General features: G+C 62.1%; 105 protein-coding genes, 2 tRNA genes and 2 pseudogenes. 37 read left to right on the top strand and 72 right to left on the bottom strand.

Annotated features, from left to right (window positions below; translation table 11 throughout):
* The 7 genes from VOI21_RS15460 to VOI21_RS15490 all read right to left on the bottom strand — a co-directional run.
* Positions 1 to 697: aldehyde dehydrogenase family protein (locus VOI21_RS15460; RefSeq protein ID WP_323770840.1), on the bottom strand; the 697-nt coding region annotated here is incomplete at its 3' end.
* Between the two features lie 144 nt (positions 698 to 841).
* Positions 842 to 1,567, bottom strand: coding sequence for a ribonuclease activity regulator RraA (locus tag VOI21_RS15465; protein WP_323770841.1), 726 nt, complete (start codon positions 1,565 to 1,567; stop codon positions 842 to 844).
* A gap of 10 nt (positions 1,568 to 1,577) precedes the next feature.
* Positions 1,578 to 2,474: a dihydrodipicolinate synthase family protein gene (locus tag VOI21_RS15470; protein ID WP_323770842.1), complete on the bottom strand. Its 897-nt coding sequence runs from the start codon at positions 2,472 to 2,474 to the stop codon at positions 1,578 to 1,580.
* 94 nt (positions 2,475 to 2,568) lie between these two features.
* Positions 2,569 to 4,302 (bottom strand): L-arabinonate dehydratase, encoded by a 1,734-nt coding sequence (araD, locus tag VOI21_RS15475; protein ID WP_323770843.1) that lies wholly within the window; start codon positions 4,300 to 4,302, stop codon positions 2,569 to 2,571.
* Between the two features lie 10 nt (positions 4,303 to 4,312).
* The gene (locus VOI21_RS15480; protein WP_323770844.1) at positions 4,313 to 4,435 is read right to left on the bottom strand and encodes a dihydroxy-acid dehydratase; all 123 of its coding nucleotides are present in this window, start codon (positions 4,433 to 4,435) and stop codon (positions 4,313 to 4,315) included.
* A gap of 13 nt (positions 4,436 to 4,448) precedes the next feature.
* Positions 4,449 to 6,524, bottom strand: a complete 2,076-nt coding sequence (locus VOI21_RS15485; RefSeq protein WP_323770845.1) for a TRAP transporter large permease subunit — start codon at positions 6,522 to 6,524, stop codon at positions 4,449 to 4,451.
* Between the two features lie 137 nt (positions 6,525 to 6,661).
* The gene (locus tag VOI21_RS15490; RefSeq protein WP_323770846.1) at positions 6,662 to 7,702 is read right to left on the bottom strand and encodes a TRAP transporter substrate-binding protein; all 1,041 of its coding nucleotides are present in this window, start codon (positions 7,700 to 7,702) and stop codon (positions 6,662 to 6,664) included.
* Between the two features lie 161 nt (positions 7,703 to 7,863).
* On the opposite strand from VOI21_RS15490, the gene VOI21_RS15495 reads away from it, so the two are divergent.
* Positions 7,864 to 8,631, top strand: coding sequence for a GntR family transcriptional regulator (locus VOI21_RS15495; protein WP_323770847.1), 768 nt, complete (start codon positions 7,864 to 7,866; stop codon positions 8,629 to 8,631).
* 19 nt (positions 8,632 to 8,650) lie between these two features.
* Here VOI21_RS15495 and VOI21_RS15500 read toward each other — a convergent pair whose 3' ends face one another.
* The 9 genes from VOI21_RS15500 to VOI21_RS15540 form a co-directional block, all read right to left on the bottom strand.
* A complete protein-coding gene (locus tag VOI21_RS15500) occupies positions 8,651 to 9,619 on the bottom strand; it encodes a ketopantoate reductase family protein (protein WP_323770848.1) in 969 nt (322 codons plus the stop codon).
* A gap of 152 nt (positions 9,620 to 9,771) precedes the next feature.
* On the bottom strand, positions 9,772 to 10,590 hold the full coding sequence (locus tag VOI21_RS15505; RefSeq protein WP_323770849.1) for a 3-methyl-2-oxobutanoate hydroxymethyltransferase: 819 nt from the start codon (positions 10,588 to 10,590) through the stop codon (positions 9,772 to 9,774).
* Between the two features lie 146 nt (positions 10,591 to 10,736).
* Positions 10,737 to 11,048, bottom strand: coding sequence for a MocE family 2Fe-2S type ferredoxin (locus VOI21_RS15510; RefSeq protein WP_323770851.1), 312 nt, complete (start codon positions 11,046 to 11,048; stop codon positions 10,737 to 10,739).
* A gap of 362 nt (positions 11,049 to 11,410) precedes the next feature.
* Positions 11,411 to 12,436, bottom strand: a complete 1,026-nt coding sequence (locus VOI21_RS15515) for a Gfo/Idh/MocA family oxidoreductase (protein WP_323770852.1) — start codon at positions 12,434 to 12,436, stop codon at positions 11,411 to 11,413.
* Between the two features lie 95 nt (positions 12,437 to 12,531).
* Complete coding sequence (locus VOI21_RS15520) at positions 12,532 to 13,356, bottom strand: ATP-binding cassette domain-containing protein (protein ID WP_323770853.1); 825 nt, start codon at positions 13,354 to 13,356, stop codon at positions 12,532 to 12,534.
* The gene (locus tag VOI21_RS15525) at positions 13,349 to 14,359 is read right to left on the bottom strand and encodes an ABC transporter permease (RefSeq protein ID WP_323770854.1); all 1,011 of its coding nucleotides are present in this window, start codon (positions 14,357 to 14,359) and stop codon (positions 13,349 to 13,351) included. The genes VOI21_RS15520 and VOI21_RS15525 overlap by 8 nt, the downstream gene beginning before the upstream one ends.
* A 10-nt stretch (positions 14,360 to 14,369) precedes the next feature.
* Positions 14,370 to 15,392, bottom strand: coding sequence for an ABC transporter permease (locus tag VOI21_RS15530; RefSeq protein WP_323770855.1), 1,023 nt, complete (start codon positions 15,390 to 15,392; stop codon positions 14,370 to 14,372).
* A 107-nt stretch (positions 15,393 to 15,499) separates the two neighbouring features.
* Complete coding sequence (locus VOI21_RS15535) at positions 15,500 to 16,477, bottom strand: substrate-binding domain-containing protein (protein ID WP_323770856.1); 978 nt, start codon at positions 16,475 to 16,477, stop codon at positions 15,500 to 15,502.
* A 93-nt stretch (positions 16,478 to 16,570) separates the two neighbouring features.
* Positions 16,571 to 17,599, bottom strand: a complete 1,029-nt coding sequence (locus tag VOI21_RS15540) for a sterol desaturase family protein (RefSeq protein WP_323770857.1) — start codon at positions 17,597 to 17,599, stop codon at positions 16,571 to 16,573.
* A gap of 175 nt (positions 17,600 to 17,774) precedes the next feature.
* On the opposite strand from VOI21_RS15540, the gene VOI21_RS15545 reads away from it, so the two are divergent.
* The gene (locus VOI21_RS15545; protein WP_323770858.1) at positions 17,775 to 18,803 is read left to right on the top strand and encodes a substrate-binding domain-containing protein; all 1,029 of its coding nucleotides are present in this window, start codon (positions 17,775 to 17,777) and stop codon (positions 18,801 to 18,803) included.
* 75 nt (positions 18,804 to 18,878) lie between these two features.
* On the opposite strand, the pseudogene VOI21_RS15550 reads toward VOI21_RS15545, so the two are convergent.
* Positions 18,879 to 19,262 (bottom strand): annotated as a pseudogene (locus tag VOI21_RS15550) (carboxymuconolactone decarboxylase family protein).
* A gap of 308 nt (positions 19,263 to 19,570) precedes the next feature.
* On the opposite strand from VOI21_RS15550, the gene VOI21_RS15555 reads away from it, so the two are divergent.
* On the top strand, positions 19,571 to 20,635 hold the full coding sequence (locus tag VOI21_RS15555) for an alcohol dehydrogenase family protein (RefSeq protein ID WP_323771183.1): 1,065 nt from the start codon (positions 19,571 to 19,573) through the stop codon (positions 20,633 to 20,635).
* Positions 20,636 to 20,655: 20 nt separating this feature from the next.
* Entirely contained in the window at positions 20,656 to 21,057 is a 402-nt protein-coding gene (locus VOI21_RS15560) for a DUF1801 domain-containing protein (protein WP_323770859.1), read from the top strand.
* A gap of 60 nt (positions 21,058 to 21,117) precedes the next feature.
* Here VOI21_RS15560 and VOI21_RS15565 read toward each other — a convergent pair whose 3' ends face one another.
* Positions 21,118 to 23,580, bottom strand: coding sequence for a PIG-L family deacetylase (locus VOI21_RS15565; protein ID WP_323770860.1), 2,463 nt, complete (start codon positions 23,578 to 23,580; stop codon positions 21,118 to 21,120).
* 616 nt (positions 23,581 to 24,196) lie between these two features.
* On the opposite strand from VOI21_RS15565, the gene VOI21_RS15570 reads away from it, so the two are divergent.
* Together VOI21_RS15570 and VOI21_RS15575 are read left to right on the top strand one after the other, a co-directional pair.
* The gene (locus tag VOI21_RS15570; protein WP_416358980.1) at positions 24,197 to 26,725 is read left to right on the top strand and encodes a transporter substrate-binding domain-containing protein; all 2,529 of its coding nucleotides are present in this window, start codon (positions 24,197 to 24,199) and stop codon (positions 26,723 to 26,725) included.
* Positions 26,722 to 27,120 carry a response regulator gene (locus tag VOI21_RS15575; RefSeq protein ID WP_323770862.1) on the top strand — a complete coding sequence of 133 codons (399 nt, stop codon included), beginning with the start codon at positions 26,722 to 26,724 and terminating at the stop codon, positions 27,118 to 27,120. Before VOI21_RS15570 ends, VOI21_RS15575 begins: the two co-directional genes overlap by 4 nt.
* Positions 27,121 to 27,127: 7 nt before the next feature.
* Here the strand turns inward: VOI21_RS15575 and VOI21_RS15580 are convergent, their stop codons facing one another.
* The gene (locus VOI21_RS15580) at positions 27,128 to 27,886 is read right to left on the bottom strand and encodes a HAMP domain-containing sensor histidine kinase (RefSeq protein ID WP_323770863.1); all 759 of its coding nucleotides are present in this window, start codon (positions 27,884 to 27,886) and stop codon (positions 27,128 to 27,130) included.
* Positions 27,887 to 27,981: 95 nt separating this feature from the next.
* Between VOI21_RS15580 and VOI21_RS15585 the strand changes: the two genes are divergently transcribed.
* A complete protein-coding gene (locus tag VOI21_RS15585) occupies positions 27,982 to 28,710 on the top strand; it encodes a response regulator (RefSeq protein ID WP_323770864.1) in 729 nt (242 codons plus the stop codon).
* Between the two features lie 20 nt (positions 28,711 to 28,730).
* On the opposite strand, the gene VOI21_RS15590 is transcribed toward VOI21_RS15585, so the two are convergent.
* A complete protein-coding gene (locus tag VOI21_RS15590; RefSeq protein ID WP_323770865.1) occupies positions 28,731 to 30,161 on the bottom strand; it encodes a glutamine synthetase family protein in 1,431 nt (476 codons plus the stop codon).
* The gene (locus VOI21_RS15595; RefSeq protein ID WP_323770866.1) at positions 30,161 to 31,477 is read right to left on the bottom strand and encodes an aromatic ring-hydroxylating dioxygenase subunit alpha; all 1,317 of its coding nucleotides are present in this window, start codon (positions 31,475 to 31,477) and stop codon (positions 30,161 to 30,163) included. Before VOI21_RS15595 ends, VOI21_RS15590 begins: the two co-directional genes overlap by 1 nt.
* Positions 31,478 to 31,914: 437 nt before the next feature.
* Between VOI21_RS15595 and VOI21_RS15600 the strand changes: the two genes are divergently transcribed.
* The 4 genes from VOI21_RS15600 to VOI21_RS15615 are packed head-to-tail and all read left to right on the top strand — an operon-like array spanning position 31,915 to position 35,885.
* Positions 31,915 to 33,405 (top strand): UbiA family prenyltransferase, encoded by a 1,491-nt coding sequence (locus tag VOI21_RS15600; RefSeq protein ID WP_323770867.1) that lies wholly within the window; start codon positions 31,915 to 31,917, stop codon positions 33,403 to 33,405.
* Between the two features lies 1 nt (position 33,406).
* Positions 33,407 to 33,829: a GtrA family protein gene (locus VOI21_RS15605; RefSeq protein ID WP_323770868.1), complete on the top strand. Its 423-nt coding sequence runs from the start codon at positions 33,407 to 33,409 to the stop codon at positions 33,827 to 33,829.
* Positions 33,826 to 35,151, top strand: coding sequence for an FAD-binding oxidoreductase (locus VOI21_RS15610; RefSeq protein WP_323770870.1), 1,326 nt, complete (start codon positions 33,826 to 33,828; stop codon positions 35,149 to 35,151). Before VOI21_RS15605 ends, VOI21_RS15610 begins: the two co-directional genes overlap by 4 nt.
* On the top strand, positions 35,148 to 35,885 hold the full coding sequence (locus VOI21_RS15615; protein ID WP_323770871.1) for an SDR family oxidoreductase: 738 nt from the start codon (positions 35,148 to 35,150) through the stop codon (positions 35,883 to 35,885). Before VOI21_RS15610 ends, VOI21_RS15615 begins: the two co-directional genes overlap by 4 nt.
* A 42-nt stretch (positions 35,886 to 35,927) precedes the next feature.
* Here the strand turns inward: VOI21_RS15615 and VOI21_RS15620 are convergent, their stop codons facing one another.
* On the bottom strand, positions 35,928 to 36,959 hold the full coding sequence (locus VOI21_RS15620) for an L-idonate 5-dehydrogenase (RefSeq protein WP_323770872.1): 1,032 nt from the start codon (positions 36,957 to 36,959) through the stop codon (positions 35,928 to 35,930).
* Between the two features lie 199 nt (positions 36,960 to 37,158).
* On the opposite strand from VOI21_RS15620, the gene VOI21_RS15625 reads away from it, so the two are divergent.
* Positions 37,159 to 38,730, top strand: coding sequence for a winged helix-turn-helix domain-containing tetratricopeptide repeat protein (locus VOI21_RS15625; RefSeq protein ID WP_323770873.1), 1,572 nt, complete (start codon positions 37,159 to 37,161; stop codon positions 38,728 to 38,730).
* Here VOI21_RS15625 and VOI21_RS15630 read toward each other — a convergent pair.
* The 3 genes from VOI21_RS15630 to VOI21_RS15640 form a co-directional block, all read right to left on the bottom strand.
* On the bottom strand, positions 38,727 to 38,927 hold the full coding sequence (locus tag VOI21_RS15630) for a hypothetical protein (RefSeq protein WP_323770874.1): 201 nt from the start codon (positions 38,925 to 38,927) through the stop codon (positions 38,727 to 38,729). The two genes, VOI21_RS15625 and VOI21_RS15630, sit on opposite strands and share 4 nt — an antisense overlap.
* A 126-nt stretch (positions 38,928 to 39,053) precedes the next feature.
* A complete protein-coding gene (gene argE, locus VOI21_RS15635) occupies positions 39,054 to 40,208 on the bottom strand; it encodes an acetylornithine deacetylase (protein ID WP_323770875.1) in 1,155 nt (384 codons plus the stop codon).
* Between the two features lies 1 nt (position 40,209).
* Positions 40,210 to 41,394 (bottom strand): M24 family metallopeptidase, encoded by a 1,185-nt coding sequence (locus VOI21_RS15640; protein ID WP_323770876.1) that lies wholly within the window; start codon positions 41,392 to 41,394, stop codon positions 40,210 to 40,212.
* Between the two features lie 334 nt (positions 41,395 to 41,728).
* Here VOI21_RS15640 and VOI21_RS15645 point away from each other — a divergent pair, with 334 nt between their 5' ends.
* From VOI21_RS15645 to VOI21_RS15670, 6 genes are all read left to right on the top strand, one after another.
* Positions 41,729 to 43,102: an aspartate aminotransferase family protein gene (locus VOI21_RS15645; protein ID WP_323770877.1), complete on the top strand. Its 1,374-nt coding sequence runs from the start codon at positions 41,729 to 41,731 to the stop codon at positions 43,100 to 43,102.
* 201 nt (positions 43,103 to 43,303) lie between these two features.
* A complete protein-coding gene (locus VOI21_RS15650; RefSeq protein WP_323770878.1) occupies positions 43,304 to 43,960 on the top strand; it encodes an ABC transporter ATP-binding protein in 657 nt (218 codons plus the stop codon).
* The gene (locus VOI21_RS15655) at positions 43,957 to 46,353 is read left to right on the top strand and encodes an FtsX-like permease family protein (protein ID WP_323770879.1); all 2,397 of its coding nucleotides are present in this window, start codon (positions 43,957 to 43,959) and stop codon (positions 46,351 to 46,353) included. Before VOI21_RS15650 ends, VOI21_RS15655 begins: the two co-directional genes overlap by 4 nt.
* Positions 46,343 to 47,383, top strand: a complete 1,041-nt coding sequence (locus VOI21_RS15660; protein ID WP_323770880.1) for a lipocalin-like domain-containing protein — start codon at positions 46,343 to 46,345, stop codon at positions 47,381 to 47,383. Before VOI21_RS15655 ends, VOI21_RS15660 begins: the two co-directional genes overlap by 11 nt.
* Complete coding sequence (locus tag VOI21_RS15665) at positions 47,380 to 48,087, top strand: hypothetical protein (protein ID WP_323770881.1); 708 nt, start codon at positions 47,380 to 47,382, stop codon at positions 48,085 to 48,087. The genes VOI21_RS15660 and VOI21_RS15665 overlap by 4 nt, the downstream gene beginning before the upstream one ends.
* Positions 48,088 to 48,286: 199 nt before the next feature.
* The gene (locus VOI21_RS15670; protein ID WP_323770882.1) at positions 48,287 to 48,784 is read left to right on the top strand and encodes a pseudoazurin; all 498 of its coding nucleotides are present in this window, start codon (positions 48,287 to 48,289) and stop codon (positions 48,782 to 48,784) included.
* 512 nt (positions 48,785 to 49,296) lie between these two features.
* On the opposite strand, the gene VOI21_RS15675 is transcribed toward VOI21_RS15670, so the two are convergent.
* The 15 genes from VOI21_RS15675 to VOI21_RS15745 all read right to left on the bottom strand — a co-directional run bounded on the left by VOI21_RS15675 (position 49,297) and on the right by VOI21_RS15745 (position 62,156).
* A tRNA-Met gene (locus VOI21_RS15675) sits at positions 49,297 to 49,373 on the bottom strand.
* Positions 49,374 to 49,538: 165 nt separating this feature from the next.
* Positions 49,539 to 50,852 (bottom strand): ATPase, encoded by a 1,314-nt coding sequence (locus VOI21_RS15680; protein ID WP_323770883.1) that lies wholly within the window; start codon positions 50,850 to 50,852, stop codon positions 49,539 to 49,541.
* A gap of 93 nt (positions 50,853 to 50,945) precedes the next feature.
* The gene (locus VOI21_RS15685; protein ID WP_323770884.1) at positions 50,946 to 51,449 is read right to left on the bottom strand and encodes a prepilin peptidase; all 504 of its coding nucleotides are present in this window, start codon (positions 51,447 to 51,449) and stop codon (positions 50,946 to 50,948) included.
* A gap of 3 nt (positions 51,450 to 51,452) precedes the next feature.
* Entirely contained in the window at positions 51,453 to 52,304 is an 852-nt protein-coding gene (locus VOI21_RS15690; RefSeq protein ID WP_323770885.1) for a hypothetical protein, read from the bottom strand.
* A gap of 87 nt (positions 52,305 to 52,391) precedes the next feature.
* On the bottom strand, positions 52,392 to 52,964 hold the full coding sequence (locus VOI21_RS15695) for a tetratricopeptide repeat protein (RefSeq protein WP_323770886.1): 573 nt from the start codon (positions 52,962 to 52,964) through the stop codon (positions 52,392 to 52,394).
* A gap of 4 nt (positions 52,965 to 52,968) precedes the next feature.
* A complete protein-coding gene (locus tag VOI21_RS15700) occupies positions 52,969 to 53,946 on the bottom strand; it encodes a type II secretion system F family protein (protein WP_323770887.1) in 978 nt (325 codons plus the stop codon).
* Between the two features lie 12 nt (positions 53,947 to 53,958).
* The gene (locus tag VOI21_RS15705; RefSeq protein WP_323770888.1) at positions 53,959 to 54,924 is read right to left on the bottom strand and encodes a type II secretion system F family protein; all 966 of its coding nucleotides are present in this window, start codon (positions 54,922 to 54,924) and stop codon (positions 53,959 to 53,961) included.
* 5 nt (positions 54,925 to 54,929) lie between these two features.
* A complete protein-coding gene (locus tag VOI21_RS15710) occupies positions 54,930 to 56,369 on the bottom strand; it encodes a CpaF family protein (RefSeq protein ID WP_323770889.1) in 1,440 nt (479 codons plus the stop codon).
* A gap of 14 nt (positions 56,370 to 56,383) precedes the next feature.
* The gene (locus VOI21_RS15715; RefSeq protein ID WP_323770890.1) at positions 56,384 to 57,637 is read right to left on the bottom strand and encodes an AAA family ATPase; all 1,254 of its coding nucleotides are present in this window, start codon (positions 57,635 to 57,637) and stop codon (positions 56,384 to 56,386) included.
* Positions 57,638 to 58,014: 377 nt separating this feature from the next.
* Entirely contained in the window at positions 58,015 to 58,671 is a 657-nt protein-coding gene (locus tag VOI21_RS15720) for an OmpA family protein (RefSeq protein WP_416358981.1), read from the bottom strand.
* A 14-nt stretch (positions 58,672 to 58,685) separates the two neighbouring features.
* Positions 58,686 to 60,119 carry a type II and III secretion system protein family protein gene (locus VOI21_RS15725; protein ID WP_323770891.1) on the bottom strand — a complete coding sequence of 478 codons (1,434 nt, stop codon included), beginning with the start codon at positions 60,117 to 60,119 and terminating at the stop codon, positions 58,686 to 58,688.
* Positions 60,120 to 60,337: 218 nt separating this feature from the next.
* Positions 60,338 to 61,192 carry a Flp pilus assembly protein CpaB gene (cpaB, locus tag VOI21_RS15730; protein WP_323770892.1) on the bottom strand — a complete coding sequence of 285 codons (855 nt, stop codon included), beginning with the start codon at positions 61,190 to 61,192 and terminating at the stop codon, positions 60,338 to 60,340.
* Positions 61,193 to 61,383: 191 nt separating this feature from the next.
* Positions 61,384 to 61,563 carry a hypothetical protein gene (locus VOI21_RS15735; protein WP_094036711.1) on the bottom strand — a complete coding sequence of 60 codons (180 nt, stop codon included), beginning with the start codon at positions 61,561 to 61,563 and terminating at the stop codon, positions 61,384 to 61,386.
* 109 nt (positions 61,564 to 61,672) lie between these two features.
* Positions 61,673 to 61,852, bottom strand: a complete 180-nt coding sequence (locus tag VOI21_RS15740; RefSeq protein ID WP_094036710.1) for a hypothetical protein — start codon at positions 61,850 to 61,852, stop codon at positions 61,673 to 61,675.
* 124 nt (positions 61,853 to 61,976) lie between these two features.
* Entirely contained in the window at positions 61,977 to 62,156 is a 180-nt protein-coding gene (locus VOI21_RS15745) for a hypothetical protein (RefSeq protein WP_094036710.1), read from the bottom strand.
* Positions 62,157 to 62,516: 360 nt separating this feature from the next.
* Here VOI21_RS15745 and VOI21_RS15750 point away from each other — a divergent pair, with 360 nt between their 5' ends.
* Positions 62,517 to 63,395, top strand: a complete 879-nt coding sequence (locus tag VOI21_RS15750) for a lytic transglycosylase domain-containing protein (protein ID WP_323770893.1) — start codon at positions 62,517 to 62,519, stop codon at positions 63,393 to 63,395.
* Positions 63,396 to 63,436: 41 nt separating this feature from the next.
* Here VOI21_RS15750 and VOI21_RS15755 read toward each other — a convergent pair whose 3' ends face one another.
* The 11 genes from VOI21_RS15755 to coxB form a co-directional block, all read right to left on the bottom strand.
* Entirely contained in the window at positions 63,437 to 64,852 is a 1,416-nt protein-coding gene (locus VOI21_RS15755; RefSeq protein WP_323770894.1) for an FAD-binding oxidoreductase, read from the bottom strand.
* A 113-nt stretch (positions 64,853 to 64,965) separates the two neighbouring features.
* A complete protein-coding gene (locus VOI21_RS15760) occupies positions 64,966 to 65,793 on the bottom strand; it encodes an MBL fold metallo-hydrolase (protein ID WP_323770895.1) in 828 nt (275 codons plus the stop codon).
* Between the two features lie 142 nt (positions 65,794 to 65,935).
* Positions 65,936 to 66,520 (bottom strand): GNAT family protein, encoded by a 585-nt coding sequence (locus VOI21_RS15765; RefSeq protein ID WP_323771185.1) that lies wholly within the window; start codon positions 66,518 to 66,520, stop codon positions 65,936 to 65,938.
* A complete protein-coding gene (locus VOI21_RS15770) occupies positions 66,520 to 67,782 on the bottom strand; it encodes a pitrilysin family protein (protein ID WP_323770896.1) in 1,263 nt (420 codons plus the stop codon). The genes VOI21_RS15765 and VOI21_RS15770 overlap by 1 nt, the downstream gene beginning before the upstream one ends.
* Positions 67,779 to 69,167, bottom strand: coding sequence for a threonine synthase (thrC, locus tag VOI21_RS15775; RefSeq protein ID WP_323770897.1), 1,389 nt, complete (start codon positions 69,165 to 69,167; stop codon positions 67,779 to 67,781). The genes VOI21_RS15770 and thrC overlap by 4 nt, the downstream gene beginning before the upstream one ends.
* Before the next feature lies 1 nt (position 69,168).
* A complete protein-coding gene (locus VOI21_RS15780) occupies positions 69,169 to 69,846 on the bottom strand; it encodes an SURF1 family protein (protein ID WP_323770898.1) in 678 nt (225 codons plus the stop codon).
* A gap of 78 nt (positions 69,847 to 69,924) precedes the next feature.
* Positions 69,925 to 70,764 (bottom strand): cytochrome c oxidase subunit 3, encoded by an 840-nt coding sequence (locus VOI21_RS15785; protein ID WP_323770899.1) that lies wholly within the window; start codon positions 70,762 to 70,764, stop codon positions 69,925 to 69,927.
* Positions 70,765 to 70,788: 24 nt separating this feature from the next.
* Positions 70,789 to 71,370, bottom strand: coding sequence for a cytochrome c oxidase assembly protein (locus tag VOI21_RS15790; RefSeq protein WP_323770900.1), 582 nt, complete (start codon positions 71,368 to 71,370; stop codon positions 70,789 to 70,791).
* Positions 71,360 to 71,530, bottom strand: a complete 171-nt coding sequence (locus VOI21_RS15795) for a cytochrome C oxidase assembly protein (protein WP_323770901.1) — start codon at positions 71,528 to 71,530, stop codon at positions 71,360 to 71,362. The genes VOI21_RS15790 and VOI21_RS15795 overlap by 11 nt, the downstream gene beginning before the upstream one ends.
* A complete protein-coding gene (gene cyoE / locus VOI21_RS15800; protein ID WP_323770902.1) occupies positions 71,527 to 72,462 on the bottom strand; it encodes a heme o synthase in 936 nt (311 codons plus the stop codon). The genes VOI21_RS15795 and cyoE overlap by 4 nt, the downstream gene beginning before the upstream one ends.
* A gap of 80 nt (positions 72,463 to 72,542) precedes the next feature.
* A complete protein-coding gene (gene coxB, locus VOI21_RS15805) occupies positions 72,543 to 73,418 on the bottom strand; it encodes a cytochrome c oxidase subunit II (protein WP_323770903.1) in 876 nt (291 codons plus the stop codon).
* 179 nt (positions 73,419 to 73,597) lie between these two features.
* Between coxB and tldD the strand changes: the two genes are divergently transcribed.
* From tldD to dprA, 3 genes are all read left to right on the top strand, one after another.
* Positions 73,598 to 75,019 (top strand): metalloprotease TldD, encoded by a 1,422-nt coding sequence (gene tldD, locus VOI21_RS15810; RefSeq protein WP_323770904.1) that lies wholly within the window; start codon positions 73,598 to 73,600, stop codon positions 75,017 to 75,019.
* Positions 75,020 to 75,116: 97 nt separating this feature from the next.
* On the top strand, positions 75,117 to 75,485 hold the full coding sequence (locus VOI21_RS15815) for a hypothetical protein (RefSeq protein ID WP_323770905.1): 369 nt from the start codon (positions 75,117 to 75,119) through the stop codon (positions 75,483 to 75,485).
* Positions 75,486 to 75,628: 143 nt separating this feature from the next.
* A complete protein-coding gene (gene dprA / locus VOI21_RS15820) occupies positions 75,629 to 76,819 on the top strand; it encodes a DNA-processing protein DprA (protein WP_323771186.1) in 1,191 nt (396 codons plus the stop codon).
* 6 nt (positions 76,820 to 76,825) lie between these two features.
* Here the strand turns inward: dprA and VOI21_RS15825 are convergent, their stop codons facing one another.
* A complete protein-coding gene (locus tag VOI21_RS15825; protein ID WP_323770906.1) occupies positions 76,826 to 77,260 on the bottom strand; it encodes a hypothetical protein in 435 nt (144 codons plus the stop codon).
* A gap of 187 nt (positions 77,261 to 77,447) precedes the next feature.
* On the opposite strand from VOI21_RS15825, the gene topA reads away from it, so the two are divergent.
* From topA to VOI21_RS15855, 6 genes are all read left to right on the top strand, one after another.
* Entirely contained in the window at positions 77,448 to 80,156 is a 2,709-nt protein-coding gene (gene topA, locus VOI21_RS15830; RefSeq protein ID WP_323770908.1) for a type I DNA topoisomerase, read from the top strand.
* 89 nt (positions 80,157 to 80,245) lie between these two features.
* Positions 80,246 to 80,812, top strand: coding sequence for a L,D-transpeptidase (locus VOI21_RS15835; protein ID WP_323770909.1), 567 nt, complete (start codon positions 80,246 to 80,248; stop codon positions 80,810 to 80,812).
* 87 nt (positions 80,813 to 80,899) lie between these two features.
* A complete protein-coding gene (locus tag VOI21_RS15840; protein WP_323770910.1) occupies positions 80,900 to 81,604 on the top strand; it encodes a CoA transferase subunit A in 705 nt (234 codons plus the stop codon).
* A complete protein-coding gene (locus VOI21_RS15845; RefSeq protein ID WP_323770911.1) occupies positions 81,604 to 82,227 on the top strand; it encodes a 3-oxoacid CoA-transferase subunit B in 624 nt (207 codons plus the stop codon). The genes VOI21_RS15840 and VOI21_RS15845 overlap by 1 nt, the downstream gene beginning before the upstream one ends.
* 313 nt (positions 82,228 to 82,540) lie before the next feature.
* Positions 82,541 to 82,807 (top strand): hypothetical protein, encoded by a 267-nt coding sequence (locus tag VOI21_RS15850; RefSeq protein ID WP_323770912.1) that lies wholly within the window; start codon positions 82,541 to 82,543, stop codon positions 82,805 to 82,807.
* Positions 82,808 to 82,910: 103 nt separating this feature from the next.
* The gene (locus VOI21_RS15855) at positions 82,911 to 83,756 is read left to right on the top strand and encodes a hypothetical protein (protein ID WP_323770913.1); all 846 of its coding nucleotides are present in this window, start codon (positions 82,911 to 82,913) and stop codon (positions 83,754 to 83,756) included.
* A gap of 115 nt (positions 83,757 to 83,871) precedes the next feature.
* Here VOI21_RS15855 and VOI21_RS15860 read toward each other — a convergent pair whose 3' ends face one another.
* From VOI21_RS15860 to VOI21_RS15870, 3 genes are all read right to left on the bottom strand, one after another.
* Positions 83,872 to 84,327, bottom strand: coding sequence for a phasin, PhaP (locus tag VOI21_RS15860; RefSeq protein WP_323770914.1), 456 nt, complete (start codon positions 84,325 to 84,327; stop codon positions 83,872 to 83,874).
* 241 nt (positions 84,328 to 84,568) lie between these two features.
* A complete protein-coding gene (locus VOI21_RS15865; RefSeq protein WP_323770915.1) occupies positions 84,569 to 85,018 on the bottom strand; it encodes a phasin, PhaP in 450 nt (149 codons plus the stop codon).
* A 122-nt stretch (positions 85,019 to 85,140) separates the two neighbouring features.
* On the bottom strand, positions 85,141 to 86,943 hold the full coding sequence (locus tag VOI21_RS15870) for a class I poly(R)-hydroxyalkanoic acid synthase (RefSeq protein WP_323770916.1): 1,803 nt from the start codon (positions 86,941 to 86,943) through the stop codon (positions 85,141 to 85,143).
* Positions 86,944 to 87,077: 134 nt separating this feature from the next.
* Here VOI21_RS15870 and phaZ point away from each other — a divergent pair, with 134 nt between their 5' ends.
* Positions 87,078 to 88,355 (top strand): polyhydroxyalkanoate depolymerase, encoded by a 1,278-nt coding sequence (gene phaZ / locus VOI21_RS15875; RefSeq protein WP_323770917.1) that lies wholly within the window; start codon positions 87,078 to 87,080, stop codon positions 88,353 to 88,355.
* A gap of 196 nt (positions 88,356 to 88,551) precedes the next feature.
* On the opposite strand, the gene VOI21_RS15880 is transcribed toward phaZ, so the two are convergent.
* The 4 genes from VOI21_RS15880 to VOI21_RS15895 all read right to left on the bottom strand — a co-directional run bounded on the left by VOI21_RS15880 (position 88,552) and on the right by VOI21_RS15895 (position 91,407).
* A complete protein-coding gene (locus VOI21_RS15880) occupies positions 88,552 to 89,091 on the bottom strand; it encodes an adenine phosphoribosyltransferase (RefSeq protein WP_323770918.1) in 540 nt (179 codons plus the stop codon).
* 119 nt (positions 89,092 to 89,210) lie between these two features.
* Positions 89,211 to 89,831 carry a LysE family translocator gene (locus VOI21_RS15885; RefSeq protein ID WP_323770919.1) on the bottom strand — a complete coding sequence of 207 codons (621 nt, stop codon included), beginning with the start codon at positions 89,829 to 89,831 and terminating at the stop codon, positions 89,211 to 89,213.
* 3 nt (positions 89,832 to 89,834) lie between these two features.
* Positions 89,835 to 90,515, bottom strand: coding sequence for a DUF2927 domain-containing protein (locus VOI21_RS15890; protein ID WP_323770920.1), 681 nt, complete (start codon positions 90,513 to 90,515; stop codon positions 89,835 to 89,837).
* A 10-nt stretch (positions 90,516 to 90,525) separates the two neighbouring features.
* Positions 90,526 to 91,407, bottom strand: coding sequence for an S-methyl-5'-thioadenosine phosphorylase (locus VOI21_RS15895; RefSeq protein WP_323770921.1), 882 nt, complete (start codon positions 91,405 to 91,407; stop codon positions 90,526 to 90,528).
* Between the two features lie 329 nt (positions 91,408 to 91,736).
* On the opposite strand from VOI21_RS15895, the gene VOI21_RS15900 reads away from it, so the two are divergent.
* Positions 91,737 to 93,371 (top strand): SulP family inorganic anion transporter, encoded by a 1,635-nt coding sequence (locus VOI21_RS15900; RefSeq protein WP_323770922.1) that lies wholly within the window; start codon positions 91,737 to 91,739, stop codon positions 93,369 to 93,371.
* Between the two features lie 81 nt (positions 93,372 to 93,452).
* On the opposite strand, the gene VOI21_RS15905 is transcribed toward VOI21_RS15900, so the two are convergent.
* Positions 93,453 to 94,106 (bottom strand): CatB-related O-acetyltransferase, encoded by a 654-nt coding sequence (locus VOI21_RS15905; protein ID WP_323770923.1) that lies wholly within the window; start codon positions 94,104 to 94,106, stop codon positions 93,453 to 93,455.
* A gap of 241 nt (positions 94,107 to 94,347) precedes the next feature.
* Positions 94,348 to 94,953 (bottom strand): flavin reductase family protein, encoded by a 606-nt coding sequence (locus tag VOI21_RS15910; protein ID WP_323770924.1) that lies wholly within the window; start codon positions 94,951 to 94,953, stop codon positions 94,348 to 94,350.
* Between the two features lie 85 nt (positions 94,954 to 95,038).
* Here VOI21_RS15910 and VOI21_RS15915 point away from each other — a divergent pair, with 85 nt between their 5' ends.
* The gene (locus tag VOI21_RS15915) at positions 95,039 to 95,524 is read left to right on the top strand and encodes an N-acetyltransferase (protein WP_323770925.1); all 486 of its coding nucleotides are present in this window, start codon (positions 95,039 to 95,041) and stop codon (positions 95,522 to 95,524) included.
* 49 nt (positions 95,525 to 95,573) lie between these two features.
* A complete protein-coding gene (locus tag VOI21_RS15920; RefSeq protein WP_323770926.1) occupies positions 95,574 to 96,338 on the top strand; it encodes an EcsC family protein in 765 nt (254 codons plus the stop codon).
* Positions 96,339 to 96,656: 318 nt separating this feature from the next.
* Here VOI21_RS15920 and VOI21_RS15925 read toward each other — a convergent pair whose 3' ends face one another.
* From VOI21_RS15925 to VOI21_RS15945, 5 genes are all read right to left on the bottom strand, one after another.
* A complete protein-coding gene (locus VOI21_RS15925) occupies positions 96,657 to 97,085 on the bottom strand; it encodes a c-type cytochrome (protein ID WP_323770927.1) in 429 nt (142 codons plus the stop codon).
* Positions 97,082 to 98,395 carry a multicopper oxidase family protein gene (locus VOI21_RS15930; protein ID WP_323770928.1) on the bottom strand — a complete coding sequence of 438 codons (1,314 nt, stop codon included), beginning with the start codon at positions 98,393 to 98,395 and terminating at the stop codon, positions 97,082 to 97,084. Before VOI21_RS15930 ends, VOI21_RS15925 begins: the two co-directional genes overlap by 4 nt.
* The gene (locus VOI21_RS15935; protein ID WP_323770929.1) at positions 98,392 to 98,826 is read right to left on the bottom strand and encodes a cytochrome c; all 435 of its coding nucleotides are present in this window, start codon (positions 98,824 to 98,826) and stop codon (positions 98,392 to 98,394) included. The genes VOI21_RS15930 and VOI21_RS15935 overlap by 4 nt, the downstream gene beginning before the upstream one ends.
* A 100-nt stretch (positions 98,827 to 98,926) precedes the next feature.
* The gene (gene ptsP / locus VOI21_RS15940) at positions 98,927 to 101,179 is read right to left on the bottom strand and encodes a phosphoenolpyruvate--protein phosphotransferase (protein ID WP_323770930.1); all 2,253 of its coding nucleotides are present in this window, start codon (positions 101,177 to 101,179) and stop codon (positions 98,927 to 98,929) included.
* Between the two features lie 229 nt (positions 101,180 to 101,408).
* Entirely contained in the window at positions 101,409 to 102,647 is a 1,239-nt protein-coding gene (locus tag VOI21_RS15945; RefSeq protein WP_323770931.1) for an aspartate kinase, read from the bottom strand.
* 224 nt (positions 102,648 to 102,871) lie between these two features.
* Between VOI21_RS15945 and VOI21_RS15950 the strand changes: the two genes are divergently transcribed.
* Positions 102,872 to 104,503 carry an FAD/NAD(P)-binding protein gene (locus VOI21_RS15950; RefSeq protein WP_323770932.1) on the top strand — a complete coding sequence of 544 codons (1,632 nt, stop codon included), beginning with the start codon at positions 102,872 to 102,874 and terminating at the stop codon, positions 104,501 to 104,503.
* A gap of 3 nt (positions 104,504 to 104,506) precedes the next feature.
* Here the strand turns inward: VOI21_RS15950 and VOI21_RS15955 are convergent, their stop codons facing one another.
* The 5 genes from VOI21_RS15955 to VOI21_RS15975 form a co-directional block, all read right to left on the bottom strand.
* Positions 104,507 to 104,989 carry a YybH family protein gene (locus tag VOI21_RS15955; RefSeq protein ID WP_416358982.1) on the bottom strand — a complete coding sequence of 161 codons (483 nt, stop codon included), beginning with the start codon at positions 104,987 to 104,989 and terminating at the stop codon, positions 104,507 to 104,509.
* Positions 104,973 to 105,617 carry an SDR family NAD(P)-dependent oxidoreductase gene (locus VOI21_RS15960; RefSeq protein WP_323770934.1) on the bottom strand — a complete coding sequence of 215 codons (645 nt, stop codon included), beginning with the start codon at positions 105,615 to 105,617 and terminating at the stop codon, positions 104,973 to 104,975. The genes VOI21_RS15955 and VOI21_RS15960 overlap by 17 nt, the downstream gene beginning before the upstream one ends.
* 43 nt (positions 105,618 to 105,660) lie before the next feature.
* Positions 105,661 to 106,083: a DUF1178 family protein gene (locus VOI21_RS15965; protein WP_323770935.1), complete on the bottom strand. Its 423-nt coding sequence runs from the start codon at positions 106,081 to 106,083 to the stop codon at positions 105,661 to 105,663.
* A gap of 52 nt (positions 106,084 to 106,135) precedes the next feature.
* Positions 106,136 to 107,365 (bottom strand): 3-deoxy-D-manno-octulosonic acid transferase, encoded by a 1,230-nt coding sequence (locus VOI21_RS15970; protein ID WP_323770936.1) that lies wholly within the window; start codon positions 107,363 to 107,365, stop codon positions 106,136 to 106,138.
* A gap of 717 nt (positions 107,366 to 108,082) precedes the next feature.
* Positions 108,083 to 108,157, bottom strand: a tRNA-Thr gene (locus VOI21_RS15975).
* 453 nt (positions 108,158 to 108,610) lie between these two features.
* On the opposite strand from VOI21_RS15975, the gene murA reads away from it, so the two are divergent.
* From murA to arsC, 4 genes and pseudogenes are all read left to right on the top strand, one after another.
* A complete protein-coding gene (murA, locus tag VOI21_RS15980) occupies positions 108,611 to 109,882 on the top strand; it encodes a UDP-N-acetylglucosamine 1-carboxyvinyltransferase (protein WP_323770937.1) in 1,272 nt (423 codons plus the stop codon).
* The gene (locus VOI21_RS15985) at positions 109,879 to 110,358 is read left to right on the top strand and encodes a DUF2948 family protein (RefSeq protein WP_323770938.1); all 480 of its coding nucleotides are present in this window, start codon (positions 109,879 to 109,881) and stop codon (positions 110,356 to 110,358) included. The genes murA and VOI21_RS15985 overlap by 4 nt, the downstream gene beginning before the upstream one ends.
* Before the next feature lie 148 nt (positions 110,359 to 110,506).
* Complete coding sequence (gene hisD, locus VOI21_RS15990) at positions 110,507 to 111,808, top strand: histidinol dehydrogenase (RefSeq protein ID WP_323770939.1); 1,302 nt, start codon at positions 110,507 to 110,509, stop codon at positions 111,806 to 111,808.
* Between the two features lie 9 nt (positions 111,809 to 111,817).
* Positions 111,818 to 112,162, top strand: a pseudogene (arsC, locus tag VOI21_RS15995) (arsenate reductase (glutaredoxin)); the annotation flags it as partial.
* A 27-nt stretch (positions 112,163 to 112,189) separates the two neighbouring features.
* On the opposite strand, the gene VOI21_RS16000 reads toward arsC, so the two are convergent.
* On the bottom strand, positions 112,190 to 112,588 hold the full coding sequence (locus VOI21_RS16000; protein WP_323770940.1) for a hypothetical protein: 399 nt from the start codon (positions 112,586 to 112,588) through the stop codon (positions 112,190 to 112,192).
* Positions 112,589 to 112,722 lie beyond the last annotated feature (134 nt).

Raw genomic sequence — 112,722 nt, forward strand, 5'->3', positions numbered from 1 at the left:
GCGGATGCTGGACAAGGGCGGTGCCAACGTCACGCTTGCCGCCCTGGATCAGGCTGAAGGTGCCCGGGTGGATACCGCAGGTGGTGATGGCGGCGTGAATGGCCTCGGCGACGATCTCGCCGGTGCCGGGATGGGCCGAGTGGCCTTTGACGACCACCGGGCAGCCGGCGGCCAGCGCGCTGGCGGTGTCGCCGCCGGCGGTCGAAAAGGCGAGCGGAAAGTTCGACGCGCCAAAGACGGCGACCGGGCCGATGGGGCGCTGCACCATTTTCAGGTCGGGTCGCGGCAATGGCTGGCGGTCGGGCAGGGCTTCGTCGTGGCGACGATCGAGGTAGTCGCCCTTGAGGATATGCTCGGCGAACAGCCGCAGCTGGCCAGTGGTGCGGCCACGCTCGCCGTTCAGGCGCGCCTCGGGCAGGCCGGTTTCCTGGGTGCCGATCTGGGTGATCTGCGGGCCGCGCGCCTCGATCTCATCGGCGATGGCGTGCAGGAATGCGGCGCGGTCGGCGCGCGAGGTCTGGCCATAGCTCTCGAACGCGGCCTCCGCCGCGACGCAGGCGCGGTCGACAAGGTCGGGCGTGCCGGTGGCAAAGGCATGCGCCGGTCCGTGCGCCGGGTCAGAGGCAAATGTGGCCGCGCTGGCAACCCACTCACCCGCAATCAGGTGCTGGCCGTGGGGGGTAAACGTGTCGGGCATGGTCATTCCTTTAGTAGTCCTTGCCTTGCGCGATCCTGAAGGACCGCCGGGCCGAAGGACAAAAGCACACGACACCACTCACTGTTGCCGTGCTGTGTGATGATCTCCGCGCAGCAGCAGCGCGCGCAGGGTTAGGTCAGCGGCTCAGCGGTCGTTCTCTTTGCGCCAAGCAGCGAATTTCTCAAGGCTCTCTTCCTTGGTCGCCGGGTAAAGCCCGATGATCGGCGCACCGTTTTTCACCTGTTCCAGAGCGAAATCCTCATATGCGGTCATTTCCATGGCCTCATTGGCGAGTTCCTCGGCCAGATGCGCCGGCAGGATGATCACGCTGTCGTCGTCACCAACCACGATGTCGCCGGGAAACACCGGCGCGTCGCCGCAGCCAATGGGGACGTTGATGTCGATGGCCTCGTTGGTGGTCAGGTTGGTCGGGCTGGAGGGGCGCGAGTGATAGGCGGGCATCTCTAGTCCGGCGATGTTCATCGCATCGCGAAAGCCGCCGTCGGTCACGACGCCGGCACCGCCGCGCATCATCAGCCGGGTGATCAGGATGTCGCCCGCACTGGCGGCGGTGGCCGATTTGCGGCTATCCATCACCATGACATGGCCCGGCGGGCAGGTTTCGATCGCCTTGCGCTGCGGGTGGTCGGGGTTGCGGAATTCGACCAGTTGGTTGCGATCCTCGCGGGCGGGCATGTAGCGCAGGGTGAAGGCGGGGCCAACCATGTTACGGCCTTTGGGGGCCACCGGGCGCACGTCCTGGATCACCTGATTGCGTAGTCCGCGCTTGTAGAGCGCGGTGGCCAGCGTGGCGACAGAGACCTGTTCGAGCTTGGCTTTGGTGTCGGGGGTCAGGGGGTGATCGGTCATTAGAAAGTCCTCAAATCAGGCCATTTCTGGTCATGAAGGCGCGCAGGCGCGTCATCTGGTCGTCGGTCAGCGGCCATGCGGCGGGCGGGCGGGCTACGCCGCAGTCCTCCCCCATCAGCGCCAGCGCCGCTTTGACGCCGGGCACGTTGGCGCCGCCCTGTTCCTCGGCGCGAATGTCCTCAAAGACCTGCATATCGGCGATCAGCGCGCGGGCTTGGGTGTAGTCACCCGCCTCCAGCGCGGTGTTGATCGCGACAGAGCGGTCCGGCCAGACGTTGATCAACCCGCTGGTAAAACCGCGCGCGCCAACGGCGTAGAGCGTTGGTGCCCAGACCTCGGCCAGGCCGCCGGTCCAGGTGATGTGATCTGGCGCGGCGGCCATGGCGTCCTTCAGCCTCATCGGGTTGGGCGTAGCCCATTTGACGCCGACCACCCCCTCGACCCGGCACAGCGCGGCGATGGCATCTGTCCCGATGGCATCGTTGCGCAGGTAGAGGATCAACGGCAGCCCCTGTCCCGCCTCGCGCACCGCCTCGACGTAGGCCGTGACGCCGCGCGGCGCGACAAAGGGATCGGGTGGCTGGTGGATCATCAGCGCCGCCGCCCCCGCCCGGCGCGAAGCCTCGGCCAGGGTCTGCGCGTCGCGCACGCCGCGCCCGACACCGGCCACCAGCGGCACGCGGCCCGCTACATGCGCGCCGCTGGCGACAACCATGGCGCAGGCCTCGTCCAGCGTCAGCCCGTAGAACTCGCCAGTGTTGCCATTGGCAGTCAGCACATGCACGCCTGCGGCGATGGCGCGGTCAACCAGCGGCTTTTGCAGGTCCGGGGCGATCTCTCCCGCCGCATCGAACGGCGTGACCAGAATGCCGGATACCCCCGTCAAGGCCTTGGCAAGAGCGGTCATTCCGGCATACTCGCGTTCCGGGCCTGCCCCGGAACCTGTGGAAGCGCAAGGTGGCGGCCCCGAATCAGGTCCGGGGCGGTGTGCGTCAATCCCATCAGTTGATCTCCGGTTCCGGTACGGGCGCGCCGAAATCGGTGCGCAGAAAGTCAAAATCGCAACCCTTGTCGGCCTGTTCCACATGTTTGCTGAACATCTGCCCATAGCCGCGTTCAAAGCGAGGTTCAGGCGCGGTCCAGCGGGCGCGTCGCTCCACCATCTCTGCATCCGTCAGCACGACGTTGAGCGTCCGGTTCGGGATGTCCATTTCGATGATGTCGCCGGTCTCGATCAGCGCCAGCGGACCGCCGATATAGGCCTCGGGCGCGACATGCAGGACGCAGGCACCGTAGGATGTGCCAGACATGCGCGCATCCGACAGCCGTACCATGTCGCGGTGACCGTGTTTGAGCAGTGCCTTGGGCATCGGGATCATGCCCCATTCCGGCATCCCCGGTCCGCCCAGAGGACCGGCGTTGCGCAGGACCAGAATGTGATCCGGCGTCATGGGATAATCTTCGTCGTTTATGATCTTCTTTAGGTCGGCATAGGTGTCGGCAACAATCGCCGGGCCTTTGTGGGTCTGGAACTTCGGGTCCATGGCGGCAGGTTTGATGACCGCGCCGTCCGGTGCCAGGTTGCCCTTGAGCACCGCCAGCGACCCTTGTTGATACACCGGGTTGGACAGCGGGCGGATCACGTCGTCGTTGTAGTTCACCGCCTCCGCGATATTGTCGCCCATGGTCTGGCCGTTCACCGTCATCACCGACAGGTCCAGCTTGTCGCCCAGTTCTTTCATCAGCGCCGGCAGGCCGCCCGCGTAATAGAAATCCTCCATCAGGTATTCCTTGCCGGAGGGGCGGATATTGGCCAGAACCGGCGTGTCGTGGCCGATTTCGTCGAGGTGATCCAGTGTCAGATCGACCCCCGCGCGCCGCGCCATTGCAATCAGATGGATGATCGCATTGGTCGAACAGCCCGTCGCCATGGCCACGGTGACCGCGTTGCGCGTGCTTTCCCAAGTCATGATCTTGTCGGGCGTCATGTCCTCCCAGACCATCTCGACCGCGCGCGCGCCACAAGCGGCGGCCATACGTTTGTGCCCTGCATCCGGGGCCGGGATCGAAGAGGCCCCGGGCAGCGTCAGGCCCCAGCCATCGGCAATCGACATCATCGTGCTGGCGGTGCCCATGGTCATGCAGGTGCCATAGCTGCGCGCGATGCCGCCCTGCACGCCGTCCCACTGATCCTTGGTGATATTGCCCGCGCGGCGTTCGTCCCAATACTTCCAGACGTCCGTCCCGGAGCCCAGCTTTTGCCCCGCGTAATTGCCGCGCAGCATCGCGCCCGCTGGCATGAAGATAAACGGCAGACCCATGCTGACCGCACCCATGACCAGCGCCGGGGTGGATTTGTCACAGCCGCCCAGCAGCACAGCGCCGTCGATTGGGTGGCTGCGCAGCGTCTCTTCGACCTCCAGCGCGCCCATGTTGCGATAGAGCATCGAGGTCGGTTTCAGGAACTGTTCGGAGAACGAATGCACCGGCATCTCGACCGGCGTTCCGCCCGCCTTGAGGATGCCACGCTTCACCCACTCCGCCCGGTCACGCAGGTGGTGGTGGCAGGGCGACAGGTCCGACCAGGTGTTGATCACCGCGATGACCGGCTTTCCCTCCCAGTCATCCGCTGCCCAGCCCATCTGCATCGCACGGCTGCGATGCCCCATGCTGCGTAGATCATCAGGCGCAAACCAACGCGCAGAACGAAGATCTTCAGGTCTCTTCCGGCTCATAGTTCTTCCTTCACGATATAGGTTGGGAGAGCGAGAACATCAGGTAGATGATCAAGCCGGCAAGCAGCAGGCCCAGCACCCAAGGCCATATGCCGTAGCCGTTGATGTCGTCATGGCTATCGCGTCCGATCATGGCTATTGCCTCCTCAATTCAAAAGTTCAGGCAGGAACAGGGCGATCTGCGGGAAATACATCACCAGAAACAGCCCGAGGATCTGGAGCCCGATAAAGGGTAGAACCGCAACAAAGATTTCCTGCAAGGTTACATCCTTGGGTGCCACCGATTTCAACCAGAAACACGCGGGACCAAAGGGCGGCGAAAGAAAGTAGATCTGGATGTTCATGACAAACAGGATGCCAAACCAGATCTTGGCTTGATCCTCTGTCAGGCCAAGATCTGGCGCAAGCGTCATCACCACGGGTGCAAAGACAGGCACGGTGATCAGAACGATGGCGATCCATTCCATGAATGTGCCCAGCACCATAAGGATCAGCATCATCACGATGACCGTGCCCATGGCCGAAAGGCCGAGGTCCAGAAAGAGCGAGCGCATGAATTCGCCTCCGCCGACGAGGTTGAAGATGCCCACGAAACTGACCGCGCCAAGCACCAGCCAGATGATTGTGCCGACCGTGGTCATCGTGCCCAACATCGCGGCGGACATCACCTCCCAGTTGAACTTGTTGCGGACGGCTGCCACGATCAGCGCCCCGACGCAGCCTACGGCAGCGGCCTCTGTGACCGAGGCGACACCGCCGTAGATCGACCCCATGACGGCGCCGATCAGCAGGATACACAGGGCAACGGCGATCATACGGTCCTTGGACAGTTTTTTCTCAGTGCCGGTGATCTGGGCGACTTCGGCGGCGGTGGGGGCCAGCGAATGGTTCAGGTTCACCCGGATCAGAACATAGCCGGCATAGAAAAAGGCCAGCATGATGCCGGGCAGCGCACCTGCCATGAACAATTCGCCGATGCCGACCTCTGCGGACAGCCCGTAGACGATCATGATGATCGAGGGCGGGATCAGGGTTGCAAGCGCGCCGGAGGCGCAGATCAGGCCGATCGACAGTTTGCGGTCATACCCCAGCCGGAACATCTGCGGCAGGGCGACAAGGCCCAGCATGACGATTTCACCGCCCATCACACCGGACATGGCGGCAAGGATGACGGCCACCACCGTGGTCTGCACCGCGACCCCGCCGCGCAGGTTCCCGGCAAAGATCGACATGGCGTCAAACAGGTCTTCGGCGATGCCCGCGCGTTCCAGAATCGAGGCCATCAGGACAAAGAACGGCACCGCAACAAGGCTGTAGTGTTCCAGCAGGCCAACGGCGTTGGAACTGACAAGAAACAGGCCGCGCGGTCCGAAGAACCCGATGGCCATGATGACCGACACAAGCAGTGTGACCATGCCCAGCGGCATGCCCGTCATCATCAGCGCGATCAGCAGAACCACCATGATGACAGAGATTGTGCCCAGATCCATTTTGCGCAGTTGCAGCGCCTTTGACGGATCCATCGACTTGCCGATTTCCGAGATGAAGTCGGAGAACACGGTCGCAATCTGTACGTCCATCGCATGGGCCAGAAAGGCCGACACGAAGTAGACGACAAAGTAGACCCCGATCAGCTTGACGATCAGCCTTGCGGCTTTGGACTGGACGTGGCGGTGCAGGTTCACCATCAGCTGCGCCAGATACATGAACCCGCCGATCACCATCAGGGACTTCATCATCATCGGCAGGGGCGAGTTGAAGGCAGATCCGGATTTTTCCAGCCGCGAAATGCTGACATAGGCGCGCACCGGGGCATCGGTCAGCAGCATGTAAAGCGCCAGTACGCCCACAACCATTGCGAACAGATCCAGCCACCAGCGTTGTGTGGGGTTGGCCAGATTGTGGATAACGGTAATGCCGATATGACGCTTTTTCATCGTGACGTAGCCAGCAGACAGCATCCAGGCGGCGGCCACTGTGACCATGACGGTCTCAAACGCCCACAGGGTCGGCGTATGCAAGACATAGCGTGAGAAAACCTCCCACAGAGTCGCCGTCGCCGCGATCAGATAAAAGGTCGAAATGGCAATGCCGGATACGTGGCTGACATGATCCACAATCGTGTATTGGCTGCGGTCCAGATCGGCCTCTTCATGCAGCGGATTCTGATCCGCGATTCCGATCTCTGTCTCTTCCAGAGCGTCGTCCAGATTGCGCGTCATGCGGTAATGTCCCTGTCAGGCCGTGCGCCCGGCGGGTGCACGGTCTCTAAATGTATCTTCGATTTCAGAAGGGCGGCGAGGGCGGTGACTTGCCCGCCTGTAGTCGGGCGGGCAAGTCATCTTGCGGGCAGGCAGCCTTACAGCAGACCCGCTTGCTTCATGAAGGAGATATGCGCGTCATAGACTTCTTTCGCCAGATCGGACTGACTTGCAAACGCCTCCCATGCCTCCTGAGCGATGGCGCGCAGCTTGTCGCGCTCGCCCTGCGGCCAGTCGATCACTTCGATCTCGCCCGCAGCCTTATCGCGAGCGACCAACTGGCGGTCGAGACGGTCGAAATGCTGGCGCAGCCCGTTGTAGGCGGCCAGATACCACGTTTCGAGTGCGACCTGCTCTGCCTCGGTCAGCTCTTCCCAGACCGCTTCGGAGACAGTGAACTGCAGAATCGGGGTCGAGTGGATGCCGGGGAAGATCGGGAACTTGGCGATCTTGTGCATGCCGTTGGCGTCGTTGTTGGCATAGGCCGAGTTGTCGGCCGCGTCGATCACGCCCTTGTCCAGCGCGCCGTAGGTTTCCGATCCGGACATGGACACAGGGGCTGCGCCCGCGCGTTTGAACACGTCGGCAGCCAGACCTTCGGGAGAGCGGATTTTGAGACCTTTGAGATCTGCAACCGAGCGCACCGGCACTTTGGACACAAATGCCTCACGCGCGTAGGCGCCGCAGCCGATCACATGGACGCCTTCGAAATGCACATCGTACAGTTTTTGCAGCATTTCCTTGCCGCCGCCCTGCGCGCAAAACGCCTGAATCTGGTCGGCGCTGTCATAGCCTGCGATCAGGTCGCCCATCAGGGCAAAGGCCGGATCGATGCCTGCAAAGTAGTTGATCGAGGTCAGGTCGCCATCAAGGATGCCCACCGAAATCGCTTCGGCTGTCTCACGACGCGGAACCACTGCGTCAACCGGCAGCAATTCAACACCCAGCGTTCCGCCGGTCATGGCCTCAAGCTTGGGGATCCAGACATCATTCAGGTAAGCGAGCGATGCGTGACTGGCGTTGGACGACGTCTGAATTTTCAGAACGCGGTCTGCCGCATCAGCCGACCCTCCTGCGATTCCCATCGCCGCAGCCAGCGCTGCAATTAAGGAAAACTTGGTCAAATTATTGAATTTCATGGGTTTCCTCCCTCGGGGTTCAAATGTGCGCGCCGGTGTTTTGTCCGTGTCACGCTTGACAGGTTAAACTGATATATTAGTATTTAGTACCTGTCCAATTGGTTCTCACTTCAGGCTGTGTTTTTCCCGGACAATGCGCGACCACCGTCAGGAGACAGCAAATGGCAAGCGATACCGGGCACGAAAGGGGCAAAGGAACCGCCTCCGCACGCAGCGACGGTGCTGCAACGCGCGTTTATGACGAACTGCGGCGCGAGATCATCTCATTCGAGCGGGCACCGGGATCCGTGTTGTCGCGGGCGACACTGGAAAAGCAGTATTCGGTCAGCCAGACCCCCATTCGGGAGGCATTGCAGATGTTGGATCAGGACGGGCTGGTTCAGGTCTTTCCGCAATCCAGAACTCTGGTCAGTCGCATAGACGTGCAGCAGTTGAACGAAACGCATTTCCTGCGTGTCGCGGTCGAGGTCGAAGTGGCATGGAGGCTGGCTGCTGCTCCGCGTGATGACGTGATCGCGCGCGCCCGTGCCATCGTTCAAATGCAAAAGGCGCTTTTGGGCGACATCGATCAGGCGGAACTGTTTCACGACCTGGACCGATCTTTCCACAAGACCCTCTTCGACGCGGTCGGCGTAGGCAGCATTCAGCAGATACTGGCAAGGCGGCTTGGCCATCTTCTGCGCTGCCAGCAACTGGACCTGCCGTCACAAGGGAAGATGGCCACGATCGTGGCCGATCACGAAGCGATCCTGAATGCGATTTCGGTCGGCGATCAGGTCGCCGCGACAGAGGCCGTTCGGCGGCACCTGTCCGGCACCATCAACCGGGTCGATGCGTTGCGGGCGCAGCATCCTGATTTTTTCACGGACGGTAAGACGTGGCCGGTCTGGTCCACAACCGACGAGTCCAATGCAGGCGCGGCAAGGTGAGCCGCGCGGTCAGCAGGGATTAAAGACCCAGTTCCGCTGCCATCTCTGCGGGTGTCAACGCTCCGGTTGAGCGTTTTTCGCGCGCCAGCCGGGCAGCCAATTGCGCAGCGCGGGTATTGATTGGGGCGTCTGTTCCGGCCAAACGCGCGATCAGGGCAATTTCGCCATTCAAAAAGTCCGTCTCGACGGACCCAGCTCCCCGGGCAAGGCTTTGGGAGGTCGATCCTCCAATGCGTGTAAGGCCCTCTATCGGTGAGGCCTCCATCAGAGTGCTTCGGCGTGGATCGCCCGCGCCCATGTCGCGCCAGCCGATGCCGGACGCGCGATAGACAGCTATGGCTTCTTGTTGCAGGGCGGTCTTGATCTCGGGTGCCGCAACGCCCCGGCCAAGGGCGGCTTCGACAATATTGCCAAGGTTGACCAGCAGCTTGCCGTATTTGTTTTGCATCACATCGTCTTCGACAAAGCTTTTGATCCGAGCCTCTGTCAGCACCTCGGCAAGCGCAGCGTCGATCTGGTCCGCGCCACGCGGATAACGCCCGATGTCAAAGACACCAAGGTTGGGTTTGCCAAAGCAGACCGCCTCATCAGGGGCCATGTATTCGGCGGGCAGCATTACGTTCACACCGTGGACATTGGGAAAAAGCCGCAGGGCCAGCCGTTCGTTTTCCACCCCGTTCTGCACGCAAAAAACCGCCTGTTCGTCAAACCCCGCTGTGCGCAGATCCTCCAGCGCGCGTGGCGTATCCTGTGTCTTGGTGGTCATCAGGATCACGTCGTCCGGGCACGGCGAGATTTCGGTTGCTGTGCCGACGCAGGGCAGGGGGGTGGTTTCCCTGCCGTCATGGCTGCGCAGGGTCAGTCCCCTGTCGCGGATCGCCTGCAGGCGTGTACCACGCGCGATGCCCAAAACGTCTTGACCCGTCAGGGCCAGCGCGGCGGCCACGACGCCTCCGACCGCGCCAACGCCAAAGATGATGATCCGCATGAGGCTGCTCCGTCACAATGCCGCGCGAAAACTCGCCCCGACGACTCCAACAGTTTTGTCACGCGGGTCACTGTCCATCAAGCTGGGGATGCCAAGAGCCCCAGCCGGACAGGCGGACAGAGGCGCATGGAGCCCCAATAATCACAGTGGTATCAGCCCTGCACCGCGCCTAGGAACGCCTCGAACTCGTCATCCTTGATGGTGACGCTGTGCGCGGCCTCCGGGTAGCCACCAGAGTCGACATCGGCCTTGTAGTCTTTGAAGGCGGCGATGCGCTCATTCTGTAACCGTTTAAGCTCGGGCGCGAAATTGCGGTACACCTTGCCGTGGCGCGGCTTGTGGTTCTTGCCGTAACCGCAGACGTCCTCGGTGAACAGATACTGCGCATCCGCATGTTTGCCCGCGCCCATCCCCAGCATGACTAGCGAGGAATTCTCGGTCAGGAATTTCGCGACGCGGTCGGGCACCACCTCAAGCTCGGCTCCGAAGACGCCGATTTCCTCCAGCTTTTGGGTGTGTTTCCATAGCGCCAGTGCCTCGTCTGCGGTTTTGCCCACGGCGCGCCAGCCGGTCCATGTGATGTAGGAAGGGATCAGGCCAATGTGGCCTACGACCGGCAGGTGATTGTCACACAACAGCTTTTGGATGTCATATGACGCCGCACAGTAATAGGCGTCGCCGCCGATGCCCGCATAGTGAAAAGCCGCGCGCAGATAGTCTTCTCCGGTGGCAACGGCGCGTCCCTCGAAACGGCCCCAGCCGCCGTAGGGCAGTCCGACCTGCACAAAGCATTCGCCCGCAGCGGCGCGCATATCAGCGTCAAAGAACCTGCCTTCGATCGACAGCATGTGGATGCCCGCCGCATTTGCGGCGGCGGCCTCCTCGGCTGTGGTCACAAAGAGCATCGAGATTTTCTCACCGCGCTGCTTCATCGCGCGAATGTCTGAGACGTGGGGGCGGTTGTGATACATCTTGATGTCCTGTGGTCAGGGTGTGTGATCCGCGCAAGGCGTGGCAGACGCGGGGCCGTTGCTGTCGTGCAGCCCGTCCCGGGCCTGACCCGGGACCTCATGAGGGGCAGGGGGGCTGGCCCCTTGCGTGGATAAACGTGCCGGGATCAGACCTCGACAAAGACCCGGCCGTTTTCGACGCGGGTGGGATATGTGTGCAGGTTTTCGCAGGCGGGCGGCGTTTCGACCTCGCCATTGGAGCAATCGAAAATCGACGAATGCTTGGGGCATTCAATGGTCGCCTCGACCACCAGCCCCTCTGAAAGATGCACATCCTCATGGGTGCACAGACCATCTGTGCAGTAGTAATTGTCCTGGTGGTCGCGAACGATGATGAAGGTCCGTAATCCGTGATCGAAGCGGATCACATCCTCTTCGTCGATGTCGGTCGCGGCGCAGGCGTCGATCCAATCGGCCATTGGTTTTCTCCTCTTGTCTGTGGTCTTGGGGCAGGGCGTGTCTGTCGGCAGGCGCAGGTGCCGTTTGGTTGCACCAGGCCGGTTTCGGTGTGTGGTCTCCGGTCAGGTGTCCCGTTGACTCCAGTCGGCCGATGCAGAACGCATCCCGTGTTGAACGGGACTGACGGATGCCTCGGGCCCGTTGCCTTTGTGCGGCAGGTCTTTCTGCCTGAATTGCAGCGGCGCAACAAAGCCCCGCTTTTGCCGCCGCCATTGCGCGCCATGGACATGGCCCGGCGCGCGGCAAGACCAGCAGCGCGCGGCATGAACCGGCATACCGTGCAGCGGTGTCCCAAACGGACTGTCAGCGGTGCATACCGGCGTCATGCCCCTATACCTTTCGGCGTTGCATAGAACGCCGGTTGCGCGATCATCTCGACCGTCTGTTTCATTCCTGACCGAAGCGCCGTCACCCCGGTCTCGGCGACCACGGCCGCGCAGTAGCCGTCCCAGCAATCAGAGGCGATTGCGGGAAAGTGGCCAGTCTGGACAAAGGCGGCAAAGGCGCGGTTCTGGCGGACATAAGCCTCGTGATAACGCCCCCGCCAATCGGCGTCATAGCGCGTGGACGAGGACAGACGGCTGTCAGTGCGGGTATAGGCGACGTTGTTTATCGCGATGCTGCCGTCCTCGCCGACAAGTTCGGCGCGGACATCATAGCCATAGGCCGCGTTGTTGTTGATCTCGATGGTCACCAATTGGCCATCGGTGGTTTCCAGCACCATCACAACAGGCGCGACGCGGTCATCCGACCGCCGCGGTTGATGCGCGGTGATCGAGGTGTATTCGGTGCCGAGGACATGGCGCGCCACATCGAATTCATGTGGGGCGGAGTTGGTAATCGCCATGGCTCCGGTAAAATCCGCAGCGGGCGTTTCCACGTTGCGGTGAAAGTTGTGCATCATCAGCGCGCGGCCCAAATCGCCCTTGGCAAGGGCGGCGCGCATCTCGACATAGGATTGGTCATAGCGGCGCATAAAGCCCAGCATCACATGTCGCGCGCCTGCGGCCTGTTCGGCCTCCATTACCTCAAGACACTCGGCCGAGCTTTGCGACAGAGGTTTCTCACACATTACCCGTTTACCCGCTGCAATGCAGGCTTTGGACAGCGGGGCATGCGTGAAATCGGGTGAGGCCACAATCACCGCATCCACATCCGCACGGGTGATCACACCTTCCGGGTCACTGTCCGTGTCCTTGGCACCGCAGGCGTCGGCGATGGATTTGGCTCTGGCCGCGTCCATGTCGCAGATGACCTGAAGGGTCGCACCAGGAATGTCCTCGGCCACGATCTTTGCGTGGTCCGCACCCATCAAACCGGCTCCGATGACGGCAATTCGTATACTCAAGACGCTCTCCATATGTGCGGATCGAACAAGGTCCGATCCAAGTTCTCAGGGCAGGTTTGTGCAAAGTCCGGGCACGAGTGTGCCTGCCCGACCTATCAATGTGAAGGCTGCGGCGCGTGGCCGTCGTGGGTCTCCATGTACCCCTCAATGTTGGCTTCGAGATCCGCCATCGACTCGCCGCCCGCCATGAGGTCGGCAATCTCTTCGCGAGTCTTTTCGCCCTTGCGGAAATCGGCGGCGATGGCACCACGGATCAGGACGGCAAAGTGATCGCCCACCGCCATCGCATGCATGACCTGATGGGTGATAAAGATCACGGCCAGCCCGCGCCGCTTTGCCTCGTTCACGATGCGCAGGACGTGAGCGGCCTGCTTGACCCCAAGCGCTGCGGTCGGTTCGTCCAGGATCAGCACACGCGCGCCGAAATGGACCGCGCGAGCGATGGCCAGCGACTGCCGCTCCCCCCCTGACAGACCGCCGACCAGACGGTCGCCGTCGTCAATCCGTGTGATGCCAAAGTCCTGAACCGCCTTGACAGCGATGTCGTTGGCCTTTTTTCGGTCATAGACCTTGAACGGCCCCCAGCCCCGGGTCGGTTCGACCCCGGCGAAAAAGCTGCGCCCGATGGACATCAGCGGGAAGGTTCCGCCAAATTGGTGGACCGTGGCGATGCCCATTTCCTGCGCGTCCTTGGGGCGGTCAAAATGCATTTCCTTGCCGTCCAGCAGGATGTCGCCGCGCGTCGGTTTGTGAACCCCTGCAAGCGTTTTGATCAACGTCGATTTGCCGGCCCCGTTGTCACCCAGAAGGCAAAGCACTTCGCCCTTGTTCACCTTCAGTGAGACCTCATGCAGGACGTCGATGGGGCCAAATGACTTGTCGACTTTGCGCAATTCAATGACAGGTGTCTTGTCAGACATTGGCCTTGCTCCCTTTGTTTCGTTGAAGTCGCCCGGTCAGCACTAGCTTTCTAAAGCTCTCGTTCAGCCCGACCGCGATCAATAGCATTGCCCCGATGATCAGGCTTGACCAGTTGCGGTCGATGTCGGTGAAGTAGATGCCTTGGCTGACGACGGCGAAGGTCAGCGTGCCAAAGAAGATGCCGATGACAGAGCCGAATCCGCCGGTCAAAAGCACCCCGCCAACTACGACGCTGACGATGACGTTGAAGATGATGTTCATCCCCCCGGACACTTGCGCCGAGTTGAACAGGATGGCCTGACACATGCCCACAAAGCTGGCCGAGGTGGCGGTGAGGATAAACAAGCCGATGGTCATCCGGTCGACCGGGATGCCCAGATTGCGGGCGCTTTCACGGTCGCCGCCCATGGCAAAGACCCAGTTGCCGTAGCGGCTCTGGTGGACGACAAACCAGAAGATCACCGCGATCACGACCCACCAGACGATGATCACTTGATGACTGCCGCCGATCAGTTGCCCAAAGATGGCCTTGGCCCAATCCGGAGCCGTTATCGCCACGCTTGCCTGACCTGTCAGGAACTTCGATGTGCTCAGCACCACACCCTGCATCGCGACCAACGTGCCAAGAGTGATGATCAGCGAGGGCACGGTGGTGCGGATGGTCAGGATGCCGTTGATCGTCCCGACGACCACACCCAGCGACAGGGCTGCGAGCATACCGAAGATGATCGGCAATTCGTAATAGCCAGAAACAATCGCGGTGGTCATGGCCCCTGCGGGGATCATTGCCCCGATGGAGATGTCCAACTCACCCGAGATCATCAGCAGGCCGACAGGGATCGCGACAATTCCGAGGTTGGCGGCGAAATTCACCCAGCTTGCCGCGCCAAACAGCGTGCCAAGGTTCACACCGCCGATGACGACGTAAAAGACCAAGACTCCGATCAAGCTGAGGACAGAGGCGGCAGCGGGGCTGCGAAGCAGGTTTGAGAAGATGTGCATGGGTCCGCCCTTACGATTTCTTGGCCGCGTAGCGCATGGCAAGCGTACGGAAGCTGTCGTTGGAAAGGACGGCGGCCAGCAGCAGCGCGCCAATGATGATCGAGCCAATGTTGGGATCGAGGCCGGAAAAGAAGATGCCCTGATTTACGATGGCAAAGGTCAGGGTGCCAACCACGATGCCGATCACCGATCCCGCGCCCCCGGTCAGAAGGACGCCGCCGATCACGACACACATGATCGAGTTGAAGATGAACGCCTGCCCGGCGGCCACCTGCGCGCTTTGAAAGGTGAGCACCTGCGACACGCCGACAAAGGCCGCCGCAAAGCCGCTGTACATATACAGGCCGATAGAGACGCGGCTCGACGGGATACCGGCGTTGCGGGCGCTTTCGCGGTCGCCGCCAAGCGCGAAGATCCAGTTGCCCACCGGCGAGATGTGCAGCAGGAAAAAGGTCGCCACGATAAAACCGGCCCACCAGAACATCGTGACCTGAAACATGCCGCCGATGAATTGCCCCAGCAGCGCCTTGGCCATGGGATCGGGGGTCATGAACACCCCTGTGCTGCCCGCGATCATGACGGTAAAACCAAGGGTCAGCCCCATGACACCGAACATCGTGCCGATGGTGATGATCAGTGACGGGATCGACGTGCGTGTGACCAGAACGCCGTTGATGAAACCCACGATGAGGCCCACCCCAAGACCCGCCGCGATGCCCAGATATGTCGGCAAGTCATAATGACCCGAAATCACCGCGACGGTCAGCGACGCGGCAGGCAAAACTGCGCCTACGGAAATATCAAGCTCACCTGCGATCATCAAAAGTCCGACGGGCAAGGCGATGATGCCGACTTCGGCGGCCATGTTGAGAAAGCTCGACCAGCCTGGCGCGCCTAGAAAGATACTACCCCCAAGGCTGGCGAAAAAGATGTAGACCGCAATCAGCCCTATGAATGTTCCGGCTTCGGGTCGACGGGCAAGACCGCCAAGCCTGTTGCCCAATGCGTTCGATTTCGTCGTCTCAGATGACATGCGCGTTCCCCCGGCCAATCCATATGCAGACAATCGGAATCCCCGATCAGGGTCCGTAATCTGGCAAGACCGCGCGACAGTCGCGCGGTCTCAGGTCCTGTCTGTGATCAACGGGTGCCCATCTTGGCACCAGCCATGGTTGCCTCGATGGTCTTGCTGTCGATGACGCCCGGGCCGGTCAGGATTTCACGGGTCGGGATCGTCAGGCCATAGTTGACGTAGCCGTTCAGGATCGACACGGCATAGAAGCCTTGCTGATACCCCTGCTGGTCAATCGCGCAGGCCTGTGAGCCGTTGGCGATATTGGTCAGGATGGCCTCGTCAAAGTTGATGCCGCACAGCGCGACCTGCCCGGCCTTGCCGGATTGGGCGATGCCCTGAACCGCGCCGACGGCGTCAAGGTTGGCGGTGGTGAACACAGCGTTGATGTCGGGGTTTTGCAGCAGGTGTGCCCGGATGGCCTGCGCAACAGCTGTCACGTTGCCCTGCGCAGTTGCGGGCAGCGGCAGGACCGTTCCCTTGCCGCCAGCATTGGTGATGCCCTCGACGAAGCCGTTGCAATAGTCCTCGATATTGGCGGCACCGGGCAAAGAGTTGATGCATACGCCATTCAGGTTGCCTGCGTTGCCAAGGTAGTCACCGCCTGCGACACCAGCCTTGTAGTCGACAGCGCCAACGTAGTTCAGCGCGCCAAGGCGATCTGCGGCCTCGATGCCGCCGGCGTTGTAGATGACCAGCGGGATACCGGCGGCCACAACGGCCTCGAATGCCGGATCCATGGCCTCGGGAACCCAGTTGGGCCCGATGATGGCGTCAGCGCCCTGGTCGATGGCCTGCCGGATCAACTCGGCCGCGTCCACGCCCAGATTGTCGTAGTTCTGCGGCCCAAGCCAAGTGACAGAGCCGCCTTGGGACTCGACCACAAGGCCCGCATCCTCTGCGCCGCGTTTGACGATGGACCAGAACGGATCGTCCGGTTTGCCACCGATGACAAAGATGTCCGCGCCGCCATGGCTTTCTGCCAGACCTGTGGTCGCGACAAACGCGAGTGCTGCGGTGGATGCAAGGATTTTGCTGAGTTTCATATTGGGTCTCCTCCCCTTGGGTGCCGACACTTCGGCGGTAAATTGATCTATGGTCGGTCTTCGGCGCACCTCCTCCGCGCGCCGAGGATCAGTTCATTCTGCCGGCATGCTTTTTGACTGTTTTGCTTTCATCCGCTCTTTCTTCTTGCGAAAGCGCATTTTCATCTGCTCTTCGGCTTCTTTTGAGCCGTCGTGCCAGTAGCCGAACCACTTATCGAGCGGCACAAGACCATCGGCCCCGTAATTCACCTCAAAGTATTTGTGGTGCAGGTAGTGGGCGTAGGCATGGGTATCGAGCGCGGTCTCTTCGGTGACTTCCAGCTTGTCAAAACCGATGTGTCCGTTCAGCGCGCCGTAGCCGACAGCATGGCTGTTGAACATCATGACAATCGGGTTCGACGGGATGATCAGGTGCCAGAGGATCTCGGCGAAATAAAGCAGATGCTCGACCGGGTGCATCGACAGCGACGACCACGGGCTGGGGTTGACCGAGTTGTGGTGCACCGAATGGATCCACTTGTAGAGCCGTGGCGTGTGGATCAGGCGATGGATGCAAAAGAAGTGGATTTCGTGGATCACTGGCACGAGACATGTCAGCGCAATCAGCCAGATCCAATTGTCCTGCCAGTCGAGCCAGCCAAACGCATGGAGGCCGTTGGCGTAGCACCACAACATCCCGACTTCGGCAGCGGTCCAGATCGGGATGCCAACGAAAAAGCTGCGCAGGAAGTTGTCAAGGTTCTGGCTTTTGAACCAGAAGACATCCGACGGGTTTTCCGACGGGAACTTTGCGTTGAACTTGAACCGGGTCTCTTGCTTGCGCTTGATGTAAAAGAACATCTCGATCGCGCCGTAAAGCAGGAAGATCCCCGCCGCATTCACCGCAAACAGGTACAAAACCCACCCCATCGACAGGGTTTTCAGGGTTTCCATGTCCGGGATGACAAAGATCCAATACAGCAGGGCGGTCGCCATGTGAAAGGCGTTCCAAGGCCAGATGAAATCCCTGAGAAAGTGACCCATCTTGTGCCACTTCCCGTTCCAGAAAGGCGCGATTTCAAGGGTTGCAGTGGGCGTCCAGTTGCCGCGCTTGTCACGCGTGCCGTATTTCAGATCATCCATGCCTCGCCCCTCCCTGATGTGGTGGCCTTGTTCAAAGGCCATGAAATTTCAGCGTGCTTTTCCTTGACAGTTTGACATGGATCAAATCAAGTCTGACTGTATCGTGCGTTTGTTTTCGTCTCATTTGATGTCAGGGTGGGCGGGGTTTGAGATGAATTGAGATGGAGAAACTGCGATGAAACGGCCAACCATCCCCGATCTTGCCAAAGCGGCAGGCGTCTCGGTGTCGACCGTCAATCGGGTGCTGAACCAACCGGAATCGGTCCGGTCACTGACCCGCGAACGGGTGCTGAGCGCGGCGGAAGAGATCGGATTTTATGGGCTGGGGACAATCCAGCATGCTGTTCGCACAGGCCGCGAAACACATAAGCTGGGGATATTGCTGCATCAAAAGGCCCGGACCTTCTATCGCAATCTGGGCGAGGCAATGATGGCCGAAGTCAAGCGGCGCACGGATGAGACGGTCACCTTGTCGCTGGAGTATCTGGATGACTTGTCGCCAGAGCGGGTGGCGGAGCGTCTCATTGCCCTGGGTGATACCTGTGAGGCGGTTGCGCTGGTTGCTGCGCAGCACCCGATTGTGGCGGACGCCGTCGACAGGGTAATGGCAAAGGGCGTGCCGGTTGCGGGACTCATCGCTCCGCTGTCCGCTCATGGCAATGTCAGCTATATTGGACTGGACGGCTGGAAGGTCGGACGCACCGCAGCCTGGGCCTTTGGCAACATCGTGCGGGAACCGGGCAAGATCGGGATCTTGCTGGGCAATCACAGGTATCGCAATCAGGAATTGAATGAGAGCGGGTTCCGGTCGTACTTCCGCGAACACCATTCTGACTTTACGCTGCTTGAACCGCAGGCAACCTACGAGTCCGCAGCGGCGGCCCGCGAACTGGTTGAACGATTGCTGAAAGACCACCCTGATCTCTGCGGCCTGCTTATCTCGGGTGGCGGGATAACCGGGGCACTGGCCGCTCTGCGCGAGGGCACCACCCGCGACGATTTCGTCGCCGTGGGGTATGAGCTATTCGATGCGACCCGCGCTGCCCTGATCGACGGGACGCTCACCATGGTCATTTCACACCCGATGGACGCCTTGGCACGCGAAACGATCTCGACCTTGATTAAGGCCAAGAAAGCAGGTTCCGATGCGGGCGCACAGCGCGTGGCGCTGGTGTTTGATATCTATACCTCTGAAAACATGTAAAGGCTGCTGTGTGACCCATTCGGTTTGAGACTTTACACGGGGCGCAGCGCAGGGCGTGCGGGACATGTCAGTCAGTCACTCCGGGTCTTCCAGAACTTTGCGGGCCACGCGGAAACATTCCAGCGCCCGCGGAACGCCACCGTAAATCCCGATGTCGTGGATGATGGCGCGGATCTCTTCCTTGGATACGCCATTCGTCACCGCGCCACGGCAATGGGTTTCCCATACCGCCATCTTGCCCAAGGCACCGATCATGGCGAGGTTCATCATCAAGCGTGTCGTGGCGTTGATCACATCGTCACCCCTGCCGAACCCTCAGCACCAAGCAGTCATCGCTTCCTGAAAGGGCCGGGTGACGTCATCGGCGGCGGCCAGGTTCTGTTCTACATAATCTGCGCCCAACGTCGCCTTGCGTCGCCCAATTCGCGGAGCATATGTAGGCTGGTCAGTCGAAAGCATACGTCCCATCCGAGGGCGGCTGCCAGCGGTCTGGATACGTATCGGTGCGATCCACCATGACTGGAGTTGGCGGATGACTTCCTTGACCGGGTCATTGGTCATACAGTCTGCAAGGGTGTCGTGCTTGAAAGCCTCAGCATCGAAAAGTGGGGCGGGCGGTAGGCTGCAATCGCAAAACTTCACGGGACGCGCAGATGCAAGCGGTGATACGGTGCGGGGAAAGCTGGTAATTGTCCTTTGGGACCAAACAGGGGTCCGGTTGCCGACCCGATGCCGAAAGGAGGCCCGTTTTGACCCTTCCCGACACGATGCGCGCAATGGTTACAACGGGCCATGGCGACCTTGACCAGATCGTTCTGCACGAGGACTGGCCACGCCCGCATCCTGCAGCGGGCGAGGTGTTGGTTCGTGTTGGCGCTTGCGGGCTGAACAACACGGACATCAATACGCGCACGGGCTGGTATTCAAAAACCGTGACCTACGGAACGAGCGGGGTCGGGTATCAAGACGTCGACCAAGACGACCCGTCGTGGGGCGGAGCGCCTATCAAGTTCCCGCGCATTCAGGGCGCGGACGTCTGTGGAAGGATCGTCGCCGTGGGCGATGGTGTCGATGCGGCCCGCATTGGTGAGCGGATCATCGTCGATTGCTGGCTGCGCGACCCCGATAACCTGAGCGACAAGAACCGCACAGGCTATTTCGGGTCTGAACGCGATGGCGGTTTTGCCGAATACACCACCATGCCCGCACGGAATGCAGTGGCGGTGACCTCCTCATTGTCGGACCCGGAACTGGCGACGTTTTCGTGCTCATACTCGACCGCCGAAGGGATGCTTGTCCGTGCCAAAGTCACGGCGGCGGACGTGGTTCTGGTTCCCGGTGCCTCCGGCGGGGTAGGGGGCGCCCTTGTGCAACTGGCCAAGCGGCGTGGTGCGCGGGTGATCGCGCTTGCCTCCGAGGCGAAGCATGAGGATGTGGCGCAACTTGGCCCGGACCGCATTCTGCCTCGCGCCCCTGAAAACCTGCGCCAAGCTTTGGGCGACGAAAGGATTACCGTTGTCGCGGACGTTGTCGGAGGGCCGTACTGGCCGAAACTGATCGATATCTTGGAACGTGGCGGACGTTGTACCTGTTCGGGCGCAATCGCCGGTCCGATCGTTGATCTGGACCTGCGCACGTTGTACCTGCGCGACCTTACCTTTACCGGGTCGACCGTCATCGATGTTGAGGTCATGGCAAATCTCGTACGCTATATCGAGTCCGGTGAGGTGCGACCGGCGCTGGCGGCGACATTCGCGCTCCAAGACCTGCGCGACGCGCAATCCGCCTTCATCGCTAAAACCCATACCGGCAACATCGTCGTTGTTCCGTGACAGCATCGCCGAACAACGCCATGCCGCCGATTGTGCCTGCTGTCGCTGCGGTTGTCGCCGTCTACCCGGAGCGGGCGCAAGCTCATTTCGGTGTCTTGCGCGGGCATATTTTCGACGCTGCGGAACGGCTGCAAGCCGGGCCCATGACTGAAACCCTGAAATGGGGCGAGCCCGCTTATCTGACGCCGATCACGGGGGCGGGCACGACAATCCGGCTCACTTGGAAACCCCGCGTCCCAGAAATGCTGCAAATGCTCGTGCACTGCCAGACCTCGCTGGTCGAACACTGGCGAAACCGTTTTCCGGACTTGAAATATGATGGCAATCGCGCGGTGAACCTGCCGCTCTCAGAGGCGCTGCCCATGCATCTCTTGGATCCCTGCATCGCCATGGCGTTGACCTATCATCGCACCCGGTCATGAATGGCCTGCGGATGTGATCACGACCGGTAAGATGGCGATCTTATGCCGTTGCCCTTGCCGTCAAAGCACAACCTCTATCTCAGCTTCGGCCGGTGGAGCGTCGTCCTCTTCGGGCAGGTCCGCGCTGTCCGGGGGCAGCATCAAAGCGTCGTAAAGGCCCGTGCCTGAGGCACTGACATCGTATTCATTGGCGATGTATTCGCGCTGTACCCAATCCTCATAGGCACCGATCAGCGCGCCATCGCTGCCAAAAACCAAAGGGTCGTGGCTTGCGTAGGTGTCAAAGGTGCTCCGCACCACAAGCTCGTCCTCCGGCGACAGGTTTTCTTCCAGCCCCCAGGAGGCGTACCCGACATAGCTGGTGACCGTGAAATCGGCATTGTACCCTTCCACGGCGTCGGTGGCGAAGGCGGCGGAGGTCAGATGGTCGGAGTGTTCGATCCCGGAATATTCGGTCGTATGGTCCTGAATGTGGATGTGATCCGGTGTGTGAAGGTCCAGAAGCGCCGATAAGACCCCGGTAAGATCGTCTGAGGTGTAGGTCGCGCTGCCGTCCACGGCGGTGACCGTGGCGATTTCTCCCTCTGCCAGCTGCTCAAGGCTCTGGAATCCATAGGTTTCCGATCCGCTGCCATCGCCGAACCCGTCTGGAAGCCGTAAAAAGTAAAGTCGCACCTCCGGTTGGCTGGCAAGGTAGGAACTGGCCACGTCAAAGGTCTGGTCGCCGACGGTCAGGCTGACAGTTTCGTCCACCCAGTCGTCGGCCCCGGCCATATGGCCATAGGCGGCCTTTTCACCCGCCTCGCGTCCGGCCCAGTAGGATTCATCCCGTCCGGCGTCCCCCGCCGTAAGGTAGATCGTGGTCACAGGGCCGTCGCCGTCTATTAATCCGTCGAGGGTGGGGTTCATGAACAACAGGTCGTCGTCCTGATGCGCGACGATGACCATGTCGCCACTGCCTACGACCGGGGGGGCGGGGTCGACCGGGTCGGTTGGCCCTGTTGGATCGGTGGGATCGACCGGGTCTACCGGATCGATTGGTTCTTCCGGGGCGATGGGATCTGTAGGCACCGCGCCATTGTAGACAAACAGTGAACCTATCTCGCCGATCAGCGGCGCGTCTCCGGCCCAGTTGGATTGGCCCACCAGAAGGTTGGCCCGCTCTTCATCTTCGGGCACCACACCCTGATCTTCGGCCAGTCGGGTGCCGTCCTTGTCGATCCACATGAGACCGCTTTCGTCGATGCCAAAACTCCAGTCGGCAGTTTCGCCTTCGACAATCACGCCTTCCGCAACAACGCGGTAGACTTGGCCGTCCTGCCAGAGTTCCAGCATGATGCCAGAGGTGTTGTCGATCTGGGTGAACAGGATGTTGTTGGAGGCCGGACCGTCGCCAAAATCAATGATGCGCTGCCAATAGCCGCCATCAATATCATCGAACCGCACGGTGACGTCGATCCGAAAGGCTCCGTCGATCTGCTGCGGCCCTTCGGTCGTATTCGGTGGATCAGTCGGATCGGCGGGATCGGAGGGGCCCGTTGGATCAATAGGGTCTACCGGATCGGTCGGATCGACTGGGTCAATTGGATCGGCCGGGTCTACAGGGTCGACCGGATCCGTCGTTCCCGTTTCAACAGGCGTAACCGTAAGGTCGAGTACGATACCGTCCAGCGCACCTCCGTCAGGGAGCCCCGACTCCCCGACCAGCAACGGGCCGCGCTCAATGTCCGCAGGTACGATGCCCGTGCCCTCGGCCAGTAGAACGCCGTCTTTCTCCACCCACATCCGGCCGTCCGCGTTGATCCCCACCGACCAGATGGCCAACTCTCCCTCGATAATCGCGTCTGCGGCGGTAAGACTGTATTCCACGCCGTCCTGTACAACTGTGAACCGCAGGTCGTCCGTCGTGCCGACTTGATGTAACCGGAGCGCGCCTTCGGGCGCAGTGCCGCCAAAATCGAACACCGTCTGGTTTGCCGTGGCTTCAAGGCTGTCGAACCGCACGACCACATCCAGTTGAAAGGCGCCGTCGATCTGCGTAGGCGCGTTTAGCCGCCCGCCATCCACCACATCGCCCGCGTTTGTCACATCGATGCCCAGAACCGCGCCGTCGAGCGGTGTATCGTCCGCCCAGTTGGAGGCGCCCAACAATTCATTCACGCGGAGCTCATTGGTCGGGATTGCCGAAGTCCCTTCGACCAGCCGCACGCCGTTCTTATCGATCCACATGGTGCCGTTGGCGTCGATGCCCACCTTCCACGTCGCTGTCTCGCCTTCGACGATGGCGTCAGGGGCCGTCACACGATAGGTCGTGCCGTCCTGATAGAGCGCGAACATGATCCCGCTGCCGTTCTCTTCTTGTGTCAGGATCAGGTTGTTTCCGCGCGGCCCATTGCCGAAGTCAAAGACCCTCTGCCAGTAACCGGCCTCAAGATCGTCGAACCGGGCGACCACCTCTATTTCGAATGCGCCAGTGACGTCTTCGAGGTCGTCTATAGGCACGATAGGGTCCAACGGCGGCATGGAGCATCTCCTGCAGACGGTCACCGGTCAGCGTCAGTTTGGCCCATGCGCTCAAGCAGACGCGGGTCTGCTATCTGTGGTCGAGCCTTTGCCCCGGCGGCAAAATGAAGTCTTGGAAACATGGCCGAGGGCCTGAAATCGAAAAGGAACTCGTAGCATCGTAACACGCGATTGCCTGTTTCTTATGTGCAGATTGTTTCGATTTCAGACGCACTCTGTTTCGACTTCATCACCAAACAGCGAGATCCCTAAACTTGCCGGTGGAATCTCGCCGCGGCCCGGGCGATGGGGCTGCGCCTCATGCAAGCAACGCCACATAGGAAAAACTATCCGGAGATAATGCCTCCGCGCCCGGGTTTTCCACCAGTCTTGAGGCCCATAGCAGTGAAGGATCCGAAACCGTTAACGCCGTCGAAACTCGCATCCACTACCCATGTCGCCGGGGTAACATGGTCGGAGTCCTTAGCGGAAAATGGCCAATTGGCTGACAATAAGGAAGCGGGTGTTCAACCCTGCCTTGGGGCTCGTCGCGGCCCTGCTTTTGTTGTTTCCGCTCCCGTCCGTCCGGGCCGAGAGTGAGCACATTACCGTTGGCTGGTCTCCGGTCCCCGGTCTGATGCAGGAGACGGCGGACGGCAAACTGACCGGGTTCATGATCGAATTGACCCGCGCGCTGGCAACAGAGGCGGGGCTTACGCTCGACTTGGTGCGTTTTGAAACCTTGCCCGAATTGCTGGAGGCGCAGGCCAAGGGGCGGACGGATCTGCTTGCCGGCATTGCCGATCTGCCGTCTTTAAGAGGGCCGTCGCACTATTCCGCCCCTGTTGGCCGCACGCTTGTTTCGCTGTTCACGCGTCGTGACCGTGACCCACAGATCGATCCCGCAACCGAAGTCGGCCTGCGCTTCGGGGCGATCCGGGGGGCCAGCGGATCTGAACTGGTCGGTGTTCTCCTGCGTCACGAGGTGGTGACCTTTACAACATTGTCGGACCTTTTCCAGGCGTTGGAAAAGGGAGAGGTGGACGGTTATGCCGGTCCTCGGGACGCATTTCTGAAGGGCGCAGAGGCTTTTGATTTCACTGACCGCTACACGGAAATTTCGCCTCCGGTGCAGATCTTGCCGCGTGTCGTGGCATTGCACCGCAACCGCACAGAATTGCGCAGCCGGATCGACAGCGCCGTTTTGCGATTGGGCAACAACGGTACGCTCGAGGCACTGCGCGCGCGCTGGGGGATCGAGGCGCCTGAGACAAACCCCTCTCTTTTGGTCGTGGGGCTCAGCCATGAACCACCGTTCGTAGTCCACAGCGAGGATGGCCGCCTGACAGGCTTTTCGGTCGAAGTGATGCGGGATCTGGCAGAGCGCGCCGGTCTGCAAATTCGTTTCAAAGAAATGCTCCCGCGCGAGATCCGCAAAGGGCCCGGCAAAGAGCGATTTGACCTTGTGTCATTGACCGCAATCAGCGGCGACCGGACCGGCGCGATGGATTTCGCTCTCCCGATACTGACGATCCCATATTCTGTCTTCTCGCTGAGCGAAAAGGCCGAAAATCTGCCCGCAAATGACTGGTCCGGCGTCCGTCTTGGCGTGCTGTCTACCGACATGTCCTTCGCCCGGAACGAAGCTCTGGAAGGTGCCGAAACCGTGCCCTATGCCAGCGCGACCGGTCTGATCTTTGCCTTGCTAACCGGTCACATCGATGCCGCCCTGCACGAGCGTCACCGAATGGTCAACGAACTGGCTGAACGTGGTTTCGAAAGCCGCATCGTCGAAGCCAGCCCGAAAATTTTTGACGTGGAACATGCCGTCGGTTTTCGTTTTGGCCTTGCACCGCAAATTGCGCAGATGAATGCCGTGATCCCCGGCTATCTCGCCTCTTCTCGGTATCTAGACCTGCGTCTCGCCTGGTTTCACCCGCAGTCGAACTGGGTCTCCACACTGTTGCCAAGCATTCTTGGAGCAGTTGGTGCCGCGCTTGTCATCGCCATGGGCGGGCTGGGTTGGCACAGGTATCAGCGCCGATTGCATGAGGCGCGCCGCGACATTGCCGAGGACTTGATTGACAAAATTCCGTTGGGAATCGTTCTGTTGGAGCGCGATGGTCGAATTAAATATGTAAACAAGGCCACGGCATCGACCGCCGCCGCTGCCAGCGGGCGTCTGGTCGAAGGCAATTATTACGAAGCCGCGCTGCGTGGACTGGTCAAGGATGGCCGCGTCGATCTTGGCGAAATGCCTTTGGAGGACTGGATAAACGGCCAGATGCAGGAAATCTGGACCGATGGGTTCACGCGCGAAATTCATGTGGATAGCGGAATTACGTTTCTGCGGACCACGAAATTGCTCAAGGGGGGGGAGAGCCTGCTTCTGCGCCACGATGTCACCGAAGAGCGGGCGCGGATGCGGCAAATTCAGATGCTGAACGAGGATTTGCAGGAGCAGATCCGCCTCGCAGAGGCCACTACGGAAGACCTGCGTGCCTTTGCCTATGCAACGTCTCATGATCTGAAATCGCCGACCAATACTGCGCTTATGATCTCGGACGCGCTGCGCGAAGAACTTGGAGAGGCTCCCGGAACCGATCGCACCGAATTGCTAAAGGACCTTCGAGGCGCACTGGGTCGCATGGCCAGCCTGATCGATGATGTCCAGTCCTATACAAATGCCATCGCACCGACCATCGCGCAGGATGACGTTGATCTGAGCGAGGCTGCGCGCGAAGTGATCGCCGATCTCGCCGATGCCGTCTCGGACAGCGGCGCAAAGTTTACGGTGAACGCACTGGGTAAAGTGCCCGGCTCGCCGGGACAACTGCGGATTCTGCTGTCGACCCTGATCGACAATGCAATCAAGTTCCACGCCCCCGGCTCCGTCCCGGTGATCTCGATCGACCGGGTCAACGCCCCGGACGGGTTCGTGGGGCTTTCCGTTACCGACAATGGCATCGGCATAGATCCGGCCCATCTGGACCGCATATTCCAACTCTTCCAGCGGCTCAATTCCACGGTGGAGTACACCGGAAATGGGCTTGGCCTCGCTATTTGCCAGCGCATTGCGCTGAACCATGGCGGGCGGATCTTCGTCGCCTCCACACCGGGGGTCGGAAGCACATTCACGGTCATTCTCAGAAAGGAAACCCCATGATCTCTTCGCTCATGATCATCGACGATAATTCCGTCGACCAGAAACTCTATGCCCGCATCGTCAAGAAATCAGCGCTCGTCGAAAACTTGCACTGTTTCCTCATGGCAACCGATGCGATCGACTTTTTCGCCAAACCTGAACGGCCTTCGATCGACATCATCCTGCTGGATATCAACATGCCACGGATGAACGGGTTCGAGTTTCTGGACGAGGCGGTTGCACGGTTTGGCCCGGGTTTTGTCAAAGCCGCGGTTATTATGCTGACAACCTCGATCTCGGATCAGGACCGCAAACGCGCTTCGAAATATGAGGTTGTCCGCGATTATATCCAAAAGCCGCTGGAGGTACAGCACCTACAGGGGATCGACACGATGCTGCGAGAGGGGGCGTTTTAGGACGCGTTTAAGCCGCGGGCAGGTCGCATCTTACCGTGCAACCCCGGTCGCCCGGGGTGGCGCTATCAACAATCGCGATCTCGCCGCCAAGGGTGCCGACAACTTTGCGCGCAACGGTCAGACCCAGCCCGGAATATCCGGTCTCGTCTTTCGGACTGAGCGTGTGCAGCGGTTCAAAAACCTTGTCGCGATAGGCGAGTTCTATGCCCGGACCGTCATCGCTGACCTCAAGGATCATACGATCTCCGTCTGGCCAGGCCTTGGCCTTAACCGAACCAGTGTTCTTGTCATGGTGGCTGATGCTGTTCTTGAGCAGAGCTTGCAACAAGCGTTGCAGGTCGTTGTCTGGCGCTTGAACCGTGGCGTCGACTTGAGAGAAATCGGCTGAAAACCTGTCTGTGTCACCGATTTGGGCCCATGCCTGATCCAGCGCATCACGCAGGGACGTTTGTGCAGGTGGATTGGCAAGCCGACCGACGCGCGAAAGATCGGTCAGACCGTCCAACATACGGTCCATCCCGCGCGCGTAGTGCTGCAACATGGACAGATGATCGGCGACTTCCCCCGGAAGAGTGACCTGCGACTGGCCCATATCTTCGATGATCCACTCAGGGATGACACGCATTGCGCGTGAAAAGCCTTTCAGATCATGTGTGATTGCATAGAGATATGAATCGAACTCGCGAACGGAAGCCGTTTCTTGTGTCATCGGGTTGGGGTCCGGAATTTTTCGCCTGTCTTGACGCCAATAACATGCATAGAGCATACAGGCAATTTTTGAGGGTGAATGATTTTCCGTGAATTGGATTTAATCGCTCTGGATGTCTAAATTGACTGTTAGGGGTTGGTGAAATAGCGTGAATGAGCATTCTAAGCAAGGGTGGAGTTCAGGCCATGCATCAAACACCGACCGGTCCAAAAACCCCCGGCGACTTGCCTGCAATGGAAGCACGGTATAACGAGGCATCTACCGCGTTCCAGCGCAGCAATGGGTTCGATATTTTGATTCTGGACGACAGTCGATTCGACCAGAACCGGATTACACGCGACTGCCAGAAAACTGGTCTGCCCGTGAGGTCTTGGGCAGCATCGGATATTCCGGAGTTTGAAAAGGCGCTGGACGACCGCACCTATGATGTCATCTTTATCGATTACCTGCTGCCGCATGGCAACGGGTTGCACGCCCAAAGGATCGTGCAGAACCACCCGATGAACTTTGGCGCGGCAATCGTTATGATCTCATCCGAAATGCGCACGGACGTCGCCGTTGCGTCGATGAAGAAGGGGTCAATGGACTGTCTCGACAAAGACGCGCTCAGCATTGACAAATTGCGCGAATTGATGATCGCCTCGGCCAAGATATTTGCCGAAGCGTCCCGGCATTGGATTGGCGAATTGCTTGCGCAGCAAAGGGTGCAGATCGCACAAGATGTTGCCAAGGTAATTCGAGATGAGATGGAATTTGGCAGATTTGTCGATACCATCGACAAGCGCATTGTTGATATGCTGGCCGCGCGGGGTATCTCCGATTCGGAGAATTGGAATGTGTCCTATCTCTTTGACAGCGATGAGCCATTAAAGTTTCGCTAACGCATTTTCGGAAAGGCGCGCTAAAAGGCGGTGAAATACTCGGCCTGCTCCCACTCCGATATACTGGCCAGATAGCGTTCCCATTCGGCGCGTTTCAACCGGACCAGGTAGTCCTGCGTTTCAATGCCCAACGCTGCGCGGTACATCGTCGAGGTCTCAAAAGCCTCGATTGCCGCACCCAGCGTCGCGGGCAGTGCACCTGCGGTATCGTCATAGGGGTTTGCCAAGGGGGCCGGGGCCTCCAGCCCCGAGGCTACGCCGTCCAACCCCGACAATATCTGAAACGCCAGCGCCAGATATGGATTGGCCGTGCTGTCAGCGACCCGGTTTTCGATCCGGCTGGCGCGATCCCCCGGCACCAAGAGCGCCCTCAACATGGCTCCGCGATTGTCCTTGCCCCAGCCAATACGGGTCGGTGCCAACTGAAAGGGCGCAAAGCGCTTGTAACCATTCACCGTTGGTGTCGTGGCGATGCAAGAGGCCCGCGCATGTGCTAGCAACCCACCAATCCAGGCCGAGGCTGCTGCGCTCAACTGTCCCTCAGCGACGGGCATAAACAGGTTCCGCCCTTCCAGATCCGTCACGCTTTGATGGATGTGCCAGCCATTGCCGACAGAATTTGCCAGCCGGGGCTTTGCCATAAAGGACGCTAGATATCCTTCACGCGCGCAGACCTCCTTGACCAAGGTCCGGAACATCACCGCCCGGTCGGCTGTGGTCATCGGATCGGCCGCGTCAAAGGTGAATTCGAACTGGTTTGGTCCCATTTCGATCTCGACACTGAGTACCGGCAGGCCCATCGCCTCTGCACCACGCCGCACAGCATCCAGCAGCGGCTCAACCGCGTCGTAGCGGGTCTCTGTCAGGTATTGCCAGCCTTGGTTTACTCCACGAGTCAGAGGCGGGCGCGGTGGCATTGTGGCGTCGGCGTGATCCAGCGCGGCGTCAACGGGCACAAAGACCTGAAACTCAACCTCCAGCCCCATGACCGCCCTCATGCCCTGTGTCGCCAGCCTGTCCACGGCTCCTTGCAGAATCGTTGGCGTGTCAAAGCCGATCGTCGCGCCGTCCGTGCGCAACACGCGGCACAGCATCATTGCGGAATGTGGCGCGTGCGGCAGCGGGGTGAACGTCTCGGGGCGCGGCACCAGCAGCACATCGCTGGCGCCCGTCATTGGGGCGTCTCCGTCCTCGGACCAGATCGGAAAGACCGTTCGGTGCGAGACATCCTTCAGCAACAAGGTCGATGGCGCGCGCAACCCGGCAGTAAAGGCACCTTCCAATGCGCGGCGCGTGACCGTTTTGCCTCGCAAGATGCCATGCGCGTCTGCAAAGACCATGCGAACCGTCTCGATCCCTTCGGCCTGCACACGGTCCAGCACATCCGCCGCCGCCTTGGTATCGATTAACCCGTCCCGCCCCAGCCGCCCGGCTGAAATTCGCGCCGGCATCAGAGCGCCGCATCCCAAGGGCAGGCAGACCGACGGTCGCCATCGGCGCGCAGGCTAGCGGCCTCCCAGTCGGCGCTGTCGGCGATGGCATCGTTGGACAGCGGTCCGGCAAGTGTCGCGGGGTCCACGTCGCCGCGCATCGGCAGTGCCGTCTCGTCCCCAGCTTCTAGTGCGGCGATGGCGGCGCGCAGCATCCGGCGATAACGGACGATGCCGACGTCAGTCTTGCCCAGATGCTCTTGCGTGCGGTCCTGAATGCGGCCCATGCTTTCGACCGCCCATTGGTCATGTACGTTGATGTCCAGCCCCATGCCGGTATAGGTCTCGCGCGCCTGTTCCTCGGGGTCGTACCCATAGTCGTTGCGCTTGTTTTTCAGCGGGGCATAGTCCGGCAAGCGATGCTCTTTCAGGCGTTGCGCGCGCATCAGCTCCTTGTTCACAGGCTGGGTGAAGTTGGTGAACATCGAATACCAGTAGCAGGTCTCATCATCGACGGGCACGTGCCACTGGGTGATGGTCATTTCCCGGCTCATCGGGATGCAGATCGCCTGCGGAAAGATCTGGTTGGTCACGCGGACATGGGTCAGTCCGTTTTCCATGTGGCGCAGGGCCGTCAGCTTGAGGCCGAAATCCGTCTCATCGACGCGGATGTCCGGGCGGGGATAGTCGCGCAGCAGCTTTGTCATCGGAATGTTGGTGTCGGCGGCGCTGTCACGGAACTGTTTGCCGTAGCTGTCCTTGGGGTCTTCGTCCTGCAGGAAACGGTGCAGGAAAGAGGCGTGCGCCGGGTCGATCCCGACCTCCATCGCCTGCAACCAGTTGCACTCCCACAACCCCTTGAAGGCAAAAACATGCGTGCCGGGCGCGCGGAAGCAGTCAAAGTTCGGAAAGGGCGGCGGATCGCCTGGACCGAGATAGGCAAAGACGATGCCGTTCCTTTCGACCACGGGATAGGCGGGTGTGCGGATTTGTTCATGCATCCGGCTGCCTTCGGGTTCGCCCGGCTGTTCGACGCACTGGCCGGTGCGGTCGAAATGCCAGCCATGAAAGGGACACCGCAGCCCGTTGTCTTCACGCCGACCGTAACACAGGTCCGCGCCCCGGTGCGGGCAGTGCCGCCCGATCAACCCCAACGCGCCTTCGTTGTCGCGGAACAGGACCAGTTGTTCGCCCAACAGGGTCACGGGAACCACGGGACGCGGCCCGGCCAGTTCGTCGCTGAGCGCGGCGGGCTGCCAGTAACGGCGCAACACCTCTCCCGCCGGTTGCCCTTTGCCCACGCGTGTCAATTGGTCGTTAAGCTCTTGGCTGATCATGTTTGTCTCCCTCCGCTACCGTTACCCGGCAGCGCCACTCGTTCCTCATCGGGCGGAGTGTGGGGCGGGCGCACTTGCCGCGTCAAGGCCATCGCGTATGACGCGTTGCGGCTGTTCGAGTGCTGCCATGTGGCGCGGGCTGAGGGCGAATTGCTGCCGCGTCTGGCCGCGCTCCGGCCCGTCATCGGCCATGTCCGGTTCGGCACCGTCCCTGATCGCGACCGCCGGGTCACGGGGTGACAGCCAGTGCCGGGGACTTGGACGGTATCGACCGGCTTGGTTGCCAGTTACCGTTGGACCCGGACATCGACCAGCGGATCAACAGCGACGGCCTGTGGCGCGTCGGACACATCTCCTGAGCGCCACATTCCTGCCTCGACGGCAAAGACACGCTCTTTTAGACTATTGGCAAAACAAACACCTGAGCAGGCAACAGAATGTACGCGCAAGATACAGCACGCGGTCCGGACGAAGTGCCGGACGGAGAGGGCGACCGTGCGAGCCACGGCGGAAGCCTTCCGATCCTGGTTGTCGATCTTGATGGTACACTGCTGCGCAGCGACATGCTGTACGAAAGCTTTTGGACAGCCTTCGGCCGGGACTGGACCGTCGCACTCACCGCCGTTCGGGCGCTAGGGCAGGGGCGCGCCGCGCTCAAGCAACGGCTCGCCGAAACTGCCCGGTTGGAAACCGCGACCCTGCCTTTCGACCGCAAGGTGCTTGCCTATATCGAGTCGTGGCGCGCCAAAGGTGGCCGCACCGCGCTAGTCACCGCATCCGATCAGTCGCTGGCCGAGGCCATCGCCGAGCATCTCAAGGTGTTCGACGAGGTCCACGGGTCTGACGGCAGTCGCAACCTCAAGGGCCCCGCCAAGGCCACCTTTCTGTCAGAGCGTTTCGGCGCGGGCGGTTTTATCTACATGGGGGACAGCGCCGCCGATCTGCCAGTCTGGAAGCAGGCCGCCAAGGCCGTCACCGTCAACGCCTCTGCCCGCTTGCGTGCCGAGGCAGAGGCCGTCTCCCAAGAGGTCGAGCACCTGACCACGGTGCAGCAAAGCGTTCGGCCCTACATCAAGGCGCTGCGTCCGCACCAGTGGCTCAAGAACATCCTTGTCTTTTTGCCGATGCTTGCCGGGCATCAGTTCGACGCCGCAACGCTGACGTTTGCGGTCGCGGCCTTTGTCGCCTACAGCCTGATCGCCTCCAGCGTCTATGTGGTCAACGACATGACTGATCTGAACGCCGACCGCGCCCATCCTCGCAAACGGCACCGCCCCTTTGCCTCCGGCGAGGTGCCGCTGTCGCATGGGATGCTCATGGCGGCGGGGCTGTTCATCGCCGGGGCCGTTGTGTCGCTGTCGGTCGGGCCGTCGTTTTTCGCCGTGGTTTGCGGCTATTTTGTCCTGACCACCGCCTATTCGCTGCATCTGAAACGCAAGATGGTGATCGACATCTGCGTGCTGGCGGGGCTGTACACCATGCGCATCGTCGCGGGCGCGGTGGCCACCGGCATCCCGCTGTCGGTCTGGATGCTGGCCTTTGCTATTTTCTTCTTTCTGTCGCTCGCCGCCGTCAAGCGTCAGGCGGAACTGGTCGACAGCGCCCGCAGGGGCACCCTGCGGGCGCGCGGGCGCGGCTACAACGTGGGTGACTTGCCGATCATCACCATGATCGCCATCGCAGCGGGCTTTGTCTCGGTCCTCGTGCTGGTGCTGTATCTCGATTCACCCGATGTCACGGTGCTCTACAAAGCGCCGATCATGCTTTGGGGCATCGGCCCGGTGCTGCTGTTCTGGATCACGCGGACTGTCATGATCGCGCACCGGGGCCACATGCACGATGACCCGCTGGTCTACGCGGCCCGCGACCGGGTGAGCCAGATCTGCGTGGTTCTCAGCCTGTGTTTCGCACTGGCGGGAACGCTTTAGGATGTCGCGGCAGGTCCTGATCCTGCGCTACGCCGGGTTCGCCGTTCTGGCGACTTTGGCCAATCTGGGCGTGCAGCGGCTTGTGCTGATGGGGGGGGACAGTGGCGCCGCGTTCGCGCTGGCGGTGGCGGCGGGAACGCTGGCCGGTCTGGTGGTGAAATATGCCCTCGACAAGCGGTGGATCTTTTTCGACGACGCCAGTGGGCTGCGCGCGCATGGGCGCAAGTTCACGCTGTACACCATCATGGGCATCGTCACGACGGCGATCTTCTGGGGCACGGAAACCGCCTTTTGGCTGATCTGGCACAGCGACCAGATGCGTGAGGCGGGCGCGGTGATTGGCCTCATGGTCGGCTACGTTATCAAGTACAATCTGGACCGGCGCTTTGTCTTCACCGATGCGCGTCTTGGAGTGTCGTCATGAAACTGTCTGGTTGGGGCCGCTTTCCCGTTGTCGAAACCCAGCTTTGCAAGCCGCGTGATCTGGACGCCTTGCAGGCCCGCTTAACCGGCGACACGCCGGTTATCGCACGGGGCAACGGGCGGTCCTACGGGGACAGCGCCATTGGTGCCCCCGCCACTGTGGATATGCGCCACTTCAACCACATGCTGTCCTTCGACGCCGAAACCGGCCAGCTAGAGGCCGAGGCGGGCGTGCTGCTGGGTGACTTGATCGACGCCTTCTTGCCGCGTGGCTGGTTCCCGATGGTCACCCCGGGGACCAAGTTCGTCACGCTGGGCGGCGCGATTGCTGCCGATGTGCATGGCAAGAACCACCATGTCGATGGCAGTTTCGGCTCCTGCGTTGACTGGATCGACCTTATGGGGCCTGACGGTCAAATCCGCCGCATCTCACGCGATCAGGATGCCGAGTTGTTCCGTCATACGCTGGGCGGGATGGGGCTGACCGGGGTGATTGTCCGCACCGCCATCCGCCTGCGCCCGGTGGAAACGGCGTGGATCAACCAGACGACACTGCCCGCGCCGGATCTGCACACCGCGATGGATCTGTTTGAGCAGAACGCCCATGTGCCCTATTCGGTCGCGTGGATCGACTGCATGAGCCGGGGCGAGCATCTTGGCCGCTCGCTGGTCATGCTGGGCGAACATGCGACGCGCGCCGACCTTGACGGCAAAAAGGCCAAGACCCCGCTTGACGCCGGGCATAAGGGCGCGCTGTCCGTGCCGTTCGACTTTCCTGGTTTCGCGCTCAACCGCTGGACGGTGCGCGCCTTCAACGAGTTGTATTACCGCGTCGGCGCGTGGAAACCGACCAAGGCGCTGGTGGATTGGGATACCTATTTCTACCCGCTGGACGCGGTCCTGAAATGGAACCGCATCTATGGCCGCCGGGGCTTTGCCCAGTTCCAATGTGTCCTGCCGCTGGACACCTCGCGGGACGGACTGACCGACCTGCTAGAGGCGATAGCGGATGCCGGCGCGGGGTCCTTCCTTGCGGTGCTCAAACGCTTTGGCCCGCAGGACAGCGCGTTTTCCTTCCCGATGGAGGGGTATACGCTGGCGCTCGACTTCCCGATGAAGCCGCATACGCTGGAACTGCTGGACCAGTTGGACACCATTGCCGTCGCCCACGGCGGGCGGTTCTACCTGGCCAAGGACAGCCGGATGGGGGCAGACACCCTGCGCGAGGCCGACGCACGCACCGCCGATTTTGAGGCGCTGCGCGAGGCGCGCGGCCTCAAGGACCATTTCGCCTCTGCCCAATCCGAAAGGCTATCGCTGTGACCGCACTCCCCGTCCTCATCCTTGGCGCCCGTTCGGACATGGGGCTGGCCATCGCCCATACCTTTGCCGCTGCGGGTCATCCGATCCAGCTTGCCGCGCGCGGGTCTGCGGGGCTGGAAACAGCGCGGGCAGATATTGCCCTTCGGCACGGGGTAGAGGTCACGTTGCATGATTTCGATGTGCTGGACCGCGACGGGTTCGATGGGTTCGTTGACGGATTGCCCGCCCTGCCTGAGGTCGCCGTCAGCGTTGTCGGCTACATGGGAGAGCAGGGGGAAAACGAACAGGACCTTGCGCAGGCCGCCCTTGTGATGCGCACAAACTTTGAGGGGCCCACTGGCATCCTCGCGCTGCTGGCCAACCGGTTCGAGGCGCGCGGATCGGGCACGCTGGTTGGGGTCAGTTCTGTTGCCGGTGATCGGGGGCGGGCCACGAACTACGTCTATGGCTCCGCCAAGGCAGGCTTCACCGCCTTCCTGTCCGGGCTGCGCAACCGGCTGGCGGCCAAGGGCGTGCATGTGGTCACGGTGCTGCCGGGCTTTGTGAACACCGCCATGACCGAGGGGCTGGACCTGCCCGAAAAGCTGACCGCTGATCCGTCAGAGGTTGGCGCGGCGGTGCTGAAGGCCGTGAAGAAGGGGCGCAACGTGATTTATGTGCGCCGCATCTGGTGGCTGGTCATGGCGATCATCCGCAACATCCCCGAGCCGATCTTCAAAAAGCTGAAGCTCTAGGCGGGCCGCCCTGTCCCGGGCTTGACCCGGGACCTCCACCCGTCATGAAAACCGGATCTGGGCCTTCATCGCACGGTTGCGATCCGAGGCCAGTTTGAACCCCTCTTCGGCCTCATCCAGAGCCACTTCGTGGGTGATCAGCGGTTTCACGTCGATCCGCCCCGAGCGCATCAGATCCACGGCGGTAAAGAACTCTTCGTGAAAGCGGAATGACCCGCGCAATTGCAGTTCCTTGGCCGTGAGCGCCTGCACTGGCAAGGTCATGTCGCCTCCCAGACCCAGTTGCATGATGATCCCACCGGGCCGCATCGCAGGGATGGCGGCGATCAGCGCGGGGGCCGCACCGGAGCATTCGAACAGCACGTCGATCTGGCCCTTGTCGGCGGTATAGGCGGACAGCCCGTCGGGGGTTTTGCCCATGTTCACCGTGCGGTCCGCGCCGACCTGTGTGGCCATCTGGAGCGTGAAATCGGTGAGGTCCGTCGCGACGATCTCGGCGGCGCCCGCGGCGCGGGCGACCAGCACGGCCAGCGCGCCGATGGGGCCGCAGCCTGTCACAAGGACGCGTTTGCCCAGCAGGTCGCCCGCCCGTTTGGCGGCGTGGAGGACTACTGACAGGGGCTCTGCCATGGCGGCCTCTCCGGCGGTCAGGTCGTCCGCAGGGGCGCATTGGGATACGTCGGCGACGAGGTATTCGCGAAAGGCCCCTTGGATATGGGGGAAGGGCATGGCCGAGCCGTAAAAGCGCATGTTGAGGCAGTGGTTGGGCTGGCCCGCGTGGCAAAAGCGGCAGGCATGGCAGGGGCGGGAGGGGGAGACGGCGACGCGTTGGCCGGGGGTGAGCGAGGTGACATCCGGGCCAAGGGTTTCGACCTTGCCGGCGACTTCGTGTCCCAGGATCATCGGCTCTTTCAGGCGGACCGTGCCAAAGCCGCCTTGGTGATAATAATGCAGGTCAGAGCCGCAGATGCCCCCCGATTCAAGGCGGATCAGGACCTGGCCGGGGCCGGGCGTGGGCATGTCTTTCTCTTCGATCCTGAGGTCATGCGCGCCGTGGGCGACGATGGTTTTCATAGAGGTTCCTCCCGGGAATTTGGCGGCCATGATGGGGGTGGAACGGGGCCTTGTCGAGAGCCGCCGAAAAAGGAGTGTCCACGCGTGGACACACAGGCGACCACGGAAAATCAACGGGTTACAGAGGCGGATTCATCATTCGTTAAGAATTGCCCGCAAATCCGCCCCCGCCGCCAAAGGCTTGCGGCGGGGGTGGGTCATGACCCATACTCGCCGAATATCTCTGCCGGGACAGGCCCGGAAAAAGGCGATTTGTCCGGTGACATTGGAAATTCTTCACGATCAGCGGGTCGTCCTGCTGGACGGAAACGAGATCGCGCTGGGCGCGCGGGCCTTTGACGTGCTGGTGCAACTGGTCGAACACGCCGACAGGGTGGTGTCCAAGGCCGAACTGCTGGACGCGGTTTGGGCGGGCCTGATGGTCGAGGAAAGCAACCTGACTGTTCAGATCGCCGGGCTGCGCAAGGCGCTGGGCCGAGAAACGATCAAGACGGTGCCGGGGATCGGATACCGCTTTATCGGCCCCAACACCGGACCGGCAGAGGCTGCCCCTGCGCTGGTCAAGGCGCTGCCGGTACCCGATATTCCGTCGCTGGCGGTGCTGCCCTTTGCCAATCTGACCGGATCGGAGGACCGCGACTACCTTGTCGATGGCATCGTGAACGAGGTCATCATGGCGCTGTCGCGGGTGTCGGGCTTTTTCGTGATCTCCAGCACGTCGAGTTTCACCTACAAGGGGCGCATGGTGGACCTGTCAGAGGTCGGGCGGGAGTTGGGCGTGCGCTATGTGCTGGAGGGCAGCATCCAGCAGGCGGGCGACCAGATGCGTATTTTCACGCAACTGGTCGAGGCCGAAACCGGGCATACCCTTTGGCGCGACCGGTTCGACGGGCTGGCCAGCGAGATATTTGACCTGCAGGACCGAGTGGCGGAACACGTCGCCGCCGCGCTGGAACCCAAGCTGATCTGGGCCGAAGCCGCGCGGGCCAAGGCCAAGCCGACCGAGAGCCTTGCCGCCTATGATCTGTGCCTGCGCGCCGCGCCGCTGGTCTACCGGCAAAACACGCTGAAAAGCGTGCAGGAGGGGCTGGACCTGCTGAAACAGGCGCTGGCGCTGGACCCGGAGTATTTGCAGGCCAAGGCGCTGATCTGTTACGCGCACACCGGGGCGGTGGCGACACGGTGGTGGACGTTTGAGCAGGCGGCGGCGGCATTGCCGCTGGCGCGCGAGGTGCTGGACGCCGACCCGGACGATCCTTTGGCACTGGCCTATGCCGGGCATCACATCGCCTATGTCGGCGGCGACACGCAGCGTGGTCTGACGGCGCTGCAACGGGCCAAGGCGCTGAACCCGAACTCTGGCGTTGTGGCGATGCTGCTGGGCTGGGTCCACAACTACCGCAGCGAAAACGAGGCGGCGATTGCTGAATTGCGCCGGGCACGGCGGATCAGCCCGCTGCATCCGCAAATTGGAGTCACCACCTCGGGGATCGCAAATGCGTTGTTCCAGTTGGGCGATTTCGAAGGCGCGGTGACGCATTTCGAACAGGCGCTGACGGAATACCCCGAATTCGCCACGATCCACCTTGGCCTGATGGGGGCCTATTGGGCGGTGGGCCGCAAGGAAGAGTCGGCCCGGATGGCAGAAATCTTTCGCCGCAAGGTGCCGGATATGACCGTATCGACCTTTCGCAGGACGCGGCCACAGGACAACAAGACCTACACGGGTGCGGTCATTGCCGCGCTGGAGGGCAACGGCTTTCCGCCTTAGCGCAGCAGGCGGTCGACGGCGGCGCGGGCCTCGGCGCGGCGGGTCTGGGCGGCGAGGATCTGTTCAGGCGATTTGCGCGGGCGGGTGGTCTGGCGGTTGGGATGGCGGGTCAGGATGGCGCGGATCAGTCCGGCAAGGCCCGCAAGGGGGGACCGGTTGGCGAGGGGTGTGCGGGTCTGGATCTGAAGGAAGGCCATGATGTGCTCCTGCGGGTGAGGGGATCGTTGGATTGATCCTGTCACGCAGAGGCCTGTGCGGTCCTGAAGCGGGTGTTAAACGTTGTTCAGCCGTTCCGAAAATCGGGAAACCGGCGGGTAAGGCGTTCAGGTAAGGTGCTTTTCCAGCCCCTTGAGCATCTCCAGACAGGCGGCAAGCTGGTCTCGGCTGACGTATTCGTCGGGTTTGTGCGCCTGCTCGATAGAGCCGGGTCCGCAGACGACGCAATCCATGCCCAGTGACTGGAACAACCCGGCCTCTGTGCCAAAGGCCACCACATCCGCACCGTTTGCGCCGGTCAGTTCCGACACGATTTTGGCGATGGCGTTGTGCGGGACCGGGTGCAACCCGCCGACCTCTCCGATCACCTCGCGGGTGATGGTCGCCTCTGCGTGGACGGCGCGCATGGCGGGCAGCAGGGTGGCGGCGTAGCGGTCGATCTCGGTCAGGACATGGTCGGCGTCGGCGCGTTGCACCGGGCGCATTTCCCAGTCGATCTCGGCATGGTCGGGGATGACGTTGTGCGCGTGGCCCGACTGGATGCGGCCAATGTTGAGCGTGGTCCACGGCGGGGTAAACGGGCTGTCCACGGGTGCGCGGCTGCGCAGGTCCTGTTCCAACTCCATCAGGCGACCGGCATAACGCGTGGCACAGACGGCGGCGTTGACCCCCTGATCGGGGGCAGAGCCGTGGCCCGCGCAGCCGGTGATCCGGGTGGTGTATTCGAAACAGCCCTTATGCCCGTCGATGACGCGCATCATCGTCGGCTCACCCAGGATCGCGGTGGCGGGGCGCAGTTCTCGGGCGCGCAACTCCTCAACCAGCGCGCGGGCGCCGAAACAGCCGACCTCCTCATCGTAGGTCAGCACGATATGGACGGGGCGTTTCAGCGGCCATTGCGCGATTTCGGGGGCGAGGGCCAGAACGCAGGCGATGAACCCTTTCATGTCGCAGGCTCCGCGACCGTAAAGACGCCCCTCACGGTCCTCCATGACGAAGGGGTCAGAGGACCACTCCTGATCGGCGACGGGCACCACGTCGGAATGGCCCGACAGGACCAGCCCGCCGTCACCCTCTGGCCCGAAACTGGCAAAGAGGTTGGCCTTGGTCCCGGATTCGTCCAGCGAGACATCGCAGACCGCGCCCAGCCCTTTGAGGTAGTTGGACGCCCAGCCGATCAGGTCAAGGTTGCCGTCTGCTGACACGGTGGGAAAGCCGATCAACTCGCCCAGCAGGCCCTCGGTCCGGTAGAGCAGTTCCATATCAGTCCTTTACGAACATCTTGCGGGGGCGATCACAGAGGCATTCGGCGGCGCCGTCCTCCTTGATCAGGATGGATTCGGTGATTTCCAGCCCCCAGTCGTCCATCCAGAGGCCGGGCATGAAGTGAAAGCACATGCCCGGTTGCAGGATCGTGTCGTCGCTGGTGCGGATGGACATGGTGCGTTCGCCCCAGTCGGGCGGATAGCTGAGGCCGATGGAATAGCCGCAGCGCCCGGTGCGTTGAATGCCGCCTTTGGCGAGCGCGGCGTAGAGCGCGCGGGCCACGTCGCCGGCGGTGTTGCCGGCGCGGGCCGCCTGCAAGCCGTCCTCAAGCCCCTCAACCAGCGCCTTTTCCGCGTCGAGCAGGTGTTGCGGTGGTTTGCCCAGGAACACGGTCCGGCAAAAGGGCGTGTGGTAGCGGCGGTAACAGCCTGCGAGTTCAAAGAATGTCGCCTCTCCGGTCTCGAACGGGCGACCGTCCCATGTGAGATGCGGGGCAGAGGCGTCAACGCCCGAGGGCAGCAGCGGCACGATGGCGGCGTAGTCGCCCCAGTGGCCATCCGCGCCGCGCACCGCGTCGCCAAGGATTTGTGCCACCAGTTCGTTCTTGGGCAGGCCCGGTTCGACCCGCTCCAGAATGCCATCGACCATCTTTTCCGAGATCCGCGCGGCGCGGCGCATAAAGGTGATTTCCTCACCCGATTTGACGGCGCGCAGCCAGTTCACCAGCGCCGTGGCGTCGTGGAAGGTAGCGTCAGGCAGTTCGGTCAACATGGTCTGATGGGCGCGGGCGGAATAGTAGTAGTTGTCCATCTCGACGCCGATGCGCCCGGTGCCGACGCCGCGCGCACGCAGGTGGGCGGCGAGGTCCTGCATCGGATGCACCTCGGTCGATTGGACAAAGTCATCGGCGTAGCCCAGCACGCGCTCCGGTTCCATCCAGACGGTGCGCAGCGCGCCGTTGGCATCCATCGCGCGGCCCCACCAAAGCGGCGGTTCACCGGGGATGACGATCACGCCCTGATGGACGTAGAACGACCAGCCGTCATAGCCGGTCATCCATGCCATGTTCGACGGGTCCTGCACATAGAGCGCATCAAGGCCCAGCGTTTCCATGCGCGCCTCGACCAAGGCCATGCGGCGGGCGTATTCGGCCATCGTAAAGGGGAGATGCGGTGCGGTCATGGTCTTGCTGCCTGTCTGATCATCCATCCAGCCGTAGGGGCGGGGAGGCGGGGACTTCAAGAGTTTTCGGAATGGAACAGGTTGAGGTTTTACGCGGCGCAAGATTTTCGTGCAGCGAGATTCCCGGCAGGCAATTGGCGGAAAACGACGCTTTGCCGTCGCCTTGACCACTGGTCGCGGCGTCCGGAATCCGTTACGCAGGCGCTACCCCCTGCAATAAAGGCATTGCGCGCTGCTGCCGGGGGGCGAGGAGCCTCTGGCACCCGATCCGCGCGTGACCCGGGGCCTCCTTTCCAGACAACAGCGGCGCGCCGCCGCGACACAGGAGCCATGGATGAAGACCAATGACCAACTGGCGGAATGGGACCGCGAGAATTTCTTTCACCCCTCGACCCATCTGGCGCAGCACGCGCGGGGTGAGACGGCAACCCGTGTGATCAAGTCCGGCGAGGGCTGTCACATCACCGACCGGGATGGCACCCGGCTGCTGGATGCCTTTGCGGGGCTGTATTGCGTGAACGTGGGCTACGGACGCCAAGAGATCGCCGAGGCGATAGCCGAACAGGCGCGGGAACTAGCCTATTACCACGCCTATGTGGGCCACGGGACAGAGGCGTCGATCACCCTGTCCAAGATGATCCTCGACCGCGCGCCTGCGGGCATGTCCAAGGTCTATTTCGGCCTGTCGGGGTCGGACGCGAATGAGACCAACGTCAAGCTGATCTGGTATTACAACAACATCCTTGGACGGCCTGAGAAGAAAAAGATCATCTCGCGCTGGCGGGGGTATCACGGCTCGGGTCTGGTGACAGGGTCGCTGACGGGGCTGGAGCTGTTCCACAAGAAGTTTGACCTGCCTTTGGCGCAGGTGATCCACACCGAGGCGCCCTATTACTATCGCCGCGATAATCTGGACCAGACGCCGGAGCAGTTCACCGCGCATTGCGTGGCCGAGTTGGAGGCGCTGATTGAACGCGAGGGCGCGGACACCATCGCCGCCTTTATTGGTGAGCCGGTGCTGGGCACGGGCGGGATTGTGCCGCCGCCGCCGGGCTATTGGGCCGCCATTCAGGAGGTGCTGCGCAAGCATGACATCCTGCTGGTTGCGGATGAGGTTGTGACCGGCTTTGGTCGTCTTGGCAGCATGTTCGGGTCTGATCACTATGGAATGACGCCGGATCTGATCACCATCGCCAAGGGTCTGACATCGGCCTATGCGCCCTTGTCCGGGTCCATCGTGGGCGACCGCATGTGGAAGGTGCTGGAGCAGGGGACCGATGAGAACGGCCCCATCGGACACGGCTGGACCTATTCGGCGCATCCCATCGGGGCGGCGGCGGGGGTGGCCAACCTCAAGCTGCTGGATGATCTGAACCTGATCCAGAACGCCGGGGACGTGGGGGCCTATCTGCAAGGCGCGCTGCGCGATGCGGTCGGCAATCATGCCAATGTCGGCGAAGTGCGCGGCGAGGGGCTGATGGCGGCGGTGGAGTTTGTCGCTGACCGTGAGACGCGCACCTACTTTGACGCGGGCGACAAGGTGGGGCCGCGCATCTCTGCGGCGCTGCTGTCCAAGGGCGTCATTGCGCGAGCGATGCCGCAGGGCGACATTTTGGGCTTTGCGCCGCCGTTCTGCCTGACCCGCGCCGAGGCGGATGAGGTCGCGGGCAAGGTGGCGCAGGCGGTGTCTGAGGTCCTGCCGGGCTGAGTCCTTTCGGTTTGAATAGGTGCGGCCCCGGTCCAAAAGGCCGGGGCCGTTTCCTTTTGACAAAGCGCGCATTGACCCCGGTGCGGCATAAGCGGGCAGGGTGGCCGATATGTTGCGGGTCTTGAACTGGCTATCTGTTGCGCGGCGGGCAGGTTTGCTAACTGCATTGCAGACCTAGTTATGCCCGACGGAGGATGAGGAATGCTGCTCGACGTCAGGAACGTGACCAAAAGCTTTGCCTCGGCGGATGGGCCGGTGCCGGTGTTGGCGGGCGTGGATATGGCGCTGGACCTTGGCCAGACGCTGTCGTTGCAGGGTGAATCCGGGTCGGGCAAGAGCACCTTGATGCATATTGTTGGTGCGCTGGACACGGCGGACAGTGGTGAAATCCTGTTTGACGGGCGCGACATCGCGGCGCTGGATGAGGGCGGGCGCGCGGCGCTGCGCCGGTCCGAGGTTGGCGTGATCTTTCAGCAGTTCAACCTGATCCCGTCGCTGGATGTGACGGAAAACATCCGCTTTCAGGCGCGCCTTGCGGGGCGCGAAGACGCGGATGGCGTGGCGCATCTGATCGAGGTGTTGGGCCTAAGCCCCCACGCGCGCAAATACCCCGAGCAACTGTCGGGCGGCCAGCAACAGCGTGTCGCCATCGCGCGGGTGCTGGCAGTGCGGCCCCGGCTGATTTTGGCGGATGAGCCGACCGGCAATCTGGATGAGGCGACGGCGGCGGATGTGCTGGACGAGATGCTGTCGCTGGTCTCTGCGACCGGCGCGGCGCTGATGGTTGTCACCCACTCGCCCGCCGTGGCAGCGCGGATGGACCGGCAGTTGCACCTCAGCGGTGGGCGGCTGGCATGACGCGGGCCTGTTTGCAGGCGCTTTGGTCGCACTGGCGGCGCAACCCGTTGCAGTTGTTTACCTTTCTCGCCGGTCTTGCGCTGGCAACGGCGCTGTGGTCGGGCGTACAGGCGATCAACGCCGAGGCGCGGGCCAGCTATGATGCGGCGGCGGCGACGCTGGGCGAGGGGCGGTTTGACCAGTTGTTGCCCAAGGCCGGAGAGGGGTTTGCGCAGGACACCTATGTCGCGCTGCGCCGCGCCGGGTGGCAGGTGTCGCCGGTGGTCGAGGGCCGTCTGCGGCTGGACGGCGGCGCGGTGCGGGTGATCGGTCTGGACCCGCTGACCACGCCGGGCGGGCTGAGCCCGGTTGCGGGGACGCAGGACATTGATCTAGATGCCTTTCTGACGGTCGGTGTGCTGTTTGCGGATGCCGCCACAGCGGCGCGCATGCGCGATCTGCCGCAAGAGGTGGTGGTGGATGCCACTGTGGCGCCGGATACGGTGCTGACGGATGTGGGGGTGGCACAGCGGCTGCTGGACCGGCCCGAGCGGTTGAGCCGATTGATCGTGGCACCGGGGCAGCCGCTGGACCTGCCGCCGCTGGGCGATGTGGCACCGGGGCTGATGCGGGTCGCGGCGCAAAGCTCCAGCGATGTGGGGCAGTTGACCGACAGTTTCCACCTGAACCTGACCGCCTTTGGCCTGCTGAGCTTTGCCGTCGGTATTTTCATCGTGCATGGCACCATCGGGTTGGTGTTCGAACAGCGCCGGGGGATGGTGCGGACGCTGCGCACGCTGGGCGTGCCGTTGCGGCGGCTGATGGCGTTGATGGCGGCGGAACTGCTGGCGCTGTCGCTGGTGGCGGGCGGGATCGGCGTGGTGCTGGGCTATGTGGTGGCGGCGCTGTTGCTGCCGGATGTGGCCGCAACGCTGGAGGGGCTCTACGGCGCGCAGGTGGCGGGTGGGCTGCAACTGCGCCCGATCTGGTGGCTGTCGGGGTTGGGCATTGCGGTGCTGGGTGCGGGTCTGGCCGGGGCGGGGGCGCTGTGGCGGATTGCGCGGATGCCGATACTGGCCAGCGCGCGGCCCCGGGCCTGGGCGATGGTGGCCGGGCGCGGACGGCGGGTGCAGGGCGGTCTGGCGGTGGTTCTGTTGGCGCTGGCGGCGCTGATCGGCGCGCTTGATCTGGGCCTGCTGGCGAGTTTCGTGATGCTGGGCTGTCTGATGATCGGCGCGGCGCTGGCGCTGCCGCTGCTGCTGGGCGCGGTGCTGGCCCTGGGGCAGGCACGGGCGCGGGGGGTGATCTCGGGCTGGTTCTGGGCGGATACGCGCCAGCAATTGCCGGGGCTGAGCCTTGCGCTGATGGCGCTGCTGCTGGCGATGGCGGCGAATGTGGGCGTCTCGACGATGGTGTCGAGCTTTCGGCTGACCTTTGTCGATTTCCTCGACCAGAGGCTGTTTGCGGATGCCTATGTGCGCGGGCTGGACCGCGACCGCGCTCTCCAGATCGAGGGTTTTCTGACGGCGCGCGGGTATGACGTGCTGCCGTTGCTGTCGGTGGATACGCGGCTGGCGGGGGTGCCGTCCGAGCTGATGGGCGCGCGGGTCGGTCCGGCCTATGTCAGCAACTGGAAATTCGTCGCGGCGGTGCCGGACGCATGGCAGCAGGTCGCGGCGGGCGAGGCGGTCATTGCCAATGAGCAACTGGTGCGGCGCGCGGGGCTGTGGGTCGGAGACGTGCTGGATCTGGGCGGCGGGCTAAGCCTGCCTTTGGCCGGGGTCTATGGCGACTATGGCAACCCGGTTGGGCAGGCGATCCTGTCAGAGACGTCGTTCACAGGGCTGTTTCCAGAGGAAAGCCCCCGGCAATTCGGCGTGCTGGGGGCCACGGCGGAGGAGCTGCGCGCCTCTCTTGGTCCCGCGTTCGAGATGCCTGCCAGCAGCATCATCGACCAGAGCGCGGTCAAGGCGTTCTCCTTGGGAGTGTTTGAGCGCACGTTCACCGTGACGGCGGCGCTGAACGTGCTGACGCTGGCGGTGGCGGGATTTGCAATCCTGATGAGCCTGCTGACGCTGGCGGCGATCCGGCTGCCGCAGCTTGCGCCGGTCTGGGCGATGGGGCTGACGCGCGGGGCGCTGGCGCGGGTCGACCTGCTGCGCGCGCTGGTGCTGGCGGCCTTGACGGCGGTGCTGGCGCTGCCGCTGGGACTGGCGCTGGCATGGGTGCTGCTGGCGGTGGTCAACGTCGAGGCCTTTGGCTGGCGGTTGCCGATGTATCTGTTCCCGCTGGACTACGCGCGGTTGGGGCTGTTCACGCTGGCGGCGGCGGGGCTGGCCGCGCTGTGGCCCGCGCTGCGGATGGCGCGCACGCCGGTGTCGCAATTGCTGGGGGTGTTTGCCAATGAGCGTTAGGGCGCTGTTGATCCTGCTGCTGTGGACGCAAGGCGCGCTGGCGCAGGGGTTTGCCGGGTTGGGCACGGATGCCGAAGGCTTTGCCGTGCCGCGTCCCGATCCGGTCTTTGACTTTCCCGCAGACCACGGCCCGCACCCGGACTACCGGATCGAATGGTGGTATCTGACCGCCAACCTGACGGCGGAGGACGGCACGGAATACGGGCTGCAATGGACGCTGTTCCGGTCGGCGCTGGCCCCCGGTGAGGCAGCGGGCTGGTCCTCTCCGCAGGTCTGGTTTGCCCATGCGGCGGTGACGACGCCCGAAGCGCATCACGTCGCCGAACGGTTCGCCCGTGGCGGGATCGGGCAGGCCGGGGTGCATGCCGCGCCGTTCGAGGCATGGATCGACGATTGGCGGATGGCCGGGCCGACGTTGGATGCCCTGGACCTGAGCGCCAGTGGGCCAGCGTTCCGCTATGACATGCGGCTGGTGGCGGAGGGGCCATTGGTGTTCCACGGGGCGGATGGCTATTCGGTGAAATCCGCCGAGGGGCAGGCGAGTTACTACTACTCGCAACCTTTCTATCGCATCGCAGGGACTCTGCATTTGCCCGAGGGGCCGGTTGAGGTGTCCGGCAGCGCCTGGCTGGATCGGGAGTGGTCCTCGCAACCGCTGTCGGATCAGCAATCCGGGTGGGACTGGTTTTCGCTGTCACTGGACGGTGGGGCCAAGCTGATGGGGTTTCTGCTGCGCCAGACAGATGGCGGCACCTATAGCTCGGCCACATGGATTGGCCCCGATGGCGAAACGCAGGCCTATGGCGACGGCGCGTTCCGGGCCGAGCCGCTGGAGAGGGCAGAGGTGGCGGGGCGCGCGATGCCGGTGCGCTGGGCGGTGACGCTGCCGGACAAGGGGCTGGAGGTCGTCGTCGAGGCCATCAATGACAACGCTTGGATGGACCTGTCAATCGCCTATTGGGAAGGGCCGGTGCGGGTCAGCGGCAGCCACGCGGGGCGCGGCTATCTGGAAATGACGGGATACGAATGAGCGGTCTGCGACGGAAATGGCGAAGGATGCGCGCGGCGGCCTTGGTGGTTGCGGCGCTTGGCGGTGCTGGTCCGTCCTGCGCCTTGGCAGACCGGATCACATTGATCGTGGATCGCGGACCGCGCGCGGTCGAGGTGTTCCTTGCCATGCCAGTCAGTACCGCGGTCACCCGCTTTGGTCTGAATCCGGACCTGTTGAAGGGGCCGGGCGGGGTGGTGGATTTTGCGGACTTCAGTGGCGGCACATGGGATATTGGCGATGCGCTGTTGGCGGGCGTCGATGTTCGGATCGGCAGAGCGCCCGCCGGGTTTGAGGCGACCTCACTCATGGTGCATCTCAAGGACCAGCCCTTGCCGTTCCAAACCCCGTTCGACGGGTTGACCGCGATTTCTGTCTGCGGCGTGGCCCAGCCGGTGACGCCCCCCACGCTGGACGATCTGTATCTTTATGCGGGTTTTGTCGCCTATCCGCCAAACGCGGAGGCCCCCTTGCGGTTCGACCTGCCGGAGGGGCCGGGGGAGCGGCTGTCGGTTACGGTCCGCGAGTACGGGGCGGGGCGCACGGGCACCCCGCGAAACCTGCATCTGGACCCCGGTCAGCCGCTGATCCTTGGGCAGAAAGTTGGACTGTCGCTGTGGGGGTTGGGTCTGGCTACAGTTGCCCTGTGCGGCATCGTGGCGCTGCGCGCGGTCCGTCGGAGTTGATCCCGGCCCTGCCGTCAGGGGCCTGCGACAAAGCGGCCCGATGGGGGCTGGTTAGCGCTAAACCACGACCAAATGGCAATGCCTGAAGGGCCTGAGGGGCCCGCCCTGCGCTGGACAATCTGCCGCGCGATACCCCACCTTGACCCCATCGCGCCCCGGCCCAAGTTACGACCGGATAGCAAAACCGATGGAGGAAATCGTGACTCAATTCATCACTCGCCGCACTGCTCTGCTTTCAGCGGCCGCGACCGCATCGCTTGCCCTTTCGCTGCCCGCCCGTGTGCTGGCGGCGACCACGCATGACGTGCAGATGTTGAACAAGCACCCCGAGGACCGCAAGCTGCGTCAGGTCTTTTTCCCGCGCATCGCGGTGATCGAGCCGGGCGATACGGTCCGTTTTCTGGCGACCGACAAGGGCCACAACGCCCAGTCGTCGGACGGCATGGCGCCGGAAGGTGCCGCCGAGTTCAAAGGCAGGATCAACGAAGAGATCGAGGTGACCTTTGATACGCCGGGGTTCTACGGCTACCAGTGCCAGCCGCACTATGCCATCGGCATGGTCGGCCTGATCGTCGTCAAGGGCGAGGGCATGATGGACAATCTGGACGCGGCCAAAGCGGTCAAGCATCGCGGCAAGGCCAACGCCGTCTGGGGCGACATCTGGGCCGAAGTGGACGGCATGGACCTGACCGCCTGAGCGCGGCGACATTGTCGGAACGACAGAGGGGGGCGCGGCTGCGCCTCCCCTTTCTACTTGCTTCCAAAGGCGCACTTGGATCATTTTAAAGATTGCGCCCCCAATTACACTAACCGGGGGCGCAATAACTACCAGCGCTTGGAGACATAGTGATACAGGCACCATGCGATTGGTGTGGCGAGACTGGAAACCGACGTGATCATTTGGATCATGTCGGGGTTCGAAAGAAAATGGCTCACTTGGGTTACCCCTTAGGTGTGGTCCCGTTTTTCTTCTTCTTTTTCGGTAAGATTGGTGTGAATTGCTTTTGCCAGCGCGCCGGTTGCCACGACTATCACATCCGCTCAACAAAGGGTTGCCCCTCTGATTTTCCCATACACTAGATATGGTATCGGTAACTGAACTTCAACAAGCTGGCGCAGAGTTTTTGTTTCTTGCAGGCGGTGGATTGGTGGGTCTATGAGGCCCGCCACAAAAATTTTCATTACCACCAACAGTTTATGTGGGAAGACTGGTGGCGTGGGGGGGACTCGAACCCCCGACCTAACGATTATGAGTCGTTCGCTCTAACCAACTGAGCTACCGCGCCATGCAGTGGGGGGTCGGATACGGAAGGTGCGGGCTGGCGTCAAGCCGTATTTCGCCAAAATCGGCAGGTGACGCGCCGGTCGGCGCAGGATGGCATGGCCGCGCGGAGAAGACTGCCCCGACCCGGCGGGGCGGCGGCCTCTGTTTGCCATGATCTGCCTGGCCGTCATTTGACGATATGCTCATCCTTGACGAACATGTTGTCCCAGGCGCGGTCGATCAGTTCCGGTGTCATCTTGTAGGGGATGCCCTCGAAGTCACAGACAGAGATCATCTGGTCGATCAGGAAGATCGGCTGATAGTTGGCGTAGATGTTCTTGATCGTCGGATACTTGTTGCGCAGCAGATGGACGAGGCTGGCCTCATCCAGTTGCATCTTTTTCTTGCGCGCCACGAGGCTGAAGATCTTGAGGAAGTCCTGCTGGTGCGGTCCGTCGATCTTGATCTTGAAGAAGATCCGGCGCAGAGCGGCCTGATCGAAGATCTCATTCGGGTGGAAGTTGGTGGAAAAGATCACCAGCGTGTCAAAGGGCACCTCAAACTTTTCACCCGATTGCAGGGCGAGGATGTCCTTGGATTCCTCCAGCGGCACGATCCAGCGGTTGACCAGCTTTTGCGGCGGCTCGGCCTGACGGCCAAGGTCATCGACGATAAAGATGCCGCCGGTGGATTTCAGCTGTAGCGGGGCCTGATAGGTGCGCGCCGTGGGGTTATAGACAAGGTCGAGCATGTTCAGCGACAGTTCACCCCCGGTGATGACCGTGGGCCGCTGGCACAGCACATAGCGGCGGTCGAACCGCGCGGTGCGGCGCAGCGAATTGGGGTTCTCATTGTCGCCTTCGGCCTTGGAATGCACAATCGGGTCATAGACGGTGATGACCTGACCGGAATATTCGATGGCGCGCGGAACATAGATCCGGTCGCCCATCGCGTCGCGGATGCCGTTCGAGATCGAGGATTTGCCGTTGCCCGGCGGTCCGTACATCAGGATCGACCGGCCCGAGGACACCGCAGGTCCAAGATTCGAGATCAGGTCGTCGGGCAGGACAAGGTGGCCCATAGCCCCGGTCAACTGGTCGCGGGTGATCTGGATATTGCGGATCGACTGGCGCTTGACCTGTTCGGCATAGACGTCCAGCGGCACCGGCATCGGGCCAAAGTATTCGGACTGCGCCAGCGCATCCAGCGCCCGCGCCTTGCCGGTGTCGGTCAGTTGATAAGGCATCTCAGAGGACACCTCGCCCGCGGGCCCCATGGTGCCCATGGCCTCCATCAAGCCCTGCGCACGGCACATGTCGATCAGTTCCTGCGTCACGGTCACCGGCAGGCAGACCGTTTGCGCAAGATCGGTCACGATGTTGGTGTTCTTGCGGAACATCGTCTTGAGGATGATGTCACGCATCATCACCAGCGGAAGCTGCATCTCTTCGATGCGCTTGGGTGGCGGCGGGGCCATGACGGCGCCGGTCTCCATGTTCATGTCGGGTCTGCCCTCAACTGCTTTGCGTCAAGGGTGCCTTTGGATTGTGGCGTGACAACGGCGGCGGTGAGGAAAGACGCGGACCGGGGTGGGTCAGGGCGTGGATTGCCCGTAAAACAACCCCAGCCCGAGGTAGATCGCCAGCGTTCCGCCCAGTGCCAGCCCCATCGGGAACTTGGAGCCCACGTCCCAGCTGTGCCAGTCCGGGGCCAGACGGCGCAGCGGCGTCCGCTTGGCCAGCCGGTGCGCGACAAAGGCCGCCAGCAGGTTGGCCGCAAAGAGCGCCATCAAAAAGCGCAGGTCACCGATATGGATGAACGGGGCGGCGGCGGCGGCGAACTTGGCATCGCCCGCGCCCATCGCCCCACCGGCGTTGAGCGCGATGCCCGCCACCAGAACAACCACCAGATGCAGGTAGCGCCACAGGTAGGCGTCCAGCGGCAGCGCGATCACACCGATAAAGAGATAGACGAGGAACAGCGCCACAACCGCATGGTTGGGAATGCGCATCCCCTTCATGTCGGTATAGCAAATATAGATGCAGATCGGCAGCGCGAAGGGCAGGAACCACGCAGCCGCGAGAACGCTCTGGGACACGGGTCAGGCCTCTTCGAGAGCGGCCAGCGCGCGGGCTGCGGCGTCAAAGTGCTGCGGGTGCGTTTCCAGCGCCTCGCGCAGCAGCGCCTTGCCGGTCTTGACGTCGCCGCTCTTGACTGCGGCAAGGCCAAGGGTGTGCAGCAGTTCGGCGCGTTCGACCTGTGTCATCGGGATCACCGGCATTTCGTATTTGCCCTGTGCGCCGCGTGCCATCACCAGATTGTTCTTGGCGGTGAACAGCTTTTCGTCGTGGCGGATCGCCTCGACAAACAGCTTTTCGGCGGCGGGCAGGTCGCCGCGCGCCAGTTTGGAATAGCCCCAGTTGTTCAGAACGGAGGCGGGTTTGGTCGTCAGGCCAACCGCCACCTCATAGAAACTGTCGGCCTTTTTCCACTCTTCGTTGCCGTCGGCGATCATCGCTTCCAGCCGGTAGCGTTTGAAGGTCTCGAAAGTCGGCGGGATGGCGTCCAGCACCTTTTCCGCCGCATCCCAGTCCCCGGCGCGGATCAGCGTATCGGCAAGTTGAACCTTGTCGCCATCGTTGCTGTCCTTGTGGTCGACCACCTTGGCCCAGGCCACTTTGGCCTCTGGAATGCGCTTGGCGCGCACCAGCGAAATCGACAGCCCGCGCAGAAGGTCGATCCGGTCGGGGTTTTCAGACGCGGAGCGCTGGAAATAGGCGACCGCCTCATTCGGGTCGCCCACGGTCAGCATGACCTCGTTGAGGTCGCTTTCATCGACGACGTTCACGCCTTGGAACTTGCGGTCCATTTCGGCGCTGTTGATGTCTTTTTCACAGGCCGAAAGCGCGACCACGCCGGCCGCGCAAATGGAAACGAGAATAGGATGGCGCATTTTGCCTGCGTCCTTGTGCTGCTCTGCCTCTGTCCCGCCTTTTTGGCGGTTGTTTTTTGTGCCCCGGTGTTTCGAGGCTGGTGACCGTCAGGTGCCGGTGTTCCGGATAAGGTAGTCTCCGTGACCGCGGCGAACGATCTTGTAGTCTTGCTCTAACTCCGGACCATAAACGGAATTTTCCAATTTTGCGAGCGCCAAGCGCAGATTGTCGCGAATTGAGTCACTTTGGCCATTGTCGAGCGCATAGGCGCGGCGAAAGACCTCTGTCGCCTCGGCTGTCTCACCCTTTTCGATCAGCACGATACCAAGGTTGTTCCATGCCTCGGCCCATTCCGGTTCGGCCTTGATCGCGCGGCGCAACAGCGGTTCGGACTGGTGCAGCCGCCCCAGTCCAAGGTTTGCCGACCCCAGTGCCATCAGCACCTCGCCGGTCAGCCCCTGATCGGCGGCGGCGCGGGTAAACGCCTCTAGCGCCAGTTCGAACTGTCCGGAGGCCATCAGCCGGTGCCCGACAGTCAGGCCGTCGACCGCCTCGCCGCGCGGATCGAGCCCCGGCGCATAAGGCGAGGCGTCCGGATCGGGGCCATGCGCAGACGGGCCGCCTGCGGTGCAGGCGGCCAGTTGTGTCAGGATCAGGATGGCCCAGAGAGCCTGTTTCATACGGTCATTGACCCACGGCAAGCGAACCCATTTCAGAGATGCCAACCGCAGACGGGCCCACGAGGATGATCAACAGCGGCGGCACTGTCAGCATCATAGTCACCAGCGTCATCTTTGTCGGCAGTTTGTTGGCCGCTTCTTCGGCGCGCATGACTCTTTTGTCACGCATTTCATCAGAGTAGACGCGCAAGGCGTCGGAAATCGAGGTGCCGAAGGAGGTTGCCTGATTGAGCACGGTCACAAAGGACGAGATATCCGGCAGGCCACAGCGATCGGACATGTCGTTGAGAACCTGACCCCTGTCCTTGCCCGCCTTCATTTCGTAGCTGATGATCTCATATTCGTCGGCAAGATCGGGGAAGGAGGTGCGCAGTTCCTTGGCGACGCGCACGATGGACTGGTCCATCGACTGACCGGCCTCGACGCAGACAAGCATCATGTCGAGGCTGTCGGGAAAGCCTTGCTGGATCTGTTCCTGACGTTTCTTGACCCGTTTGTTGACCCAGTATTTCGGGGCCATGTAGCCAAAGGCACCGGGGCCGAGAATGGACATGACCTTGGTCTGCATCGTCGCCGTTTCGGGATCGACGAGCGTCAGGTAATACGCCACGCCAGCGCAGAGCAGCGCGATCCCCAGCGCGAATTGCGCGAAGTAGTAGATCTGCACCGCGTCCTTGGAGCGGTATCCCGCCTGCATCAGCTTGGTGCGGATCTCGGACAGTTCCTTGGCGTCCTGCGGTTCCAGAAATTGCGCGTACTTGTTGAGCTTGTCGTTCTTGCTTTTCTCGCGCAGGACGGCGCGGGTTTCGGCGTCCATCCGCCTTTGGCCGCTCTCTTTCAGCTTGTCGAGCGGGTCAGGTCGGGAATTGAGGAGCATCGGAATGGTGGCGACGATCAAGAGCGCGGCCAGTCCGGCGACGACGATCAGCGGCCCGGCGGGGCCAAGCAGTTCTGTGATCGTCGTATTGATACTATCGAACATTGGCAGCGTTCCTTAGACCTTGATGTCTACCAGCCAGCGCATGACGAGCATGTTCGCGACCAGCATGATACCCACGATAAAGCAGGCGGGAATGAACCACGGGTGGTCCAGAACCTCGTCGTAATAATCCGGCTTGGCCACCTGAATGAAGATCAGCGCGCCGATGGGGAAACCCGACAGGAACTTGCCCGACCACTGCGCCTCGGCGGTGATGGCCTTGACCCGGCGGAACAGGCGAAAGCGTGCGCGGATCACCTTGGACAGACCTTCGAGGATCTCGGCAAGGTTGCCGCCTGCCTGCTGCTGGATCGCCACGGCCACGGCGAGAAAGCGCAAATCCTGCATGTCCAGCCGTTCAGCCATGTGTTTCAGAGACTCGCCCACATCGCGGCCATAGGTGGACTCGTCCGCGATGATACCGAATTCAGTGGCGAGCGGGTCTTTCAGTTCCTTGGCGACGATGGAGATGGCCGAGGAAAACGGGTGCCCCACGCGCAGCGAGCGTACCATCAGTTCTACGGCATCGGGCAGTTGTTCCTCGATCATGCCAAGGCGTTTCTTGGCGCGTTGGTTCACCCAGAAATAGACCCCGCCTACACCCATGCCGACCGACATCAGGCCCCGCACGGCCACGCCCGCCTCTGTGCCGACGCTCAGACCGATGAAGGCAAAGGCCGACGCCGCGGCCATGACCATGATCAATTGTTGCGGCGTAAAGGCCAGCGCCGCTTTCTGCGCCTTGCTTGCCAGCATCGAGTAGATGGGCAGCGAGCGGCTTTGCATGTGCTGGTCCATCTCCTTGCGGAGCTTGGCCAGAACATCCTCGCGGCGTTCGCCCTTGTCGAGCATTTCAAGACGGCGGTTGACGCGGCTGGACAGGCTGATCGACTTGCCGAAGGCGACAAGATAGACGCCGTTGACCAGAATAAGGACCCCCAGAAAGATCCCCCCGTAGATAATCGGTTCTGCGCTGAGCATCTGCCTTACTCCGGTCTGAAGGGTTCGTAGATCGAGGCCGGCACGTCATAGCCCCACATGCGGAACCGTTCCGCATAGGCGCTGCGAACGCCGGTGGCCGTAAAGTGGCCGAGGATCTTGTTGTCGGGCGTCAGGCCGACGCGTTGGAAGCGAAAGATTTCCTGCATGGAGATCACGTCGCCTTCCATACCGGTGATCTCGGTGATCGAGGTCATCCGGCGCGAGCCGTCCTGCAGGCGGCTGGCCTGCACAATCAGGTTCACAGCCGAAGAGATCTGGCTGCGCATCGCCTTGAGCGGCATTTCGATGCCGGCCATGGCGATCATGTTTTCCAGTCGCGCGACACCGTCGCGGGCGCTGTTGGCGTGGATCGTGGTCATCGACCCGTCGTGACCGGTGTTCATGGCCTGCAACATGTCGATGACTTCCTCGCCGCGCGTCTCACCGACGATGATCCGGTCGGGACGCATCCGCAGCGCGTTTTTCAGGCAGTCGCGGGGCGTGACCGCGCCTTTGCCCTCGACGTTGGGCGGGCGGCTTTCCATCCGGCCCACATGGCTCTGCTGTAGCTGAAGTTCCGCTGTATCCTCGATTGTCAGGATACGCTCGCTGTCGTCGATGAAGCTGGACAGCGCGTTAAGCGTGGTCGTTTTGCCGGAACCCGTACCGCCCGAGACGATGATATTCAGACGCGTGGCCACGGCGGCCTGCAGGTAGACGGCCATTTCCTCGGTGAAGGCACCGAAGTTCACCAGATCGTCGATGGCCAGCTTGTCTTTCTTGAACTTACGAATGGAGACCAGAGACCCGTCGATGGCGACCGGCGGGACCATGGCGTTGAAACGCGATCCGTCCTGAAGACGGGCGTCGACATAGGGGTTGGATTCATCGACACGACGACCGACGGCAGAGACGATCTTGTCGATGATCCGCATCAGGTGGCGTTCATCCTTGAACGTCACATCCGACAGGGTCAGCTTGCCGTTCTGTTCGATAAAGATCTGGTGCGGGCCGTTGACCAGAATATCCGAGATGTTCTCGTCCTTGAGCAGCGGTTCCAGCGGGCCAAGGCCTTTTACCTCGTCGTAAAGATCGGCCATCATGGCGCGCCGCTCATCGCGGTTCAGGACAACGCCTTTGTCTTGCAGGGTTTCCTGCGCGATGGAGCTGATCTCCTCACGCAGATCGCCCTCGGACGCCTTGTCCAGCGCCGACAGGTTGAGGTTTTCCAGCAGCGCGCGGTGCAGCTCCAGCTTGATTTCGCCCAGCCGCTCCTTGCGCTTTTTGTCCTTGTCGACCGGCCCGGCCTGAGCGGCGGCGCTGGGCACTACCTTGCGGCGCGACGCGGCGGGTTTGGCGGCGGTGGCCGCCGGGGCCGCGGCGGGCGCCGCAGCTTTGACAGGGGTGGCGTCGGGTGTGGAAGGTTTTTTATAGCGCGAAAACATCACGGTCCTCGTAATCAGGCGGCCTCGGCATCGCTGGCGCCGATGGCATTAAGCTGTTGTGCAAGCTTGACGATCTCGCGGCGGAGCGGGTTCTTTGCGGCATGGTTGGCCAGCGGCAGGCCGTGGTCGCAGGCCTGCATCACTGTTCGCCCGCCGTCGGGCAGTTGGACGTCCAGCGCAATGGCGAGACTGTCGGCGAGCCGTTTGACCCGGCTTTTGCCCTGAAGATCGGTGAATTTCGGCGCCCGGTTGAGTGCGAAACGGATCTTATCAAAGGGCAGGTCTTCGGATTGCAGCGCGCGTTTCAGGCGCAGGGTGTTCTGGGCCGACCGCATGTCGAGTTCGATCAGCGCAAAATATAGTTGCGACTCGGCCAGAACCGTTTCGGTCCACTGCACCAGCGTTGTTGGCATGTCGACGATGACATAGTCGAAATGCTCTCGCGTGATGTCGAGCAGCTTCTTGACCTCGGGCGGGCCTATGATGTCCAGCGGCAGGATGTCGGCAGGCGCGGTAAAGACCTGCAACTGGTCCTCGAAGCTGACCAGCGCCTGAGCAAACGCGTCGCCGTCCATCGATTCAATGTCCGACAGGGTTTCGAACACCGCCTCGCGGCGCGGCAGGTCGAGATAGGTCGAGACCGATCCAAATTGCAGGCCGAGGTCGATCAGGCAGACCTTTGGCTGCTTGTCCTTGCCGCCGATGGCCAGTTCATAGGCCAGGTTCACCGCCAGCGTGGTCGCGCCGACCCCGCCGGCCAACCCGTGGACGCCGATCAGGACGCCATCGCCGCCACCCGAAAGCTTGACGCCTTCGGTGCCGGTGCTTGGTGCCGCTTCGACGGTGGCGGGTGTCGGGGCCGGTTTGCGCAGGCGTTCCAGCGCACCGGCCAGTTCGCCCTCGGGCAGGGGGTAGGGGACAAATTCATCCGCGCCGTCGCGCAGCAGGTGGTGCAAGGAGGCCGGGGTGACGTCCTCGGCGATCAGGATCACCTTGACGCCGTTTTCCTTGGCCGCCCGGATCACGCTGGTCAGCATTGGCAGGTCAGGCTCGTCTATGGCGTCGATGGCCATCGCGACGAACTCCAGCGACCGGGCGTCCGGCTGGCGCAGGAAGGTCGCGGCCTCGTCGAACCCCAGATCGCCCCAACCTTCGCCGAGCAGAGCTTCCATGTCGTCGATGAGCAGGTCGAAGTTCTGGACATCGCGGCTGATCGTGCAGGCCACGATCGGCGCTGGCTCCATTTGCTGTGATGTCGCGTTCGTCATACCTGTCGTCCTCTAAATTTGCCGGATCGGGTGACGTGGCGAAGACGTGTCCCCCGGTCCCGCGGTGCGCGACTCGGGTCGCGGCACGCACTGGTTCTCCAAGGGGACATTCCCCCACAATCGAGGCAACATTTGGGCCAAAAAACCGAAATTGTGCGGTGAACGAGGACCGAATCCGGGCCTTGGGGCGCAATCGTGCCCCCACAACGGTCAACCAAAAACTTGGAACAATTTGCGCGTGTATCGTTTCAGAAGGGGAGGGAAACCGCCGGAATCGGCGCGACTGGAGCCGGAACAGGGCCCGAACGGAGGGTTTGAGGTGGGCAGCAAAAAGGGGCCGGCTGGCCCCTTGTCGCGTTGGCAGGTGTTGGGTCGCGTTACTGGGTAACGGCCAGATCCTGACCCTGCTGCCCGGTCAGCACCGTCGTCGGTTCGGCGCTGCGGATGTATTCGCGGTAGATGACTTCGGCATATTTTCCGTCCATCACCGTGGGATGCCGCGCGACAAAGCCTGAAACCTCGGTCACGGTGCGCCGGTTGCGGCGTTCGCGGCCTTCGGTCACGATCAGGGGCTGTGTTTCGCCGTAGGAGACAACCGCCTCCAGCCGCGACTTGCTGATGCCCTGGCTGGCCAGATAGTTCACAACTGCATGTGCCCGGCGCAGGCCCAGCCGCTTGTTGAAGGCATCGCCGCCGACCTTGTCGGTGTGGCCGTAGACGCGAAAGCGGATTTCGGGGAACTGCCGTATCCACTGCGCCTGTTCGCGCAGGGTGTCGCGCGCTCCGTGGTCCAGTTCTGCGCTGTTGAAGGCAAAATTGACCGTTGTCATCACCTCAGAGGCGAACCGCTGCGAAAGATCGTAGATGATCTGTTTTTCGCCGGTCATCAGCTGATGGTTGTTCATCGTGGCATTGCCGAAATGACCAGTGTCGATCAGCGCGCCCGCCTGACGGTCGAAGCCGTCCGGCGTCTTGCTGCATCCGGCGATCACTAGGCCCATTGCCAGGGCGGCGGTTATCGGAAACCTGGTCATTTTGCGCCTCTGCATCAGTCCATCACATATCCGTAAGACCCGGTGAAATCCTGCTTGGCCACTTCGCCTGCGGCACCGGTTTTCGGCACGCCGCCACCGGGTTTGCCCGCCACTTTTCCGCGCAGGAACAAGTCCCGTTCGGTTGGCGGCACAACTCGGTCGGTGGGCAGGGCGAAATATTCGCCCCGGGTCGGGGTCACCAGATGCGGCGTCACGATGATCACCAGTTCCGACTGCGAGCGCTCAAATTCTGCACTGCGGAACAGCGCGCCCAGCACCGGCACGTCCCCCAGCCACGGAAGCTGGGCGTTGGAATCGGTGAAATCGTCCATCAACAGACCCGCGATGGCAAAGCTTTCACCGTCGCGAAGTTCGACCGTGGTCGAGGTTTCGCGCCGCTTGAAGGCGTTGACCGCAATGTCCGACAAGACAATTGCGTTGCCGGTGTCGATCGACGAGACCGCCGCTTCGAGTTCGAGATTGATCAGATCGCCGTCAATCACCCGCGGGATAAAGTTCAATTCAACACCGAAGGGTTTGTATTCGATGGTGATCGTGTTGTTCTGCTGGCTGACCGGGATCGGATATTCGCCGCCGGCCAGAAACTTGGCTTCCTGACCAGACAGGGCGGTCAGGTTCGGTTCCGCCAGGGTGCGGACAACGCCTTTGCGTTCCAGCGATTCAAGCAGGATGCCCACCTCGAGACCGCCGGCGTTGAACCCAAACAGGACCGCGCCCTCGACATCAATGGCTTTGGGCGCCAGCTTGTCGGCCACCGCGTCCACATCCGCCAAAGAAGCGGCGTTTCCGGTGCCCAGTTCCAGACCCAGATTGCCGTCCAGCACCGATCCGCCTGTTGCCAGCGAGGTGCGCAGCATCTTGGCCGCCGTGCGTTCCATTTCTGCAAAGCGGACCTTCAGCATCACCTGCTGGACGCCGCCCACGGACATAAGGTTCGACACCCGTTCCGGTGCATAGCGTTCTGCAAGTTCCAGCGCCCGCTGCATCCGCCCGGTCGAGGTGACGGTGCCCGACAGGACAATGCCGTCATTGGCGGTGCGCACTTCGATCTTTTCCTGCGGCAGGATCTGGCGCAGACGTTCCTTGAACTCAGACACATCCGGCGAGACCCGGATATCGACGTTGGTGATCAACTCACCGGCCGCGTCCAGAATGGTCAGCGTCGTTGTCCCGGGCGACTTTCCCAGCACATAGATGTTGCGGTCGTTCAACGACGAAATATCGGCGATGGCGGGGTTGGCGATCGAAAGTTCGGCAAAGGGCAGATCGCTTTCAACGACCAGCGCCCGGTTCATCGGAACATTCAATATCGGCTGAGTGCCATTGCGCAGGATGCGCAGCGTGTCCGCCTGCACCTCACTGACAAACGGCGCGGCCGTTAGCGACAGGCCCAACAGGGCTGCCTTTAGGAATCTGTCAATTTTCATGTGACCTGCCTCTCGATCACGCCTCGGTCGCAGGTCTATCGCCTGCATTTTTCCAAACATGCAGCATTTCTTGTTTTTATGCAAGAATCAATGGGTTCAGGCGGGGTACTTATGTGGATAACCCGCAACAGATGTGATTTTGTCGCAAAAAAATGGGCCCCCGCGTCGGCGGGAGCCCATTTGAGTCAAGCGGTTGAATTCGCCCGTTGAAACGGCGTTCAGTTGGTGCAGGGGATCGGGATCTCGACCACGTCGGCACCGCGGCGCACCCGGGTGGTGCAGGACTTTGACGCTTTCTTTTCAATCTGCTCTTCGGCGACGATGCCAAGCAGCGAGAGCTGATCGACCTCGATTGCCTCGGCAACGGTGTCATCCAGTTGCGACATCAGCGACAGAGACAGCTTTCCGGTCGATTGCGCCTGTGCCAGTGCCGCGACTTGCTGCGGGCTGGCGGCCACGGTCACGGTGCGCGCGATGGTGGCAGTGTTGTATTCGGTGTCCGATGTCTGGTCGATGGCGATCAGATTGATCCCGGTCTGGATCAGCTTGGTGACTTCGCCAGAGGATCGCTCGCCAATCTCGCCGGGCAGGCGGCCCGTCCAGTATACGTCGACCCGGTCGCCGGGACGCAAAAAGCCCGATACGCCCGAGGCCACGTCGACCTTGATGGCAAAGGCGCGCTGTCCGCGGGCCAGACGCGATGTCAGTCCTGCGTCGCCGCCCGGCTCGGAGACCTTGACGGCCATCAACACTTCGCTCTTTTCGATCGGGCGCATCGCCAGGCGCGCGCCCTCACCGGTGACGAAAAAGGGGTTTTCGGCGTCGAAATACGTCTCTGGCAGGGCCTTTTTGGGCCAGGGGGTCAGAACCACGTCCTCTTTCTTGATTTCTTCGCCATAGCTGATGGCGCGCGTGGTCACATAGACCTCCGCCACCGGCACCGACGTGCCCGACTTGGCACGTTCCTGTGCCAGCGCGCTTTCGTAGGCACCGATATAGTTCTGCGCCATGTAGACGGCAAAGCCCGCCAGGGCGAGGCCGGCGATGAGCACGAGTCCGAATACGAGTCGCATGGGTCACCTCACTTGGAATGTCACGACATTGGCCGGCGGTCCGGCTTTGGATCACATTGCCATGCGATTGCGGCAAGAACGGGACAGGGGCGGGGCACTTTGGCGACCCGCCCCTGTTCAGGTAGTTTCATGTCCGCGCACCGAAGGGCGGCCCGCTTCCGGGCCGCCGGCGGTTTGCATGGCGGAAGGGATCAGAAATCGTTCTGGCGCACCAGTTCGGCGGAAACGCCGTCGCGCAGGCCAAGCGTGGCGGTTTCCGCAGCGGTATAGGCAGCGATGCAGAGACCCACGATAGCAGCAGTCAGAACGACCCAATCCACGGTCACGGCACCATCTTCTTTCTTCAGAAAGGCACTAAGCAGAACGCGCATGGTGTAACTCCGGGGCTGGGGGGCCGCACGTAAAGATATGCGGGTTTGAAAAAGGCGCGCACCGCAGCGCGCGCCTGGACTTCAGGTGATCGTTAAACGATCAGCCGACTTAGAAGTCGTTTTCGAGAGCCACACGTGCAGCGGCTGCGTCGATCAGCGCCTGCGAGTTGGTTTCGATGGTCGAGTAGGCGGCCACGGCCAGACCCACGACAGCTGCGGTCAGGACGACCCAGTCAACTGTAACGGCGCCGTCTTCGTCTTTGCGGAAGTTCTTGATGAAGTTGATCATGGTTTTTCTCCGGTTCGACCTATTGGTCGCTATATCAAGCGACCGTCGTGGCCGCGGGTTTGGGTAGGTGGCGCGCCACATCGGGGCGCGCCTTGTGGTTTGCGGCGATTACGCCGCTGCCGACTTAGAAGTCGTTTTCGAGAGCCACACGTGCGGCGGCTGCGTCGATCAGCGCCTGCGAGTTGGTTTCGATGGTCGAGTAGGCGGCCACGGCCAGACCCACGACAGCTGCGGTCAGGACGACCCAGTCAACCGTGACAGCGCCGTCTTCGTCTTTGCGGAAGTTCTTGATAAAGTTGATCATTGTTCTCTCTCCGTAGATGTGTGCGTTTTTCACATTCACCGTCTCGGGGTCGTAGCGGGCCTCTCTCAACTTGCCCTGTCCGTCGTCGGTATGACTGTAAATTGCCGGTGGTTTGGGGCGAGAGTGTGTCTCGAATGGTGTGATTTTGGAGCCTTGCAGTTTTTTGGCTTAAAAATGGTTAAGCGACTGCTTTTTAATGAGAAAATATATCGACGGGATGAGTCTGGGACCGGGTTTTGGCCCTGTGCTGCGCGCTTTGGGTGACGATGGTTTTCCAATGCGCAACACTGATGGATAAATTGGCCGGATTGTGCCAAAATAAGAATAATAAGGACCTAAAAACGGGGATCGAGCAGGCCCATGGTCGTCAGGACACGTGTGAGCGCCGCAATTGCGGCCATTTTTATCTGTGCGCAGGGCGCGCAGGCGCAGGAGGCGGCCAGTTCCCCCCCGGCTTTCAAGGATTTCACCTTTAAACGGGTCAAACCACCCGAATCCGGCACCAAGAAACGGATCACTGTTCAAATCGCCCCGCGCGCCAATCCGGCGGTTGCGCCGCCGCTTGCCTCGGCCCCGTCTCCGAAGCCCGCACCACAGGCCGGCGTGGTCACCGGCGCGATTGCCGGTGCGCCCGCTGTTCCGCTGGGCAGTTATGCGTGGTTCTGGAACACGGTCTCACCCGAGGTTACAGCCACCGGGCCGGGCCGTCTGACCCCGGCGCTGGCCACCCTGACAAAAGGCCCCGAAGGCCAGAGCGTTGGCGCACCGCGTTTGCAAGGCTTGCAGGAGATCGCGCAGGCGCACGGTGTGGACCTGTTGCGTGAAACGGTGGGGACGCGCGTGTCGCCCGCGCTGGCGCTGGCGGTCATCGCGGTGGAATCCGCCGGAGAGTCGCGCGCCAAAAGCAAGGCAGGCGCGCAGGGGCTGATGCAGTTGATGCCCGCCACGGCAGAGCGTTTCGGGGTCAAGGATGCCTTTGATGCGACGCAGAACATCCGGGGTGGCGTGGCTTTCCTCGATTTCCTGATGGAAAAGTTCGAGGGCGACCCGATCCTTGTGCTGGCAGGGTACAATGCCGGTGAGAATTCGATTGGTAAGCACAGCGGCGTGCCACCCTATGCCGAAACGCGTGACTATGTGCCCAAAGTGCTGGCCGCCTTCAGCGTGGCGCGCGGGTTGTGCCTGACCCCGCCGGAGCTGATCTCGGACGGCTGCGTGTTTCGGGTGATGTCACCGTAGAGCGATCCCGTCCGGGATGTGATCCGGGACCTTGATCTGACTCAGGCCCGCACCACCGCGCCGGGGTTCATGATGCCCTTGGGGTCCAGCGCCGCCTTGATCGCCCGCATCGCCGCCAGTTTGGCCGGGTCGCCGTAGCGTTCCAGATCGTCGACCTTCAGCCGCCCGATGCCATGTTCGGCGCTGATCGACCCGCCCAGGTCATGCACAAGGTCATGCACGCAGGTCTTGATCGCGTCGCGCTGATCTGTGTGATCCTCGCGGGTGCGCCCCGGCGCAGGAAAGACATTATAGTGCAGATTGCCGTCGCCGACGTGGCCAAAGCAGTTGATCCGCCAATCGCCCAGCGTCGCCAGCGCGGCCCCGCCACGGGTGATGAATTCGGGGATGAGCCCCAGCGGCACAGAGATGTCGTGGCTCGACACCGCGCCGATCCGCCGGTTCGCTTCGGGGATGTGTTCGCGCAGGGTCCAGAGGTCGCGCGATTGCGCGACAGACTGCGCCACGATTCCGTCTGTCACCAATCCGGCCTCAAAGGCCTCGGCAAAGATGGTCTCTAGGGCTGTGGCCGCATCGGACCCGACACCCAGTCCGATCTCGATCAAAACCGCCCACTCTGGCGGGCTGTCCCAAGGCTGGCGCAGTTCGGGAAGGGTTTCGGCAAGAAAGTCGAACCCCATGCGGTGCATCAGCTCAAAGGCGCTGACCGTCTCACCCAGTTGCCCTCGTGCCAGCGCCAGCAGCGCCAGCGCCGCCTCGGGCGAGGTCACGGTCATCAAGGCCGTCCCGGTGGCGGCGGGACGGGGCGACAGCTTGAGGCTGGCCGCCGTGATGATCCCCAGCGACCCCTCAGAGCCGATCAGCAGGTGGCGCAGGTCATAACCCGTGTTGTCCTTGCGCAGCCGTTTGAGCCCGTGCCAGACCGACCCATCGGGCAACACCGCCTCCAGCCCCAGCACCAGATCGCGCGCATTGCCATAGCGCAGCGTATTGACGCCGCCCGCGTTGGTGGCCAGTAGCCCGCCGATCCGCGCCGACCCTTCGGAGGCCAGCGACAGGGGAAACAGGCGGTCGGCTGCCTCGGACGCGCGCTGGACGTCGGTCAGGATTGTCCCGGCCTCGACTACGGCGACGTTTTCCTGCGGATAGACGGCGCGGATGGCAGACATGCGTTCCAGCGACAGGATCAAAGGCGCGGGCCCGTCGGGCTGTAGCTGACCACCGACAAGCCCGGTCCCGCCGCCATAGGGGATAATGCCGACACCCTCGGCAGCGCAGGTTCTGACGATGGCCGCCACCTCTTCGGTGTTGCGCGGCAGGGCCACCCATTTGCTGTTGCTGGTCCAGCGCCCGCGCGGTTCTTCGCGAAAGCGCGGCTCTGCCGGGCGCAGGGTATCGGTCGGCAGAGACTGGGCCAGACGGCTGGAGAAAGCGTCATCGGCAGGGGCAAGCGGCATGAGGTCCTCCTCGCATTACTGGGCGTGGTTGTGGCACGCGCAGGGGGGCGGGGCCAGCCCCGGATGCGCCTCTGGGACTGTGCACAAAGATGAGATCGCAAGAAGCGGGCGGATCAGTCCGGATCGCTAAGAAAGCGCGGCTGCAACACGATCACCGTGGGCCGCGAGGGCAGGTCGCGCAGCGAGACCTCCAGCGTGGCACCGTCGCGCCGGTCGATGGCAAAGGTGTCGTCCACATTGGCAAGGAACTGCTCCAGCGCGTAGCCCGAGAACCAGTGCATCGGGATCACGATGGAGCTTTTCAGCCGGTCAACAATGCGTTCCACGGTTGCCAGAGGGATTGTCATGCCGCCATCCACCGGCACCATCAGGATATCGGCGCGCCCGAGGGCGGCATATTGCCGGGAGGTTGGTTCGTGGTGCAGGTGGCCCAGATGGGCGATGCACAGCCCCTCTACCTCGAAGATGAAGATCGAATTGCCGTTCGGCTCATCCCCGCCATAGGCCGAGCGGATGTCGGTCGAGACATTGCGGATCAGCATTTCGCCCAGATCCAGATGATGTTCGATGCCGCTGCCGAACTCGGCCCCCCAACCGCGCAAGACGTGCGGAATGGCCGGGTCTATGGCATTGGTCCAATGGGTGGTATGGGCATGGTTCATGGTCACGATGTCGGGGATCAGCCGTGTGTTGCCGATAAAGCCGTTGAAATCGGTCACCGCCTCCAGCCCGCCGCGTGTCTGGATCATGAAAGACGCGTGGGCGATGTAATGAATACGCACGCTGTAGTCAGGTATCGGATCAGTCCAGCTGGCCTTGTGCAGATATTCCAGCCCCGGTGCGGCCTCGGCGATGGCGATGCAATGGCTGGGGCGGCGCTGTTCTTGCGCGCTGAGGGCGCTGGCAAAGAGGCAGAGCATGGCTGCGGCGAGGCGGATCATCGGACACTCCTACGGCTGGCACAAAGGAATGATCTGAGGGTAGCGCGAGAGCGCGATCTGCCAAATGCACAAAAGCGTTGTTCGGAGGGATGCGGCGGCGTTTGCCGGGATTTCGCGCAGGGCACAGGGGCGCTGCCGGGGATCACCCGATGTCTGTGCGCCCGCGCCGATCAATCCGCAACGCGGAATACAGGACATGGGTCCGCCAGCGTCCATTGATCTGAAGATAGCTTTGCGCGACGCCTTCGTATTTGAACCCCGACTGTTCCAGCAACCCGCGTGAGGCGACATTCTCGGGCAGGCAGGCGGCCTCTAGCCGGCTCAGTCCCATGTGTTCAAAGGCATGGTGGACCATGGCAGCGATGGCCTCTGTCATATAGCCGTGCCGCGTGTACCGTTCGCCAACCCAGTAGCCAAGGGTGCCGGCCTGCGCCGGACCACGGCGGATGTTGTCCAGCGTGATCGCCCCCAGCAGCGCCTGATCTTCGCGGCGGATGATGAACATGGGCAGGGCGCTGCCGGACCCGATAGAGCGCGAGGCCCAGTAGACGCGGTTGGTAAAGGCCTTGCGCGTCAGGTGATCCGCCGCCCAGGACGGCTCCCACGGGGTCAGGAAGTTCTCGCTTTCGCGGCGCAAGAGCGACCATGGCGTATAGTCGGAATGGATCGGCGGGCGCAGGGTCAGCCGCTCTGTTTCAAGCCTCACCTTGCGCCTGAACGCCAGCATCATGCAGCCCGGCGCGCCTGCAGTTCGGCAAGGGTGGGGGCATTGTCCACCGGCCCGTAAAGCGCCAGTGCGGCGGCGGCCTGTGCGGCCTGTTCCTCGGCAAAGCGCAGCACGTCGGCGCGGGTGACCGCGTCGATCTTGGCCACAGTCTTTTCGATTGCCGGAACTTCTCCCCAGATCTGGATCATGCGGGCGCTGCGTTCGGCACGCGAGGACGGGCTTTCGAGACCCATGAGCAGACCGGCCTTCATCTGGGCGCGGGCGCGCTCAACCTCGGCGTCGCTCATATCCTCGGTGGCGCGCTTCATCTCATCTATGGTCAGGTTGATGAGTTCGGGCATTTCGGCACCCGAGGTGCCGGCATAGATCGTGGTCATGCCGGTGTCGGCATAGGCCCCGTTCTGCGCGAAGATCGTGTAGCAGAGGCCACGCTTTTCGCGGATCTCCTGAAACAGGCGCGAGGACATGCCGCCACCAAGGGCGACAGAATATATCTGTGCGGCGTAGAAATCGGCGTCGCGATAGCCCGGTGCCTCGAACGCCAGCGCCAGATGCGCCTGCTCAAGGTCCTTGGTCCGCCGCGCCTCGCCGCCGTGAAAGCGGGCGGCATCGGCGCTCAGGGCGCTGCGCGGGACCATGTCGCCAAACAGGTCTTCGGCCTGTTTCACCAGCGCGTCGTGATCGACGCCACCAGCGGCGGACAGGATCATCTGATCCGGGCCGTAGTGTTCATTGACGAAGGCGGCCAGATCGTCGCGGTTAAAGCCCTGCACCCGCGCCGTTTCCCCAAGGATGGTGCGCCCGATGGGTTGGTCTGGGTAGGCCTTTTCCTGCAACCAGTCAAAGATCACATCGTCGGGCGTGTCATGCGCCTGACCGATCTCCTGCAGGATCACGTGGCGTTCAACCTCAATCTCTGAGGGGTCAAAGACCGGGTTGCGCAGGATGTCTGCCAGAACATCGACGGCAAGACCGACATCGGCCTTCAGCACGCGGGCGTAGTAGGCGGTCACTTCGCGCGAGGTATAGGCGTTGATATAGCCGCCCACATCCTCGATCGCCTCGGCGATCTGCAACGCGCTGCGCCGCTTGGTCCCCTTAAAGGCCATGTGTTCAAGGAAATGGGCAATGCCGTTCTGCTCGACCCGCTCATGCCGTCCGCCTGCCGTGACCCAGAGACCGACAGCGGCCGATTGCAGGCCGGGCATGTCTTCGGTCACGATACGCAATCCGTTGGAGAGTGTGGCGAGTTTAACAGTCACTTGGCAATACGCTCCTGAATGAGGGTCTCTAGGGCGGTGAGGTCGTTTTCGACCCGGGTTACCCGTTCCGAACGCTCATAAAGGTCCGCCATGCGATTTGGAAGAGGGGGGCGAATGCCGCTGGCCTTTTCAACCGCGTCGGGGAACTTGGCCGGATGGGCGGTGGCCAGCGTGATCATTGGCGTCGCCGGGTCGCGCATGTCCTCACCGACACGCACGCCAATGGCGGAATGCGGGCATAGCAGTTCGCCCATCGACGCGTTGGCGCTGCGGATGGTGTCCAGCGTCTGATCCTCGGACACGCGGCCGCTGTCGAAATGTTCCCGCAGCGCCTGCAACGCGCCCTGGCTGACGTTGAAACCGCCGGATTTGAGTTCATCCATCAACTGCGCCACGGCGTTGCCATCGCGGCCATAGGCGTCAAACAGGGCGCGCTCAAAGTTGCTGCTGACCTGAATGTCCATCGAGGGGCTGATCGAGGGATGCACCTCTGACGTGGCGTAGGCGCCCGACGACAGGCAGCGGTGGAGGATGTCGTTTTGGTTGGTCGCAACCACCAGCCGGTCGATGGGCAAGCCCATGCGCTTGGCGATGTAGCCGGCAAAGATGTCGCCAAAGTTGCCGGTCGGCACGGTGAAGCTGACCTTGCGGTCCGGCGCGCCAAGGCTGACGGCGGAGGAGAAGTAGTAGACCACCTGAGCCAGAACGCGCGCCCAGTTGATGCTGTTCACGCCTGCCAGCCGCACGGTGTCGCGGAACTCAAAATGGTTGAACATGTCCTTGAGGCGGGCCTGACAGTCGTCGAAATGACCATCCATCGCCAGCGCGTGCACGTTCGCCTCGGACGGGGTGGTCATCTGGCGGCGCTGTACCTCTGACACGCGGCCATGCGGGTAGAGGATAAAGACATCGACATTGTCGAGCCCCTTGAACGCCTCGATGGCGGCAGAACCGGTGTCGCCGGAGGTCGCGCCAACGATGGTCACCCGCTCTCCGCGCCGTTCCAGTGCCTCTTGGAACAATTGGCCGATCAACTGCATGGCGAAGTCCTTGAAGGCCAGCGTGGGGCCGTGGAACAGTTCCAGCAGAAAATGCCCCGGCGCAATCTGAACCATCGGCGCGCGGGCATTGTGGTCAAACCCGGCGTAGGCCTTTGCGATCAGGTCGGCAAAAACCTCATCGGTGAAGCCATCGCCCACAAAGGGGCGCATCACGCGAAAGGCGGTTTCCTCATAGCTGAGACCGTGCAGGGCGCGGATGTCGTCGGCGCTCATCTGCGGGATGGTTTCGGGCACGTACAGGCCACCATCGCGGGCCAGACCGGACAGCATGGCCTCTTCGAATGTCAGCGCGGGGGCCTGTCCTCGGGTCGAGATGTAACGCATGTCAGGACTCCTTGCCTGTCTTGAGACGCCAGATCCAGACGCCTGTCATGATGAGCCAGACCGCGGCGAGCGAAAACCACGTGATGGCATATTGCAAGTGATCGTTGGGAATGCCGCCGGTGTCGACGGGCAGGGGCGTCACGCCCTTGTCCGCGGGCGACATTTCGCGGGTGATGACCAGCAGCGGCTCTGTCCCCAGCGCCTCTGCCATCGGGCCGATATCGCGGGCGTACCAGATGTTCTTGGCGGGGTCGTTGTCGGGGGTCGAGGAATTGCGATCATCCGGCCAGTGCAGATTGCCTCGGACCGTGACCGTACCCGCGTAACGTGGCAGGTCTTTCTGTTCGACGGGTACATAGCCACGATCCAGCAGGATGCGCCGTCCGTCTTCGGTCTGGAAAGCCGAGACCAATCGCCAGCCCGCGCCGCGCTGCTTGACGGAGACCAGAACGGCAAGCGTGTCGCTGCCGATCTCACCGTTTAAAACGACGGGCTGATAGCGCTGCGCCTCGGGGTCGATGAGGCGGGGCAGGGGTTGTGGGTCGCCAGCGATCGTCGTTTCGATGTCATCCAGGATGCCGCGCTTCCACTCCAGCCGCTGAATTTGCCACGTCCCCAGCCACACGAGGATCGCAATGCCGCTAAGGCCAAGGACAAGGGGGGCGATGTAGCGGTTCAAGAACAGCCTCCGAAACGAAAAAGGCGCGCCCCTATGGGCGCGCCTTGGTTTATCGCGTGACGCGGCGGGTGCAAGCCCTCAGCCACCCCAGATGTAGACGGCGCAGAACAGGAACAGCCAGACCACATCGACGAAGTGCCAGTACCAAGCTGCTGCCTCAAAGCCGAGGTGATTTTCGGCAGTGAAGTGGCCGCGGTAGACGCGCAGCAGGCAGATGAAGAGGAAGATCGTGCCGATGATCACGTGCATCCCGTGAAAGCCCGTCGCCATAAAGAAGTTGGCACCGTAGATATTGCCAGAGAAGCCAAAGGCCGCGTGGCTGTATTCGTAGGCTTGGAAGGCGGTGAAGATCAAACCCAGCAGGATGGCGAGGATCAGGCCGCTTTTGACGTCCTGACGGTTGTCCTCATGCACCAGCGCGTGGTGCGCCCATGTCGCCGCAGCGCCCGAGCAGAGCAGGATCAGCGTGTTGATCAGCGGCAGGTGCCACGGGTCGAACGTCTCGATCCCGGCGGGCGGCCAGACGCCGTCCACGGCGGGGGAGTTGCCGGCCGGATCCATCGGGTACATGGCGTGTTTGAAGAACGACCAGAACCAGGCGAAGAAGAACATCACCTCGGACATGATGAACAGGATAAATCCGTAACGCAGGCCGATCAGCACGACGGGTGTGTGATCGCCGACCTTGTTTTCGGTGATGGTTTCCGCCCACCAGCCGAACATGACGTACAGCACGCCAACAAAACCGATCAGGAACAGCCAAGGGCCGCTCAGGGTGATCGCTTTGAACAGGATGGTCATTTCACCCGACATCCAGGCCACCGCGCCGAACAGCATGGCAAAGGCGAAGACTGCGCCCAAGAGCGGCCAGATAGAGGGGTTCAGAATGTGGTAGTCGTGGTTCTTTGCATGCGCCATGTCAGTTCGTTCCCTCGCTTGGCGTTAGTTGACGGACGCGTCCGCGTCTCTTTTGGCGTCAAGAGCGGCCTGCGCCTCTTCGGGCAGGTCGATCTCGTGGAAAGTGTAGCTTAACGTGATGTGGCCGGTGTGCTTGGCATCCCGGTCGGTCACGATCTCCGGGTCGACGAAGAAGCTGACCGGCATCTGGACCCGTTCACCGGGCATCAATACCTGTTCCTCGAAGCAGAAGCAGTCGATCTTGTAGAAAAATCCTCCCGCTTCGTAAGGGGTCACGTTGTAGCTGGCCTGACCGGCGACGGGGCGGTTGGTGGGGTTGTAGGCCTCGTAAAAGGCCAGACCCTCTTCGCCGATGCGGATCGTCATCTCAGGCTGGACGGGTTTGAACTCCCACGGCATCCCGCGTTCTTTGGAGGCGTCAAAGCGGATCTTGATCGTCTTGTCCAGAATGTCGCCCGCAGCGGAGGCCACATTGGGCGTGCCGCCAAAGCCGGTCACCTTGCAGAACCAGTCGTAGAAGGGCACCGAGGCCCAAGCCAGGCCACCCATCAGGACAACCACACCAACTGTTTGCAGAAGGGTCTTTTGTTTTCCGTCAATCGCCATTGGACACTCCCTGCTGAGGCTGCATCTGAATGCCGCCCTGCGTGATCTTCACATAGGTCAATCCAAGAATGATCACGACAAAAGCAGCCAGCACCAGACCGACGCCGGTGTTTCGGCCTTGACGGCGTTTGTGCAGCTCATGTTGCTTGCTCAGGCTCATCCCCAGATCCCCACGCGGTCAAGGCCCGCGTCCACCAGAATGGCACCGAAGTGGGCGAAGAGGTAGAGCAGCGAAAGTTTGAAGAATTTCTTTTCCACCTTGTAGCCATCCGCCTCTGCGGCAGCTTCGTCGCGGCGCACGATTTGCACTGCCCCCTTGAGGAAAAGTGCGTTCAGCACCAGAGCGGTGGCCAGATAGACCGGCCCGCCGACCTGAGTAAAGCCAAGGCCGATGGCAAAAGCCGCCAGAAGGACGGTGTAGGCAAGGATATGGCGGCGGGTCGCGCGGCGACCGTGGGTCACGGTCAGCATCGGCACGGTGGCGTTGTCATAGTCCATGCGGACAAACAGGGCGAGCGCCCAGAAGTGCGGCGGCGTCCACAGGAAGGTCAGGCAGAACATCAGCACCGAGGCGGTCGAGATATCGCCGGTTGCGGCGGCCCAGCCGATCATCGGGGGGAAAGCCCCGGCGGCGCCGCCGATCACGATATTCTGCGGCGTCAGACGCTTGAGCCACATTGTATAGATCACAACGTAAAAGAAGATGGTGAAGGCCAGCAGGCCCGCCGCCACCCAGTTGGTGGCGAGGCCAAGGAAGATCACGGCAAAGGCCGACAGTGTCAGGCCGATCGCCAGTGCTTCGTCCCGGGTGACTTTGCCAGCGGGGATCGGGCGCTTGGCGGTGCGCTTCATGACCGCGTCGATGTCCGAATCGTACCACATGTTCAGCGCGCCAGAGGCACCGCCGCCGACAGCGATGAACAGCACGGCACAGAAGCCGACAAACGGATGCACTGCGACCGGTGCCGCCAGAAGGCCCACAAAGGCCGTGAACACCACCAACGTCATGACTCGCGGCTTCAGCAGGGCGAAATAATCGCCAAACTGGGCCTCGTTCTCATAGGCGTCGGAATGCAGGCTTGCGTCGCTCATCGTGGGTCCCTTGGCAAAAGATGCGCCGCTACGGCGCACCTTATGGATATAGCGTAGGGTGGGCTTCAGCCCACCAAGGCTCAGTTGGTCAGAACCGCGCGGACATCGGTGTAACCACCTTCGTCGATCGAGGCGGCCAGCCATGCCTCATAGGCGGCTTCGCTGACAACCTTGACGGTGATCGGCATGTAGGCGTGGGCAATGCCGCAGAGTTCCGAGCACTGACCGTAGTACACGCCCTCTTTCTGCGGGGTGAACCACAGTTCCGCCAGACGGCCCGGCACCGCGTCCTGCTTGACGCCAAATGCGGGGATGGTCCACGAGTGGATTACGTCCGCGCCGGTGACCTGCATGACGATCGTCTTGCCAACCGGCACGACAACCGCAGTGTCGGTGGCCAGCAGAAAGTCGCTCTTGTCATAACCGGCCTCGACCAGTTGTGCCTCAACATCCGGGGACATCCGGTTGTCGCCGCCCGTGGCGGGGGAGCCGATCATGTAGGCGTCATAGGCCAGATCGGTGCCGACGTATTCATAGCCCCAGTACCATTGGTAGCCTGTCACCTTGATGGTGATGTCGCCCTCGGGGATTTCTTGCTGCTTGAACAGCACCGGCAGCGAAAACGCGCCAATGAAGACCAGAATGACGATCGGGCCAATGGTCCAGGCCACTTCGAGCGGCGAGTTGTGGGTAAAGGCCTTGGGAACCGGGTTGGCCTTTTGGTTGAAGCGAACAGCGGCGAAGGCCAGCAGCCCGGTCACAAAGAGGGTGATGATGGTGATGATCACCAGAACCATCCCGTCCAGCCACTGAAGATCGGCGGCCAGTTCGGTCGCTGCGGGCTGAAAGCCCATCCCGCCAGCCTGCGGTTTGCCCAGAACGGGAAGGTCTTGCGCCAGTGCTGGCGTCGCGAGAAAGGCACTCAGAAGGCCCAGAAGCATCGATTTGCGTTGCATGTCTCACCCTGATCAGTTGCGAGTGTGGTCCACGGGAGGGCCACGGCGGCAGACCCGAACGGCCCACGCACCTCCCATTGCGTTCTGCCCTGCTTAAAATCATATTCCGTTATGCCGGGAAAGCTCGGCCCTTGCGGCAAACCGCCGCTTTTTTGATCCAGATCAAGCCGGAGACGCCCATGACCCCCTCTGCCTTTCGCCCGTTCGACACCCATCTGGACCTTGAAGGCACCACCGCGCTGGTCCGTGAGGCGCTGAGCGGTGCCGAGGATGGCGAGTTGTTCCTTGAGCGGTCGCGCTCGGAATCATTGGTGCTGGATGACGGGCGGGTCAAGACCGCCAGTTACGATTCGTCCGAAGGATTCGGCTTGCGCGCGGTGCGCGGTGAGGTGGCTGGCTATGCCCATGCCACCGAAATCAGCGAAAGCGCGCTGAAACGTGCGGTTCAGACGGCTCGGCTGGCCATTGGGGACGGGGGCGGAATCATGTCGCCCCCTCCAGCGGGTACCAATCGCACGCTGTACACAGACGCCGACCCGATCGAGGGCGCGAGCTTTCCGGTCAAGCTGGAGACCCTGCGCGAGATCGACGGCTATACCCGCGATCTTGACCCGCGCGTGGTGCAGGTGACGGCGACCATCGCCGCATCGCTGCAAGAGGTCTCTATCCTGCGGGCGGATGGAACGCTGGTCAGCGACATCCGCCCGATGACCCGCGTCAACGTGAGTGTCATTGTCGAACAGAACGGTCGCCGCGAATCCGGGACGGCCGGTGGTGGCGGGCGGGTTCCGCTGGACGGCTTGCTGGCCCCGCAGGACTGGCAGTCCAAGGCGCGCGAGGCGCTGCGCATCGCGCTGGTGAACCTTGAGGCAGAGCCAGCTCCGGCCGGGGTGATGGATATTGTTCTGGGCCCAGGCTGGCCCGGCATCCTGCTGCACGAGGCCATCGGTCACGGGCTGGAGGGGGATTTCAACCGCAAGGGGTCTTCGGCCTTTGCCGGGCTGATGGGCCAGCAGGTCGCGTCCAAGGGCGTCACGGTTCTGGACGATGGCACCATTCCCGACCGGCGCGGCTCTATCACCATCGACGATGAGGGCACGCCCAGCGGCAAGAACGTGCTGATCGAGGACGGGGTGCTGGTGGGCTATATGCAGGACCGCCAGAACGCCCGCCTGATGGGCGTCCAGCCGACGGGCAACGGGCGGCGGCAGAGCTTTGCGCATATCCCGATGCCGCGTATGACCAACACCTATATGCTGGGCGGAGATGCCGATCCGGCGGATATCGTGGCCGACCTGAAGGACGGGATCTGGGCCGTGGGATTTGGCGGCGGCCAGGTGGACATCACCAACGGCAAGTTCGTGTTCAGCTGCACCGAGGCGTATCGCGTCAAGGACGGCAAGGTCGGTGCCCCGGTCAAGGGCGCGACGCTGATCGGCGACGGGGCAACCGCGCTGCAACAGATCAGGGCGCTGGGCAACGATATGGCGCTGGACCCCGGCATGGGAAACTGCGGCAAGCAGGGACAATGGGTCCCGGTGGGCGTTGGCCAGCCGACCGTCATGATCGGGGGGCTGACGGTTGGCGGCGCGCAGGCCTGAGCCCTGGTGGCACCCACTACGCTCTGATCCGGCGATAGCCAAAGGGCTGACCATCTGGGCGCACCTCCTGGCGATCGGGATTGCCCTGGTCGGCACGGTGGTCCTTGGTTTCGCGATTGGCACCAGCGCCACGGCCGTCGCGTGGTTGTCCGACGAGATCGCCGGTGTCTTCGCGGCAATTGGAATCATGTTATTCTTTACCGTGCTGTTCAGCTGGGCGGGGCACCTACCGGGCGCCGTGATGCTGCACTACGCTCTTGTTCGCGGCAAAGGGGGCTGGGCGGTGGCGATGGCCGGAGGTCTGGCCATCGGTGTTGCCCTGTCGGCGCTGATCGGCAGCGTTCTTGCCGCGCTGCTGGGGCCGTTTCTGGCACTGGCGCACCTTGCCGCGCTGCGGTGGATGGCGTCGCTGTTCCGGCCGCGCGGGGATCGAATCGCACCGTCGGGGTGTGGGGCGCCGCAATAGCCCGGCCCCCGATGCAGGACGTGCACGGCAACTGCTTTGCGAAAACATGCATTTAGCCGAAAAAGTGAATGAATCCTTCCCGGATTCACCACTGGTTAACCACCGTGCGGTTAAGACTGAACCTGCAAGAAGACGGGGTCAGGATGCGCGACGAAAGCTACTCTTCCACTCACCCCCCACTCCCACCCACCACGGAAGATCATCGTGTGGCCTGGCTCCGTCTCTTGCGCTCTCGGCGGGTTGGTCCGACGACTTTCTGGAGAATGCTGGCCGAACACGGCAGTGCCGAGGCCGCGCTGGATGCGTTGCCCGGGGTCGCGCGTGCCGCAGGTGTCGACAAATACGAATCCTGTCCGCTTGGCGTGGTCGAGGCGGAACTGTCCGCCGGACGTCGCATCGGCGCCTGGATGGTCTGCCGGGGAGAGCCTGATTATCCCGAAGATCTAGCAGATATTTCCGACGCCCCCCCGATCCTCTGGGGGGTCGGGGATCGTGCCGTGTTGCGCCGCGCCAAGGTGGCGCTGGTCGGCGCGCGCAGCGCGTCATCGCTGGGCACCCGAATGGGGCGGCGTCTGGCCGAGGGGCTGGGGGCATCGGGCTACGTGGTTGTCTCCGGGCTGGCTCGCGGGATCGACACGGTTGCGCATCTGGGCGCGCTGCCCACCGGGACAATCGCTGTCATGGCGGGCGGGGTCGACGTGCTCTATCCATCGGAAAACACCAAGCTGGCCGAAGAGATCGCCGCCAATGGCGGTGCCCGTGTCAGCGAACAGCCCATCGGAATGCAGCCGGTCGCGCGCCACTTTCCGACCCGCAACCGCATCGTCTCTGGCCTGTCGCGGGGGGTCGTTGTGGTCGAGGCGGCGGCCAAGTCGGGATCCCTGATCACCGCGCGCACGGCGCTGGATCAGGGACGTGAGGTGCTGGCGGTGCCCGGTCACCCGATGGACGCCCGCGCCAGCGGCTGCAACATCCTGATCCGGGACGGCGCGCGTTTGATCCGCAATGTCGAGGATATCCTTGAGGCTCTGCCGCCAGCAGAGGCCCCCGCTTCGCCTGATTGCCAAACGCAACTCGACCTTCCCGCCCCCCAAGCCGCGCCGCCCGCTGCAATGCCGGATGCGCCCTCTGGCAAGGGCAAACTGCGTGAAGCGGCGGCGCTGCACCGGCAAATCCTCGACCGACTGGGGCCGTCACCGCTGGCCGAGGATCAACTGATCCGCGACCTTGGCGCATCAGCGGGCAAGGTCTCGCCGGCCTTGACCGATCTGGAACTCGACGGTCAGATCCGGCGTCAGCCCGGCGGCCTTCTGTCGCTTGTGCCGCGCAACTGACGTGGGTCAGCAGACCTCGGGGATGACCGAACCCCATGTCGGGCAGAACTGCGGATCCGCCCACCAGACATCGGTGGCCCCCATGGCATGATGCACGGCCACCCACGTGTCGCCAGACCGCTGGTAGAGCGCCTGAATATCCACGCCATCCCAGTCAAAGGGGTTGTCCCATCCGGGCCGCTGCGGAATCTCGCCTGCGGTGATCTCCCGCCCGCCGGGCCGCACTGGATGCAGGCTTGCAAAGGCGACGTCGCCGCTGACCCTCAGGTCGGAGACGACAAAGATCACCGGCGCGCCAAGCGTCCATTCCGCGATCGGTCGCATCGCATCCATCAACTGCGTGCGCAGGGCAGACCCCCGCGCAGGCGTCTCCCATGCGGAGGCGGTCAGCGGGACGAGGGTCAGAGCGGCAGCGGTCAGCGTTATGGCAAATCGGAACACGGCAAATCCTCCTTGGAATGCCGCCACAGTAACCGCAAGAACTGCCCGCCGAGAAGCCTGTTCCGGCGCATCGCGGCACCCCTGATTGACAAATCGGCCTTGCACCCCACATGTTGCGCCGCCATACGCGGCCCCAGACAAGGCCCCCGCAAGGCCAGAGTATTTATTCGCGAGGTAGCAGAGTCCCATGCCCGTCGTTGTCGTCGAATCCCCGGCCAAGGCCAAGACAATCAACAAGTATCTGGGGTCCGATTACACGGTTCTGGCTTCTTATGGTCACGTACGTGACCTGCCGCCCAAGGATGGATCGGTCGATACAGAGCACGATTTCGCCATGAAATGGGAGATCGCCAACGATTCGCGCAAACACGTTGCCGCCATCGCCGAAGCGTTGAAATCCGATGACGAACTGATCCTCGCAACTGACCCCGACCGCGAAGGCGAGGCGATCAGTTGGCACCTCAAGGAGGCGCTGACCAAGCGCCGGTCGATCAAGAAAACCACCAAGGTAGAGCGCGTCACGTTCAACGCCATCACCAAGGCCGCCGTCACCGAGGCGATGAAAAACCCACGCGACATCGACGCGCCGCTGGTCGAGGCCTATCTGGCCCGCCGCGCGCTGGATTACCTTGTGGGGTTCAACCTGTCGCCGGTGCTGTGGCGCAAGCTGCCCGGCGCGCGGTCGGCGGGGCGGGTGCAGTCGGTCTGCCTGCGCCTGATCGTCGAGCGTGAACAAGAGATCGAGGCGTTCAATCCGCGCGAATACTGGCAGGTGCGCGCCGCGCTGACCACGCCGCGCGGGCAGACGTTCGAGGCGCGGCTTGTCAATCTTGCTGGCAAAAAGCTGGATCGCTACGACATCGCCAATGTGACCGACGCCGAAATGGCCGTCAGCGCCATAGAAAAGCGCGCGCTAAAGGTAATGAGCGTCGAGGCAAAGCCGGCGTCTCGCAACCCGTCCGCGCCCTTTATGACTTCGACCCTGCAACAAGAGGCCAGCCGCAAGTTTGGCATGGGCGCCAAGGCGACGATGAACACGGCGCAGCGTTTGTACGAGGCCGGCTACATCACCTACATGCGGACCGATGGCATCGACATGGCCCCCGAGGCCGTGCAGGAATGCCGCGCCGCGATTCAGGACCGGTTCGGCAAGGAATACGTGCCGGGCAGCCCGCGCATCTACAAGAACAAGGCCAAGAACGCGCAGGAAGCGCACGAATGTATCCGCCCCACCGACATGACCAAGGACGCAGAGGCGCTGCGTCTGGCTGAACCGGATCAGCGCAAGCTGTACGACCTGATCTGGAAGCGCACGCTGGCGGCCCAGATGGAAGGCGCGCGACTGGAACGCACCACGGTCGACATCGGCAGCGATGACGGTCAAGTGGGTCTGCGCGCGACCGGTCAAGTGGTGTTGTTCGACGGTTTCCTCAAGGTCTACGAGGAAGGCCGTGATGAGCCGGCGGAGGACGACGACAAGCGCCTGCCGCAGATCATGCAGGGTGAGCCCGCGAAATTTGCAGCCGGAAGCCTGAAATCGGACCATGCAAAGGCGATGGAAAAGGGCACGGAGCGCGGTCTTCCCGCCGTGATGTCGGGCGATGGCGCGACATTGGCGACGCAAAGCTTTACCAACCCGCCGCCGCGCTACACCGAGGCGACGCTGGTCAAGAAGATGGAAGAATTGGGCATCGGTCGGCCCTCCACCTATGCATCGGTCATCACCACGATTCAGGACCGCGAATACGTCCGTAAGGAACAGAATCGCCTGTTCCCGGAGGACAAGGGCCGGATCGTGACAATCTTCTTGCTCAATTTCTTCAAGCGGTACGTGGAGTACGACTTTACCGCCGCTTTGGAAAACGAGCTGGATCAGGTCAGCGCGGGTGACAGCGACTACAAGGAGTTGCTGGCCAAGTTCTGGCGCGATTTCAGCGCTGCGATTAGCGAGACGTCGGACTTGCGCATTTCCGAAGTGCTGGACGTGCTGGACGAGGCGCTGGCGCCGCAGCTGTATCCCCCGCGCGAGGATGGCAGCGATCCGCGCATCTGTCCGAAGTGCGGGCTTGGGCAACTGCACCTCAAGACGTCGCGCACCGGCGGCTTTGTCGGGTGTGGCAACTATCCCGAATGCACCTATACCCGTCCGATTGCCGGTGAGGGCGCCGACGGGGAAGAGCGCGTTCTTGGGGAGGACGCAGGGGATGAGATCTGGCTCAAGGCCGGCCGCTTTGGTCCTTATGTGCAACGCGGTGAGCCCACACCGGAGAACAAGAAGCCGCCACGCGCTTCGCTGCCCAAGGCCAAGGGGCAATATCTGCCCGGCTGGGAGCCGGATGGCATGACGCTGGAAAAGGCGCTTACCCTGCTGACCATGCCGCGCGAAATCGGCATGCACCCCGAGGGCGGCGTCGTCAGTTCCAACCTTGGCCGCTTTGGTCCCTACATCATGCACCAAAAGCCTGATGAGGAGAAACCGGTCTACGTCAACCTCAAGGAATTCCAAGAGGTTTTCGAGATCGGCATGAACCGCGCGGTCGAACTGCTGGCTGAAAAACGGGCAAATCCGGGACGCGGGCGCGGATCGGCGGCAAAACCACTGCGCGAGTTGGGAGAGCATCCGGACGGCGGCGCGCTGAGTGTCTTTGAGGGGCGTTACGGGCCGTATGTGAAGTGGGAAAAGGTCAATGCGACCCTGCCCAAGGACGTCGACCCAAAAGATATTACACTCGAGGCGGCTGTGGCGCTGGTGAACGAAAAAGCTTCAAAAGGCGGTAAGAAAAAGGCCGCCCCCAAGAAGCCTGCGGCCAAGAAAGCCACGGCCAAGAAAGCGCCCGCCAAAAAGCCCGCCGCCAAAAAGGCGGCACCGAAAAAGGCCTCTGGCGACGCAGGCTGAGTCAGAGGACACATCCTGTAAATAACATGTGATTGGCGCCGCATCGCAGCGAGATGTATCCATGCCTTAAAACAGGCATGGAGTTCATCATGACAGGCATTTTTTCCAGACGCAGTCTGCTGCTGGCTGGTGGTGCGGCGCTGATCGTACCCGGTCAGGTGCGCGCGCAAGAGCGGGCCGAAGCATCCGCCGTCCGTCGTAATGTGTCGAGCTTTGCCAGTCAGGACTGGCGCGACCACTTTGACGCTTTGGGCGTGGGGTGCATCGTTTGTGACACCACCAGCCGCGCCTTGCATTACTGGAGCGCGGACGGGAGCGACTATCGGATCTACCCGACCTCGGTGCCCAAAACGGATGAATTGACCAAGCGCGGCTATACAAAGATCGTGCGCAAGAAAGTTGGCCCGTCGTGGACGCCGACGGCGTCGCAGATGGAACGCTTTCCCGATTGGAAGCCCGTCGAGGGCGGCGCTGCGGACAATCCGCTGGGCACCCACGCGATGTATCTCGATTGGCCCGCCTATCTGATCCACGGCACGCACGATACGCGCAAGATCGGCCGCCCGTCTTCGGATGGGTGTATTGGCCTGTACAATGAGAAGATCGCCGAGCTTTTCGAGATCACGCCAGTCGGCACACAGGTCCGTCTGATCTGATGTGAGCGCTCTCACCCCGGTGGTGCGTTGACTTCTCCCCGTGGGGCGGCGAAAACTCCTTTGATCCAGATATCAGGGGAGTTTTCCATGAAAAAGGTCTACGGCACGGCCGCCGAGGCATTGGATGGGGTGCTGTTTGACGGCATGCTCATCGCTTCGGGCGGCTTTGGCCTCTGCGGCATTCCGGAACTGCTGATCGACGCCATCGTCGAGAGCAAAGTCAAGGATTTGACCGTTGCCTCCAACAATGCCGGGGTTGACGATTTTGGCCTGGGCAAGCTGCTTGCCACCAAGCAGGTCAAGAAGATGATGTCGTCTTATGTTGGCGAGAATGCCGAATTCATGCGGCAGTATCTCAGCGGCGAGCTTGAACTGGAGTTCAACCCGCAAGGCACGCTGGCCGAACGTATGCGCGCCGGTGGGGCAGGGATCCCCGGTTTCTACACCAAGACCGGCGTTGGCACGGTGATCGCCGAAGGCAAGGACGTGAAATCCTGGAACGGTCAGGACTACATCCTCGAAGAAGGCATCTTTGCCGATCTCGCCATCGTCAAGGCGTGGAAAGCCGATGACACCGGCAACCTCATCTTCCGCAAGACCGCCCGCAACTTTAACCCGCCAGCGGCGATGTGTGGCAAGATCTGCGTTGTCGAGGTCGAAGAGATCGTGGAACGCGGTACGCTTGATCCCGATCACATTCACCTGCCGGGCATCTACGTGCACCGCATCATTCAGGGCGACCACGAAAAGCGTATCGAACAGCGGACCGTCCGCAAGCGGGAGGAAGCATAATGCCCTGGGATCGCAATCAGATGGCCGCACGCGCGGCAGAAGAGCTTGACGACGGGATGTATGTGAACCTTGGCATCGGCATCCCGACGCTGGTGGCCAACTATGTCGGCGACAAGGACATCACCCTGCAGTCGGAAAACGGCATGTTGGGCATGGGTCCGTTCCCGTTTGAGGGCGACGAAGACCCGGACCTGATCAACGCGGGCAAGCAGACGATCACCGAACTGGCCCGCACCTCGTACTTTGACAGCGCGACCTCGTTCGGGATGATCCGCGGCGGCAAGATTGCGGCGGCGATCCTTGGCGCGATGGAAGTCGACGAAAAGGGCGATCTGGCGAACTGGATGATCCCCGGCAAGCTGGTCAAAGGCATGGGCGGCGCGATGGACCTTGTGGCTGGTGTCGGCAAGGTCATCGTGGTGATGGACCACACCAACAAGCACGGCGACAGCAAGGTGCTGAAGGAATGCACCCTGCCGCTGACCGGCAAAGGCGTGGTGGACCGGATCATCACCAACCTCGGCGTCCTGGACGTGGTCGAGGGCGGTCTGAAGATCGTCGAAACCGCCGAGGGTGTGACCGAAGAAGAACTGCGTGCCGCAACGCAGGCAACCATCGTGTGATAGACCCTTGCCCCGCGTCATTTCGATTGCGGGGCAAGTCTTTCTGACGGTGAACCCGTCCTGTTGTCCCGCAAATTCAACGATTGGGTGGCAGACGACCGGTGAGGCAACCGCTTGATCGGTGCACGCCAAGGGGGATTTCCCTTTTTGGCGCATTCGGGAAAATTGAATTTTCAGGTAATTCTCCAAGACAAGTGCATAATTCGGTTGCGCCGTCGCCCGCAGGGAGGAACCGTGTTGGCGGGTCAACTGCTTCTGTCATCGGTTGTCCGACTGCCATTATTTCAGAACTGACAGTTTGAAAGGATATCCGATGCGTTCATTTGTTATTGCGCTTGTTTGCAGCCTGTGTGCCTCTGCTGTCTCCGCCAGCCCTCTGACCTGCTGGTACAACTCTTCGGGCGCGTTTACCGGCGCCGATGGCGGCAGCAGGGGGCTACCAGAGTCCAAATGGGGAATGTCCTATGCCATCCCCAACCCAAATGGCAGCGGCTCTGACGACTATGCCTACGTCATTATCCTGCCGACCTACGAAAGCGGCAATGACTGCCCGGAGAGCGCGGAACTTCGCAACGAATAATGCGCTCCGACCCTAGGTAATCGACTTTTTGCCCGGCCCATCCTGTGGTGGCAGGCCGGGCAATGAAGTCATGTCAAACGCTTGAATGGATGGGATACCCATGATGAGCTTTTTGCGAAACTTGGCGGTTGCGGTGGTTTTGGCCTGTGCTGGCCCCGCGATGGCCGACGGAGTTAACCCGCTTTACGATATGGACGGAAACTACATTGGCGATGTCGAGATTGTCGGGGACGTCGTTGATCAGACCGGGACCGAGTATGCGCGCCTGGATGTCCGGTCGTTGCGCCTGACCCTCTATGTCGATCCGGACGCCGTCTATGTAATGCTGGACCCGAACAATCCGATCATCCGGGGGCAGACTCCGTTCAGCGGATTTTGGATCGGCTGGGATCCTGATCCCAGCGGCCAATGGCGGCGGTGTGACTATGGCGTCTACCCTGATCACACGGGCCGCGACCACCAACTGTACGGGGATCTTACCTGGACCAACCTCAGGTACTCTGATCACGAGGATTTGGTGTTTGCAGTCGATCTGGGCTTTTGCGGTGATCAGATCACGTCCTGGGCCACCAACTATGCCGGAGCGGCCGACACTGGCCACGGCGCGGCGGGAATGGACCCTTGGGATCTGGACCATGTACGCGATGTTTGCGGAAACGCATCTGACTTGCAGGAACGTGCGGTTGGTTGTTCTCGCGTGATCGCGCATCCAGAGGCCACGGTGGACGATGTGACCTGGGGCTTGTGGAGCCGCGCTTACGTGCGATGCGGGCAGTCCGTGCCCGATACAGAAATCGTGGCCGACCTCATGACGGCTGTCCGGCTGGACCCGTACACCTGGCAGGAATATTTCCGCAATGCGGGCGGCTATGCGGGGCCGCTTGATGGCCAGATTTCATATGAGTTGTATGAGGCGGTGGGACGCTATGTGACCGGAGGCTGCCAGTAGGCCGCTGTCAAGGCACAGTGAAAACGAAAGGGGGCAGGATCCGAAGATCCTGCCCCATCTCATTGCGCCCGATTTGGGAGGAGAGGACGCAAATGCCGGTTCGACCTAGGCCGAATTACTTGGCTTTGGTTGCGGCGGTCGCTTTCTTGGCGTTCGCTGCAACGTCGTCAGTCGCTTTCTTCACGGCTGCGGACGCGTCCTGCGAGAAGTCTTTGCCAGCGGCCATCAGCAGTTCGACGGTGTCCATCTGAACTTTCTTGGCGATCTCGGCAAAGTTGTTGGCGTTCTCGGCTGCGATCTCGGCCTGCGCCGAAGCGAAGTCGGACAGGGCCTTTGCATAGTCAGCGGGCTCTGCCTTGGCTTTGGACATGTCGGCCATCTTGGCCAGTGTGTCCTTGGTCCAGGAGGCCGACAGTTCGGTCGACTTCTTGGCGGCTTCCAGCGCGACGCTGGACAGCTTTTCGCTCAGCGTGGCGGTGGTCTTGAACGCGTCTTCCATGGCTTTGGTGTCCACGGGGAATGCACCCATCATGTCTTTCATCATGGCGGAGAAATCGTCGGTCTTTGTCATTTGTTCAGGTCCTTGATTCTGGTGTTGCCGGGGCGGCGTTTGCTACTGACAAGAACATGGATGCTGCAGTGCAGCATTTCAAGTGAAACCTCTGCGGTGCGTCAAAAAGTCGAGGAAATCTTGCGGTGACCCAAAAACGATTTGCGCAAAGAAAAAGGGGCAGGATCCGAAGATCCTGCCCCAGGACATTGCGCCTGATTGGGAGGAGAGGGCGCAATTTCCGTTTCGGTCGAAACCGAAATTACTTGGCTACTGCGGTCGCTTTCTTGGCGGTCGCGGTCATCTCGTCGGTGGCTTTCTTGACAGCGGCGGTGGCATCTTCGGAGAAGTCCTTGCCAGCAGCCATCAGCAGCTCGACGGTGTCCATCTGGACCTTCTTGGCGATCTCGGCGAATGCGGCCATGTTTTCGGCGGCAACTTCGGCCTGAGCCGAAGCAAAGTCGGTCACGGCTTTGGCGTAGTCAGCAGGCTCTGCCTTGGCTTTGGACATGTCTGCGAGTTTCGACAGCGTGCCTTTGGTCCAGGTTGCCGACAGGTCAGCGGACTTTTCGGCGGCTTCCAGCGCGACAGAAGACAGCTTTTCGTTCATGGTGGCGGTGGTCTTGAACGCGCCTTCCATTGCCTTCGTGTCGATGGGGAATGCGCCCATCATGTCTTTCATCATCGCGGTGAAGTCCTGAGTCTGTGCCATCTTGATAAATCCTTGTCTGTTGCTGTTTCGGGCCCGCCCCGTTTTCAGCAGCTGTCAAGAATATGCATGCTGCGGCGCAGCATTTCAAGTGAAATTCTGCGCCGCAGCATGAGGCGTGCAAGCTATTGAATTTGCTTCGCGGCCTTGAGTTTCACGTAGGTTCCGGGTGCCGGACAGATCGGTTCGTAGGCCGAATCACCGGGGATGCGGGCCGGTACTTTCTTTCCCGACCGCTTCTTCAGCCAGGCTTCCCAGTGCGGCCACCAAGAGCCGTCGCGGAACTCTGCGGTCTTTTTCCAGGTCTCGAAATCAAGGCTCATGTCTTCGAGCACGTAGTGGCCGTATTTGCCTTTGGACGGCGGGTTGACGATGCCGGCGATGTGGCCGGACTGTCCCATGACAAATTGTTTGGAACGTGAGCCCATCAACTGCACCCCGCGATACACGTCCCGCGCTGCAGCGATGTGATCGGTCTCTGTCGCGATGGACATCACCGGCACATCGACATCCTTGACGCTCAATGTCTCTCCGAACATCTCCAACGTACCTTCGGCGAATTCATTTCGCTGGCACAGACCGCGCAGGTATTGGCTGAACATGCGACCGGGCAGGTTGGCGCCGTCGCCATTCCAGTACAGCAGGTCAAAGGCTGGCGGTGTCTCACCCATCATGTAGGACCGGATCGCAGGGCCATAGATCAGGTCGTTGGAGCGCAGGAACGAAAAGGTGCGCGCCATGATGAAGGACGGCAGGATGCCTTCCTGATTGATTTCCTCTTCGATGCCGTCGGCAAAGTCGTCCTGCAGGAACGGCGTGAATTCACCCTGATCGCTGAAATCGGTGAGAGCGGTGAAGAAGGTCGCGGAGCGCACCGATTTGTCGCCGCGTTTCTTCATCAGCGACAGCGTCAGGCTAAGGGTTGTCCCGGCGATGCAGTAGCCGACCGCATTGACCTTATCGACGTCGCAGACCTCCTTGGCGACGTCTATCGCCTTCAGGAAACCTTCTTCGACATAGGCCTCCAGCCCGACATCGCGATACTTGGCGTCGGGGTTGATCCAGCTGACAACAAACAGGGTATAGCCCTGATCGACGACCCACCGGATCATGCTGTTCTGGGGTTTGAGATCGAGGATATAGAATTTGTTGATCCAAGGTGGGAACAGAACCACCGGGGTTTCCTGAACCTGTTCGGTGGTGGGGTTATACTGGATCACTTCCATCATGCGGTTTCGATAGATCACCTCGCCCTGAGCGGTGGCGATGTTCTCACCGATCTCAAAGGCGTTGTCGTCGGCCAACCGCACCACCAGTTCACCGTTGTTGGCCTCAAGGTCCGCAACCAGGTTTTCCAGCCCGCGCACCAGGCTTTCACCCTCTGTTTCAACCGCTTTCATCAGCGCGTCGGGGTTGGTGGCAAGGAAGTTGGTGGGGGCGAACATATCGACGATCTGCTGGCTGAAGTACCGCAGCCGACGCTTTTCCTTTTCGTCCATGTCTTCGATCGCATCGACAGCCTGATGAATGGCATCGGCGTTGATGAGATACTGCTGCTTGACGTAGTTGAAATACGGGTGGTTGTCCCATAGCGGGTTTTTAAAGCGTTTGTCGCTGGGGCCGGGATCCTCGGGGGCCTCCAGCTTGCCGCGCGCCAGTTGTTGCTGGGCCTCAACAAAGGTGGTGACGGTCTTGCCCCAAAAGCTGACCTGTTGCTCAATCAATTTGGCAGGGTTGTTCACCCATTCCTGGACATAGGCCTGCGCCGCTTTGGCATAAAGCGCGCTGTCAGGGCCATTCAACGCCTGCGGCGTCGGGTGGCGGCGGGTCAGGGCCGAAACAAGTCGCTTGCTGAGTTCTTCAACTCTTTCAAGGTTCTCCTCCAGCCGCGCTCGACTTTCGCCTGCGGCAACCTCGTTTATTGTCATCGGAACTAAATCCCCCTATCCTTCGCAGTTGCAGAAACTACCGTCGTGGGTTTCGGGGGGCAAAGCGACGAATTGGCTCGGGCTTGGGTTTGCGGATACCCGCCGACCCCGCGAAACGAAAAGGAGCAGCCGTCGTGCGCTACATGGCCACCTACGACCTGATGGAAAGCATCCGCAACACGAATGCCTGGATGGGCGCGACCGCGCGCACTCTTGCATCCTATCCGATTTTCTCGGCTGTTCCTAACCCGGCGTTGACCTGGATGGCAGCATGGGGGGCCGTTACCGAACGGACCTTCGAACGTATGGTGGTCAAGCCGGATTGGGGCATCCGCACCTTCACGTGCGAGGACGGCAAAGATCACCTCGTCGACATCGCCACGGTGGTGGAAAAACCCTTTGGCAACCTTATACATTTCAACGTCTCCGGTCGTGCCGAACAGCCGCGCAAGATCCTGCTGGTCGCTCCTATGTCGGGCCACTATGCCACGCTTTTGCGTTCTACCGTCAAGTCGCTCATCGTAAATTGCGAAGTCTATGTCACGGACTGGCACAACGCCCGCGACATTCCGGTGAGCTGCGGCAAGTTCGATATCGAGGATTACACGCTTTACCTGATGGACTTCATGCGCCATCTGGGGCCGGACACCCATGTGATTGCGGTCTGCCAACCGGCACCGCTGACGCTGGCGGCTACCGCCTACCTTGCCGAACTGGACCCTGAGGCGCAGCCGCGCACGCTGACCCTGATCGGCGGGCCGATCGATCCCGACGCCACACCGACGGATGTGACCGACTTTGGTCGCCGCGTGACCATGGGGCAACTCGAAGAGACAATGATTCAGCGCGTCGGCTTCAAGTCCAAGGGAGTGGGCCGGATGGTTTATCCGGGCCTGCTGCAACTGGCGTCCTTCATGTCGATGAACGCCGAGCGCCACTCTGCCGCGTTTCAGGACCAAATCGGTCGCGTCGCCCGGGGCGAGGCCTCGGATCACGACGCGCACAACCGATTCTACGACGAATACCTTGCCGTGATGGACATGCCGGCCGAATTCTACCTGTCGACGGTGGAGCGGATTTTCAAAAATGGCGAAATCGCCAAGAACGAGTTCGTTGTCGACGGCCACAAGGTGGACATCGGGGCGATCACGAAGGTTGCGGTAAAGACCGTTGAGGGTGCCAAAGATGACATCTCGGCCCCGGGCCAATGTGTTGCGGCTTTGGATCTCTGCACCGGCCTGCCGGACGAGAAAAAGGCCAGCCATCTGGAGCCGGGTGCCGGGCACTATGGCATATTCGCGGGCAAAAGCTGGCGCAACAATATCCGGCCGCTGGTGCTGGAGTTCATCGACGCCAACTCGGGCAATCCGGCACCAAGACCGGTTGCCGTTAATCTGGCCGACCACCGCTGAACCATCCGTGATCCAAAAGTGCGCGCCTCGCGGCGCGCGCTGTCTGTGTCGTCCTTGCGCGCTTCGCGCACCGTCCTCCGGATTTGGGCAGTTTAGCTCGACACAGGTTTTGAATGGTAACGCGCAACGCAAGAGGCCGGCAACTGATGAGGTGCCGGCCTTTTCTGTTGTCTGGTTTTATCTGTCAGCAGCAGCGTCAGAGCCCGTCAAAGGCGCAGAGGGCATGAACGTCCATATCCATTGCCTCCAGCCGCTTGCGCCCCCCGAGTTCCGGCAGGTCGATCACGAAAGCGCATCCGATGATTTCCCCGCCAAGCCGTTCGACCAGTTTGATACCGGCCTCTGCCGTGCCGCCGGTCGCCAGCAGGTCATCGACCAACAACACCTTTTCACCGGCTTCAATGGCGTCATCATGGATTTCCACCACGGCCTCACCATATTCCAGCTGGTACTCTTCGGAGATCACCGTGCCCGGCAGTTTGCCCTTTTTCCGGATCGGGACAAAGCCAGCCGATAGCTGGTGCGCCACGGCACCGCCAAGGATAAAGCCGCGCGCTTCCAGCCCCACGACCTTGTCGAACCGAACACCCGCATAGGGGTGCAGCAACTGGTCGATGGCCATGCGGAACCCGCGCGGGTCGGCAAACAGGGTTGTCACATCGCGGAACATGATCCCTTCGTGCGGGAAGTCGACAATGGTCCGGATGTAATCCTTGATTTCGGTCTTGCGCGGCATGTGGACTCCTCGAACAAACGGCTTTCCTGCGGTAGCGCGGGTGGGGGCGCGGTTGCAAGCGTTCAGGCTGTGGACAGCCAGAACTCTTCGGCCTGCGCTATAATGATAGTGAGGCGGCTTCAGGCGCGGCGCAGCGACGCGGTGAGCAGCCCCATGCCGATCAACGTGGCACCCCCGGCCCGGGTGAGCCCAGTCAGAACCGAAGGGCGCGAGATCATCCGCCGCAGCCGGTCGGCGGCCAGCGCATAGGCCAGCGCGTTGAAAGCGGCGAGGGTGACAAAGGTTGTGACCAGTATAGCGAACTGCGGCAACAGCGCTGCATCGGCCACAACGAACTGCGGCACGAAGGCGATGAAAAAGGCGATGCTCTTCGGGTTGAGCGCGGTCACCGCCATGTTGTGCGCGAAAACGCCGCGCGCCGTGACCTCTGTGGCGGGCAGGCTTAGTCCCTTGCTGGGGGCAGAGCGGATGAGTTTCACGCCCAGCCAGATCAGATAGGCGGCACCGGCCCACTTCAGGATCGTGAACAACGTGGCAGAGGCGGCGACAAGTGCGCCCAGCCCCGCCAGCGACAGGCTCATCGCGATGAAATCGCCGCTGGCCACACCGGCGGCCGAGGCGACGGCAACAGAGCGCCCCTTGCTGAGGGCATAGGACAGGACCAGCAGGACAGTGGGGCCGGGGATCAGCAGCAGCGCGGTTGATGCTGCCACGAAGGCCAGCCAGAGGTTCAGGTCCATGTTTTACTCCTGCGGCGGATAGTGGCGGCGCAGCGCCATCAGGTCCTGCGGGCCCAGATCCTTGGATTCATTGTCGTCCTGAGAAAAGATCGACGCCCCGAGGTAAGCCGGGTTTCGAATGTCGGTCAACAGGCCAAGCGCCTGCGTCAACTCCTCGATCATGGCGGATTCGTAGTGGCGGATGTGCAGGCGGGTGCCAAAGATGATGCGCGCGCGCTGGATCTCTCCCGTTTCGCTGCGCGACCAGACGATGACCCGCGCGCCGGTGACTGTGGCCCCGTCCACGCCCTCGATCCCGGTGCCATCAATCGGTGCCTCGCCATCGGTGTCGATCAGGTAGATCCGTATGTCCGCCTCGGCCCCCGCACTGACTTGCTGCAGGGTGATCCCTGCACCTGCCCGGTTGATGAACTTGATCGCCCGCACCAGCGCGGCGCGCGCGCGTTTCTGCTTGCCGCCAAGAAAGACACGGTCGATCTGTGTCAGTTGAACGCGCAGCGGACGGTCCACGGGCCAGCGCACAAGCGACTTGCGGCACGGCTCTCCGGGCGGGGCGGCGCAGGCGACCAGACGGTAAAAGTCATCGTCGCTCAGCAGCCCGTCGGTCTCGACATAATCCTCGGCGCTTGCCGCCGCACAGGGCGGGGCAAGCAGCATCAGACCAAAGAAGAGGACACGCAGCATCGCAAAAGGCTCAGTTGCCGCCCAGCATCCGGCCCGCCACCGCGTCAAGCTTGGCCAGCAGGGCAGGGTCGCGTTTTTCCGGAGCGGTGAGCAGGGCATATTCCAGCGCACGGTCGCAGCCGTGCGGACAGGGCGCGCGATCGGCCCCCAGAAGGGCGGGCAGGCGGCGCACCATCTCGCGGCCCTTGTCGGCGTTGCCGGTCAGGGTCTTGATGATGTCGGTGATGTCCACCGCGCCGTGGTCGGGGTGCCAGCTGTCGTAGTCGGTGACCATGGCGATGGAGGCGTAGCAAAGCTCTGCCTCACGGGCCAGCTTGGCCTCTGGCATGTTGGTCATGCCAATCACGTCACAGCCCCAGACGTCGCGGTACATCTTGGATTCTGCCATGGTCGAGAACTGCGGGCCTTCCATTGCCAGATAGGTGCCACCCTTGTGCACGGTGATCCCGGCGTCCTTGGCGGCGGTATAGCAGGCATCGCCAAGGCGCGGGCAGGTTGGATGCGCGACCGACACATGTGCCACACATCCGGTGCCAAAAAAGGATTTCTCACGGCCAAAGGTGCGGTCGATGAACTGGTCTACGACGACAAAATCCCCCGGTGCCATCTCTTCGCGGAAGGACCCGCAGGCCGAGGCAGAGATCACGTCCGTCACCCCGATCCGCTTGAGCGCGTCGATGTTGGCGCGGTAGGGTACGGTGGTCGGGCCATGCACATGCCCGCGCCCGTGGCGGGGCAGAAAGGCCATCTTCACGCCATATAGCGTGCCGGTCAGAATTTCGTCCGAAGGCGTGCCCCAAGGGCTGTCCACGGCGCGCCATTCGGCCCCTTCCAACCCGTCGATGTCATAAATGCCCGACCCGCCGATCACGCCGATCATGGTGTCTGTCATGGCTGCTATCCTCTTGCCTCACGGTTCCGCAAGCGCGGAGCTTTGGTGTCAGTTATTGAATACCGGGGATGGTCGGAGCAAGCGGCGAAGGCGTGTGAAAGGGAAATTTGTCTTGGCGGAGACCCAACATAATGAGGCCGTGCAGGTCTTGCCGGGACGCGACCGGCCATTGCCTCTGCGGCATGAGGGGCGGCGCAAAACACAGAAAGCCCGTGAACTTGGGCGCAATGCGCGCTAAAGGGCTGGCTTGCTGACCGGACCGCCACACGGGTGGTCAATCATGCTGCATTGCAGTATGGCCTGTTTGCGCGAACATGAGGACCGTCCCGATGAGAAAAGCCATTCTGGCGACTTTCGCCAATCGCCTAGCTTTGCCCGATCTGTCGCTGATGCCGGACGAAAAGCTGACACCGGCCCGGTGGCGGATCGAACTGTTGGCTGGCTTGACCGTGGCGCTGGCGCTGGTGCCCGAAGCGGTGGCATTTGCCTTTGTGGCGGGGGTTCACCCCTTGGTGGGGCTTTACGCGGCTTTCCTCGTTGGCCTTGTAACGGCGCTGATTGGCGGGCGGCCCGGCATGATCTCGGGGGCGACGGGGGCCTTGGCCGTTGTCATGGTGGCGCTGGTGGCGCAACACGGGGTAGAGTACCTCTTTGCGACGGTGGTGCTGATGGGCATTCTCCAGTTGATCGCGGGCGCGCTGCAATGGGGCAAGTTTATTCGCCTTGTGCCGCATCCGGTGATGCTTGGCTTTGTGAACGGGCTGGCCATCGTGATCTTTCTGGCCCAGCTGGGCCAGTTCAAGGTGCCGGGAACAATGGAAAATACCGGCCACGGCGTTGGCGGCGGTGAATGGCTGTCAGGCATGCCGCTGTATCTGATGCTGGGATTGACGGCGCTGACCATGGCCATCATTTGGGTGATGCCCAAGATCAGCAAGGTGGTTCCGGCACCCTTGGTCGGTATCTTTGTGGTCGCCGCGCTGGTGATCGGCTTTGGGCTGGAGGTGCCGCGCGTCGGCGATCTGGCCTCGATCCAGGGCGGGCTGCCGTCCTTCCACTTGCCCTCTGTGCCGTTCAATCTGGAAACCTTTGAGATCATCCTGCCATATGCCGTGATCCTTGCCGCAATCGGGCTGATTGAATCGCTGCTGACGCTGAACCTTGTCGGCGAAATGACCGGCAAGCGTGGCGGTGCCAGCCAGGAATGTATGGCACAAGGCGCAGCCAATGTGCTGACCGGGTTTTTCGGCGGCATGGGTGGCTGCGCGATGATCGGCCAGTCGATGATCAACGTGAAATCCGGCGCGCGGACGCGGGTTGCCGGTATCGCGGCGGCGCTGTTTTTGCTGATCTTCATCCTCTTCGCCTCCCCTCTGATCGAACTGATTCCGCTGGCGGCGCTGGTCGGGGTGATGTTCATGGTCGTGATCGGCACCTTTGCGTGGAACTCTCTGACGATCCTGACAAAAGTGCCGCTGATGGATGCTTTTGTGATCCTGCTGGTGACCGTCGTCACGGTGATGGAGGACCTTGCCGTGGCCGTCGTGGTGGGGGTGATCGTCTCTGCGCTGGCCTATGCCTGGAACAACGCGCGCCGCATCGACGCCCACACGCGCGAGTCGGTGACGGATCTGGGGGCCAAGGTCTATGAGATCCGCGGCCCGCTGTTCTTCGGCTCTTCCGAAGGGTTTGGCGAGTTGTTCGATATCGAGAATGACCCCGAAACCGTCATTGTCGACTTCAAAGAAAGCCGTGTGGTGGATCAGTCCGCCTTGCAGGCCATCGAAGCGTTGGCCGGGAAATACGAGGCAGCGGGCAAACAGATCAAGCTGCGCCACCTGAGCCGCGATTGCCACCGGTTGCTGACCAAGGCGGGCCACCTGATGATCGACAGCGACGATGACCCCGATTACGAAATCGCGGTGGATTACCATGTACGGACGGGCATTCTGGGCGGACACTGAGGCCTATGCGGCGTTTGCAATCCGTCTTGAGCAAATGGAAAGGGCGTCCCGAGGGGCGCCCTTTTTGGTGTGTCGGTCCGTTCAGGCGGGCGCGCACTTTTGCAAGGCAGCAATGTCGCCCGCCTCCAGGGCCGGACGCGCGGCGGCAACCACCTCTGGCGGCCAGTCCCACCAGCCAAGCGCGGTGAGCGCCGCAATCTCTTCCGGTGCAAAGCGCATCTTGACGACCTGAGCCGGGTTGCCGGTAACGACGGCATAGTCGGGGACCGTGCCGCGCACCACGGCACCTGCGCCGACGATCACGCCATTGCCGATCCGGGCTCCTGGCAGGATCATCGCGCCGTAGCCAATCCAGACGTCATGACCAATCATCATGTCCCGCGTGTCGGGCTGGTAACCCAGCATCGTCTCGGGATTGAAGACGGCGAAGGGAAAGGTGCTGATCCCATCGGTCGCATGGTTGGCGGAACTGCCGATGAAACGCACGCCATGGGCGATCTGGCAATATTTGCCGATTGTCAGTTTCTCCTGACTGAATGGGAACAGGTAGGGCGCAAGGCGGGTGGCCCAGTCCTCTGGCGGATCGAAGTCCGATGCATAGGTGAACTCGCCGACCTCAAAGCGCGGATGGTCGATCACGTTTTTCAGATAGACGGTGCCGCGATGCGGGCTGCCGTCGGGCAAGGTGATGGGATAGGCCGCATCGGCCCCGGGCAGGGGGGATGGTACAGGCATAATGCCTCCTTTGAACGCTGGGAAATGTCAGGGGTTCAAAGGTGCTGGTCCATCGGTGCCTCCATTGGTCTATGCGCCAGATAGCATATCTGGCAGTGGTTTTCGAGGGGCATGACCCATCAGGAAACGTATGTGAGATATGCAGGGGGAGGCCAGGCGGCCGGACTGGAAAGGCAGGGTGACGTATCCCTTGGAAAAATGACCCTGCCCACCTGTTGCGCGCGATGGGACTCGCGCGATGCTACTCGCCCGGTCGATTCAGGCTGAACTTCTCGCGCACCACGGTGTAGTCGCGGTATCCCATACGGCTGAGCGGGTTGTAACGCAGCACGTCAAAGATGCCGTCCACGATGCAGTCATCGCGCATATGCACACCCGTGACCTCTCCGAAGACCGCGAAATTCGCCTCACCGGGCAGTTGCACGATCTGCGTCAGCTTGCATTCGAGGTTCGCGGGCGCTGCGGCCACGCGGGCGCAATTGATGGCGTCGCACTCTGCCTTTTCGATGCCCGCAAGTTCGAACTCGTCAACCTCGCGGTCCCACGCGCCAGAAGTCTGGTTCATCACGTCTTTCATCGCGTATTCCACGATGTTGACGCAAAAGACGCCGGTGTCGCGAATCTGGCTGACGCTGTCCTTGGTGTCGCCCCGGTCCGGCTTGGCGCTGGTCGAGGAGAACATCACTTGTGGCGGGAAATAGGCGACCGCGTTGAAAAAGCTGTAAGGGGCAAGATTATCATGCCCGTCGCTGCCGCGGGTCGAGATCCAGCCAATGGGCCGCGGGGTCACGATGGCGTTGAACGGGTTGTGTGGCAGGCCGTGGCCGTCTTCGGGGCGATAGAACAAGGATCGTGCTCCTGTTTGCGCGTGGGTTTTGCGCGTGATACGCGGCCTTGCGCAGAAATGCACGTGGGTTGGAGGCAGTCGGGCAGTGTTCACGCTTGCACAGGAAACGCCAGACGACTGGTGGGAGGTCGAGGCGCTGTTCGATTTGGCTTTTGCGCCGGGTCGGTCTGCCCTGTCGTCTTACCGTCTGCGCGATGACGTGGCCCCGGTCGCCACGCTGTGCCGTTTGGCGCGGGATGAGAGCGGCACGCTGGGCGGTGCGATTCGCTATTGGCCGGTCCGGGTGGGGACGCATGACGCCTTGTTGCTGGGTCCGGTTGCGGTGCACCCGATTGCGCAGGGCGAGGGGCTGGGCGCGGCACTGATCCGCGATACCTCGGCGCGGGCGGCAGAACAGGGCTATGCCCGCATCCTGCTGGTGGGTGATGCGCCTTATTACGGTCGCTTTGGTTTTGAACGGCTTGAGGGGGTCGAGATGCCCCCGCCGACCAACCCGGATCGCATTCTGGGCCTGCCGCTGTCCCCCGGTGCATGGGACGGCGTGACGGGTGAGGTGACGCGCGCGGCTTGATCACGTGCCGTGCAGGACCCATCTTTGACTGGATCAGGGAGGGCTCCACGTGTCCGATACAAAACTGCCAGCAGTGCAACATCAGGCCGAAATCGCCGCGTTGGCCAAACGCTATCGCGAGGCGGATTCGCTGGGGATGCAGGTGCTGTCGCTGATCGGCGGCCATGCGGGCAACCTGCTGGAACGGCTGCCCGACGCGGCCAAGGACCGGCTGGAAGAGGCGACCCGGCGCGCCTTGACGGCGGCAATGCATGCGGCGCAGCGGTCGCGCACGGTGGTGCCGGACCAGAAACATTGGCTCAACACGGCGGTCGCCACCGCGATGGGGGCGGCGGGCGGATCGGCTGGCCTACCTTCTGCTTTGGCGGAATTGCCGGTAACGGTGACGGTGCTGTTGCGCGCCATCCAAGGCGTTGCGGCGGATCACGGGTTTGACCCGAGCGACCCCGAGATTGCCCGCGAATGCCTGAGTGTCTTCGCCGTGGCAGGCCCGATGGAAGAGGACGACGGCGCGGAAATGGGCTTTCTGGCGGCGCGGGTAACGGTGACGGGATCGACGATCTACAGCCTGATCGCGCGGATCGCGCCCAAGCTGTCGATTGCCATGGGCCAAAAGCTGGCGACTCAGACCGTTCCGGTGCTGGGCGCGGTGGCAGGGGCTGCGACCAACTATGCCTACACCAGCTATTATCAGCAGATGGCGCAGGTGCATTTCGGCCTGCTGGCGTTGTCTCGCCGTTCCGGCATCCCGCGTGATGTGCTGGTGGAGGAGTTGAAAACAGAGATGGCCAAAGCTCGGTTAACGCTGAATTAAGCTTAACCGTGCTATCTGAGTCGCATCGGGGCGGAAAGCCTCGTTGCAAACCACCCGCCCTACGAGAGTGTCGGTCCCGATTGGGGCCCGGCCAAGAGCAATGGGGCAGGGGATCTGCCCGCACAGAAAGTGCGGGTGGCGCTCTGGCCAGAATGGTAGGGGCGAACGTGTGTAGACAGTCCTGAACCCGGTCGCTTGCCGAAGGCTGCGACCGGGTTTTTTCGTCTTTTCGGCTTTGAGGGGCTGGTAGACGCGATCTGTCATCCCGCTCAAACGCGCAGGGCGAAACCGGCAACTCCAGATCAAATCCGCTGCGCTCTAACCGTGCGGCGGGTTCCGTCCGGCCTGTACGTCGCGTTCCCGTTCCGGCCATGTGGAGCGGATATAGGCCAAGATGTCCCAGATATCATCGTCGCTCAGGGCATCGCCAAAACCGGGCATCCCGCTGTTGAACCCTTTGACGCCCAGCCTCTTGACCACTTCGGCGCCGCCCAGTTGCGTGTATTCGAAAAGTTGCGCGTTGCTGTGGTGCCAAGTGTGGCCGTTTGCGTCATGCGGCGGGGCGGGCAGAACGCCGTCCGGGCCGGGGCTTTGCCAGTCTGGTTGGCCTTCAAGGTTGGCGCCGTGGCAGGCGGCACAGTTTTCCGCATATAGCGTTTGTCCGTTGGTCAGATCGCGATTGTCCAACTCGTGTCCGGCCCAAGCAGGGGCAACGGTAAGCGCCAAAAGGGCCACTGCGGTTCTCATGCCACCTCGACCCATGTTTTCATGCCAGAGGCCTGATGCCCCAACATGTGACAATGCAGCAGCCATTTACCGGGATTGTCGAAGACACACAGGATGTCCCGCGTCTCTCCGGCCATCAGTAGGGTTGTATCGCGCAGGTCCCCTTGGCTGCCTGTCGTCGCGTCCAGTTCATAGAAATGATGCCCATGCAAGTGGATGCCATGTGGAAATGCGGTGTCGTTGATCAGGGTGAACCGCGCGGTATCACCTAACGCAAACTGCGCAAAGGGGGCGTCGCGCAGGCCGGAGGTGCCGTTGAAGGCCCAGATGTCATCGCCCGCATGGCGACCGCCCATGGCCCCACCCTCCATCCGCAGGGTCAGGGCGCGTTCCTCGCCCGGTGTGGGGCGGTGTCCGGCGGGCAGGGTTTGGATCGGGCCGCGTTTGGCCGTGACAGGGGCGGCTCCAAGGGTCAGCTTGCCCATCTCATAGGCCTGCTCCGGTGTCGGAAAGAGAAAGCGCACCACGTCCGTCACATCGCCGATCACGTCAATCCGCTGCGCCGGGGCCAGCAGCATCTGACCCAACGCGCGCGGCTGCGCCAGTGGGCGCCCATCCAGCGCGACGATGCGGGCGTCGATGCCTTCGAGCGCCACAGGAAAAATCCGCGCGGTCGCGGTGTTGATCAGGCGCAGGCGGATGCGTTCTCCGGTGTTGACGGTGGTCTGTGACAGGATCGCCTTGGCAAAATTCCCCATCCGACCGCCGTGGGCAAAATCGTGCATGTTGCCGAAGCCGGCAGCCATCTCTCCGTTTTGTTCCAGCCGCCAGTCGTCAAGGATCACCGTGATGTCGCGGTCCACGTCAGGCGGCGTGGTCTCAGTCACGATCAGCGGACCGTACAGGCCGCGCGCCACCTGTTCCCAACTCTGGTGGTGGGAGTGATACCAATAGGTGCCCGCGTCTGGCGCGACAAAGTCATAGCCAAAACCGCCGCCCGGCGGCACCGCGTCCTGGGTAAGGCCGGGGACGCCGTCCATGGCGTTGTCGATACGGATGCCGTGCCAGTGGACTGCTGTCGGGTCGGCCAGTCGGTTTTCAAACGCGACGCTCAGGCGCTGGCCTTCGGCCACCCGCAGTTCCGGTCCAGGGGTGGAGCCGTTGAACCCCAGCATCGGCGTGGCCCCGTCACCGGGGTCGAGGATCTGGGCAACCACGGGTTCGGCCCGCAGCGGCAACGACGTGGCGCCTGTTGCCACACGCGGCAGGGCGGCTGCGGCCAGTCCAGCGGCCAGAAAGCCACGGCGATTGATGCGAAGGGGCGGCGTCATTTGCGGTAAACGCTGTGGCAAGCCTTGCAGGCCGACCCCAGCTCCGCCAGCGCCGGGCCAAGGTCCTCGGCGCTGTCGAGAGAGGTCGAGACATCGACCGCGACGCTTTCCAGTGCCTCTGCCTTGGCGGTGAAATCCGCAAACTCCTGCCAGATGACCGCCTTTGCCTCGGATTTCGGATCGGTTGCCTGCGTGTCAAAGAGGGCCGGGGTCAGGGCAGCCTGTTCAGCGACCTCTGTCGCGGCGGCGCGCGCCGTCTCCGCATCAAAAGGGGCCAGACCTTTGGCCATGTTGCCCAACACTTTCATCGCCTCGCCTGTCGCCTTCATCGAGTCCATGCGTTTGAGGACATCCGGGTTTTTCACGCCCCCATGGGCCAGCGCGGCGGCTGCGGAAATGATGAGGACGGTGGTCAGGAGCCGAGTTTTCATAAGGGGCCTTTCGATTTGGTCCGCAGGTGCGGGCAAAGGTTTAGGGAGGCTCTGGCACACAGGGCCGCCTGTCAAATCACGCTGCTGTCAGGATGCGCGGTCAGGCGTTGTCGCGCAGGTAGTCCATGACCGACTGGCGCACCGACTGTTCGCCGCGCAGCTTGGCCTCTTCGATCACGTCGCGGACTTCTTTGAGCGAATAGCGCATCAGCAGGCTTTTGACCGGGCCGACAGAGGCAGGGCGCATCGACAGTGACCGCAGGCCGATGGCGGCAAGGCACAGCGCCTCGATCGGGCGACCGGCGTCTTCACCGCAGAAACTCAACGGGGTGCCAGATCTTTCGCAACGCGCAACGATGTCTCCGATGAAACTCAGGAACGACACGTTCAGCGTGTCGTAGCGGCGGCGGACCATTTCGTTTTCACGGTCGGCGGCAAAGAAGAACTGCTTGAGGTCGTTGCCGCCGATCGACAGAAATTCGACCTCATCAAAGAACCGCTGCGAGGCAAAGGCAAGGCTGGGCGTCTCCAGCATCGTCCCCACCTCCATCTTGGACGGCACCGGATGGCCCAGTTTGCGTTCGCGGGCCAGCACCTTGTCCACCTCGTCGCGGGCGCGGGCGTATTCCTCATACTGCGCGATGAAGGGGAACATGATCGTCAGCGGGCGGCCATTTGCGGCGCGCACCAGCGCCTGCAACTGCATCCGCATCACGCCGGGGCGGTCCAGCGCCACCCGGATCGCGCGCCAGCCAAGCGCCGGGTTCGGTTCATCCAGCGACTTCATGTAAGGCAGGACCTTGTCCGACCCGATGTCGAGCGTGCGGAAAATCACCCGCTTGCCTTGGGCGGCATCCAAGACGCGGGCATAAAGATCCGCCAGTTCGGTCCTCCTGGGCATTTGGTTGCGGATCAGGAACTGCAATTCAGTGCGGAACAGACCGACACCCTCGGCGCCCGAATCCTGCAATGAGGGCAGATCGGCCATCAGACCTGCGTTCATCAGCAGTTGCATCCGCACGCCGTCGGCACTGACACAGGGCGTGTCGCGGATCGAGCCATAGCGCTCCTGCGCCTTGGCCTGCATTTCCATCTTGTCTCGAAAGGCGCTGACCACAGTCTCGTCGGGACGCAGATGGACCACTCCCTGATCTCCGTCGACAAGGATCTGGTCGCCGTTCAGCGCCTCGTTGGTGATGCGTTCGGCGTGGATGACCAGCGGAATGGCCAACGCACGGGCGACAATGGCCGCGTGACTGCCGACTGATCCCTCTTCGAGCACCACGCCTTTGAGCTTGCGGTTGTATTCCAGCAGTTCGGCGGGGCCGATGTTGCGGGCGATCAGGATCGGGTTCTCAGGCAATTCGGCGCCCGTCTGGCGGCCCTGACCGGTAAGGATGCGCAGCAGCCGGTTGGACAGGTCGTCAAGGTCGTGCAGGCGGTCGCGCAAATAGACGTCGTTGACCTGCGCCATGCGCGCGCGCGCCGTGCTTTGTTCCTTTTCGACAGCGGCTTCGGCCGACAGGCCCCGACCGATGTCCTCTTCCATCCGGCGCATCCAGCCTTTGGAATTGGCGAACATGCGATACGCTTCGAGCACTTGCACCTGATCGCCGTCACCGGACCCGCCAAGCGAGGCACCAGCTAGCATCTCGTCCACGCTGACCCGCAACGTATCGACCGCTTCGTGCAGGCGATGCAATTCATTGTCGGGGTCATCGGACACCAGATTGGTCACGACAACCCGTGGTTCGTGCAGCCAGACGTTGCCCATGGCGCTGCCTTCCTGCCCGGTGCCGCCACGGAACAGCATGGACTGCGTGTGCCGCGCCTTGAGGGCCGCGCCTTCGCCGACAAAAGCGCCAAGTTCGCTCATCTCGGCGAGGACCATTGCCACCACTTCCAGCGCATAGACCTCATCGGCGGTGAACTCGCGGGCCTGTTTCGACTGAACCACCAGCACTCCCAGCTTGGAGCCAAGCCGCTGGATCGGCACGCCGAGAAAGCTGGAATAAATTTCTTCGCCGGTTTCGGGCATGAAACGAAAGCCGCGCTCTTTCGGGGCATCGGCGCTGTTGATGGTCTTGCCGGTGCGGGCGACGCGACCAACAAGGCCTTCGCCCATCTTCATGCGGGTCTGGTGGACGGCCTCGGCCTTAAGGCCCTGCGACGCGCACAGCTCCAGCGTTTCCGGATCGCGGAACAGGTAGATCGAGCAGACCTCTGTCCCCATCGAATCCGCTGTCAGATGGGTGATCTTGTCCAGCCGCGCCTGACCGGCGGCCTCTTCGGCCATCGTGTCGCGCAAGCGGCCAAGCAGCTTGCGGCTTTCCGATTCGGTGTTTGTCGGCATGGGTTTGCCCCCCGCGCGTCCCCGGTGGATGCGATCCGAAGGAATAGAGCATTCGGTCCGGCAAGGGAAACCGCTTTTCGCCTGTAGAGGTTCAAAATTCCCGTTATGCGGGTGTCGCCTGAGTTTTGATCAAGTCACGCCCAAAACAGGACGGACATTGGTTCGGTCCTTTGACCAAGATCACTGCAATATTGAAACGGGGCACGTATTGCCGCCCCGCCGCACGGGGTCAGCTGGCCTTGTCGAGTTCAAACGCGTCGTGCAGGGCCTGAACGGCAAGTTCCATATACTTGCGTTCGATCAGCACCGAGATCTTGATCTCGGAGGTGGTGATCACCTTGATGTTGATCCCGTCGTTGGACAGTACCTTGAACATCTTGGCCGCGACCCCGGTGTGGCTGCGCATGCCGATGCCCACGACCGAAACCTTGGCCACATTGGTGTCGGCAACGATACCGTGAAAGTTGATCTCACCCTTGGCCTTGGCCTCTTCCATCGCCTTTTCGGCGCGCGCCACCTGATTGGTGGGGCAGGAAAAGGTCATGTCGGTGCGACCTTCCTCAGAGATGTTCTGCACGATCATGTCGACGTTGACCCCGGCCTCTGCCAGCGGCGTAAAGATCGCGGCGGCGATGCCGGGACGGTCGGCGACCGAAACAAGGGTCATCTTGGCTTCGTCGCGGGAATGGGCCACACCGGCCACAACATTGCTTTCCATGATCTCTTCCTCGTCGCAGACCAGCGTTCCCGCCGTGTCGTCCATTTCCTCGAAGCTTGACAGCACCCTCAACGGCACTTTGAAACGCATCGCCAACTCGACAGAGCGGGTTTGCAGCACCTTGGCACCGAGGCTGGCCATTTCAAGCATCTCTTCAAAGGCGATCTTGTCCAGCTTGCGCGCTTTTTCACAGATGCGCGGGTCGGTGGTATAGACGCCGTCGACGTCCGTATAGATATCACAGCGGACCGCGCCAAAGGCGGCGGCAAAGGCCACGGCCGTGGTGTCCGATCCGCCCCGGCCCAGCGTGGTGATGCGCCCCTCGGGCGAGATGCCCTGAAACCCCGCGACCACGGCGACCTTCATGCCTTGCCCGAATTTGGCAGAGATATTGTCGGTCGGGATGTCCTCGATCCGGGCATTGGCGTGTGCGCCGGTGGTCATGACCGGCACTTGCCAACCCTGCCAGCTGCGGGCGGGCACATCCATTTCCTGCAAGGTCAGTGCCATCAGACCGGCGGTCACGTTCTCGCCGCTGGACACCACGGCGTCGTATTCCCGCGCATCGAACAGCGGCGAGGTTTCCTCGACATAGCCGACCAGTTTGTTGGTTTCGCCCGACATGGCGGACACGATGACGATGACGTCATAGCCCTTTGCCACCTCGACGCCTACGCGCTTGGCGGCGCGGCGGATACGGTCCAGCGTGGCGACAGAGGTGCCGCCGAATTTCATCACGAGCACGGGCATCGAACGGTCCCCTTTTGATCGAAGGGCGTTTACGCCGCGTTGCTGCTCTGCGCAAGGGCGCTTTGGTAGGCGGCGATTGCGGTGGGGATATCCGAACGGTGCCACGCTCGGTAAGGTCGGCAAAGCGGGGCGTTTCTGGTGCGGGATTTACAGCCGTCACGGGGCACGTTTTCTGCATTATCAACGACTGGCTGAATCGCTTCGTCCAAAAGGAACGCGCCACGATGGAATTAGGCAAATCAACCGCCAGGATTGCGGTAATCGGATTGGGTCCGCGCGGGCTGGGGGCGCTCGAATCGCTAGCGGCAAAGTCGCAAGGCGGTGCCGTGCCTTTGGCGGTGGATGTTTTCGATACCTATCCGGCCTGTGGCGCTGGCCCGAATTTTGACCCAGACGAAAGCCCGATTTGCCTGTTGAACATCCCGATGCGCGATATTTCGATACGACCTCCGGCGTTTTCGCGTTGTGGGAGCTTTGCTGACTGGCTGACGAACGCGCCCGGCCCGGACACCTTCCCGACCCGCGCCAATCTGGGCCGATACCTAGACGCGCGGCTTGCGGACCTGAAGGACCTTGGCATTCTGAAGTTGGCGCGATCAACACACCACGTTGAGGCGTTGCACCGTGACAGCAATGGCTGGATGTTGCGGGTCGATGATCAATTGCGCGGCCCCTATGCCGAGGTTCTTTTGACGGTGGGACAGCCAGAGGTCACCCCGGACGACCAGCTGGCCGACTGGCAGGAACACACCAGTCAGTCTGCGGGGGCGCTGGCGCAGGCTTATCCGGCGAAACAGTTGATTGCTGCGGCATCGCACTGGACTGGAAAGACCGTCGCCATCCGTGGGCTTGCCTTGTCGGCCTTCGACGTCTTGCGCGCACTGACAACGGCCCAAGGGGGGCGATTTGACCAAGGTCGCTACCAAGCATCGGGGCAAGAGCCTGCGCGCATTTTGCCATTCTCGCTGGACGGAAAACCACCCTATCCGAAACCCGGCACAGAGGCGCTTGATGCGCGGTTCGACCCTTTGCCAGAGGAAACCGCCATATTCGAAAAGGCCATAGCCAAGGCGGCGCGCGCCACGCCGGGTAAGGCCCAAGCGCATCTGACCGCCGCGCTGGTGCCTGTGGTGTCGCGCATCATGCGGGACTGCGGCGCGGCCAATGAACGCGACGTGGTTTCAGACTGGCTGGACACGGAATGGTCGTCGCCGGGTGAGCAGGAAAGCGAAGGGCCGCAAGAGACCCTGCAGTTGGGCATCTCGATTGCAAGCGGGGCCAGCGCGCCGACAATCGGCTATACGGTTGGGCAGGTCTGGCGCAAATGGCAGGATGCATTGCGGTCCGGGTTTAACTCCGCTCGAACCTCACCGGACACGGCCAAGGTCATCGTCGGGTTTGATGAAGGGCTGAAACGCTATTCCTATGGGCCGCCTTTGTCATCCAGCCTGGAACTGGCGGCCCTGATCGACGCCGGATTGGTCGATCTGGCACTCGCCGCCGATCCCGACATCCAGATGACAGAGGCGGGCTGGACCTTGGAAAACGGACACCTGTCCAAGGCCGCGTCGGTGATGGTCGATGCGGTCCTGCCGTCACCCGACTTGCCGTCGGTGACCCAGTCCCTTGTGGCGGGTCTTGCAAATGACGGGTTTTTAAGCCCGATTGCCGACGGCCTTGCCGCACACACTGTGGAGGACGGGCAGTTGATCGGCGCAGACGGCCAGATCATGCCCGGGCTTTGCCTTTTGGGCCGACTGGCGCTTGGCAGCGTCGTGGCTGCGGATTCGTTGCACGACTGTTTCGGGGCCTCGGGTGAGCGTTGGGCAGAGGGTGTGATCACGCGACTGGGATAGGGGTTATGTGTCGGGGCCAGACTGGTGGTCGCGGTAATCGACCGCGTTGAGGTCCCCGGTGTTCACATGGGTTTCCATGCCGGGGACGACATCGGTGTTCTGGGCGCTGACCGCGCGCCACCCGTCTGCCCGCCGTTGGACGACAAAAGTGAGGATTGTGCGACGGTCGCCTGCATCCGTTCCATCCGGCGTGATCTGGCCCGACAGGGTAAAACGGCATCGCACCACCGCGATGTCTGGTGACAGGTGGCGCACCTCGGTGCGACCAGCCCGTAGGCTGGACCGTGAAAAGAAGCTTTTCAACGCGTAGTCATGCGGTTTGGCAATTGCCTTGCGTCCGTGCCACCAAAGGCCGGTGACGTTCACGAAATCTGCGTCTTCGGTAAACAGCGCGGCGATGGCATCGCCGTCCCGTTTATCCCATGTGGCAATGAACGCCTTCGGAAAATCCTCGGGGCAGGCGGGGAGATCAGTAGGGGTGTGCACGGCCATCCCATGTCTCAAAGCAGCCGGTGGATTCTAACGACAGCGCGTCGATACGGTCGGTCAATCCCTGCGCTGCCTCTTCAACGCTGATTTCGGCGGAGGATCCGCCCATATCCGTGCGCACCCAGCCGGGATGATAGATGCCCACCGCGATGCCCAGCGGTTTCAGGTCCGCGGCCAGATTGCGCCCAAGGTTCAGCGCCGCCGCCTTGGACGCGCGGTAGATATAGCTGCCGCCGGGCGCGCGGGTGCTTGAGGCCATTTGCGAGGAAATGATGGCGATGCGCGGGATGTCGGACAGTTGCAGATTGGGCAACAAGGTCTGCACCGTCAAAAAGACCCCGGTGACGTTCACCGCAAAGCTGTCCGCCCACATCTGGACGGGGTAGCCGTCGGCCAAATTCTGTCCCTTGTCGAGGTAAACACCAGCATTGCAGATCAGCGCATCAATGGGCTGCCCTTCGAGCCGTTGTGCCAGTGCCGTCTGCGAGGCGGGGTCGGTGACCTCAAGTGGCAGATATTCGGGGTGATCGCGGGCGGTGCCCAGAACGGTATCGCCGCGCGCGACAAAGGCGCTGTCGACGGCGGCACCGATGCCACGGTTCGCGCCGGTGATCAGGATCTGCATGTCAGGGCTTTCCGTGTGCGTCCGGCGCATTTGCCGGGGAGGGTCAGTTGCTCTTGCGGGTCGGCGTAAAGGGCAGGGGCGCGACCGGGATACCATCGTCGATCAGCGCCTTGGCCTCGTCCCGTTTCGCCTCTCCCCAGATTGGCCGTTCCGGCGCATCGCCCGCGTGCATGGCGCGCGCCTCTTGCGCAAAGCGTCCGCCGACGTAGTCCGAATTTGCCTCTACATGCGCTTTGAACTGGGCCAAGGCCTGCTCGGCGGGCGATTTGGGCGTTGTCAAATCCTTGGCCTTGTCCGGTTCGCCATGTCCGACCCGCGGGGCCATAAGCGCCTTTTCCACCTTGTCAGATCCGCAAACGGCACAGGCGACATGCCCTGTGGCCCGCAGTTTGTCGTAGGCAGAGGCCGATTGGAACCAGCTGTCGAACTGGTGCCCTTCGGCGCATTTGAGGCTGTACTGGATCACGTCCCGGCTCCGGATGGCAATTGCACGAAAGATAAGGGAAACCGCTGGCGGTTCAAGCTTGCTCAGGCGCGGGCAGGTGGTCGAGGAGGGCTGAGGCAAGCGTGTCGAGGCTTGTGTCCTGCCGCAAAGCCGCCGCAGCCCGTGCCCCGGCGGCCTCTTGCGCGTCGGTCGCATCAAGGGTGGAAAGCGCCTTTGCCAGACCATCGGCGGTGCGGATTTCGATGCTTGCCTGTGCGGTCGCGAGGCGGGCAAAAGCGGCGGTAAAGTTGCGGGTATCGGGTCCGTGCATAAGGGCTGCGCCAAAGGCAGCGGGTTCATAGGGCGTGTGTCCGCCCCGGTCGCTGAGGGTGCCGCCAATGAACACCCGGCCCGCGCGGGCATACCACAGCGGCATCTCTCCCATTGTGTCCGCGATGTAAACCTGAGCGGTGCCCGGTGCCTCACCAAGGCTGCGCCGGGCCAAGGTGAGCCCCATTCGCGCGGCCTCGGTCGCGATTGCGTCCGCGCGGTGCGCGTGCCGGGGCGCAAGGATCAGGCGCAGATCTGGGGTCTGTTTCAGGCAAAGCGCATGGGCGGCCAGCGCAATCGTTTCGTCACCTTCGTGGGTTGAGGCCGCAAGCCATGTCCGCGCTCTGGCAAAGGCAGCGTCGAGAATGGGATCGGCGGGGGGCGGTGGCGCAGTGAAAAAGGCCTTGAGATCTGTGACTGGCCCGCGGGCCGCAGGTGGCAGGCCCAATGCGGCCAGCCGACCGGCGGACCCGCTGTCCTGCGCTGATGCAAAGCGGACATGCGACAGAACCTTCCGCGCCAGTTGCGGAAACCGGCCCCATGTGCGCGCTGTGCCTTCGGTCATCCGCGCGCCCAACAGCAGAACCGGACCGGGGCAGGTGAGAAAGCGGTTTGGCCAAAGCTCGGACTCCAGCGTGATATGGGCGCAAACCCGCCAGTCGCGCATCAGACGCGCGGTCGGAAAGCGCAGGTCCAGCGGGGCAAGGCGCGCCGCCACGCGGGGCAGGTCCCAGCTAGCCACAAGGGCGACGCCAGTCTGCGTGTTGGCGGTGACCAGCCAGTGAAGATCGGGGCGCGCTTTGACAAGCCGTTCCAGAATTGGCCGCGCAGAGGCCAACTCTCCGTTCGAGGCACCGTGCAGCCAGACAAACCGACCCGCAGGAGCAGGACCGGGCGATAGCCGTTTGCGGGCCGCTATTGCCCCGTCCCGTGCAGCGGTTCGCGCCAGTGTATAGGCGGCAAAAAGACTGAGGAGGAGACGATAGAGGAGCACGGCGATCCGTTCCAAGAGGCGTAGGCCAATGGGCCCGGACAGTCGGATAGGCCCTTGGACGGTGTATTGGCAAGCCCTACGCCGGTGTGACGATCCCTGCTGTCATTTGGGGTGATCCGGGGATTTGGCAGGGTCAAACCGGGTTTGCGGCATCTCTCGTACGACGGATGGAATGCCCCTGTTTAACAATGGTTTGCGTCAGATTTTTGGCCGCTATTGAGTGAGATGAGCGATCAAACGCTGGCGCGGAATGTTATCTTTATACAGCATTATTTTCACGATATGGTCCAAAACCGTCGTAATCATCGCACTAATTCGATAAATGCACAGGACTTGGGCCAGATCGAGTCTCTGGACGGGGCCATGTCTGGAACACCACAACGCAGCAGGCATAGTCTGGTCTGGGGATCGTTTCGACTTGGGCCTTATTCTTATAAGGTTAGCAGGTGACACTCCTGTGAATTGCGAAAAAGTCTGAGAGGTGATCTGCTTTGGCGATCTCGCGCTATTTTTCGCGTCAATCGGGGCTCGCAGTTCAAACGCGAATAATTCCCTAACGTCAATCTGTTGGGCTTCGTTCTTATCACTTTGCGTAAAGGCTAAGGTTGCCGGGTCGAGGTCTGCCAAAGACCAAAGCGCCTTGCAGTCGAAGTGCCAGCGGCAATACGGAAGGTGTTAAAAGCGAGCACCATACCACGTCATTTGAGGCGGCAGTGATGGTGCTGTGAGAGAGGATTGAACTCTCGACCTCACCCTTACCAAGGGTGTGCTCTACCACTGAGCTACCACAGCATCTCTTTTTCCAGACAGCTACAGCGAGGGTTACCCCGATGCAAGCGGGCTCTGGAAAGGCCCATTAGTTTCAGCCGCCTTGCCGACTAGAGCGTTCCCTTACCAAGGGAGTACCCTACCGCTAAGCTACAGCAGCGTGTGGCGGGCCTCTTAGACCCAATTTTCTGACCGTGCAAGAGGTCGATTGGAAAAATCCTCAGTTGTCCTGACGGGTTCCCCTGCGATGGCCTTGTCCCGGGCTGGACCCGGTTTCGAGGCTGCGGTACACCCGCGCCATGAAGCGGCAAGATACTCAACGCGGGCAAGGCGGGCACGACGATAAGGAAGCGCGGCTGAAAGCGGCGCTGAAGGCCAATCTTGCGCGCCGCAAGGCGCAGGCCCGCGCCCGGCAGACACCGGCGGACAGCGCTTCTCAGGATAAGAGCACGTCGCCGAGCGAGGACTAGGACAGGTATGGATTCGATTGTTGTGACCGGGAATGGCCCGCTGAACGGGGATATTCCCATCGCGGGCGCAAAGAATGCCTGCCTGACGCTGATGCCGGCAACCTTGCTGAGCGAAGAGCCCCTGACGCTGACCAATGCACCGCGTCTGTCGGACATTCGCACCATGACGCTGTTGTTGCAGTCTCTGGGGGCGGAGGTGTCGACGCTGGCGAATGGCAAGGTGCTGGCGATGTCCTCGCACGGGTTGACCACGCAGCGCGCCGATTATGACATTGTGCGCAAGATGCGCGCCTCGATCCTTGTGCTGGGGCCGCTGTTGGCGCGGTTCGGCTATGCCGAGGTATCGCTGCCGGGGGGCTGCGCGATTGGTGCGCGCCCGGTTGATCTGCACCTCAAGGCGTTTGAGGCGATGGGCGCGGAACTGGACCTGCGAGACGGCTATGTCCACGCCAAGGCGCCTGCGGGCGGGCTGCGCGGCGGGGTGGTGGAGTTCCCGTTTGTCTCGGTGGGGGCCACTGAAAACGCGCTGATGGCGGCGACGCTGGCCAAAGGCACGACCGTGCTGAAGAACGCGGCCCGCGAACCAGAGATTGTCGATCTGGCGCAGTGCTTGCGTCAGATGGGCGCGCAGATCGACGGCGAGGGTACCTCGACCATCACGATCCAAGGCGTTGACCGGCTGGGCGGGGCGACCCACGCGGTTGTTACCGACCGGATCGAACTGGGCACCTATATGCTGGCTCCGGCGATCTGCGGCGGTGAGGTGACGTGCCTTGGCGGTCGGATCGATCTGGTTGCGGCCTTTTGCGAAAAGCTGGACGCGGCGGGCATCGACGTCGAAGAAACCCCCGCCGGGCTGAAGGTGCGCCGCAGGAATGATCGGGTGCGCGGCGTGGACGTGACGACAGAGCCGTTCCCCGGGTTCCCGACCGATTTGCAGGCGCAGATGATGGCGCTGCTGTGCACCGCCGAGGGCGAGTCGCTGCTGGAAGAGAAGATCTTTGAGAACCGGTTCATGCACGCGCCGGAACTGATCCGGATGGGCGCGAAGATCGACGTACATGGCGGGACGGCCCGTGTCACGGGCGTCGAGCGGCTAAAGGGTGCGCCCGTCATGGCGACAGACCTGCGCGCCAGCGTGTCGCTGATCCTTGCGGGGTTGGCCGCAGAGGGGGAGACGGTGGTCAACCGGGTCTACCATCTGGATCGCGGCTATGAGAACGTCGAGGACAAGCTGTCGGCGCTGGGCGCCAAGATCGAACGGATCAAGGGCATATGACCGAGGACGCGCGTTTCGAGGATGGTGGTGAGCGGCCATTGAATCTGGGGGCTTTGGACGCCGAGGATTTGCAGGTGATTTCCAGCCTCGTGCAGGACGCGGTCCTGCCGGTGACGGAAATTCGCTGGCAGGCGGGTCGTCGGCGGCTGGGGCTGTTGCTGAACCGGGTCCGCTGGGAGGATGTGGAGGCCGCGAAGAAACGGGGCCGTCCGGTGGAGCGGGTGCAATCGCTGCTGGTGATCGACAACGTTCTGGGTGTGGCGAGCCAGGGGGTCGACCGGTCTGACAAGGACATGATCCTTCAGGTTCTGGCGGTCAGTTTTGAACCGGGCGCCGATGCGGACGGGGCGGTGGTTCTGACGCTGGCCGGGGACGGGGCCTTGCAAGCGAAGGTAGAGGCGCTGGAGGTGTCCCTGCGGGACGTGACGCGGCCCTATGTGGCCCCCTCGCGCAAGCTGCCGGATCATGGGGCCTAAGCGGCTGTCCACGCGTGGACAGAATCCGCACCACATGAAATCAATAGGTTACAGAGACGTTTTTACCTTTGGTAAAGGTTTGCGCAGGCGGGATGCTTGAGACGCGCGCGGGTGCAGTCTATGAAACCGGGAACTCTTGGAGGGGCCCATGCCAGTATTTCTCGACAGCCGTCAGGATGGTTTTGAAGCCGCCTTTCAGACGTTGCTGAACGCCAAGCGCGAGGACAGCCCGGATGTCGACGCCGTTGTCGCCGGGATCATCGCCGATGTGCGCAAACGCGGCGACGCGGCGGTGCTGGAACTGACGGCGAAATTCGACCGGCTGGATCTGAACGCGACGGGGCTGCGGTTCTCCGACGCCGAGATCGAGACATACTGTGCGCAAGTCGCGGACCCGGAGCGGCAGGCGCTGGAAACCGCCGCCGAGCGTATCCGCGCCTATCACGTGCGGCAGATGCCGCAGGATCAAAGCTGGACCGACCCGGAGGGCGCGACGCTGGGCTGGCGCTGGTCGGCGGTCACGGCGGCGGGCCTGTATGTGCCGGGGGGGCTGGCCTCTTATCCCTCATCCGTGCTGATGAACGCGATTCCCGCCAAGGTGGCCGGGGTCGAAAGGCTGGCCATCTGCGTGCCGACACCGGACGGGGTGGTGAATCCGCTGGTCCTGCTGGCGGCGCGGATCGCCGGGGTCGACGAAATCTACCGCATCGGCGGCGCGCAGGCGATTGCGGCGCTGGCCTATGGCACCGACAGCATCGCGCCGGTGGACAAGATCACCGGACCGGGCAATGCCTTTGTCGCCGCCGCGAAACGGCGGGTGTTTGGCAAGGTCGGCATCGACATGATCGCCGGTCCGTCCGAAATTCTGGTCATTGCGGACGGCGAAAACGATCCCGACTGGATCGCGCTGGACCTGATGAGTCAGGCTGAACATGACGAAAGCGCGCAATCTCTGCTGATCACCACGGATGCCGAATTTGGCCGCGCCGTGGCCGAGGCGGTGGACAAGCGCCTGCAAACGCTGGAACGGCGGGCCATCGCGGGGGCGTCTTGGCGGGACTATGGCGCCATCATCACCGTGGCCGATCTGGACGAGGCGGCGCATCTGTCAAACCGGATTGCGCCCGAACACCTTGAACTGTGTGTCGCGGACCCCGAGGCGCTGGCGGACAGATGCGTCCACGCGGGGGCGATCTTCCTTGGCCAGTGGACGCCCGAGGCGATTGGCGATTATGTCGGCGGGCCGAACCACGTTCTGCCCACCGCGCGGTCTGCGCGGTTCTCCTCTGGTCTGAGCGTGATGGATTTTCTGAAACGCACGACACTGGCGCGGATGACACCCGAGGCGCTGCGCGCCATCGGGCCTGCGGCAGAGGTGCTGGCGCGGTCGGAAAGCCTTGAAGCGCATGGATTGAGCGTGACCGCACGTCTGGACAAGCTCAACCGATAGGAGAGGGCTATGGCCGTTGTCATCTTTCACAATCCCAATTGCTCCAAGTCGCGGGCGGTGCTGGAAATGATCCGCGCGGCGGGGGCCGACCCGGTTGTCGTGCCCTACATGAAGACCGGCTGGACCAAGCCGCAGTTGCAGGCGCTGTTCGCGGTGGCGGGATTGGCGCCGTCCGAGGCGCTGCGCACGGCGCGCGGGGTGGCCAAGGATCTGGGATTGACCGGTGAGGGCGTGTCCGAGGAGGCGATCCTTGACGCGATGGTGGCGCATCCCGAACTGGTGGAGCGGCCGCTTGTCTGCTCACCCAAGGGGGTGCGCCTGTGTCGCCCGCCAGAGCAGGTGCTGGACCTGCTCTAGCCACGGCGCGCCGCCGGGGTCGGATCACAACCGGTTCGCCTGGGCTGCGACGTTCTTCTGGATCTGAGCCTTGGTCTGATCCATCTTGAACTGCCGGATGATCACCTTGTTCTTGAACAGCTTTTTGCAGTTCACCTCTTTGCCGTCCTTGGTCTTGCGGTACTTTTTAACGGTGACGTGCTTGGGCTCATACTTTTTGCGCTTTTTCGTGATGTAGGCGCATTGCGTGACGTAGGGGTTCTTGGCCTTGCGGACGTCCTGCTGTTCGGTGATCCGTTCGCTTTGGGCAAGGCGCAGGCCAACGTCGCGAGAGGATTTCGCAGCGGCCGCGCCGGGCAGGATGGCAGTGGCGGCGGTGGCGGCGATGAGCAGCGCGCCAAGGGTGGTGCGCAGGGTCCGGGCAAGGGGGCGGGGCTGGGTCATGGGTCTGTCTCCGTTTGGGTTGGGTCGGTGCCGTTCTGGCTGCCGATGCCCCCAAACACGGACCGTTTGCGGGCAAGGTTTCAGGCGGTGAGGAATACCCGACCGGACACGCCGCGCGCTTTTGCGCATTTGGT

It is taken from the genome of Antarctobacter sp., assembly GCF_034670325.1.
Taxonomy (GTDB): Bacteria; Pseudomonadota; Alphaproteobacteria; order Rhodobacterales; family Rhodobacteraceae; genus Antarctobacter.

What these genes read in the sequence shown, in the direction of transcription:
- VOI21_RS15465 (WP_323770841.1), bottom strand. Translation starts at nt 1,567, where the DNA reads ATGACCGATCACCCCCTGACCCCCGACACCAAAGCCAAGCTCGAACAG.
- VOI21_RS15495 (WP_323770847.1), top strand. Translation starts at nt 7,864, where the DNA reads ATGGCAAGCGATACCGGGCACGAAAGGGGCAAAGGAACCGCCTCCGCA.
- VOI21_RS15950 (WP_323770932.1), top strand. Translation starts at nt 102,872, where the DNA reads ATGGAATTAGGCAAATCAACCGCCAGGATTGCGGTAATCGGATTGGGT.
- VOI21_RS15605 (WP_323770868.1), top strand. Translation starts at nt 33,407, where the DNA reads ATGTCGCGGCAGGTCCTGATCCTGCGCTACGCCGGGTTCGCCGTTCTG.
- VOI21_RS15745 (WP_094036710.1), bottom strand. Translation starts at nt 62,156, where the DNA reads ATGATCAACTTTATCAAGAACTTCCGCAAAGACGAAGACGGCGCTGTC.
- VOI21_RS15555 (WP_323771183.1), top strand. Translation starts at nt 19,571, where the DNA reads ATGCGCGCAATGGTTACAACGGGCCATGGCGACCTTGACCAGATCGTT.
- VOI21_RS15870 (WP_323770916.1), bottom strand. Translation starts at nt 86,943, where the DNA reads ATGACAATAAACGAGGTTGCCGCAGGCGAAAGTCGAGCGCGGCTGGAG.
- VOI21_RS15620 (WP_323770872.1), bottom strand. Translation starts at nt 36,959, where the DNA reads ATGAAAACCATCGTCGCCCACGGCGCGCATGACCTCAGGATCGAAGAG.
- VOI21_RS15710 (WP_323770889.1), bottom strand. Translation starts at nt 56,369, where the DNA reads ATGTTTTCGCGCTATAAAAAACCTTCCACACCCGACGCCACCCCTGTC.
- VOI21_RS15755 (WP_323770894.1), bottom strand. Translation starts at nt 64,852, where the DNA reads ATGCCGCTTGCCCCTGCCGATGACGCTTTCTCCAGCCGTCTGGCCCAG.
- VOI21_RS15905 (WP_323770923.1), bottom strand. Translation starts at nt 94,106, where the DNA reads ATGCCTGTACCATCCCCCCTGCCCGGGGCCGATGCGGCCTATCCCATC.
- VOI21_RS15575 (WP_323770862.1), top strand. Translation starts at nt 26,722, where the DNA reads ATGATCTCTTCGCTCATGATCATCGACGATAATTCCGTCGACCAGAAA.
- VOI21_RS15985 (WP_323770938.1), top strand. Translation starts at nt 109,879, where the DNA reads ATGACCGAGGACGCGCGTTTCGAGGATGGTGGTGAGCGGCCATTGAAT.
- dprA (WP_323771186.1), top strand. Translation starts at nt 75,629, where the DNA reads ATGCGCGACGAAAGCTACTCTTCCACTCACCCCCCACTCCCACCCACC.
- VOI21_RS15525 (WP_323770854.1), bottom strand. Translation starts at nt 14,359, where the DNA reads ATGCACATCTTCTCAAACCTGCTTCGCAGCCCCGCTGCCGCCTCTGTC.
- VOI21_RS15585 (WP_323770864.1), top strand. Translation starts at nt 27,982, where the DNA reads ATGAGCATTCTAAGCAAGGGTGGAGTTCAGGCCATGCATCAAACACCG.
- VOI21_RS16000 (WP_323770940.1), bottom strand. Translation starts at nt 112,588, where the DNA reads ATGACCCAGCCCCGCCCCCTTGCCCGGACCCTGCGCACCACCCTTGGC.
- VOI21_RS15600 (WP_323770867.1), top strand. Translation starts at nt 31,915, where the DNA reads ATGTACGCGCAAGATACAGCACGCGGTCCGGACGAAGTGCCGGACGGA.
- VOI21_RS15855 (WP_323770913.1), top strand. Translation starts at nt 82,911, where the DNA reads ATGAGCTTTTTGCGAAACTTGGCGGTTGCGGTGGTTTTGGCCTGTGCT.
- VOI21_RS15490 (WP_323770846.1), bottom strand. Translation starts at nt 7,702, where the DNA reads ATGAAATTCAATAATTTGACCAAGTTTTCCTTAATTGCAGCGCTGGCT.
- ptsP (WP_323770930.1), bottom strand. Translation starts at nt 101,179, where the DNA reads ATGCCGACAAACACCGAATCGGAAAGCCGCAAGCTGCTTGGCCGCTTG.
- VOI21_RS15630 (WP_323770874.1), bottom strand. Translation starts at nt 38,927, where the DNA reads ATGGCCTTCCTTCAGATCCAGACCCGCACACCCCTCGCCAACCGGTCC.
- VOI21_RS15785 (WP_323770899.1), bottom strand. Translation starts at nt 70,764, where the DNA reads ATGGCGCATGCAAAGAACCACGACTACCACATTCTGAACCCCTCTATC.
- VOI21_RS15725 (WP_323770891.1), bottom strand. Translation starts at nt 60,119, where the DNA reads ATGAAAATTGACAGATTCCTAAAGGCAGCCCTGTTGGGCCTGTCGCTA.
- VOI21_RS15835 (WP_323770909.1), top strand. Translation starts at nt 80,246, where the DNA reads ATGACAGGCATTTTTTCCAGACGCAGTCTGCTGCTGGCTGGTGGTGCG.
- VOI21_RS15840 (WP_323770910.1), top strand. Translation starts at nt 80,900, where the DNA reads ATGAAAAAGGTCTACGGCACGGCCGCCGAGGCATTGGATGGGGTGCTG.
- VOI21_RS15715 (WP_323770890.1), bottom strand. Translation starts at nt 57,637, where the DNA reads ATGACGAACGCGACATCACAGCAAATGGAGCCAGCGCCGATCGTGGCC.
- VOI21_RS15945 (WP_323770931.1), bottom strand. Translation starts at nt 102,647, where the DNA reads ATGCCCGTGCTCGTGATGAAATTCGGCGGCACCTCTGTCGCCACGCTG.
- VOI21_RS15900 (WP_323770922.1), top strand. Translation starts at nt 91,737, where the DNA reads ATGAGAAAAGCCATTCTGGCGACTTTCGCCAATCGCCTAGCTTTGCCC.
- VOI21_RS15505 (WP_323770849.1), bottom strand. Translation starts at nt 10,590, where the DNA reads ATGTATCACAACCGCCCCCACGTCTCAGACATTCGCGCGATGAAGCAG.
- VOI21_RS15880 (WP_323770918.1), bottom strand. Translation starts at nt 89,091, where the DNA reads ATGCCGCGCAAGACCGAAATCAAGGATTACATCCGGACCATTGTCGAC.
- VOI21_RS15720 (WP_416358981.1), bottom strand. Translation starts at nt 58,671, where the DNA reads ATGACCAGGTTTCCGATAACCGCCGCCCTGGCAATGGGCCTAGTGATC.
- VOI21_RS15930 (WP_323770928.1), bottom strand. Translation starts at nt 98,395, where the DNA reads ATGACGCCGCCCCTTCGCATCAATCGCCGTGGCTTTCTGGCCGCTGGA.
- VOI21_RS15595 (WP_323770866.1), bottom strand. Translation starts at nt 31,477, where the DNA reads ATGATCAGCCAAGAGCTTAACGACCAATTGACACGCGTGGGCAAAGGG.
- VOI21_RS15885 (WP_323770919.1), bottom strand. Translation starts at nt 89,831, where the DNA reads ATGGACCTGAACCTCTGGCTGGCCTTCGTGGCAGCATCAACCGCGCTG.
- VOI21_RS15795 (WP_323770901.1), bottom strand. Translation starts at nt 71,530, where the DNA reads ATGAGCCTGAGCAAGCAACATGAGCTGCACAAACGCCGTCAAGGCCGA.
- VOI21_RS15750 (WP_323770893.1), top strand. Translation starts at nt 62,517, where the DNA reads ATGGTCGTCAGGACACGTGTGAGCGCCGCAATTGCGGCCATTTTTATC.
- hisD (WP_323770939.1), top strand. Translation starts at nt 110,507, where the DNA reads ATGCCAGTATTTCTCGACAGCCGTCAGGATGGTTTTGAAGCCGCCTTT.
- VOI21_RS15540 (WP_323770857.1), bottom strand. Translation starts at nt 17,599, where the DNA reads ATGGATGATCTGAAATACGGCACGCGTGACAAGCGCGGCAACTGGACG.
- VOI21_RS15860 (WP_323770914.1), bottom strand. Translation starts at nt 84,327, where the DNA reads ATGACAAAGACCGACGATTTCTCCGCCATGATGAAAGACATGATGGGT.
- VOI21_RS15565 (WP_323770860.1), bottom strand. Translation starts at nt 23,580, where the DNA reads ATGCCGCCGTTGGACCCTATCGTGCCTATAGACGACCTCGAAGACGTC.
- VOI21_RS15665 (WP_323770881.1), top strand. Translation starts at nt 47,380, where the DNA reads ATGAGCGGTCTGCGACGGAAATGGCGAAGGATGCGCGCGGCGGCCTTG.
- VOI21_RS15520 (WP_323770853.1), bottom strand. Translation starts at nt 13,356, where the DNA reads ATGTCTGACAAGACACCTGTCATTGAATTGCGCAAAGTCGACAAGTCA.
- VOI21_RS15580 (WP_323770863.1), bottom strand. Translation starts at nt 27,886, where the DNA reads ATGCTCTATGCATGTTATTGGCGTCAAGACAGGCGAAAAATTCCGGAC.
- VOI21_RS15485 (WP_323770845.1), bottom strand. Translation starts at nt 6,524, where the DNA reads ATGACGCGCAATCTGGACGACGCTCTGGAAGAGACAGAGATCGGAATC.
- VOI21_RS15695 (WP_323770886.1), bottom strand. Translation starts at nt 52,964, where the DNA reads ATGAAACAGGCTCTCTGGGCCATCCTGATCCTGACACAACTGGCCGCC.
- topA (WP_323770908.1), top strand. Translation starts at nt 77,448, where the DNA reads ATGCCCGTCGTTGTCGTCGAATCCCCGGCCAAGGCCAAGACAATCAAC.
- VOI21_RS15680 (WP_323770883.1), bottom strand. Translation starts at nt 50,852, where the DNA reads ATGAACATGGAGACCGGCGCCGTCATGGCCCCGCCGCCACCCAAGCGC.
- argE (WP_323770875.1), bottom strand. Translation starts at nt 40,208, where the DNA reads ATGGAACTGCTCTACCGGACCGAGGGCCTGCTGGGCGAGTTGATCGGC.
- VOI21_RS15640 (WP_323770876.1), bottom strand. Translation starts at nt 41,394, where the DNA reads ATGACCGCACCGCATCTCCCCTTTACGATGGCCGAATACGCCCGCCGC.
- VOI21_RS15510 (WP_323770851.1), bottom strand. Translation starts at nt 11,048, where the DNA reads ATGGCCGATTGGATCGACGCCTGCGCCGCGACCGACATCGACGAAGAG.
- VOI21_RS15790 (WP_323770900.1), bottom strand. Translation starts at nt 71,370, where the DNA reads ATGGCGATTGACGGAAAACAAAAGACCCTTCTGCAAACAGTTGGTGTG.
- VOI21_RS15660 (WP_323770880.1), top strand. Translation starts at nt 46,343, where the DNA reads ATGAGCGTTAGGGCGCTGTTGATCCTGCTGCTGTGGACGCAAGGCGCG.
- VOI21_RS15690 (WP_323770885.1), bottom strand. Translation starts at nt 52,304, where the DNA reads ATGCGCCATCCTATTCTCGTTTCCATTTGCGCGGCCGGCGTGGTCGCG.
- VOI21_RS15760 (WP_323770895.1), bottom strand. Translation starts at nt 65,793, where the DNA reads ATGATCCGCCTCGCCGCAGCCATGCTCTGCCTCTTTGCCAGCGCCCTC.
- cpaB (WP_323770892.1), bottom strand. Translation starts at nt 61,192, where the DNA reads ATGCGACTCGTATTCGGACTCGTGCTCATCGCCGGCCTCGCCCTGGCG.
- VOI21_RS15705 (WP_323770888.1), bottom strand. Translation starts at nt 54,924, where the DNA reads ATGCTCAGCGCAGAACCGATTATCTACGGGGGGATCTTTCTGGGGGTC.
- VOI21_RS15530 (WP_323770855.1), bottom strand. Translation starts at nt 15,392, where the DNA reads ATGTCATCTGAGACGACGAAATCGAACGCATTGGGCAACAGGCTTGGC.
- VOI21_RS15470 (WP_323770842.1), bottom strand. Translation starts at nt 2,474, where the DNA reads ATGACCGCTCTTGCCAAGGCCTTGACGGGGGTATCCGGCATTCTGGTC.
- VOI21_RS15895 (WP_323770921.1), bottom strand. Translation starts at nt 91,407, where the DNA reads ATGACAGACACCATGATCGGCGTGATCGGCGGGTCGGGCATTTATGAC.
- tldD (WP_323770904.1), top strand. Translation starts at nt 73,598, where the DNA reads ATGACCCCCTCTGCCTTTCGCCCGTTCGACACCCATCTGGACCTTGAA.
- VOI21_RS15480 (WP_323770844.1), bottom strand. Translation starts at nt 4,435, where the DNA reads ATGATCGGACGCGATAGCCATGACGACATCAACGGCTACGGCATATGG.
- VOI21_RS15535 (WP_323770856.1), bottom strand. Translation starts at nt 16,477, where the DNA reads ATGAAACTCAGCAAAATCCTTGCATCCACCGCAGCACTCGCGTTTGTC.
- VOI21_RS15740 (WP_094036710.1), bottom strand. Translation starts at nt 61,852, where the DNA reads ATGATCAACTTCATCAAGAACTTCCGCAAAGACGAAGACGGCGCCGTT.
- VOI21_RS15545 (WP_323770858.1), top strand. Translation starts at nt 17,775, where the DNA reads ATGAAACGGCCAACCATCCCCGATCTTGCCAAAGCGGCAGGCGTCTCG.
- VOI21_RS15845 (WP_323770911.1), top strand. Translation starts at nt 81,604, where the DNA reads ATGCCCTGGGATCGCAATCAGATGGCCGCACGCGCGGCAGAAGAGCTT.
- VOI21_RS15590 (WP_323770865.1), bottom strand. Translation starts at nt 30,161, where the DNA reads ATGCCGGCGCGAATTTCAGCCGGGCGGCTGGGGCGGGACGGGTTAATC.
- VOI21_RS15500 (WP_323770848.1), bottom strand. Translation starts at nt 9,619, where the DNA reads ATGCGGATCATCATCTTTGGCGTTGGCGCGGTCGGAGGCGTCGTGGCC.
- VOI21_RS15700 (WP_323770887.1), bottom strand. Translation starts at nt 53,946, where the DNA reads ATGTTCGATAGTATCAATACGACGATCACAGAACTGCTTGGCCCCGCC.
- VOI21_RS15735 (WP_094036711.1), bottom strand. Translation starts at nt 61,563, where the DNA reads ATGCGCGTTCTGCTTAGTGCCTTTCTGAAGAAAGAAGATGGTGCCGTG.
- VOI21_RS15925 (WP_323770927.1), bottom strand. Translation starts at nt 97,085, where the DNA reads ATGAGAACCGCAGTGGCCCTTTTGGCGCTTACCGTTGCCCCTGCTTGG.
- VOI21_RS15645 (WP_323770877.1), top strand. Translation starts at nt 41,729, where the DNA reads ATGAAGACCAATGACCAACTGGCGGAATGGGACCGCGAGAATTTCTTT.
- cyoE (WP_323770902.1), bottom strand. Translation starts at nt 72,462, where the DNA reads ATGAGCGACGCAAGCCTGCATTCCGACGCCTATGAGAACGAGGCCCAG.
- VOI21_RS15650 (WP_323770878.1), top strand. Translation starts at nt 43,304, where the DNA reads ATGCTGCTCGACGTCAGGAACGTGACCAAAAGCTTTGCCTCGGCGGAT.
- VOI21_RS15890 (WP_323770920.1), bottom strand. Translation starts at nt 90,515, where the DNA reads ATGCTGCGTGTCCTCTTCTTTGGTCTGATGCTGCTTGCCCCGCCCTGT.
- coxB (WP_323770903.1), bottom strand. Translation starts at nt 73,418, where the DNA reads ATGCAACGCAAATCGATGCTTCTGGGCCTTCTGAGTGCCTTTCTCGCG.
- VOI21_RS15655 (WP_323770879.1), top strand. Translation starts at nt 43,957, where the DNA reads ATGACGCGGGCCTGTTTGCAGGCGCTTTGGTCGCACTGGCGGCGCAAC.
- VOI21_RS15570 (WP_416358980.1), top strand. Translation starts at nt 24,197, where the DNA reads ATGCAGGAGACGGCGGACGGCAAACTGACCGGGTTCATGATCGAATTG.
- VOI21_RS15560 (WP_323770859.1), top strand. Translation starts at nt 20,656, where the DNA reads ATGCCGCCGATTGTGCCTGCTGTCGCTGCGGTTGTCGCCGTCTACCCG.
- VOI21_RS15850 (WP_323770912.1), top strand. Translation starts at nt 82,541, where the DNA reads ATGCGTTCATTTGTTATTGCGCTTGTTTGCAGCCTGTGTGCCTCTGCT.
- VOI21_RS15610 (WP_323770870.1), top strand. Translation starts at nt 33,826, where the DNA reads ATGAAACTGTCTGGTTGGGGCCGCTTTCCCGTTGTCGAAACCCAGCTT.
- araD (WP_323770843.1), bottom strand. Translation starts at nt 4,302, where the DNA reads ATGAGCCGGAAGAGACCTGAAGATCTTCGTTCTGCGCGTTGGTTTGCG.
- VOI21_RS15765 (WP_323771185.1), bottom strand. Translation starts at nt 66,520, where the DNA reads ATGCTGGCGTTCAGGCGCAAGGTGAGGCTTGAAACAGAGCGGCTGACC.
- thrC (WP_323770897.1), bottom strand. Translation starts at nt 69,167, where the DNA reads ATGCGTTACATCTCGACCCGAGGACAGGCCCCCGCGCTGACATTCGAA.
- murA (WP_323770937.1), top strand. Translation starts at nt 108,611, where the DNA reads ATGGATTCGATTGTTGTGACCGGGAATGGCCCGCTGAACGGGGATATT.
- VOI21_RS15935 (WP_323770929.1), bottom strand. Translation starts at nt 98,826, where the DNA reads ATGAAAACTCGGCTCCTGACCACCGTCCTCATCATTTCCGCAGCCGCC.
- VOI21_RS15625 (WP_323770873.1), top strand. Translation starts at nt 37,159, where the DNA reads ATGACCCATACTCGCCGAATATCTCTGCCGGGACAGGCCCGGAAAAAG.
- VOI21_RS15960 (WP_323770934.1), bottom strand. Translation starts at nt 105,617, where the DNA reads ATGCAGATCCTGATCACCGGCGCGAACCGTGGCATCGGTGCCGCCGTC.
- VOI21_RS15865 (WP_323770915.1), bottom strand. Translation starts at nt 85,018, where the DNA reads ATGGCACAGACTCAGGACTTCACCGCGATGATGAAAGACATGATGGGC.